Here is a 111,895-nt window from a genome sequence, read left to right on the forward strand (position 1 = left end):
CTTGTTCAATCCAGCACCGGAATATTTGGGTCAGCTGGAATGGCTGGTGCAGCGCGACCGCAATCACCCCAGCGTAATCCTCTGGTGCCTGTTCAACGAAGAGCCCATGCAGGGCACCGAATCCGGGGTGGAAATGGTGCGCCGGATGGTGATGGCCTTGAAGCGGTTGGATGACAGCCGACCGGTGACGGCGGCAATGAATGGCTCTTTCTATGATCCGGTCAATGTTTCCACCGTCGTCGACGTGATGGGCTTTAACTACTATCAGGAGCATTACGACCGGTATCATGCCCGCAATCCGGGCAAACCCATTATCAGCTCGGAAGATACCAGCGCCTATCAGACGCGCGGTGCCTTTGAGAGCGACCCCAGCCGTAACATCATCACCTCTTATGACAAGGAAGCGGCAAGCTGGGGTAATACACACCGGCAGAGCTGGAAGAATATCGCCGAGCGTCCCTTCATCGCCGGCGGATTCGTCTGGACCGGTTTCGATTATCATGGGGAGCCTACACCCCATGCCTGGCCCAGCATCGCCAGTTTCTTCGGCATTCTGGACCTCTGCGGTTTTCCCAAAACCGCCTTCGGCATTCATGCCGCCCATTGGATTGATGATCGCCCCGTCATCTTCATGGCCCCGCATTGGACCTGGCCCGGCCGCGAGGGCCAGATGGTGAAGCTCTTCATCAGCAGCAATGCCGAGGAGATCATCCTGAAACTGAACGGGCGGGAGATCGGGCGGCAGAAGGCCGACCGCTTCATGGGCAATGAATGGGATGTCCCCTATACCCCCGGCCGGATTGAGGCCGTGGCTTTGCGCGATGGCAAACCGGTCGCTTCCGCGATGCACGAGACAGCCGGTGCCCCCGTGGCCCTGCGCCTGACGCCCGCCCGGACAAGCATGGCCGGCGATGGGGAGGAGGTGCAGCCCATCACCATCGATGCGGTGGATGCCAAGGGCCGCCACGTCCCCACGGCCAACCTGATGACGCGTTTTCAGGTGGAAGGTGCCGGCATCATCGGTGTCGGCAATGGTGACCCCAACAGCCATGAGCCGGAGCAGGGCAACAGCCGCTCCCTGTTCAACGGTCTGGCCCAGATCATCATCCGTGCCGATCAGGGCAAGGGTCGCATCACACTGCGGGCGGAAGCAGATGGGTTGAAATCGGCGCGACTCTCCATCGAGCGGCTGGCCGCATCCCCCCGCCCGCAGGTACCGGTGACCCCGCCGCGTCTGGCGCTGGAGGAATGGCGGCGCTCTCCCCTGCTGACAGAAAAACCCGCCCCCACCCTGGCCCCGGCCGATGGGGACAATAACAGCTGGGCCTTCCTGCGGGCCGGCATCGCCACGCCGACGGAATCCCAGCCCGGCTGGCGTGTCTATCGCACCCGCTTCCAACCCTGGAAGCGGATGGCAGCCGAAGGCGGCCTGCTGCGTTTCGAACAGGTCGGCGGCCGCGCCGAACTCTGGGTCGATGGGCGGCTGGTGGTAGAGAAACCCGCTGCCGGGGCGGAACCGCTGCAGGCCAGCTTCCCCCCCGGCAGTGGTGCGCGCAGCGTCGTCCTGCTGGTGGAATCGGCAGCCGGTGCGCCTTCGGGGCTGCTGGGCAAGGTCAGCGCGCTGGTCAACGGATAGGCCGGCTCACACGGCATGACCAGCGGCACCCCAATCCAATCCCCCAAATAGGGCATCAGCAATTCCTCTCCGTTGGCGCTATGTTGCCGATTGCCGGGAACAACAGCAGGTCGATCATTGACCGGCGCTCTGGGACACTATCCCAGGCGCCCCCCCTGTTGCCTGTCTTCTCCTCCCAGCAGCCGCCATGCGGCGGGTTTTACACTGGCCATTGGTTGGCAAGCCAACATGGCCGTCAAGCGGGTACTCGGCCAACGCTATGCTGGATCAATGAGCCATGCTGGCGGATGCCGCCGCCCTGCGACTCTGGGAACTGAAAAATAGGAAGAGCCATCAACTTGGCTCTTGGGCTTAAAAGAAGGGGGTGGCCCCTGACAGAGGCCGCCCCAAGGCAGGCGGGCTTATGCCCCACCGGAGGAGAAACATCAGGCCATGCCGCGCACCGCGTCGCCATCATCCGGCACGCCGCCTTCCATCAGGCAACGCAGGGCACGCCGACCGCGCGACAAGCGGGACTTAACCGTCCCGATCGATACTTTCATGATATCGGCCGCATCGGCATAGGACATGCCTTCCAGCCCGATCAGCAGCACCACTTCCCGCTGCTCCTTGGGCAACTGCGTCAGGGCGCGTTTCAGGTCTCGCAATTCCAGACGAGAAACCTGGGAGCCATGGGCACTGCCCAGGCCTGCCTGCGCTTCCCCATCAATATCCACAAAGGTCTGTTTGCGGCGCACCCCGTTGATATGCAGGTTGCGCAGGATGGTAAACAGCCACGCCCGCAGATTCGTCCCCTGCTGCCAGAGATGCAGGCGGGTCAAAGCCCGTTCCAGGCATTCCTGGACAAGGTCATCCGCCATGGCGGCATCCCGCACCATACCCCGGGCAAAGCGCCGCAGGCGGGGGATTTCCTGTTCGATCTGCGCGATCAGGGTCGCCTTCTCCGCCTCCGTGCGCTCCGGCCGCAAGACATCGACATCAACCGGGGTGAGGAGACCGTGGGTCACCGGGTTATTGGCCTGCGTCGCTTCGATCTGGCGAGACATCTCTGTTTCTCCCTTTGATATCTCGTGGATACGTCAGCAAAGTATAAAGAGAAGAGGCTGGGTGGCGAGGGATGAAATGGTAAGAGATTGCCAATCATTCGTCATATCGACCGATCAGCCATAGGCAATGGGCGGGATATAACCAGATGCCAGCAATATCAACCAAATCCCCTTCCGAAAAGCCTTCCTCGTACACGCTGCGTTAGGCACAGACTATTGCCGCCATTATTGTCACGATTGTGACCGATAGACTGGAATTAGGACTTTCTTAAGTATGATCCATTAGTGATAGGGGGGCACATAGACGGACATATGCCTTGTCGGCGGTGGGCCCCGCGTTTCCCGTCCGGTTGGTTGGTAACCGGTCCTTCACTGGTATGGCGTTAGCCTGAAAATGTTGAGAGGTGCAGGAACCAGGGCCATGGCAGGGGCGCTAAAGCGTAATGCGCCATGTTGCGGCCAAACTTTCCTTGCAAGCCGGCATCGGACAGCCAATAACCCTGTTTACCGGAAGGCATATCCGGCTTTTAAGGAACTGCTGCATGTACCCGCCCCCGCATGATGCATCCCGGCCCCTGACGCTGCGGCCACAGACGGAAGCGCCGGTGCTTTCTGTCGTGCTGCCGATGCATAACGAGGCGGAGAATGTGCAGCCCCTGTTCGCGCGGTTGATCCCGACACTGGAAAAGCTAGGCGTGCCTTACGAAGTCATTTGTGTGGATGACGGGTCGCGTGACGACAGCTGGGCCCAGCTGCTGCTGGCCCGGCAAACTAACCCGCGCATCCGTCTGCTGCGCTTCAGCCGCAATTTCGGCAAGGAAATGGCGATGACGGCGGGGTTGCGCCATGCCCATGGCCGCGCCGTCGTGCTGATGGACAGCGACCTGCAGCACCCGCCGGAACTGATTGAGCAATTCTATGCCCAATGGCAGGCCGGCGCACAGGTCGTCTATGGCGTCCGGCAGAGCCGGGATACTGATCCGCCGCTGCGGCGTTGGTTGACACGCTGCTTCTATCGCCTGCTGGACAGCATGTCGGAAGTGCCCCTGCCCCGCGATGCCGGTGATTTCCGCTTGATGGACCGGATCGTGGTGGAAACGCTGAACCAGATGGATGAGCGGACCCGCTTCATGAAGGGGCTCTACAGCTGGGTCGGCTTCCGTCAGGTGGCCGTACCCTTTGAAACAGCCGCCCGCCATGCCGGCACGTCCACCTTCAGCAAGCTAAAACTGTTTCGCTTCGCGCTGGATGGCATCGTCTCCTTCTCCACCCTGCCCTTGCGGGTCTGGTCCTGGCTGGGTCTGCTGGTGGCGGCCGTTGCCGTGGGCTATGGCGCCTTTATCCTGGTAATGACCCTGCTTTATGGCGTGGATGTGCCGGGCTATGCCTCTTTGATGGTGGCGACCTTGTTCCTGGGCGGTGTGCAGCTGATTTGCCTGGGCGTTTTGGGGGATTATCTGGGTCGGGTGTTCAGCGAGGTGAAACGGCGACCGCTCTATGTTCTCTCCGACAGTGCCGGCTTCTCCCCGGATGAGCAGCGCCAGGAACGCCCGGCCGCCCTGACAGAACGTCGCAGCGGCGCCAACTGACCCCTATTATGCAGGCCCCTTCCCCACAGGACCGTTTCTGGGACGGTTTGGCGCAGTTGGGCCTGATGGCCGCCCTGCTGTTTGTGGCCGCCAGTTTCAAGCAGTTCGGCATCAGCTGGGATGAGCCGCTGCATGTGGAAAATGGCTGGCGGGCCCTGAACTGGTATCGCTCGCTGGGGGCGGATCGCTCGGTCCTTTCCTTTCAGAACCTGTATCTCTATGGCGCCCTTTACGACACGATCTGTGCCACGGTCAGTCTGGTCCTGCCCTTTGACGGGTACGAGACACGGCGCCTGCTGGGGGGGCTGGTTGGCGTGCTGGGGCTGGCGGGGGTGCGCCTGCTGGCGCGCGACTTGGGGGGGCCACGCGCCGGGGCCCTGGCCGTGCTGCTGCTGCTGCTGACGCCGGAATGGATCGGTCAGTCCTTCGCCAACCCCAAGGACATTCCCTTCGCCACGGCCGCCGCCTGGGTGGCCGTGGCGCAAATCCGTCTGTTGCAGGGGCGACCGGGGCGCGGTCCTTGGCTGCTGCATGGGGTGACGCTGGGCTGTGCCCTGGGTATCCGCGTGGGCGGGGTCATCCTGCTGGCGCCGCTGCTGCTCGGGCTTGGCGTGATGCTGCTGCGCCAGGCGCTGCGCGATGGACCTCTCAGCGCCGCCCGGCTGATGGCGCGCCTGGCGGGACCGCTGGCCGCTTCGCTGCTGCTCTCCTGGGCCATGATGGTGGCCTTCTGGCCCTGGGCGCAGACGGGATGGCTGCGCCCGCTGGAGGCTTTGGCTGCCTTCTCGCATTTCCCGCTCAGCTTCCATTTCCCCTTTGCCGGGCAGCAGGTGGAGACGACGGCCCTCCCCCTCTGGTACGTGCCGGTCGCCTTTGCCGTGAAGCTGCCGGAACCAGCGCTCCTCGGCCTGCTGGCGGCCTGCGTTGCCGGTATCCTTGCCCTGCGGCGGCAGGGCTGGGCGGGGTTGACGCCCCCCTGGCTGGGGCTGGCCAGCATGGCCCTGTTGCCGCCCGCCACCGTAATCGTCAGCCATGCCGTGCTCTATGATGGCATCCGGCACCTGCTGTTTGTGATGGTGCCGCTCTATGCCCTGGCTGGGTTGGGGCTTGGCTGGCTGGCGGGGCTGTTGGCGGCACGGCCGCTGCGGGAAATCCGTCTGGTGGCGGGTTTGATGGGCCTCTGGGTGGTGTGGCAGATCGTCAGTATCGGCCGCCTGCACCCCTATGAGGCCATCTGGTACAATGCACTTGCCGGTGGGGTAACGGGGGCGGAAGGCCGATTCGAACTGGATGTGGGGGGGACCGCTCTGTCAGAGGCGGCAAGCCGTCTGCGTGACCATCTGGTGGCGCGGGAAGGAGCGTGGGCCCTGGCCCATCCCTATCGTATCCGGGTCTGTGGCCCGCCGGAATCGGCCCTCTATTTCCTGCCACCCCGCTGGGTGGCCCCGCCGGATGGCAAGGGGCCGGCGGATTTCTATATCGCCTTCACCCGCGGCACCTGCCCCGACGCGCCCGCAGGCAAGCAAATCCTGCGCGTGCGCCGGATGGGTGTGACCTTGGCCTATGTGCTGGACCTGCGGCCAACGCCGACAGAAGAAATCCCGGAGAATGAGCCGGCGCCATCCGGTCTTTAACCGGGGCGCCACGGCATCAATCTGCCGCCTGCGCCAGCGGCGCCCAGCCGTCACGGCCCAGCGCCTCCAACGGCTGGAACTTGGCCTTATATTCCATCTTCCGGCTGCCCTCGATCCAATAGCCCAGATAGATATAGGGCCGTCCCTGCAGGCGGGATTGTTCAATCAGCGCCAGCACCAGCTGGGTGCCCAGCGACCGGCGCGGCTGATCGGGGTCATAGAAACTATAGACGGCGGAATAGCCGTCATCCAGCCGATCCACCAACATGGCCCCGCGCAGACGGCCGCCTTCATCCCGCGCTTCCAGCAGCATCGTATCCGCCTGCCCCTCATCCACCATGGCGGCATAATCGCCGGGAGTCATGCGGTTCATGTCGCTGTCATTATGGCGCGCGTCTTGATAGGCGGCGAACAGGCGGAACTGTTCCATCGTCGCTTCCGCCGGGATCAGCCGGAAGGACAGATCCTGATTGACGCGCTGGATGCGCCGCATGGTGCGGCCGGGCTGAAAGGCCGCCACCGGCACCCGCACCGGCACACAGGCCGAACAGCCCGGACAGACGGGCCGATAAAGAATGTCATGGCTGCGCCGGAAGCCGACACGCGACAATTGCGAATTGATCTCGCCATTATCCGTGCCGACCAGCCGGGTGAAGAGTTTGCGTTCAACCCGCCCCGTCAAATAGGGACATGGCATCGGCCCGGATCGGAAGAATTGTTGCAGGGGCCGATGCAGGGGCGGGATGACGCTCATTGCTGGGGATTATCCGGTCAGGCTGTCATGGTGGCAGGTTGGTCCGCATGGAAGAATGCCTGGGCGATATCGCTGGTCAGGCTGGAGAAGCTGAGCTGCAACCTATCCAGATATTCATGCAAACCGCCGGCAATCACCGCTTCAATGGTCTGGCTGGCCAAGCTGCCCAACAGCTCATCGGAACGTTCCAGCGGCAGCGTACCACGCCGCAGCCGGTATTTGGAATTCAAGCGGTTCAGCAAACTATCCACTTCCCGCATACAGACCATGACGGAACGCGGGAAATTATCGTTGAACAGCAGGAAGCCCGCCACCGCCGCCGGGGTCAGGCCGCGCGGATAGACACGCCGGAAAGCATGATACCCGGCAGCCGACCGCAGCAGGCTGTTCCACTGGCTGATATCAACGGGTGTGCCAACATCGCGCGGGCTGGGCAGTAATGTGTGGTACTTGATGTCCAGCACGCGGGTGGTCTGGTCCGCCCGTTCCAGGTTGCGGCCCAGATTATAGAAATACCAGCCCTGATCGCGGAAGAAGGTGCCCTCTGTAATCCCCGTATGGGTCTGGCAGGCTTCCTTGATGAAGGCGCATTGCCGCTGAATATTCTGGGGCGCGATGTCGTTCGGTCCCCAGGCCAGCAGCTTGTTATAGAAGACGTTGATCTGGGCCCACATTTCCGTGCTGATCAGCGGGCGCAGCTGACGCGCATTCTCCCGCGCCGAACTGACGGCGGCGATGATGGAGGTGGGGTTCTGCTGATCCAGGATGTAGAAATTCAGCACATTCTTGGCGCTGGCCGTCGGATACAGCTCAAAGAAGCGCTTTTCATCCGCGTTCAGCCGCACGATCGTCACCCAGTTGGTGGCGCCATAGCTGTCGCGGGCGAAGGTTTCATTCACATCCAGAATGCGGGCCAGATTCTCCGCCCGCTCCATATAGCGGGCGAGCCAGAAGATGCATTCGGCATAACGGGCGAGAAGGGCAGCCATTTTCCGATCCCCCTTACTGGCTTTGCGACTGGGATTGGAACGGATCGGCCACAGCCGATTCCAGCGCCGGCTCTTCCGCCGGTCCTTCTGTCAGCACCCAGGTATCCTTCGATCCGCCACCCTGGCTGGAATTCACGATCAGCGTGCCTTTCTTCAGCGCCACGCGGGTCAACCCGCCGGGCAATACCCAGGTGTTGCGCGCCGTAATGGCGAAGGGACGCAAATCCACATGGCGCGGCTCAATCCCGTCTTCCGTCAGCGTCGGGCAGACAGACAGCGGCACCATCGGCTGGCTGATGTAATTGGCCGGGTCTTCCAGCAGCTTGGCGCGGCACTCCTCCAGCTCCGCCTTGCTGGCGCGCGGGCCGATGGTGATGCCATAGCCCCCCGCCTCCCCCACCGGCTTGACGACCAGCTTGTCCAGATTATCCAGGGTAAATTTCAGGGCATCCGGTTCCCGGCAGATATGCGTCTCCACATTGGGGATGATCGCTTCCTCGCCCAGGTAATATTTGATCATGCGCGGCACATAGGCATAGACGGCCTTGTCATCCGCCACGCCGGTGCCAATCGCATTGGCCAGCGCCACATTGCCCTTGCGATAGGCCTCAAAAATGCCGGGCACGCCCAGCATACTGTCCGGGTTGAAGGCCAGCGGATCGAGGAAATCATCGCCGATGCGGCGATAGATCGAGTCCACCCGGCGCAACCCGCCCGTGGTCTTCATATAGACCTTGTCGTTTTCAACGATCAGGTCGCGGCCTTCCACCAGCGGCACGCCCATTTCGCGGGCCAGGAAGATATGTTCGAAATAGGCGGAGTTATAGGCACCGGGCGACAGCAGCACCACCTGCGGGTCGCCATCCACCCCGTCCGGCCGGGGCGGTGCAATCTCGCACATCGCCTCCAGCAGTTTCATGCCGTAATTATCCACGCTGCGCAGGCCGATATCCCCCATCAGGTCGGGGAAGGCGCGCTGCATCATGTGGCGGTTTTCCACCACATAGGACACGCCGGAGGGCACGCGGCCATTATCTTCCAGCACCCGGAAGGTGCCGTCATGGTCGCGGACAAGGTCCACGCCCATGATATGGATATAGGTGTTGAAGGGCAGATCAATGCCGCGCATCTGTTCGCGGTAATTGGCATTGCCCAGCACCAGTTCGGCCGGGATGATGCCGTCCTTCAAAATCTTCTGATCGTGATAGACATCGTGCAGGAACAGGTTCAGCGCCGCGATGCGTTGTTGCACGCCTGCTTCCAGATGCGCCCATTCCTTGGCCGAAATGATGCGTGGGATCACATCGAAAGGCAGGATACGGTCCACCGCCTTGGCATCGCTATAGACCAGGAAGGTGATGCCGAGATTGTAAAGCTCCCGCTCCGCATCCGAGGCCCGTCGTCGCAGGTCATCGAAATCAAGCTGTCGCAGCCTTTCCTGTACCGACAGCGTATGGCTGGCAGGCTTTGCCGCGTTCCCGAACAGCTCATCATAAAAGCCGTTGGCATTATAAGTCGACAGCAGATGGTCGACACCGTTTCCAGACCCGCTCAACAGAGCCCCCCACGCCCTTCGTGCCATGCTGTCCGCCACCGAGGGCGATGCCGATGGCGGGTTCGTTTCGCATTCGCACACACGAGACTATCAGAACGGATGCGTTTGAACAGGGGTCTGTTATGCGTCACACACATTTCACCACCATCATCGGTGGCGCTGTGACGGGAAAGTGACAACCAGCCTTGATCAACCTAGCGGGAGGTGCCAACGGCCGAGGGTGCCGGGGTCACACCGGGGCGCGCGGGTGGCGGGTTCGCCGCCGGGGCCGGACTGGCAGCCCCCTGACCAGCCCCAGCCGGGCCACCTGCCGGGACCTGCCCGCGCAACGGGTTTTCCCGCAACAGCACAATGGAGATGCGGCGGTTGCGGGGGGAGTTGGGATCATCCTTGAACAGATGGTCGCGGTCTGACCGACCCACCACGGATTCAAAGCGATCATTGGCCACACCGGAGGCCTCCAGCGCCCGCCGGCTGGCATTGGCACGGTCGGTGGACAATTCCCAATTGCCATAGGAGGAACCGGCGCTGAAGGGCGTGCTGTCCGTATGGCCGCTGATCGACAGTTTGTTGGGCAGCTTGGCCACCACCTGCGCCACCTGGGACAGAAGCTGGGCCGTCTGCGGCAGCATCTTGGCGCTGGCCGACGGGAACATGGAATAGCCTTCCTGGTCGATCAGCTGAATGCGAAGACCTTCCGGCGTATTCTCGATCACCAGATTTTTCGCCAGATCGCGCAGTTCCGGGATCTGCTGGATGGCCTGGCGCAACTCCGCCTCTGCCTTGGCGAACTGGGTCTGCTCATGCTTGGCCAGCGCCTCGCGCAGTTCCTTCTCATCCACCTTGCCGTCGCGGTTCTTGTCGGCGCTGGCTGTCTCCCCGGCGGCGGCCAGCTTGGCCATCCCGTTCACCGTGTCAATCGCCGTCCAACCGCCTTCCTTTTCGCCAGCCCCCTTGCCGGTGGCATCCTGCTCCGTCGGTTTGCCGCTGGAGCTTTCCTGCATGTCTTCCGTCTGCTCTTCGGAATTGGCAGCCCCCTGCAGGGTGGGGACCGGCACGGTCAGGCCGGCGGGGCTGCTGCTGTTGGCCAGGGAGCCGGAGACCGTCACGGTGGTCCCCCCCAGCACGCCACCCGCACCACTGGTCTGTTTCGACGCACTGGCCGGGCTGAAATAATCGGCGATGCCCATCTTCTGTTCGGCTGTCGTCACATTCAGCAGCCAGAGCAGCAGGAAGAAGGCCATCATCGCCGTCACGAAGTCAGCATAGGCCACCTTCCAGGCGCCACCATGGTGCCCTTCGCCGCCCTTGTTGATCTTCTTGATGATGATGGGTGCTTTTTCTTCGCCGCCGGCGGCCACGTTCGCGATCCGATCCATTCATGGGCAGGGTGCGCCACTCTACCAAGCAACTCCCTGACAGAAAATGAACAAGTTTGGTGAAGGCTTGTAATCTTGCGTCGCCGGTACAGCTCGTTTACCTCTGCAACCGTTTAGGATCACAATTTCATGGCCAGGGTTCACCGATGACGATCGACAAGCGCGCCTTCCGCGATGCCATGGGCTGTTTTGCCACAGGCATCTGCATCGCCTCCACCGTCGATCCGCAGGGGCAGCCGGTCGGCATCACCGTCAATTCCTTCACCTCTGTCTCGCTGGCCCCGCCGCTGGTGCTGTTCTGCATCGACAAGCGGGCGGAAAGTGCGCCGGCCTTCCTCAGCGCGCCGGGCTTCGCCCTGGCCGTGCTGGATGCCGGGCATCAGGATCTTTCCACCCGCTTTGCCGTGGCCGATCAGGCCAGCCGCTGGGTGGGGGTGGAGCACAGCATATGGGAAAGCGGCGCGCCCGTGCTGGAAAATGGTCTGGCGGCGATGGATTGCCAGCTTCATGGCGTGCATGATGGTGGCGATCACCATATTCTGGTGGGGCGGGTGCTGCGGCTGTCCAGCCGGGCTGGCGCCCCCTTGCTTTATTACCGCGGTGCCTACGCCACCCTGACAGGCGCCTGACAAGCACGCAACCGACGCCGGAGACGCGACGCATGACCTATTACCACGATAAGAACCTGCTCGGGCTTTCGGCGACCGGTTTTCACAAGATCGCCTATCGGGAATGGGGGGCGGGCCCGCGCACCATCGTCTGTGTCCATGGGCTGACCCGCAATGGGCGGGATTTTGACCGGCTGGCCGCTGATCTGGCCGATACGCTGAAGGCCCGCGTGATTTGCCCCGATGTGGTGGGGCGCGGGCAGAGCGGCCGGCTGGTCAATCCCGATCATTACGGCTATCCGCAATATCTGGCCGATATGGCCGCCCTGATCGCCCGGCTGGAGGTGGAGCATGTCGATTGGATCGGCACCTCCATGGGCGGGCTGATCGGCATGATGCTGGCAGCCCAGCCCAACAGCCCGATCCGCCGGCTGGTGGTCAATGATATCGGTCCCTTCGTGCCCAAGGCGGCTTTGGAACGGATCGGCGATTATGTCGGCCAGGATCCGATCTTTGCCGATCTGACTGCCGCAGAACAATATTTCCGCGACCATTATGCCGGATTCGGCCAGTTGACGGCGGAACAATGGCTGCATATGGCGCAGCACAGCACCGACCGGCAGGGTGATGGCAGCTACCGGCTGGCCTATGATCCCGGCATTGCCCGCATCTTCAAGATCGCCCCCATCGGCGATGTCGATCTCTGGGCGCTGTGGCAGGTGATCCGCCAGCCGACCCTGGTGATCCGGGGGGCGCTGTCCGATCTGCTGCTGGCCGAGACGGCAGAACGGATGACGGCGGAGGGCCCCAAGGCCCAGCTTTACACCGTCCCCGATGCCGGCCACGCACCGGCCCTGATGGCACCTGACCAGATTGCCGTGATCCGGGATTTCCTGTCGCGGCATGATTGAGATGAATGGCGGGCCGGCTGGGGGGTTCCCGCCCTTCCGGGCGCGGGCACCCTGGCTTGGCCCGCATCTGCAGACCATCCGCAATACGCTGTTGCGCCCGGCCCCCCGGTTGCCGGTGGGCGATGTGCTGCATTTTCCCCTGGAAGATGGCAGCGGCGACCGGTTGCAGGGCCGGCTGAACCAGCCGCCGGCGCGGACGGACAAGCCGCTTTGCCTGCTGCTGCATGGGCTGACGGGCAGCGCGGACAGTTATTATATGCGGGCCACGGCGGCGATGCTGCTGGACGATGGCTTCCCGGTGCTGCGGCTGAACCTGCGCGGGGCCGGCCCCACGGCCGGCCATTGCCGCCTGCGCTATCATGCCGGGCGCACGTGCGACATCAGCGCCGTGCTGGCACAGTTGCCGGCAGACAGCGCCGCGAATGGCGTGGTCGTCATCGGCTATTCCCTGGGCGGCAATGCGACCTTGAAACTGCTGGGGGAAGCGGATTTCCCGCTGCCCGTGCGGGCCGGGGCCAGCATTTCCGCCCCCATCGACCTTGCGGCCTCCTGTCGGCACATGATGTCGCCGGGCAATCGCTTCTATCATCGCTGGCTGCTGGGCAAGATGAAGGCGGAAATGGCGCTGGCGGCTGGTCTGGTGGAGCCGCAATGGCTGGACGCCGCCGCCACCGCTGCCAGCCTGTGGGATTTCGACAACCGGCTGGTCGGCCCCTGGAATGGCTGGTCGGGGGCGGCGGAATATTATGCGGTGAATTCCGCCAACCGGTTCCTGCCGGGCATCACCGTTCCCACCCTGCTGATCCATGCGCTGGATGATCCCTGGATTCCCGGTGATGCCTATCAGGCGGTGGATTGGGCGGCCTTGCCGCTGCTGACCCCGCTGCTCAGCCCCGGTGGCGGACATGTCGGGTTCCATGGGCCGGGTGGGGTCTGGTCCGATCAATGTCTGCGCCTGTTCCTGCGTCGCCTGTTCGCGTAGCAAAAGCGTCACATGACCGCTGTAGCCTATGCCCCCTTATACAAACGGGAGGATCAGGCCAATGGCGGGATGGCGGCGGTTGATGGCGCTGGGTCTGGTGGTGCTGGCCCCCTTCCCCGCCTGGGCCCAGCAACCGCCGCCGGTTGATCCGCAGCTCTATCAATATCTGGCGGAAACACCGGTCACCCTGCTGGAATGGGGGATGCTGCGGCTGGGCCGCGACATGCAGGCAGCGGTGACGGCCCTGTCCCTGGATGGCGGGCGCAATGGTGGGGCCAAGGTGAAGACCGGCACCCTGTTCCGGCCTTTTGACCGGCGGGTGGTGGCCTATGTCTCCCTACCCGTGGCGGGCAAGGCGCGCAGCCTGGAACAGTGCCAGGAAATCTATGGTTTGCTACGGGAAAACCTGCTGGCCGGTGCGCCGGGCGGCCTGTCGGGGCCGCCATGGTATTTACAACGCCTGTTCGGTGCCGACACCCGCAGCGGTCGCCCCGAACCGTTCGGGGAGATGCTGGTGGAGATGGTGTTGCTGGAAGTGACCCTGCGCGTACCGGAGGCAGAGAACTTCACCCCCGGTTCGAAAAACATCGTCTGTGCCGGTAAGCTGGATCAGGAACAGGCGGCGGAGATACAGCCCTGGCGTCCCCCGCCGCCGCCCTGATGGATCAGGCAGCCGATATCGGCGGCAGCATGTCCAGGAAGCGCTTGGTTACCCCCAGATCGGTGCGCTGATTGTTGCGGCGGTCGGCCGCCTCCCAATCCTCGCCCCATCTCTCGATCTGGAAATTCTCATCCAGTTGAGCCAGATCGAAGATCTCTTCCGGCGTCAGCCTGCCATCGACCAGGGCCAGCGACAGCACCAGCGACCCGGTAATGCCGATGACATTCTGCAGCGCTGTCAGCCGCCAGGCGTCCAGCGCATCGATCCCGGCGCGCAGGGCGTTCAGCGCCTGCGGCGGCTGGGCAATATGGATGATGCCGCTGGCCAGCCGCAGATGCGCATCATAGCGACGGGCCGCCCAATCCAGCAGCGGTTGCCAGAGTGCGGCCTGGCGGGCCACCAGTTCCGGCGGCTCCTCCGCCCGGTAGCAGAGCAGTTCGGAGCCACCATATTCGGCCGACGCCGCCGCCACGTCGGGCATCCGGCCCACCACCCCGTCAAGGCAGGTGCTGGCCAACTGGGTCAGCGGCATGGTCTGGGGCTTCACCTCTTCCCCCTGGCCCTGCCATTCATTGGCAATCGCCTCCGCCAGGGCCTGTGTGGGCAGGATCAGCGGGTGTTTGGCGGGCGTGCGCACCGGGCGGCCATCCAGGGCGATGCTCCAGCCACCATCGACCGCCTGCACCGTCACCTGCTTGTAAAAACGCTTCATCACGGCACCTTGTTTGCCAGAATATCGGCCAGGGCATCGGGCACCTGGGCATAATCATCCACCAGCCGGTCGGCCCCGGCGGCGCGCAGTTCCGACAGGTCGTGATAGCCCCAGGCCACCCCAACCGACGCCACACGGGCATTGCGCGCCATCAGGATGTCAAAGGTGGTGTCGCCGATCACCACGGTGCCCGCCGCATCGGCCCCGCTTTCGGCCAACGCCTCATACACCATGTCCGGATGGGGCTTGCCGTTTACCCGGTCGCTGGTCTGCAGCGTCACAAAGCGATGGGCCAGATTGTGATGGGCCAGCGTGGCATCCAGGCCGCGCCGGCTCTTCCCCGTGGCGATGCCCAGCAGGAAGCCCGCCACCTCCAGCCGGTCCAGCGCCTCCAGCAGCCCGTCGAACAAAGGTTCCGGATGGGTGCCGGCCAGCCGGTTGCGATAGAAGGCCTGCTTATAGGCCTCGGCAATTGCCTGATGCAGACTGGCATCCGACCCATCGGGTGCCAGCCGCGCCACCGCATCCACCAGCGGCAGACCGACCACACGGCGGGTGGCGAGAGAGGGTGGCGGGGTCAGGCCCACGGCCTGGAACCCCGCCACCATAGCGGCCACGATGGCGTGCTGGCTGTCAACCAGCGTACCGTCACAATCAAAAAGGGCGAGCTTCAGCATCTTATCGGTCAGTCCAGTGCGGCGAACGGGTCTTCCTTCAGGTTGGCACTGAAGCCGAAATAATCCCAGGCCGGGCGCATATGCTCTGGTAGAGGTGCCGTCACATCGATCGTGCCGCCACGCGGATGCGGGATGATGATGCGGCGGGCGTGCAGGTGAAGCTGACGCTTCACATTGGCGCTGCCTTCCAGAAAGGCCCCCTGGCCGGCATATTTGCCATCCCCCAGCAAGGGCGTACCGATGGCATTCATATGCACGCGCAATTGGTGCGTGCGGCCGGTGCGCGGCCAGAGTGCCACAAAGGCCGCCTTGCGGTGGGCATGTTCCAGCACGGTGTAATAGGTCTGCGCCCGCTGGCCGTTTTTGGGATCGACCATCATGCGCTCGCCGCCGGCCCCCGGCTCCTTAGACAGCGACAGGTCGATGCGGCCCTGGTGCGGGTCTGGCACGCCCACCGTGATGGCCCAATAGATCTTGCGGGCATCACGGCTGCGGAAGCTTTCCGCCAGCCGGGTGGCGGCAAAGGCGTTGCGGGCCAGCACCAGGCAACCGCTGGTATCCTTGTCCAGCCGGTGGACCAGCTTGGGCCGTTCCTTGGCGTCGAACTTCAGCAGGTCCAGCATGGCGTCCAGATGCTTGGTCTGGCCAGTCCCCCCCTGCACCGCCAGGCCGGCGGCCTTGTCCAGCACGATGACATCGGCATCACGGAACAGCACCCGGCCCCGCAGGGCCGCAGCCTCCTTCTCGCTGAAGGCGGGCTGCCGGGTGGGAGCCTCATCCTCCGCCCCGTCAACCGGCGGGGCCACATCGGGCAGCGGCGGAATGCGCAGGGTCTGGCCGGGGGCAAGGCGGGTATTGGCATCCGCCCGCTTGCCATCCACCCGCACCTGTCCCGTGCGCAACAGCTTTTGCAGCGCGCCATGGCCGATCTGGGGGTAATGCCGCTTGAACCAGCGGTCGAGCCGGATATCCGCCTCGTCCTCCGTCACCAGCCTTGTTTCGACCACCTTGGCGGGGCCGCGCGCTTCATCGGCATCGCTCATGCCGTCACCATCCGTACCAGATAAAGACCGGCGAACAGGCCGCCGATCGACACAATCAAAGAGGCCAGCAGATAGAAGGCGGCCCCGCCCAGATCACCCCGTTCCAGCAACGTCGCCACATCCAGCGAGAAGGTGGAAAAGGTGGTGAAGCCGCCCAGGATGCCCACCGTCAGAAAGGCCCGCAACTCCGGCGATGGCGTCCAAAGATGCGCCATCAGCCCGACCAGCAGCCCCATGACAGTGGAACCGACGATATTGATCGCCAGCGTCGCCCAGGGAAAATCCGCCCCCAGCCATCGCCCCATGCCCTGGGCGGTGAGATAGCGCGCCACGGAGCCGAGCGCACCACCGAATGCGACATAGAGGACCATCTTCATGCGCCGACCCCGAAAATCCAGCCTTCACACCGGGCGGTATCCGCATCCATCCAAGCCGGCGCCCAGGCGGACGGCTGGCGGGAGAGATGGCGCAACCCGGCGGCGCTGATCATGGCATCACCGATGTGATCGTCAAACCGATCCGGTAGTGACGCATCGGCATGGCAGCCATAGAAGGCCAGACCCGGCTCCAGAATCTTGCGCTCCACCACCTTGCGATTGCCACCCAGCGCCTGTTTGCGGAACAGGGTGGGATAGATTTCCATCACCACGCTCTGCCCCGGCCCCGGTATTTCCAGCGGCCAGACGCAAAGCCTGTCGCCCATCAGCCCGTGCAGGTGGCGCAAGGTGCGCATCCCGGCCAGCGATGCCTTGCCCACCTGTTTGGCCGCCGCCGCCAGCTTGAACACCGACACCGGCGTGCCAGCCCCAGTGTCGGCCGCCACTTTCTCCACCAGACGGCGCTTGGTGGAGCCATCGCCCCAATGGGAAGGCATCGGCCCGTTGATCCAGAAACTGGGGAACAGACGCGGGTCCAGCACGGCGGCACCGGCAAACGCATCCGCCCCGCCCGCCGATGCCTCTTCCACCAGATCCCACAGGGCCGGCATGTCGGCAACATCCGGCACCCGCCCATCCAGATAGCCCTGGCCCGTCACCCAGGGCATGGCAAAGGCGAAATCGAACCCGGCCAGAATGCGCTTTCCCCCCGCCGCCTGATCGGCGATCCAGCGCGCCACCTCCAACCGTTCCCAGAACCGGCCCTGCGGCTGGATGGGGCAGACCAGGCCGGCGGCATCGCAGGCGGCCATGGCCACCGAGCGGGCCGGCTGTGCCCCCGTCCAGTCGATACCCAGGTAAAGATCGAATTGCCTGTCCATTCATTTACGCCGGGTGAAGAAAACCAACTGCTTGCCCATTGCCCTTTGCCTGTACAGCATCCATGATTCAATCTAAACAATCTCGGGGATCGCCAGCATGAGCATCTATGATTTCTCCGCCACCCTGCTGGATGGCAGCGAGGTAACGCTGGACCAGTGGCGTGACAAGATGCTGCTGATCGTCAATACGGCCAGTAAATGCGGTTTCACCCCGCAATATCAGGGGCTGGAAGCGCTGTATCGTGAATTGGGGCCGCGTGGGTTGGTGGTGCTGGGCTTCCCCTGCAACCAGTTCGGCCATCAGGAGCCGGGCGATGAGGCGGAAATCGCCAATTTCTGCTCTCTCACCTATGACGTGTCCTTCCCCATGTTCGCCAAGGTGGATGTGAATGGGGACAATGCCCATCCGCTGTTCCAGTGGCTGAAGGCGCAGAAGCCGGGCCTGCTGGGGACGGAGGCCATCAAATGGAATTTCACCAAATTCCTGGTGGACCGCACGGGCGAGGTGGTGGACCGCGCGGCACCCACCACCAAGCCGGAAGATATGCGCGCAAAGATAGAAAAATTTCTTTGATAAATCGGAAATTTAAATCATAGTTATATGGCGCATGGCATCACATGTTTGTCATGCGCCGACACCTCTTGGACAGAACGATGAATTGACCGAAATCAAAGCGCGGCAGACGGATATGCCTGACCATGCATCGGTCAGAACGTCCTGATTGTCCGGCCCTGGCGCGACAAGCCGTCGCTAAGGGGTTTCTGAACCTCTTCCTTTGCAGTAGTAAAGAGGGGTGGACATTCAGGACGGCCGGAACAAGACTGACGCAGGAACGGCCAAGACGGGACAAACGGCCCATGGATTACGAGAGCTTCTTCAAGAGCCAGATTGCCGGCCTCAAGCGCGAAGGGCGTTACCGCGTCTTCGCCGACCTTGAGCGCCGCGTCGGTGATTTTCCCGTCGCCTCCTTCCATCCGGAGGAGGGGCCGCCCAAGGATGTGACCGTCTGGTGCTCCAACGATTATCTGGGCATGGGCCAGCACCCGGTGGTGATCGGCTCCATGGTGGACAGCCTGCATAAATGCGGCGCTGGCGCTGGCGGCACCCGCAACATCTCCGGCACCAACCATTATCATGTGCTGCTGGAGAAGGAGCTGGCCGACCTGCATGGCAAGGAAGCGGCCCTGCTGTTCACCTCGGGCTATATCAGCAACGAGGCGACGCTCTCCACCCTGCCCCGCCTGCTGCCCAACTGCGTCGTCTTCTCCGACGCGTTGAATCACAATTCCATGATTGAGGGCATCCGCCACTCCGGCGCGGAAAAGCATATTTTCCGCCATAACGATGTGGAGCATCTGGACACCCTGCTGTCGCGCCTGCCCAAGTCACAGCCCAAGCTGGTGGCGTTCGAAAGCGTCTATTCGATGGATGGCGATATCGCCCCCATCAAGGAATTGTGCGACGTGGCCGACAAGCACGGCGCCATGACCTATCTGGACGAGGTGCACGCCGTTGGCATGTATGGCCAGCGCGGTGCCGGTGTTGCTGAACGCGAAGGCGTGATGGACCGGCTGACCGTGATTGAAGGCACGCTGGGCAAGGCCTTTGGCGTGATGGGCGGCTATATCACCGGTTCCACTGCGCTGGTGGATTGCGTGCGCAGCTTCGCCCCCTCCTTCATCTTCACCACCTCGCTGGCCCCGGTGCTGGCGGCTGGTGCCTTGGCCTCCGTCATGTTCCTGAAGGAACATAATGAAATCCGCATCCGCCACCAGGAACGCGCCGCCACGCTGAAGCGCCGGCTGATCCAGGCGGGGCTGCCGGTGATGCCGTCGGTCAGCCATATCGTGCCGTTGCTGGTGGGTGATCCGGTGCTGTGCAAGCAGGCCAGCGACGATCTGCTGAACATCCACAATATCTATGTGCAGCCGATCAATTACCCGACCGTGCCGCGCGGGACGGAACGGCTGCGCCTGACGCCGACCCCCTATCATGACGATCGCAAGATGGATCAGCTGGTCGATGCGCTGCTGAGCGTCTGGCGGAGCCTGGAATTGCAGCGGGCCGCATAAAAAATCACGAATTTGTAAACGATTTCTGAAGGGCTGGGTGGCAAAGTCACCCAGCCCTCTTCATTTGCGCCTCACCTTCCGTGCATATGAGGGGCCTTGAAGGGTTACCCTGTCCGGAGTACAGGGAAGTGAATACGCGAAGAGGTGTGCAGCGATGGCCGAAGCCGATTTGGATGAACTGGTTGCCCAGTTGGAGTCAGAGTTCCAGGATTACATCCATGACCGGCTGCAGACGATCTATGGCTGCCTGGAAGTCCTGAAACAGGGGCTGGTGACTGCCAATGAAACCTTGCGGGAATTGCGGCGTGAAACCCATTCCCTGAAGGGCGCCGGCTCCACCTTCGGCTATCCGATTGTCAGCCTGATCGCCCAGCGTCTCGAAACCTATATTGCCGATCTGAAGGATCTGGACGAAAAGCAGATCGACCATATCCAGATTTTCGCCGACCGCATCGCGGAAATGGCGGAACTGCCGGAACAGCCCGATCTGGCCACCACCAACCAGATCATCCGCAAGCTGCCGACTCGCTTTGAATTCGACATCACCGATGTTGAGGTGCAGGACGTCGAAATCATGCTGGTGACGCCCAACAAGCTGGTGGCGCGTCGTGCAGCCAATGAGCTTGCAGCCTGCGGCTTCCGCGTCAACATCGTCTCCGACCCGATTGAAGCCATCTCCATCGCCGTGCGGATGCCGCCGGATATGGTGATCGCCTCGGCGGTGATGGATGGGCTGGGCGGCATTGATCTGCTGCGCGGCCTGCGCGCCATGTCGGTAACCGAGCATGTGCCGGTCGCCCTGATGACCAGCATGGGGGCCGATCAGTTGCGTGGCGTGCCGCCCAACACGGCCGTCGTACATCTGGGCCCCAGCTTCCAGGATGATATTGCCAGCGCGATTACCCGCTTCAATCTGGGATGATGATCCCCATATAGGCGTTATCAGGTGATCGGCGCCGACAGGGCCAATCATAAACCGGTAACCGGGGATCGTTAATGTCGGGGGGAAGCGGTCGCATGGCGGCCGGGAACACAGGGCCGAACGTGGATACACAGATTCCCCCCGATCATGTCAGCCTGCCCGCCCTTGTGCCGGGCGACGCGGAAAAGCCCCGCCGCACCACCGATATCCTGTTCGATGCCGTGCGGAACGGCACCCATGAGCGGGTCAGCATCGGGGAACTGGTGGATGGGTTGGGTGAGCGCGCCTTCGGCATTCTTCTGTTGCTGTTCGCCCTGCCGACGATTCTCCCAGCCCCGCCCGGCCTGTCGGCCATCACGGGCCTGCCGATTCTCCTGTTTTCCGTACAGATGATTCTGGGCAGCCCGCACCCCTGGATGCCCAATTTCCTGCGCCGCCGCAGCTTTCTGCGCAGCGATCTGTTGAGCGTGCTGGAAAAGGCGGAACCCTATCTGCGCTGGCTTGAAAAATTCTCCCGCCCCCGGATGATCCATCTGACAGAGGGCGGGCTGGAGCGAATCGCCGGCTTCGTGATCTTTTTCCTTTCCGTTGTGCTGATCCTGCCGATTCCACTGGGGAACATCTTTCCATCCATCGCCATCGGGCTGATGGCGCTGGCCCAGATGGAACGCGATGGTGCCACCATGATTGCCGGCTACATCATGTCTGTCATCGCCACAATCATCGCCGCCGGTTCGGTCGCCATCGTCCTGAAAAGCATCCTGTTTGCCGTTCATTGGCTGTTCGGCTGATAGTGGAACCCCTTATCAGCCCTGGGCGTTATCCTCCCCCAGGGGTAACGCGAAACGGATGATCCATGCGGCTTGCCATTGTCGTGAACAGCCAGGCCGGTTCCCTGTTGCAGCAGGAACCGACCGAGGTGATCGACCAAGTGACAAAGGCCTTCACCGCCGCCGGGCATCAGGTGGATTGCGTCTGTGTGCCGGGTGCGGCGGTAACTGCCGCGATGGAAAAGGCGGCCCTGTCAGGGGCGGATATGCTGGTGGTGGGCGGCGGCGACGGCACCATCAAGACAGGGGCGGAAATCGCCCTGCGCCATGGCATCGCCTTCGGACTGCTGCCGCTGGGCACCATGAACCTGCTGGCCCGCGACCTGTGCATCCCGCTGGAGCTGGAAGGCGCCATGGCGGCCCTGGCGCAGGGTGTGGTGAGGCCGATTGATGTCGCCTATATCAACGACTCGCCCTTCCTCAACAATGCCGTTATCGGGCTCTATGCCCGCATGGTGCATGAGCGGGAGAAACTGCGCCGCCAGCACGGCTGGCGCAAATGGCCGGCGATGGGTTGGGCCCTGGTCAAGACCATCGCCAGCAACCCGCGCCTGACCGTCACCCTGGCGCTGGCCGATGGCACCACAAGGCGGGTGGATACCCATATGGTCGCCATCGCCAACAATGCCTATGAGGAAGGCTATGGCCCGGTGCCGCACCGGGAGCGGCTGGATGATGGCCGCCTCTCCCTCTATATCGGCAAGCACCGCACCCGCTGGGGGCTGGTGCAACTGTTCCTGCGGGCCCTGCTGTCAAAATGGAAGAATGACCCGGAACTGGAGGTGCATCACGTCACCGCCGCCACCGTGCATTCCCGCCACCGGCATCTGCGGGTCGCCATTGATGGCGAGCTGGAGCGCCGCCGCACGCCCCTGCGTTTTCGCATCGAGCCGGGGCAGTTGCGGGTTTGGCATCCGGTGGGGGCGGAGAACGTGCGGGAAGGTGCGGCAAGTCAGCGCGCGGGTTGATGCCGGCAGGGCTGGGGCGTAGCATCGCCGCCATCCTTCTTTCAGCAGCGGACCGCCGCCCATGACCAGCCTGCCCCACACGAATTTCCCCCGCACCCGCCTGCGCCGTAACCGCGCTGATGGCTGGACCCGCCGGCTGGTGGCGGAAAATACGCTGACCAGTGCCGATCTGATCTGGCCCGTGTTCGTTGTGGAGGGGGAGAATCAGCGCCAGCCCATCACCTCCATGCCCGGCGTGGATCGGCTGTCGCTGGACCTGCTGCTGCCGGCGGTGGCAGAGGCGCGCGATCTGGGTGTGCCCTGTGTTGCCCTGTTCCCGGTGGTGCCGCTGGAACGCAAGGATCCCAACGGCAGCGAAGCGGCCAACCCCGACAACCTGATGTGCCGCGCCATGCGCGCCATCAAGGAACAGGTGCCGGGCATCGGCATCCTGGGCGATGTGGCGCTGGACCCCTATACCAGCCATGGCCATGACGGCATCGTCCGCGATGGCTATGTGCTGAATGACGAGACGGTGGAGGTGCTGGTCCGCCAGTCGCTGGTGCAGGCCGATGCCGGCTGTGACATCATCGCCCCGTCGGACATGATGGATGGTCGCATCGGCGCCATCCGCGATGCGCTGGAAGCGCGCGGCCACAGCCTGACCCGCATCTGCGCCTATGCCGCCAAATATGCTTCCGCCTTCTATGGCCCGTTCCGGGAGGCGCTGCAGACCGGCGGGCTGCTGAAGGGCGACAAAAAAACCTATCAGATGGACCCGGCCAACAGCGACGAGGCCTTGCGCGAAGTCGGCATGGATATCGCCGAAGGGGCCGACATGGTGATGGTGAAGCCCGGTATGCCCTATCTGGACATTATCCGCCGGGTGAAGAGCGAGTTCGGCGTGCCGACCTTCGCCTATCATGTCAGCGGTGAATACGCGATGCTGAAGGCCGCCAGCCTGAATGGCTGGCTGAATTATGACGCCGCCTTGCTGGAGACCCTGCTGGGCTTCAAACGCGCCGGCTGTGACGCGGTGCTGACCTATGGCGCGGTCGATGCCGCCCGGCTGTTAAAGCAGGGGTAATCAATCACCGGCGGCGGAGGCCAACGCCCCCGCCGCCGGTCAATTGTTCAGACGAAATCGCTGCCCTTGGCGGCGGCGGTCCGATATTCCGCCTGCATCCGGGCCACCAGTTCCGCCACGCTGGGCGCATCATGGATGGTGCCGATGCCCTGGCCGGCGGACCAGATATCCTTCCAGGCCTTCTTTTTCGACCAATCCTCAATCGACAGGTTGGGGTCGGCCTGCCCGCCGCTGATCGCCTTCGGGTCCAGGCCATTGGCGGCGATGCTGGGCCCCAGATAATTGCCGGGAATGCCGCTGAACATCGGCGTGTAGACGATGTCTGCTGCGGAACCGTCGATCAGCATCTGCTTGTACCCGTCGGAGGCATTGGCCTCCGCTGTGGCGATGAAGCGGGTGCCGATATAGGCGAAATCCGCCCCCATCACCTCTGCCGCGCGCACCGATGCGCCCGACGAGATGGCACCGGCCAGCACCACCGGCCCATCAAAGAACTCTCGCACCTCCGTCAACAGGGCGAAGGGCGACAGGGTGCCGGCATGGCCGCCGGCCCCGGCGGCCACCAGAATCAGGCCATCAACACCCACCTCCAGCGCCTTTTTGGCGTGTCGGATATTGGTGACATCGTGGAAGACCAGCCCGCCATAGGAATGCACCGCTTCCACAATCCCGGTCGGCGCCCCGACGGAGGTGATGATCAGCGGCACCTTATGCTTGACCATCAGGTCCACATCTTCCCGCAGCCGGGTGTTGGACTTGTGGACGATCAGGTTGACCCCGAACGGCGCCACCGGCTGACCGGGGTTGGCCGCCGCGTGATCGGCCAAGTCCGCCGTGATGCGGCCCAGCCATTCATCCAACTGGCCCGGCTGGCGGGCATTCAGGCTGGGGAAGGTGCCGACAATGCCGGCCTTGCACTCCGCCAGCACCAGCTCCGGATAGCTGACGATGAACATCGGCGAGGCGATGACGGGCAGCGACAGCTTCCCCTTGAACAGGCTGGGCACGGACATTGGCAGGCTCTCCCTTATCGGCTTATCGGTTGGGCAGCATTTTAGCACGCTCGTTCGCATCGTGCCAGCAAGGGGGCGGGGCTTGTCAAGAGCAGTGGTGCGCGCCGCCGCTCACCGCTCCTGCGCGCCGTGCCAGATACGCAGGATGCGAACGGCATCGCCGGTCAATTCATAGACCAGCACATAGGGCGGAACGACGGTCAGTTCCCGCAACCCATCGGGCCGCGCCCGCCCCCGGCGGGGGAACGTGGCAAGGCTGTTGCCAGCGGCATAAAGCGAACGGACGACACGGGCAGCGGCAAAGGGATTATATTGGGCAATATAGCCGGCATGGCCCGCGATATCGGCAAGCGCCGTCTCAGCCCATTCCACCATGGAAGCTATTTGCCCGAAAGTGGCGGTGGCGGGCGTTCCGCACCGGTTTCAATGGCGGCGGCCAGTTCCAGCAGCCACGCCGCCACCACCTCATGCGGTACGGTGCGTCCGGCGTCAAAATCGGCGCGCGCTTCGGCGATGGCGCTTGCAAAGCGCTCCTCATCCACCCAGTCGAAGATCGATTTCGGTTCAGCCATCCGGTGATGATCGCAGTTTTTTTCGCTTCACACAACAGGCCCCCACCGGAGTGCCGTTAACCACCTGACGGCCAGCACCTGCGCAATTTTCTCGCATCTTCACCCCTGGTGCGCGCAGCTTTCGGTCGCTACCATGCCCGCAATCCATTCCGCCCAATGGGATGCGAGTATAATGAGGAGAGTGACGTAATGGCCGGTATCGAGAAGCGCATCACCGAGGAAGAGGCCCTGTTGCTGCATAGCAGTGGCAGGCCCGGCAAGCTGGAGGTGACGCCGACCAAGCCGATGGCAACGCAGCGCGATCTGTCGCTGGCTTATTCCCCCGGTGTGGCCACGCCCTGCCTGCGAATCCATGAAGATCCCAGCCTCGCTTATGATTACACGGCCAAGGGGAATCTGGTGGCCGTCATCTCCAACGGCACCGCCGTGCTGGGCCTGGGTGACCTGGGGGCACTGGCCTCCAAGCCGGTGATGGAAGGCAAGGCGGTGCTGTTCAAGCGCTTCGCCGATGTGGATGGCATCGACCTGGAGGTCGATACCCGCGACGTAGACCAGTTCATCAACGCGGTGCGCTATCTCGGCCCCAGCTTTGGCGGCATCAATCTGGAAGATATCAAGGCGCCGGATTGCTTCATCATCGAGCAGCGCCTGCGCGAGTTGATGGATATTCCCGTCTTCCATGATGACCAGCACGGTACCGCCATCATCGCCGCCGCCGGCCTGTTCAACGCCGTGGAAATGACCGGTCGCCGGATTGAGGATACAAGGCTGGTGATCAACGGTGCCGGTGCCGCCGCCATCGCTTGTGCCGAGCTGTTCAAGGCCATGGGCCTGCCGCCCGGCAACATCACCCTGTGCGACACCAAGGGCGTGGTCTGGAAGGGCCGCACCGAGGGCATGAACCAGTGGAAATCGGCCCATGCCGTGGTGACGGATGCCCGCACCCTGGCCGATGCGCTGCAAGGTGCCGACGTGTTCGTCGGCCTGTCGGCCAAGGGGGCGGTGACGCCCGCCATGGTGAAATCCATGGCCCCCAACCCGATCATCTTCGCGCTGGCCAACCCCGATCCGGAAATCACCCCGGAAGAGGTGGCCTCCGTGCGCGATGATGCCATCGTCGCTACCGGCCGTTCGGATTATCCCAACCAGGTCAATAATGTCCTGGGCTTCCCCTACATCTTCCGCGGTGCCTTGGATGTGCGGGCCAGCACCATCAATGATGCGATGAAGGTCGCCGCCGCCAAGGCGCTGGCAGCCCTGGCGCGCGAGGATGTGCCGGATGAGGTGGATGCCGCCTATGCCGGCCGCCGCCTGCGCTATGGTCCGGAATATATCATCCCGGTGCCATTCGACCCGCGCCTGATCGTCACCGTGCCCGCCGCCGTGGCCCAGGCGGCCATGGATACGGGTGTGGCGCGCAAGCCCATCGTCGATATGGATGAATATCGCCGCACCCTGCGCCTGCGCCTAGACCCCACGGCCGACAGTTTGCAGATCATTTCCGAACGGGTGCGCAACAACCCCAAGCGCGTCGTTTTCGCCGAAGGGGAAGAGGAGCGCACCATCCGCGCCGCCATCGCCTTCCGGTCGGGGCGCTATGGCACACCGATATTGGTGGGGCGCGAACATGTGATCCAGGAAAAGCTGGTGAGCCTGGGGATGGCGGGAATCGAGCCGCTGGAAATCCAGAACTCGACCTTCGGTCAGCCGACCAATGAGCGTTACACGGAATTCCTCTATCGCCGTCTGCAACGCCGGGGCCATCTGCACCGCGACGTGCAACGCATGGTCAACCAGAACCGCAATGTCTTTGCCGCCTGCATGGTGGCCACGGGCGAGGCGGATGCCATGGTCACCGGCCTGACCCGCAGCTTCTCCGTCAGTTTTGAAGATATTGAGCGGGTGATCGATCCGGAGCCCGATCACATTGTCTTTGGCCTGTCGGTGCTGGCCACCCGTCAGCGCACCGTGTTCATCTCCGACACCACGGTGCATGAACGGCCCACGCCGGAACAGTTGGCCGATATCGCCATCCAGTCGGCCCGCATGGCCCGGCAGATGGGGCATGAACCGCGCGTCGCCTTCCTGTCCTTCAGCAATTTCGGCCAACCGATGCGGGCGCGTGCTGCCCATGTGCGGGAAGCCGTGGCCCTGATGGATGGGCGCAGTGTCGATTTCGAATATGATGGTGAAATGTCGGCCGACGTGGCACTGGATTATGACCTGATGAAGCGGCTTTACCCGTTCTGCCGCCTGTCCGGTCCGGCCAATGTACTGATCATGCCGGCCCTGCACGCCGCCAATATCGGCGCCAAGCTGCTGCACAAGTTTGGCGGCGGCACGCTGATCGGCCCGCTGCTGATCGGCATGGACAAGCCGGTGCAGGTGGTGCAGATGGGCGCCAATGCCAGCGATCTGACCACTGCCGCCGTGATGGCGGCACATGACGCGCTGGTGAGGTGAGTGTCGGCCCCATATTAAGTTTCTGTGATCCCGAAGACGGGCCGGGGCCGGGGATGCTATTTCCTCCGGTCCCACCCGTCAGCGGGTGAACAAGAAACAACGGGTCTGAACGGGCGGTTTAATGTGGTGAAGGGTTGGCAACTGGTCCGTCCTGTGCGGTTCACAATCATCGGCCTGTTGCTGGCCGCTCCGACTGTCATCGCGGCCATCGCTTTGATCTTTGCGGGCGGTCTGCCGCCACTGGCTGGCGCTGGCATCATATTGTTTGTCACAGCCGCTGCCCTGGTCGTCCTGCGGCTGATTTACCGGGATACCAACCGTCTGGTTCATTATGCCGATGCGTTGGGGGAGGCAAAAAAGCCCGTTGCCACCCCTGCATTCGATTCCATCTCCGCCATTGCCATTGCCGGGGCGCTGGCCCGTTCGCACCAGCAATGGTTGGACCGGGATGGCGCCGATGCCGGCCGCGCGGCGGCGGCCGAAGCGGTGCTGGAAACCCTGCATGACCCGCTGATCCTGCTGTCTGGCGAACGTGATGTGCTGCGCGCCAATCAAGCCGCCCGCGCCCTGTTCGGCGAACGCATGGTGGGGCGTGATCTGGCCGGCAGCGTCCGCAACCCCACCCTTTTAGAGGCCGTGGATGCGGTGTTGGGTGGCGGTGCCTCCCGCACGGTGGAAATCCTGCTGCCGGTGCCGGTGGAACGCACCCTGCAGGCGCGGGTGAAGCCGTTCCAGCCGCTGGGCAGCGCCGGCCCCCGGCAGGTGCTGCTGACCCTGCATGACATTACGCTGCTGAAACGGTCAGAACAGATGCGGGCCGACTTCGTGGCCAATGCCAGCCACGAGTTGCGCACCCCACTGGCCGCCTTGATCGGCTTCATCGAAACCCTGCGGGGACCCGCCAAGGATGATCGGGATGCGCATGAACGGTTCCTGGGCATCATGTTCGACCAGTCCAACCGCATGTCGCGGCTGGTGAACGATTTGCTGTCCCTCTCCCGGATTGAGATGGATGAGCATACGCCGCCGACCGCTGAGGTGGACGTGGCCAAGATTGTGCGCAATCTGACCGCCACGCTGGAATTACGCGCAGCCGCCCGCAAGGTGAAGCTGCGGATCGAAGGGCCACCGGCCCTGCCCCCGGTGATCGGCGACGAGGATCAACTGTCGCAGGTGTTCCAGAACCTGATCGACAATGCCATCAAATATGGCAAGGAGCAGACGGAGGTGACCGTCAGCCTGTCGATCAATGACCCCAACAGCGCCAGTTCCGGCATGGGCAGCAATGCCGCCCTGGCCGGCCGCATCACCCGGGGGCCGGCCATTTGTGTGGCGGTGACCGACCGGGGCGAAGGCATCGCCCGCACGCATCTGCCGCGCCTGACGGAGCGCTTCTACCGCGTCGATCCTGCCCGCTCCCGCGCCCTGGGCGGCACCGGGCTGGGATTGGCCATCGTCAAACATATCGTCAACCGCCATCGCGGTCGGCTGATCATCGACAGCGAGGTTGGCAAGGGCAGCACCTTCACCGTGCTGCTGCCGGCGGTGAAGGTTGCGACTGAAGATGATGTGAAGAAGGCGGGATAAACCCCTTCCCTCCCCTACCCCAGCCAGCGCGCCGCGAGATAACCTGCCGCCGCTGTCGTGGCGGAAACAGCGGTCCCCCAGGCCATATCCACCAGGGACACAGTCCAGGGCCATCCCCGGATGGTGGCAAGGTTGGTGATGTCATAGGTGCCATAGGCCAGCAGACCCAGCAGCGCCCCATAAAGAGCTGCCTGCCAAACGCCACCCGCGCGAAGCGCCGGCAGCACGGCGAAAAAGACGATGCCAGCGACATAGGCCAGATAGAACAAGGCGGCGATGCCCAATTGTGGCGGGTCGCGCAACAGATCACCTAACTGGCGGGCATAAAAATCGCGGGCCAGATGGCCCAGCCAGAGATAATCCAACGCCAGGAACAGCAGCAAACCACCGCCATAGGCAGCCAGAACAGGTTTCATGAAAAAACCCCATCGGAAAGAGCCCTTGTGCCAATGGCAACATAGGGCGATCCGATGGGGTTCCTATTTTTTAATCCAGGCAGCGCCTGGAATCACATCGTCGTCTTGGTATCCAGCGCATAGCCGGCGGAACGCACGGTGCGGATCACATCCTGATCGTCCGTCTCGTTCAGCGCCTTGCGCAGCCGGCGGATATGCACATCCACCGTCCGCAGCTCAACATAGACATCATGGCCCCAGACGATATCCAACAACTGCTCGCGGGAGAAGACGCGGCCGGGATGCTGCATGAAATGGCGCAGCAGGGCGAATTCCTTCGGCCCCAGATGGATATCACGACCGCTGCGCCGCACCCGGTGGGCGGCCAGATCCATGGAAATGTCGGAGAAGCGCAGCATCTCTTCCGCCAGGGCCGGGGCCGCCCGGCGCAGCACGGCGCGGATACGGGCGACCAGCTCGGTCGGGCTGAAGGGCTTGGACAGGTAATCATCCGCACCGCTGTTCAGGCCGCGCACCTTGTCGGCCTCCTCCCCCCGCGCCGTCAGCATGATGACGGGGATGTCGCGGGTCTTGGGGTTGCGGCGGAGCTGGCGGCAAACCTCCAGCCCGCTCATCAACGGCAGCATCCAGTCCAACAGCACCAGATGCGGCGTCCTCTCATCGGCCAGCAACAGGGCTTCCTCCCCGTCATTGGCGGTTATGACGCGGAAACCCTCGCGCTCCAGGTTGTAGCTCAGCAGGGTGACGAGATCGACCTCGTCCTCCACAACCAAAATCAACGGCTTCAAGGCGGAGTTCATAGCGATTCCAGTCAAACGTCGAAGGGACGCACAAGCAAAAGCAATTAGGGCTGTTCAGCGGAACTGACGATACCGTCGGCATCCAGCACGGTGAAGCTGGAGCGGTCGCCCTTCGGCCGTTCGGCGTTCAGCGGCTGGCCCTTCACCAGATAATGGATGTTTTCCGCGATGTTGGTCGCGTGATCACCGGCACGTTCCAGGTTCTTGGCAATGAACAGCAGGTGGGTACAGGGCGTGATGTTGCGCGGGTCTTCCATCATATAGGTCAGAACTTCGCGGAACAGGCTAGTATAGAGATCGTCCAGCTCAGCATCCCGGTGCCAGGCGGCGATCGCCTTTTCGACATCGCGGTCGATATAGGCGTCCAGCACTTCCTTCAGCATTTCCTGCACCAGCCGACCCATGCGCGGGATGGCGGTGGCCGGCCGCATCACCGGCAACTGGGCCAGCGCGATGGAGCGCTTGGCGATATTGGCGGCGTAATCGCCCGTGCGTTCCAGATCGGCAGAGATTTTCAGCGCCACCAGCACTTCACGCAGGTCCACACCCACGGGCGCGCGCAGCGCCAGCATCCGGATGGCATCATGCTCAATCTGGCGTTCGAATTCATCCAGGCGGGCGTCGCCCTGCATGACTTTGGTGGCCCCTTCGACATCGCGGCGGCCGACAGCCTGCACGGCCGCCTCCACCTGCGCTTCAACCACGCCGCCCATCTGGGCGATCTGGTTGGAGAGGCGCTGAAGCTCCTGCTCGAAGGATTTGACGGTATGTTCGGTGACCATGATCGGCCCCTCTGCTGGTGTGCAGGCATCTGCCCCTTTTTCAGGCCGCAATGGCGGGCTGGCGGGCAGGACCAGGGGTCGGCGGCGCCGACCCGGAAAATCGGGTGCATCGGCCCCGGCATCACCGGGGCCGATATCAGCCAGGGTCAGCCGTAACGGCCGGTAATGTAACCCTGGGTGCGTTCATCACGCGGGTTGGTGAAGATTTCTTCCGTATTGCCCACTTCCACCAGATCGCCCAGATGGAAGAAGGCGGTACGCTGGGAAACGCGGGCGGCCTGCTGCATGTTGTGCGTCACGATGGCAATCGTGAAGCTTTCGCGCAGCTCGTCGATCAGTTCCTCGATATGCGCGGTGGCAATCGGGTCCAGGGCCGAGCAGGGCTCGTCCATCAGGATGACTTCCGGGCTGACGGCCACGGCGCGGGCGATGCACAGGCGCTGCTGCTGACCACCGGACAGGCCCGTTCCCGGCTCCTGCAGGCGGTCCTTCACCTCGTTCCACAGGCCCGCGCGCTTCAGCGAACGTTCGACGATCTCATCAAACTCATCCTTGCGGGTAGCCAAGCCATGCAGCTTGGGACCGTAGATGATGTTGTCATAGATCGATTTCGGGAAGGGGTTCGGCTTCTGGAACACCATGCCGACACGGGCGCGCAGCTGCACCACATCCAGCTTGGGGTCATAGATATCCTGGCCATCCAGCAGGATCTTGCCTTCCACGCGGCAGATGTCGATCGTGTCGTTCATCCGGTTCAGCGTGCGCAGGAAGGTAGACTTGCCGCAGCCCGAGGGGCCGATCAGGGCCAGAACCTCGTTCTTATAGACATCGACATTGACGCCGTGCAGGGCGCGCTTGGCGCCGTAAAACACCTTCACGTCGCGGGCGGAGACCTTCACCGGCTGGGTGGAGACGGCTTCCGTATTCTTGGTCAGGGTCGTCGTATCCATTTTCTTACCACCGCCGTTCGAACTTCTTGCGCAGCCAGATGGCCGCACCGTTCATCGTGATCAGGAAGGCCAGCAACACCAGGATCGCGGCCGAGGTCAGTTCAACGAAGCCGCGCTCCGGCTTGTCCGCCCAGATGAAAATCTGCACCGGCAACACCGAGGAGCTGTCCAGCACCGAGGTCGGCGCCTGGGTGACGAAGGCATTCATGCCAATCATCAGCAGCGGTGCCGTTTCACCCACGGCATGGGCCATACCGATGATGGTACCGGTCATGATGCCGGGCATGGCGAGCGGCAGCACATGATGGGTGATCGCCTGCAAACGTGACGCCCCCATGCCCAGTGCCGCCTCACGGATCGAGGGCGGAACCGCCTTCAGTGCCGCACGGCTGGCGATAATGATGGTGGGCAGCACCAGCAGACCCAGCACCAGACCACCGACCAGCGGGGCCGAACGCGGCATCCCGAAGAAATTGAGGAACACCGCCAGACCCAACAGACCGAACACGATGGAAGGCACGGCCGCCAGATTGTTGATATTCACCTCAATCAGGTCGGTCAGCTTGTTCTTCGGCGCGAACTCTTCCAGATAAACCGCTGCTGCAACGCCCACGGGCAGGGAGACCAGCAGGGTTATCATCATGGTCAGCAGGGTGCCGACCGCCGCGCCGAACAGGCCCGCCAGTTCGGGATAGTTACTGTCCGACGAGGTGAAGAAGGTACTGTTGAAGGCGGTCTTCAGATGGCCATTGGCTTGCATCTTGTCGACCCACGCCAACTGGCGATCATTGATGGTCCGCTGCGCTTCCGGCAGGGTCCGATCGATACCGCCCTTGAGGATCTGGTTCACCCCGTCGGACGTGGGAAGCCAGAGCTGCACCGTCTGCCCCACCAGGGACGGATCCTTGTCCAGGATCTTGCTGATGAAGACACCGGCCACCGGGCTGACCAAGCCGCGCAGGTCGCGCTTTTCCAGACGCCCCTCAACCTCGGGGAATTCCTTGTAGATGGCGTTGGTCGCCAGCGTCTGGAGGGCACCACGATCCCAATCGGCCGGCTTGCCCGTGCCCTGGGGGTCAATGATGGCGGCATCCAGCGTGACTTCCAGCCGCATCTCCGTCTGCCAGAAGGCGCTGACGCCGCCCTTCAGCAGGGTAAACAGCAGGATGACCAGCATGATACAGGCGAAGGAGATCGCCAGGATACCGTAGATCTTGAAGCGCCGCTCCGCTGCATAACGCGAGCGGAGGCGCTTCATGGCGGCGTCGCCAGTGTGGAAGGAGGCGGACACGGGAGCGGCTGCCTGCATCGGCTCTGCGATCTCAGTCATATTTTTCCCGGTATTTCTGGACGATCCGAAGGGCGACGACATTCAGAACCAAGGTCACGGCGAACAGCACCAGCCCCAGGGCGAACACCGACAGGGTCTTGGCGCTGTCAAACTCCTGGTCGCCGACCAGGATGGACTTGATCTGCACCGTCACCGTGGTCACGCTGTCCAGCGGGTTCAGCGTCAGGTTCGCCTGCAGACCGGCGGCCATTACCACGATCATGGTTTCGCCGATGGCGCGGCTGGCCGCCAGCAACAGGGCGCCGACGATACCGGGCAGCGCCGCCGGCAAGACCACCTGCTTGATGGTTTCCGACTTGGTGGCACCCAGACCCAGCGAACCGTCGCGCAGCGCCTGCGGCACCGCATTGATCACGTCATCGGCCAGGGAGGAGACGAAGGGCACGATCATCACGCCCATCACCACACCCGCCGCCAGCGCGCTCTGCGATGACACATTCAGACCCATCGCCGTGCCGATATCACGGATGAAAGGCGCCACCGTCAGAATGGCGAAGAAGCCATAAACGACGGTGGGCACGCCGGCCAGGATCTCCAGCACCGGCTTCACCAGCGACCGCACCCGCTTGGGCGCATATTCGGACAGGTAAATGGCCGACATCAGACCGACCGGGGCCGCCACCACCATGGCGATAACGGCAACCAGCATCGTACCGGTGAAAAGCGGAATGGCACCGAAGGAACCGGAAGAGCCAACCTGATCGGCGCGGATGGCCGTCTGCGGGCTCCAATGCAGGCCGAACAGGAATTCGGTCACCGGCACCTTGGTGAAGAACCGAATGCTCTCGAACAGCAGCGACAGCACGATGCCGATGGTGGTGAAAATGGCAATGGTGGACGACAGGATCAGCAGCCAGGTGACAACCCGTTCCACATTATTGCGGGCACGAAAATCCGGATTGATCCGCGACCAGCAAAAGGCCAGCGCGCCACCCGAAAGGGCGGCAACACCACCGAATAATGTCCAATCCGACAGACCGCGCAGATTGCGCAGGTGATCGGCAGCCGGCTGGATCGCGTCCACCACGGCGGGGTTCACATAGAGCGCCTGACCTGCCGCGAGATTCTTGATGTTGATCAGCAGCAGCTGGCGGTGGGTTTCCGTCAGGGCCGCCGTCTCATCGGCAATGTTGGACAGCAGATTCTGCAGATCGTTCGGCGGCAGCATGACCCGCGCCCAGCTTTCGATCTGCTGCGCGCTAAGCCCATCCAGCACCAGCCAGTCCATGACCGGCCCGCGCAGGGCCATCCAGATCAGCACGAGCACCAGGGCCGGCAAACCAGCCCACAACGCCACATAGCTGCCGTAGTAATTGGGAACGGAATGAAGGGTGGCGATGCTGCCGCCGGCGACGGTGACGGCCCGGCTGCGCCCCATCACGTAACCGATAAGGGAAAGCAGCAGCAGCAGGCCGACGGTGAACGTGGCTGACATGAAAGGTACCCGTCCGCAGTCGAAGGGAGATCATCGTCACCTAGGTAAGGGAAACCCGCGGCAACCGGAAGCTGCCGCGGGAACCCAATACCGGATGACAGCCTTGCCTTACGAGGCCGGCTTGGCCATCGGGGTCAGCTTCAGCGTGGCCTGCTCGGAAGCCTTGCGCTTGGCGTCCGGCAGCGGGATCAGGCCCTTATCGACCAGATAGCCTTCGGAGCCCATGGCGCGCTCAGAGGCGTATTCGGCGATGAATTCCTTCAGGCCCGGGATCACGCCCATGTGCTGGTTCTTGAAGTAAACGAACAGCGGACGGGAGATCGGGTATTCCTGAGAGGAGATGGTCTGATAGGTCGGCAGGATGCCATTGACGGCCACGCCCTTCAGCTTGTCCTGATTCTGCTCCAGATAGCTGTAACCGAAAATGCCATAGGCCTTCGGGTTGGCTTCCAGACGCTGCACGATCACGTTGTCGTTCTCGCCAGCTTCGACATAAGCACCATCCTCACGGACGGTCTTGCAGACGGCGGCGTGACGGGTGGCGTCCAGCGCCTTGATGGCCGGGAATTCCTTGCAGCCCAGTTCCATCACCAGCTCAACCCAGGCGTCGCGGGTACCGGAGGTCGGCGGCGGGCCCAGGATTTCGATGTCGTCAGCCGGCAGGGACTTGTCGATATCGGACCACTTCTTGTAGGGGTTCGACACGATCTGGCCGTTAACTTCCACTTCCTTGGCAACAGCCTGGAACAGCTGGGCCTTGGTCAGCTTGATGTCCGCGCCCTTCTTGGAGTGGACGAAGCCGATACCGTCATAGCCGATAACCAGCTCGGTGATCTGCTCAACGCCATTCTTCTGGCAGGTGTCGAACTCGGAAGCCTTCATCGGGCGGGAAGCGCCGGTGGCATCCGGGAAATCCGCGCCAACGCCGGAGCAGAACAGCTTCATACCGCCGCCGGTGCCGGTGGATTCCAGGATCGGGGCGCCGAACTTCGTGGTCTGGCCGAAACGCTCAACAACGGTCGAGGTGAACGGGAACACGGTGGAGGAACCGACGATGCGGATCTGATCACGGGCAGCGGCCGCGCCGGCCAGGCCGACAGCGGAAACAGCGCCGAGAACGGCGGCGAGAATGAGCTTCTTGGTGGTCACAGCAATGGCCTCCGGTTTATTGGGCAGCACCCTGGAATGGAGACATCCATCCAGGTCAATGTCCCTGCTGGGTGCCGGGACCATAGCGGCGCTGCGCGAAGCAAATACTACAACAATGTTACGGTTTAATGACGCGCCCCACCGGTGACCGCAGGGCCGCCCCGCCTGCCGATCAACCGGGCCATTCCGGAAAGGGGATCGGGGCAAAGAGATATTGATAATATTTTGATTTTAAAAAGAAAAGCCACCTTCAGGATTGAAGGTGGCCTGAACGTCAGGAAGTCGGACATGCCTCTGCCGGGAAAAGTCCGCGGGGGCCATGCGACAATTGCATTGCCCCCCGCCCAACGCGTATCAGATGACTGGATTATGACAGTGTCAGGCAGCCGATCAAACCGGCTGGTTCAGTTTGCGCCGCACATCATAATCGTGGGTCTTGGCCCATTTCTCGATGAAGCCCGCCAGCTCCGCATCCGGTTTTTCCGGCAGCATCACCACCAGCTTCACATAGAAATCGCCGGTCACCTTGCGCTCGGCATTGGCAATGCCCTTACCTTTCAGGCGCAGCACCGTGCCACTGTTGGCCCCCTGTGGCACCTTCACGGCAACCTGGCCATCCAGAGTCGGCACTTTAATGGCAGCGCCGAGCACGGCCTCCTGCAGCGTCACCGGCACGTCCAGATGGATATCATCATCCTTGCGGGTGAAGAACGGATGGCCATCGACATGGATTTCAACAATCGCATCCCCGGCCCCGGCACCGCCGAGCCCTGGCAAACCCTGCCCTTTCAGGCGCAATTTCGTCTGATCCTTGGTTCCCGCCGGCACATTGATATCAATGGTCTTGCCGGTGGACAGGGTCAGGCGCCGCTTGGTGCCCAGACACGCTTCGGTGAAGGGAACGGTAACCGAATAGCTGACATCGGCCCCCTTGGCTTTCACGCCGGAGCCGCCCCCGGTGGAATAACGCTTGCGGGCCCCGCTGAAGAAATCGGCAAACGGATCATCATCGCCAAACGGATCGGCCCCGGCCCGGCTGCCGGAGTCGCGCCCTGCCCCGGCACCGGCATAGGCGCGGCGGAAGCTGCGGTCCGGCCGTTCGGCCCCGCTGGCATCAATCTCACCCCGGTCGAAGCGCGCCCGCTTATCTGGATCGGACAGCAGGCTATAGGCGCCATTGACCTCTTTGAACTTCAGTTCGATGTCCGGCCGACCGGGATTGACATCCGGATGGTATTGCTTGGCCAAGCGCCGGAAAGCCTGCTTGATGTCATCGGCGGAAGCCGTCCGAGTCACACCAAGGACTGTGTAAGGATCGCGCATGGTCACCACAAGCAATAGGACGTTTCAAACCATGCATCCTACCGCGCGCTCCGCTTTGGTCAAGTAAACCACGCGCAGTACACCGGTCCATGCGTATATGCGGTGACAGGGCCGGCGGGAAACCGGCCGGCCCCTCCCGTCTGGCAATCAGCTGACGATCTTCCAGCTGCCGTCCGGCTGCTGGCAGGCGCGGCCGAAAGCCTGCTCACTGCGACCGCCGACGATGATCGTCTGCTGATATTCGCGGCAATAGGCGCCGGTGCCCTGCTGGCGGCCTTCCGCCGTCGGGGTCACGATGACGCGGTTGGAATTGTTGGGATTATCCCAGACGATGGGCTGGTTCAGCGGCGCATTGAAGGACTGATAGGTGTTGCGCTCCAGCGCCGCACGATCCGCCTTGTCCAGCGACGCACCAATTTCCGACCCCAGCAAGGCACCCAGCACGGCACCGGCACCGGTCGCCCACAGCTTGCCCGAGCCGCCACCGATCTGGCTGCCAGCCAGACCGCCGATCAGACCGCCCAGCACGGCGCCGCCAGTCTGCTTCTGACCAGCATTGCTGTTCTGACACCCCGCCAGCATGGCCACCATGGCGGTGGCGATCACGACCTTCTTCAGCATTTTTGACCTCATCTTATATGCCCCCCCTGGGGAAGGGTCCGCCTGCTTACACGCGGCGGGGGCCGGCCGACAGGCGGCTCCACGCGGAAAGTGGCGAACACAGCCATGCGGGGGGAGGCATGGACATTCGTTCAACAGGGCTTATCCTCCACCGAAATTCAGGCGCAACTATGACAAAGATCACCACGATGTCCCTTGCAGACGCCACCGATCCCTTTGTCCAATTCCAGACCTGGTTTGCCGAGGCGGAAGCCACCGAGGTAAACGACGCCAATGCCATGTCGGTTGCAACGGTGGGCGAAAATGGCCGCCCGTCGCTGCGCATTTTGTTGCTGAAGGGGTTCGACCAGCGCGGTTTCGCCTTTTTCACCAATATGCAGAGCCGAAAGGGTGACCAGCTGGCCGCGAATGCGGTCGCCGCCTTGACCTTCCATTGGAAGTCGCTGCGCCGGCAGGTGCGGATCGAAGGGCTGGTGGAGCTTGTGACCCCGCAGGAAGCGGATGAATATTTCGCTTCCCGCCCGCGTGGCAGTCAGATTGGCGCCTGGGCCAGCCAGCAATCCCGCCCGCTGGACAAGCGGGAGACCCTGGAAGCGGCGATCCGCGAGGTGGAAGCCCGCTATGAGGGCCAGCCCGTCCCGCGTCCGCCGCATTGGTCGGGTTACCGCGTCGTGCCGGACTATATTGAGTTCTGGCAGGATCGCGAATTCCGCCTGCATGATCGCATCGTCTTCACCCGCACCAACGGGGAATGGGCGAAGCAACGCTTCTATCCGTAAACCCGGCAGGGGTGAGATGGTCGAGACCGATACCGCCGCACTGGACAGGTGGCGCCGCCGCGCCACCTATGCCAGCGTCGCCGTGGCAATGACGCTGATCCTGGCCAAACTCACCACCTATATGGCGACGGATGCCGTCTCCATCCTGTCATCCTTGATCGACAGTTCGGTCGATCTGCTGGCCTCCGTCGTCACCCTGCTGGGGGTGGCGCGCGCCCTGCGCCCGCCCGACCATGCCCATCGTTTCGGCCATGGCAAGGCGGAGCCGCTGGCCGCCCTGGCCCAAGCCGCCTTCGTCGCCGGGTCTGGCGTGTTTCTGGGCTATGAGGGGGTGGGAAGGCTCGTCGATCCGCGCCCGGTGGGGGAAACCTGGCTGGGCATCGGGGTGATGCTGTTCGCCATTGCCATGACGGCGCTGCTGCTGGGCTTTCAGCGCTTCGTCATCCGGCGCACCGGCTCCATGGCCATCAATGCCGACAGCCTGCATTACAGCGGCGATCTGTTCATGAACGCCGCCGTCATCGTTGCGTTGGGTCTGACGGCTTGGACCGGCTGGCCCTATTGGGACCCGCTGTTTGCCCTGGGCATTGCCGGCTTCCTGGTCTGGGGGGCGAGCCGCATCGTCACCACCGCCCTGGATGTGCTGATGGACCGGGAATTGCCAGACGAGGACCGCCGGAAGGTGAAGGAACTGGTGCTGGCCCATCATCAGGCCCGCGGCCTGCATGATCTGCGCACCCGCTCCACCGGTCTCGGTCAGCATATTGAGTTCCATCTGGAACTGGACCCCGATCTGACCCTGGCCCAGGCGCACGATATTACCGATGAGATCGAGCGCGAATTGAAGGCCGCCTTCCCTACGGCCGAATTCGCCATCCATCAGGAACCGGCCGGGCTGGAGGATGAGCGGCTGGATCATCGCATTCGCGGCTGAGTCGGACGGAACCGTCCGTCCGCTGCGGCGTTGACTGTCGATCAGGGGCTTCACGCCGGGGATGGCCGGCGGCATAGTCGATCCACAGAAGCACGCGACACCCAGCACCGCCGGAGCCCACCCGCATGTCAAACAATGACTTTCCCCCGGCCATGCTGGACGCTTACGAGACGGCGTTGCGGGAAGGTGGGAGCGGCGATTTCATCCAGGATGCCCAGCTTCACTATCTCCAGGCGCGGGGCCTGTTCGCCGGCTGGGCGGGGCAAGCGGACGACGACCAGAGCCCGGCGGAACTTCTGTCGGCAAAGCGGGCGGTTCTGGCAGACGGCCAGCCGCGGCAACTGACCGTCCGTCTTTTAATCAAAGGGCAGCCCCAGCCGGTCAGCCTTTCCCTGGCCGCCACGCAGACCGCGGATGGCGCGATCAGCGGACTGGCCGGCATTGGCCATCTTTTGCAGGAAGGCGGGGCAGAGCAAGCAGCCGGGGCCGCCCTGTTCGCCAAGGCAAACCATGACCTGCGCCAGCCCTTCCAGGCCATGCGCCTGTTTTTGCACCTGCTGGAGACCAGGGCCGCCGATCCGCGCCAGGGGGAACTGATCCAGCGGCTGGGCGATGCGGTGGAGTCGGCGGCCCATCAGGTGAGCAGTTTGCTAGACCTTTCCGTGCTGCAGGCGGGTACGGCCAAACTGTCCCCCGGCCCGGTACCGCTGGGGCCGCTGCTAGCGCGGTTGGTGGAGGAACATCAGGAACAGGCGGCCAGCCTGGATGTACGCCTGCGCCATGTGCCCAGCGGATTGATCGTGCAGAGCGATGGCATGATGCTGGACCGGCTGCTGCGCCAGTTGCTGGGCAACGCCCTGCGCCATGCCGGGCGCGGCGGCAAGGTGTTGCTGGCTGCGCGGCGACGGGGCCATCTGGCGGCGCTGGAGGTCTGGGACAGCGGCCCCGGCATCGCCCCTGACGATCAGGAACGCATTTTCCAACCTTTCGTGCAGCTGGAGGAAGCCGGACAGAGCCGGCGCGGCCTGGGGTTGGGGCTTGCCATCGTGCAGCGCGGCGCGCAGGCGCTGGGCCACCGGGTGACCCTGGAAAGCGCGCCCGGCAAGGGTTGCCGTTTCAGCCTGCTGGCCAACCGCCACGGGATGGCACCCCCCAGTCCCGCACCGGCCGCGGAGTCGCTGCCGGAAGCCCCCCTGGTCGCTGTGCTGGAGGATGACCGGCTGCAATTGGCAGCGCTTGAGATGCTGTTGCAGGAATGGGGCTATCGCACCGCCGTCGGCGGTAGCCAGACGGAATTGCAGGGGGAACTGGCCGGGCGCCAGCCAGACCTGATCATCACCGACCTGCATCTGCCGGGCGGGCAGGGCGGCCCCGATCTGGTCCAGGCCCTGCGCGCGCGCTATGGCCACGCGGTCCCCGCCCTGCTGCTGACCGGCGACGGCACGGCAGAAGCCCGCCGCAAGGCAGAGGCCGCCGGCATGGCGCTGATGGGCAAGCCCGCCATGCCAGCCAGACTGCGCCGCGCGGTGGAGCAGGCGCTGGGTACCAGCAGGCCGGTTTAAGCTGCCTCCACAGCACCGGGAAAAATTGCCACGACGCATGGATGCCCGTATTGTTTCACGAATAAGTTCTGAGGGCTTATCGTGAAAAGATATTGTTTGGCAGCATTCCTGCTGGTCTGCTTCCTGTCGGCACCGCAAATCCAGGCTGCCGAAAGACCGGTGACCGTAACGGGTACCGATGGGGCCACCTTGGCAGGCACCTTGCTTTTGCCGGATGGCAGCGCTCCGGCACAGGGCTGGCCCGCCATTCTGCTGGTCCAGGGCAGTGGTCCCACGGATCGCAATGGCAACAGCGCCATGCTTCCGGACAAACCCATCGATCTGTTGAAACAACTGGCTGAAGCCCTGGCAGGGAAAGGCATCGCCAGCCTGCGGCTGGACAAACGGGGTATGCAGGCCAATGCTGCCCAGATGCCGCATGACCCGGCAGCCATGGCGCAGTTTTTCCGCTGGGGTGCTTTTGTCGGTGACCTTGCCGCCGCCTATGATGCTTTGGGCCGGGAAGCCGGTATCAATGGCGCACAGCGCGGCGTCATGGGCCATAGCGAGGGTGGGGCGCTGGTGCTTGCCGCCATTGACGAGGGACGGATATCACCCGCCGCCATCGTGCTGTTGGGGACCGCCTCACGCCCGCTGGGGGACGTGATTGCCGATCAATTACGGGCGCAAATGGCGCGGGCCAATGTGCCGGAGCCACCGCGCAAGGCTATTCTGGAAGCAGACGGGGCCATCCGCCGTGAAATCGTCAAGTCTGGTCAGGTGCCAGCCCAGGTACCCCCCGGCCTGCGGGGACTGTACCCGGCCTATATCGGCCCCTTCATGCAGGGGGCTCTCTCCTTGGACCCGCTCCGCGCACTCGCCAAGGTCAAAGCGCCGGTGCTGGTAGTCAACGGGGGCGATGATATCCAGATTTCGGCGGAAAAGGATGCTGGCCCCTTCCAAAAAGCATTGGCCAGCCGACAGGATGGCAGCAGCGTCGCCATCCGCCCCGGACTGAGCCATAATCTGAAGGAAAATCAGAATGGCGGGTTCACCGGCCCGGTCGAGCCAGCGACACTGACACTGATCACCGGCTGGGTCTCGCAACGGCTGGCACAGAAATGAAGCGCCCCCGCGCCGGCATCACGGTGCCGTGACGAAAACCGGCTCCACCTCCACCGGGAAATTCACCGAGCGGGCGATGAAGCATTTCTCATGCGCCGTATGGTGCAGGTCGCGGGCCTTTTCCCCATCGGCTTCTTTTGCCAATGTCACCGTGGGGCGCAGCAACACACGGGTGAACTGCCCCTCCCCGCCCGGATGTTCCACCATCCAGCCTTCCGCTGCATCCTGATAATCCGTGACCACGATTCCAGCCCCGGCACAAAGCCCCAGATACCAGAGCTTGTGACAGGCTGACAGCGAGGCCAGCAGCAGCTCCTCCGGGTTCCAGCGCGCCGGATCGCCCCGGAAGCTGGGATCGGACGAGCCGGCGATGGCGGGCTTGTCGCCGGCATTGATCAGATGATCGCGCGAATAGGCACGATAGGCGCTGGTGCCCGTCCCCTGATTGCCGGTCCAGGTGACGTTAACCGCGTAATGGTGCTGTTTGTCGCTGGCGCTCATCTTTCACGCTTCCTCATGCACCGGGTAAGGTCAGGCGGGCCGATAATCCCCCCAATGCCGTATCCTCGTCCAGTTCCAGCGAGCCGCCATAGAGCCGGGCCAGATCATCGACAATGGCCAGCCCCAGCCCGCTGCCCGGCACCGCCTCATCCAGGCGGGTGCCACGGGCCAGCACGGCGGCCCGTCTGTCGGCCGGAATGCCCGGACCGTCATCGGCCACGATGATGCAAAGCTGGCCAGGGCCTGCCGGGGCAGCGGAAAGCCGGATTCGGCCTGAACACCATTTGGCGGCATTATCCAGCAGATTGCCGGCCATTTCCTGCAAATCCTGCCCCTCCCCCCGGAACAGCAGCCCATCGGGCACCTGCAGATCAAGGACAATATCCCGATCCGGATGCAGGCGCGGGATGGTGCGGGCCAGCCCGGCCAGGGCCTGGGCCACCGCCGTGCGCAGTCCCGCCCCCCGCGCCATGGCCGCGGCCCGCGCGCGGGACAGATGATGGTCGATCTGGCGGCGCATCCGCTCCGTCTCCGCCGCAATCAGCCGGGCGCCCTCGGCATCGGCCATGCCATGGGCGCTGTTGGCGATCACCGCCAGCGGAGTTTTCAGGGCATGGGCCAGATTGCCCGCCTGGGTGCGGGCGCGTTCCACCATATCGGTATTGTCGGCCAGCACCTGGTTCAGATCATCGACCAGCGGCTGCACCTCGGACGGGAAGGCCCCCTCTACCCGCGTCGACCGTCCGGCCCGCAGGTCGGCCAGGGCTGCGCGCAACCGGTCCAGCGGTACCAGCCCCAGCCGCACCTGCACCAGGGCCGCCGCCAGCAGGCCCAGCGCCAGCACACCCAGCGAGAGGGCCAGCACGCGGGCGAAATTGCCCGTTGCCGCCTCCACGGCGGCGGCATTGGCGGCCACGGCGATATAAAGCGGTTGGTCACCATCCGGCAGGCTGACCCGCCGCTCCCAGATCAACGCCGTGCCCCCCTCCGGCGCAGCGGCGCGGCGCAGATGCAGGGCCCCGTCCGCCGGCACCGCGCCGCCTTCCGGCAGCGTCTGATCCCAAAGGGAGCGGGAGCGTAAGCGCACCTCCCCCGCCTCCGAGACCTGCCAGTAAAGGCCCGAAAGCGGCCGTTCAAAACGCGGATCACTCAGTTCCCGGGCCAGCACCAGTTGCCGCCCCTCGCCCTGCCCCTGAAAGGAAAGTGCTGCGGTCAACTGGTCCAGATGCTGTTCCATGGCGCGGGTCAAATCCGCCTCCACATGGCGGCGGAACAGGTCGGTCAGGGCGACACCCGCCACCAGCAGCGCCAGCAGCACCCAGATCACGGCCAGCGCCAGCAGGCGCCGCCCCAGGGAACCGACGCGCCCCATCAGGGCGCTGCCAACCGATAGCCGAGACCGCGTTCGGTATGGATCACATCCACCCCCAACTTGCGCCGCAGCCGGCCGATAAAGACCTCAATCGTGTTGCTGTCGCGGTCAAAATCCTGGGCGTAGACATGTTCGGTCAGCTCCGTGCGGGAGATGACGCGGCCCTGGTGATGCATCAGGTAGGAAAGCACGCGCAACTCATGCGCTGTCAGCGTCACCGGCTGGCCCGCCACCGTCACCCGGCCGGCGCGGGTATCCAGCGCCACCGGCCCACAGGTGATTTCCGCTGCCGCCTGCCCGCCGGCCCGGCGGATCAGGGCGCGCACACGGGCCAGCAGTTCCTCCATGCGGAAGGGCTTGGCCAGATAATCATCGGCCCCGGCATCCATGCCCTCCACCTTTTCCTGCCAGGTGCCGCGCGCCGTCAGGATCAACACGGGCATGGAGCGTCCCGCCGCCCGCCAGCCCCGCAGCACCGACAGCCCGTCGCGCTTGGGCAGGCCCAGATCCAGCACCACCGCGTCATAGGGTTCGGTCTCCCCCATAAAGGCCGCTTCCTCCCCATCAGGGGCAGTGTCAACGGCATAGGGGGCGGCTTCCAATGCGGCGCGCAACTGCTCCCGCAGTTGCGGGTCATCCTCTACCACCAGCAGGCGCATCAATCCTTCTCCGCCGCGTGCCCGTGCTTCGGCTCTGTCAGCCCGGCCCCCTTGGCCTTCAGCAGGGCGCCGGTACGCGCATCGTAGCGCAGTTTGATCAGCCGGCCATCGGGGGACAGCAATTCAATATCATAGACGATGGCATCATCCTTTTCCTCCAGCTCCACTTCCAGCAGGCGGCCGGGAAAGGCCGCCTCCGCCCGCGCCACGATATCGCGCAGCGGCAGCACCTCCCCCCGCTGCAAGGCGGTGCGGGCGCGGTCATGGTCGGGCCGGCCATCACCGGCCGCCATGGGCACCAGCGGTACGGCCAGAAGGGTGACGGCCAGCAAGGCCAGGGGGAGCAACAGGTTTCGCATGTGAACCAATATGACGGCGCCAAGCTGAACGGCCGATGAACAGACCATTCAGCATCGGTTCAGGGCGGATGCGTCAGAAAGCGTCTTATCGCATCAACCCCAATTGCAAGGATAGACGAAGATGACGACCCGGAACCTGAAGATCGCCGCCCTGACGCTCGCCACCAGTCTGGTGGTTCTGCCGCTGGGTGGCGTCGCCCTGGCCCAGAACGCCGCCCCCGCCACCCCGGCCGCGACACCCGCCCTCCCGCAGGGTCAGCCGATGGGCATGACGCAGATCATCGATCATCTGTCTGCCAAGGGTTACAGCGAAATCCGCGAGGTGGAACGCAAGAGCGACAAGCTGTTCGAGGTGAAGGCCCGCGACAGCCAGGGTGCCCGCCGCGAGTTGCTGGTGGATGCCCGCAGCGGCGAAATCCTGAAAGATGAGCGCGACTGACCACCTGGTGAACAGACGCATTTGCGCAGGCTTGCCCCCATCCCGCATCGGGATGGGGGCTTGACTTGAATCAAGGCGGCCAAATCGTTTCCGGTGCCAACTTTCCCCCAGTAAGTGACGAATTTTGAGGGATTGGCCCGTGAACCGCATCTATCGCCTGCCGGTAGCCACAAAGGTGGCCGCCATGAATGCTTTCGGCCTGCTGCTGCTCTGTGCCCTGATCCTGGGCTTTGCCGTGCAGCAAATGGGCGCCGCTATGGAACGCAACGTCCTTGCCACCCAGAAGCAGTCCATGCAACTGGCCTGGAACGCGGTGAAGGCCGAAGGCACCCCCAGCCTGAAGGATGGCAAGCTGTTCGCCGGTGACACAGCGTTGGAAGGCAATCAGCCCCTGATCCAATCCATCGCCAGCGTCACCGGCGGTCGCGTCACCCTGTTCAAGGGCGATAAAAGGGTGGCCACCAATGTCATCGGTGCCGATGGCAAGCCGGCCGTCGGCACCACGCTGAGCAGTGACGAAGCCCACCAAGCGGTGCTGGGCCAAGGCCAGCCCTATCGTGGTGAAGTGGAAATTCTGGGGGAGCGCTATTACGCCGCCTATGATCCGTTGAAGGATGCCAGCGGTAAGACCATCGGCATCCTTTATGTCGGCCTGCGCAAGGCCGACCTGTTTGCGGAATTCAACCGGGCCCTGAAATGGATCGTGCTGGGTGGCGGGCTGATCGCGCTGGCCATCATCGTGGGTGGCCATGCCGTCACCGCCCGCCTGCTGCGGCCGCTGCGCTCGTTGCGGGAAACCATGGATGCCATGCGCACCGGTGACCTGTCACGCAGCGTGGACGGCACGGAACGGCTGGATGATGTGGGCGCCATGGCCCGCGCCGTCGCCGTGTTCCGCGACGGGTTGGCGGAAACCGAGGCGCTGCGCGCCGCACAGGAGGAAGAGCGTCAGGCCGCCGAAGGCCGCCGCGTCGAAGCCCTGGCCGCCATGGCCGACACGGTGGAACGCGAAACCGGCAGTGCCGTGGACCGCGTTTCCGAACGCACCCACATGATGGAGGCTGAGGCCGACCAAATGGCCGCCGCCGCCCGCCGCGTCGGCGCCAATGCCGAGGGGGTGGCCGCCGCCGCCGCCCAGGCCCTGTCCAACGCCCAGACGGTGGCCAGCGCCACCAACCAGCTGACCGCCTCCATCCAGGAAATCGGCAATCAGGTCGCCCATTCCAGCGACGCCACTGCCCGCAGCGTACAGGCTGGCAGCGAAGCCGTTACCGCCATCGACGCCTTGGCCGGTGCCGTGTCGCAGATCGGCGATGTGGCGCAGATGATCGCCGACATCGCCGCCCAGACCAACCTGCTGGCCCTGAATGCCACCATTGAAGCCGCCCGCGCCGGGGAGGCCGGCAAGGGTTTCGCCGTGGTGGCGGGTGAAGTGAAGAATCTGGCGGGCCAGACGGCGCGGGCGACGGAGGATATCAACCGCCGCATCGGTGACATCCAGCAGGTACGCGACCGGGCGCTGGCCGCCGTGCATGATATCGGCGCCCGTGTGGGCGAGTTGAACGAGGTATCGGCCGGCATCGCCGCTGCCGTGGAACAGCAATCGGCCGCCACCGCCGAAATCGCCCGCAATGTGGAACAGACCGCCCAGGCCGCGCGGGAAGTATCCTCCCGTATTGCCGAGGTGTCACAGGAGGCTGCCGCCACCGACAATGCTGCCGGCACGGTGCGCACCGCCTCGCACGGGTTGGCCGAGGCGGTGACGGCGCTGCGCGGCACCCTGGTGCGGGTGGTTCGCCAGTCGGCCGAGGAGGCAGAAAAGCGCCCGGCCCGCCGTTTCGTGCTGGACCGCGACGCCACAGCCGAAACCAAGGCCGGGCAGAAGCGGGTGCGGGTGCAGAATATCTCCGAAGCCGGGGTGACGCTGGCCGGTCTGGATGCCAATACGGCGCGCGGGGTTCTGGTGCTGGATGGCCTGCGCCTGCCCTTCCACGGGTTGAAGGCCACCGACCGCCATTTGCACGCCGCCTTTGAACTGGACGAGGCGACGGCCAAGGCCTTCCTGGCCCGGCTGCCGCAACTGGTGGATGGCTGTCAGGAGCTGGCCGCGTAAAACCGATGGCGGGAAGGCCCGAACGGGCCTTCCCTCACCATTCCGGCTGCCAGGTGATCCCGGCCACCAGTCGCTTGCCGCAGGGGCCGGGAGCTTCTTCCCGGTCCAGACCCGGCGTGTCGGAGAAGGTGAGCGACAGCGACACCGTGTTGATGCTGTAGGAGAGGCCCACGGCCCATTCATTATAATCCGGGCCCGCGCGGTCTTCGCGCTGGTTCCATTGCCGCCCGACATGGCCGAACAGGGCGAAATTATCGTCCAGCTGCCACTGGGTTTCGACGGCCAGATACAGCGCGTCCCCGGCATGGCCGGAATTATCCGGCGTGGCGATGGCAATCAGGCCGATCTGACCATGCTCCGTCACAGGCTGGTGCAGCACGGCGGAGAATTCCCACAGATTGGCATCGCTGTCAGACGGCGCACCGGGATAGCCGATCCAGGTCGCCGCCAGCTCAAGATTGCCATCAGCGATCTGCCAATCCTTAGCCAGGTAGAAATCCACCTCCGACCAGTTGTTACCCTCCCCCTCACCGATGGTGGAAGCCCAGGTGCCCAGCGTGAACCCCTCACCCAGCGCGCGGGCCAAGCCCAGTTGCAGTGCCGGCTTGCCACCGGAATTGCTGAGGCCGCGATCAACATAATCGGTAACGATGGCGGCATCTGCCGTCCAGTCCTGCGCCTGGGCGGCGGGCCAGGAAGACAGCAATGCCAATCCGCAGATGCCGGCCAGCCGGCCCCGAACCTTCATCATCCCACCACCACCGCCTTTTTTGATCCACTGAGGATAAAAAGGGCGTCTGGCGGAAGCCATCTGAATGAAGGTGCAAAAGCAGTAGATTGCGCTGATGAAGAGGCGAATGTTTATTCTTTATGCGCTGAAATTGAGAGACGTTATTATTAAAGATACCATCACTCTTGTTCGATATTAAGAATAATTCTCTATTTCACTGGTTCGGGCAAATTTTCTCTTGGGGTCTGTCGGGAATGTTATGCACGATTTGATTTTATGTATCACCGTCACCCCGGCGCAGGCCGGGGTGACGGTGAGGATAAAGTAAGGCGTTGATAATAAAAAAACCTTCCAGACACCCCTCAGGGTGTCGGGGTCTGGGGCGCAGTCGTCTTTTCGGACGGGGGCATGATCATCAGGATCTTGCCCTGCAGGGGCTCCAGCGGTTGATAGCCCAGCGAGATGGCGACGATGTAGCCGGGGATGATCAGTGCCCCGATCACCACCCCGACCAGACCGGCCAGCCGCACCCAGCCCCGCCCGCCGCGTACCGAGGTCGGGGGGATTTTCTCCAGCTCCGCCATGGCCAGTGCCATGCTGGCCGGCTGCACCTTCTGGGCGGGATAGATCAGGACGCGGGATTTAGCGGGCTTCATCGGTATCAACTTCTAATCGGGGGATGGAGGCAGCCTTAGGAGCACTCCAGTCATAGTGGCAAGGGTCTGGATTGCCCTGTTTATCAAAGTACCGGGGCGGTGGCGGCTCGTCATCTTCAATGACAGTGACCATCATCGGCGATCCCACAAGTCTTTCCACCAGTTCCTGTCTCTGGGTCACGGCAGGCAGCCCAAGAAAGAGAATGGGAACCGCTGAAGCATCAAAGGCTGGCCCGGAAAGCCTGACACCAGCCAGCTTTACCCGCCCAAAATATCTAGCGGGACTTATGGGTGCGTTTTTTCGCACGGGGTGGAATGACTTCTTCAAGGACGAAAACTCCCGGACAATATATAGCCAAGGATGTATCCCCTATGTCAAACGCTGCAAACATGAACGGCACGCCCACGGCTTGTTCCACCCTCTCCTGCTCATACGTCACGACAGACAGCCAGAGCGAGATGACAAGAAGGCCCCCCATACAGGTTGCCAGCCCGGAAAGCCCGGCACGGACCACCTTTCCCGACCAACCTAACATGGGCACCCCCGGTTTCTGCCGCCCGGCTATGATACCACCATCCGCTCCAATGTCTCCAGCCGATCTGCCTCTGCCGCCGGTTTGTCCCAGCGGATGCGGCTGATACGGGGAAAGCGCATGGCGATGCCACTTTTGTGCCGGGCGGAGGGGTGAACGCTGTCAAACGCCACCTCGAACACCAGCCCCGGCGACACCTCCCGCACCGGGCCGAAGCGGTTGCGGGTATGGTTGCGCACCCAGCGGTCGATCTGGGCCAATTCCTCATCCGTGAAGCCGAAATAGGCTTTGCCGACCGGCACCAGCTCGCCCCCTGCCCCCGGCTCTCCCCGCCAGGCACCAAACGTGTAATCGCTGTAGAAACTGGAGCGTTTGCCGTGGCCGCGCTGGGCATACATCAGCACGCAGTCGGCCACCAGCGGCCCGCGCTTCCATTTGAACCAGGGGCCTTTGGGGCGACCGGCGACATAGGTGCTGTCGCGCCGTTTCAGCATCACCCCTTCGATGGCACCATCTTCCACCGCGCTGTCGCGGGCATTCAGGCGCAGGGCCGCCAGTTCTTCCCAACTGCTGAAATTCAGCAGGGGGGACAGGTCCATGCCGGTGGGGTTGCTGCGTGCGAACCAGCCTTCCAGTCGGGCGCGGCGTTCATCGAAGGGAAGGCCGCGCAGGTCTTCATCGCCGTCGAACAGGATATCGTAAAGCCGCACCCAGGCCGGATAGTCCTTCAGCAGCTTCGCCGTCACCTGCTTGCGGTTCAGGCGTTGCTGCAAATCGTTGAACGGGGCGATGCGGCCATCGCGGGCCACCAGCAATTCCCCATCCAGCACGGCGGTAAAGCCCATCTGCGCCGCCACATCGGGGAAGGCGGCGGCGATCTGGTCGCCGGTGCGGCTGTAAATCCGCGCGTCGCCCGGCTGGCCGCGCGCCACCAGCTGCACGCGGATGCCATCCCATTTCCATTCAGCGCGGAAGTCCGTGGCGGACAGGCCGTCCAAATCCCCCTCCTCCAGCGGATGGGACAGCATCATCGGGCGAAAACCGCCGGTGCCGGCCACATCCGGCCTGGGGCCGCTGCCCGACAGCCAGGCGAACAGCGGCTGATAGGGCGGGGTCAGCCCGTGCCAGATTTCCTCAATCGTATCCACATCCACGGCCACGCCGCGCGCCGTGCCGTAATCGGCCAGGGCCGTCTTGGCCAGCCGGGCCGACACGCCAATGCGCATCCCGCCGGTGATCAGTTTCAGCAGCGCCCAGCGCCCGGTGGCGTCCAGCCCATCCAGCCAACCTTCGATCAGGCCCGGCACCGCCGCCCGCTTGGCCCCGGCCAGGGCCGCGACAATCTCCGACAGGGCCGGTGAAGGCTGGTTACTGCCGGGCCGCTGCGGCCAGATCAGGGCCACGGTTTCGGCCAGATCGCCAACAAAATCATAGGAGAGTGCGAACAGGGTGGCATCGGTCCGCGCTGCCACCAGTTCGCGCACCAGGGCCGGCTTGGCGGCAGCAAAGGACAGGCCGCCGGTCAGCGCCGCCAAGCCATATCCGCGGTCCGGGTCCGGCGTCTGGGCAAAATAATCCACCAGCAGCCGCAGCTTGCCATTGCGGGACGGCTGATAGGCCAAGGCATCGATCAGGGCAGCGAACCGTTCCATGGTTCACGTCTCCTCATCGCCGAAACCGACCAGATGCAGGGGGCGGGCATTGAAACCGTTCAGATTGGCCCAATGCACCAGCGCCTCCTCCGCGCCATGGGTCACCCAAACCTCTGGGGCGGCCACATCCTGCAGGGTCTGGCACAGCTCATCCCAATCGGCATGGTCGGAGATGACCAGCGGCATTTCCACCCCATGTTGGCGGGCCCGTGCGCGGACCCGCATCCAGCCCGATGCATAAGCAATCAACGGGTCCGGCAGACGGCGGGCCCATTTATCCATCAGGGCCGATGGCGGGGCCAGCACGATGGCGCCCCGCATCTCCTCCTTCCCCGTCGCCGTGGCCGGGCGCAGATCGCCCAGACCGACGCCATGGCGCTGATACAGCTCACAAAGCGGCAGATGGGCACCATGGAGATAGATTGGCTTGTCATAGCCCGCCTCCCGCAGATGGGCGATCAGCCGCTGACACTTGCCCAGCGCGTAGCAACCCACCACCAGCGAGCGTTCGGGGAACACCTGCCCGGCATGGAGCAGCCGGGCAATCTCCGCCGCTGCCGGCGGGTGGCGGAAGACCGGCAGGCCGAAGGTGGCCTCCGTGATGAAGGCATCACAAGCCACCGGTTCAAACGGGGCACAGGTGGGATCATGCCGACGCTTATAGTCACCGGAGACCACCACCCGGCTACCCTGATATTCCAGCAGCACCTGGGCACTGCCCAGCACATGGCCCGCCGGCACCAGGGTGACGGTGACATCATGGATGCGCAACGGCTGGTGATAGGCAAGCGCTTGCAGGCTACCGCCCGCCCCCGCCCCCAACCTTGCCCGCATGATATCCAACGTCGGCAGGGTCGCCAGCACATGGGCATGGCCGGGCCGTGCATGGTCGGAATGGCCATGGGTGATGACAGCGCGGTTGACGGCACGGATGGGATCAACATGGAACCCGCCCGGCTCCACCCACAGGCCCCCGCCCTGTTCCGGCGGGCAGGGACGCACCCAGCTGTCGGGCGGTGGCGGGGCAGTTTGTATCAGCATGTCTTTGATATAGGCCGGATCATGAATGGGAACAGAGGTGGTGCCGCCCCTACTCCACCCCGAACAGGCCCAGTTGCCAGCGCAGCTGTTCCTCTGTCATCGGGTAATCTACCCCGTTGCGGGCGTTCAACAATTTGGTGGGCGGCAGGCCGGATTTCAGTTGCAGCAGGCGGGCACAGCGCATGGAAAGCCCGGCCCGCCAGGCCAGCGCCGTGATGGCGCGCGCGCTTTGCGTATCGATGATCCGCTGCACCAGATCGGGCGGCAGATCGGCCCGCAGCGCCAGGGCGGCGCGCACGAAACCCTTGTCGCCCCAGGACAGCGCATCCCACACCACCTCTTCCGACAAACGGCCTTCCGCCTTCAGGCGCAGGGCCTTGGCCTCGGCCGGTTCCCGTTTCACATAATCGCGCGCCCATTCCAGCCGGCGCTGAGTGACGGCGACGATTTCCTGTCGGTCCTCCTGGTCAAAACCATGCACCACCAGTTCGCCGCGCACGCTGTCATCAATGATGCGGGAAAGCCGGCCCAGCAGGCCGGGCGGCAGCAGCGGCTTTACGATGGTGGCCGGATTCTGGGTTACTGCCAGCCGGCCTTCCACCAGCCCATCCATCCCCTGGTCCGACAGGCTGGCCCCCGGATTGGCCAGCAGCGTGGCCGTGGCCACCCGGTCGCCCTGGGCCGCCACCGCATCGGCCACCGGGGGGGACAGTTTCTCACGCCGGGCAATCGCCTCCAGCACCCAGGGGATCGGCTGGGCGGCAACAATGGCGATCAGTTCCTGATCCGGCAGGTTGATGCAGGATCGCAGGATGGGTTCCGCCACCTCCCGCGCCACATCGCGCGCCAGGGTAGCGATCAGGGCCGGCGGGGCGACGGCGACATCGCGCAGGGCACCGGCCACGGCGGCGCGCACCCGCACCACCTGATCGGCCGCCAGCATGGTCAGCGCGTGCAGGGCAACATCGCGCAGGGCCGCACTTTCCGCCGCCGACAGGTGTGGCAGGGCGCGGGCCAGCCGGCGGGCCAGCATGACGCGCACATCCACATCCCGGTCACGCGCCAGCCGGGGGGCCACGTGCAGCGGCGTGGATTCATGCATAGCCACGGCCCGGCGCACCGCCGGGTCGTCATCATCCGCCATATAGAACAGCAGTTCCGGCGCCAGATCGGGCCGCGCCGCCAGATCGGCGCGCACCTGCGGATCGGGGCTGATGGCCAGCCGCTTGGCCTCCTCATAAGCCACCATGGCGCCGGGGCGGGCGGGCCTGTCCGGTTTGTCGGTCATATGATGTGGGAGTGGTGGAAGAAATGCCTGAGGGGCGGGACCATGAAGCCACGATTACCCAGCCGGAACCAAGTTGCAATCGGAATAACGGGCCGGCATCACACGGGCTTGTCGCAAAACCAGCCGCAAAATCGAAATAAAATCCTGGCACGATCAATGGTGGAATTGGCTGGGGGGCAAACCATGAAAAACCTTCTGATCGGCTTGGTCATGATCGCAGCCGGCACAGTACCGGCTGCGGCCGATAGCACTATTCGCCTGCGTGCCGATAACTGGTGCCCCTATAATTGCACACCGGGAAATGAGAAGCCGGGCTATATGGTGGAAATCGCCCAGACGGTCTTCGGCAAGGAGAAGCTGGATTACCAGTTGATGCCGTGGAGCCGGGCGGTGGAAGCCGCCCGCGAAGGCCAGTTGGAAGCGGTGGCCGGTGCCAGCGAAGAGGAAGCCAAGGGCTTCATTTTCGGCAAAGAACCGATGGGCATGTCGGTCAATGTCATCATCACCCGGCGTGGCAGCAATTTCCGCTACCAGGGACAGGAAAGCCTGACCGCCCTGAAGCTGGCCGCCGTGCAGGATTACTCCTATGGCGAGGAGGTGGATGCCTATATCGCCGCCAACCGCGACAAGGTGGAGCTGCTCTCCGGCGATGATGTGACGGTGCAGAATCTGCGCAAGCTGCTGGCCAAGCGCGTGGATGCGGTGATTGAAGACATGAATGTGGCCGAATATTCCCTGGCTGCCCAGGGCATGGATGGTCTGGTGGAAATCCAGCCGATCGACCATGCCACCCCGCTCTATATCGCCTTTGCCCCTGGCAACCCGGCGGCAACGGAACAGGCGCGCAAGCTGGACGAGGGGGTGCGCAGCCTGCGCCGCAGCGGCGCCTTGAGCAAACTGCTGGCCCGGTACGGGCTGGGCGACTGGGCCCCGCTGATGGCGGCCGCCCCCCAGCCCTGACGCCCGCCGGAGACCCTGCCTCCCCCGCCGGGGCAAGGCAGGGTCCAGGCCCAGGGGGCTTGCGGGCAAGGGGGGCGACCCGTTAGGTATCGCCAGCCCGTTACGCCGCAGAGCAGCAGAAGCCGATGACCGAAGGCCCCCTTTCCGTCTACCGCGCCCGCCGGGGCACCGGCACCCTGAAGGCCGATCCCGCCCAGGAACTGGCGGCGGAGAAGCTGCAAAGCCTGTGGCACGCGCTGAAGGATTACCGGCCCGCCAGCGGCCAGACCGGCTGGCGCGCCCGGTTCGGCCTGACCCGCCGGCCCGATCCCGCACCCCAGGGCCTGTTCATCTATGGCGATGTCGGGCGCGGCAAATCCATGCTGATGGATTTGTTCTATGAAACCGTGCCGGTGGAACAGAAGGTGCGGGTGCATTTCCATGCCTTCATGCTGGAAGTGCATGAACGGCTGCACGCCATTCGCCGGGAAGGCTCTGTGGCCCGCAAGGGTGGGGATGAGGTGGTGGAACTGTCCAAACAGATCGCCGCCAAGGGCTGGCTGCTCTGCTTTGATGAATTCCACGTCACCGACGTGACCAATGCCATGATCCTGGGCCGGCTGTTCACCGCCCTGTTCGATCATGGCATCGTGATGGTGGCCACCAGCAACTGGGCCCCCGATGATCTGTACAAGGACGGACTGAACCGTTCGCTTTTCCTGCCCTTCATCGCCCTGTTGAAGGAAAAGCTGGATGTGCTGCATCTGGCGTCGGAGCGGGATTACCGGCTGGCCCGGCTGATGGGGGCCAAGGTCTATCATTACCCGCTGGGCCCCGCCACCAGTGCCGCCATGCAGCGCACCTTCGATGATCTGACCGACGGGCAGGCCCCGGAACCGGTGGAACTGACGGTGCAGGGCCGCAAGGTGGCGGTGCCGCGCGCGGCGCGCGGGGTGGCCTGGTTCAGCTTTGATGATCTCTGCGCCAAGCCGCTGGGGGCGGGCGATTATCTGGCCATCGCCACACATTTCCATACGGTGCTGATCGATTATGTGCCCAAGCTGTCAGACGCGCAGCGCAATGAAGCCAAGCGCTTCATGACCCTGATCGATGCGCTGTATGAGCATAAGGTGAATGCCGTCATCGCCGCCGAGGTGGCGCCGGAACGCATCTATGCCGAGGGCACCCATGCGTTCGAATTCCAGCGCACCGTCAGCCGCATGATGGAAATGCAGGCGCGGGATTATCTGGAACGCACGCATTTGACCTGACACCAGGGGGCGGCAGTGACCGAGGTGAAAAAACGTTCCCTGATGATCGCCGGCCACCCCACCAGCGTGACGCTGGAAGAACCCTTCTGGGATGTGCTGAAGGAACTGGCAGCGGCGGAGAACATCGCCGTCAATGCGCTGGTGGAGCGCATTGACGCATCGCGCACCGGCAACCTGTCCAGCGCCATCCGCGTCTATGTGCTGGAAGCCTGTCGACGCCCGTCTGGTGTCGCGCGCGTTTAACCGGAAACGCGCACGACACCAGACACTTGCTCAGCGAGCGGATTCACGCTCCAAAGCGATTCCGCTTTTCCGCGATCCGCTCTATTTCTTGAAAAACGCCTGGGCGGCGGCGACAGAGGCCTGTTTACTCTGGATCATGTCGCGGGCGCGGGTGATTTCCGACTCCAGCGCTAGGATGTAATCCTGCAGGTCGCTGATCGACAGGCCGTTCAAATCCACCGGCTTTTTCGGGATTTTCGTGGGCAACAGCTCATCCAGATCAAAACCCATGGCCCTTTCCCCTTCCCTGCCCGTTTGCTGCGACATGACGCACAGCACGCGTGCTTATTCTGCGCTATGCCACAGCAACAGCGCAACCGCCCGGTAGGAGAGAGATGATGCCGACAGCCCAGACCATGCGCGTGGTGGAAATCCAGCAGCCCGGCGGCCCCGAGGTGCTGGTCATCGCCCAACGCCCGGTGCCGACCCCGGCGGCGGGGGAGGTGCTGATCCATGTCCAGGCGGCGGGGGTGAACCGGCCGGATGTGATCCAGCGCCAGGGCCATTATCCGCCCCCGCCCGGTGCCAGCGATATTCCAGGCTTGGAAGTGGCCGGCACCATCGCCGCCCTGGGTGAAGGGGTGGAGAACTGGCAGGTCGGCGACAAGGTTTGCGCCCTGCTGGCCGGCGGTGGCTATGCCGACTATGCCACCGCCCCCGCTGTGCAATGCCTGCCCATCCCCGATGGGTTGAACCTGGAGGAGGCCGCCGCCCTGCCGGAAACCATTTTCACCGTCTGGTCGAACGTGTTTGAGCGGGGCGGGCTGCAGCCGGGTGAAAGCTTGCTGGTGCATGGCGGTACATCCGGCATCGGCAGCATCGCCATCCAGCTGGCCAAGGCGCTGGGCAGTACCGTCTATGCCACCGCCGGCGGTCCGGAGAAGGCGCGGGCCTGCGAAACCCTGGGTGCTGATCGCGGCATCGATTACCGGGGGGAGGATTTCGTCGCCGTCATCAAGGAGCTGACGGGCAAGCGCGGCGTGGATGTGGTGCTGGATATGGTGGGTGGTGATTACCTGCCCCGCAATATCGAATGCCTGGCGCCGGATGGCCGCCATGTCACCATCGCCTTTCTGCGCGGGCCGAAGGCGGAAATCAATCTGGCCCCGGTGATGCTGAAGCGGCTGACCCTGACTGGCTCCACCCTGCGTGCCCGGCCGGTGGCGCAGAAAGCCGCCCTGGCGGCGGCGGTGCAGCGCCATGTCTGGCCGCTGGTAGCGGCGGGCCGGGTGCGCCCGGTCATCCATGCCCGCTTCCCGCTGGAACAGGCCGCCAGTGCCCATCGGCTGATGGAAGCATCCAGCCATATCGGGAAAATAGTGCTGATCCCCTGACCGGGGGCTAAAAATCCCGTGGCTTGTCGGGCGGCGTGACGCTATAGGTGATTTGCACGCTGTCTTGTCCGTCCGGTTGGCTGCGCGGGGCCCCTCCCGCGCACGACGGGCGGCTTTTGCGTTTGCGCAGGTTTTTAAGAGTGCCGGGGCACCCCCGGCGTCGCGTTTTAGGAGGAAGCATGGCACTGCCCCTGATGCCGAAGGCCACCGCCATCTGGTTGGTCGAGAACACCGGTCTCAGCTTCGAGCAGATCGCAGAATTCTGCGGTATGCATGAGCTGGAGGTGCAGGCCATCGCCGATGGCGAGGTGGCGGTTGGCATGGTCGGCCGCGACCCGGTGGCCGGCGGTGAGTTGACGGCGGAAGAAATCGCCCGCGCGGAAAAGAACCAGGATCTGAAGCTGCGGATGCGCCATCAGGATCTGCCGCAGCCGGTGGCCCGTTCCAAGGGTCCGCGCTATACGCCGGTGACCAAGCGCGGCGACAAGCCGGATGCGGTGGCCCATCTGCTGAAGGCCCATCCGGAACTGTCGGATGCCCAGCTCTGCAAGCTGATCGGCACCACCAAGCCGACCATTGCCGCCGTGCGTGACAAGACGCACTGGAACGCCGCCAACATCAAGGCACGCAACCCGGTGCTGCTGGGTCTGTGCACCCAGCGCGAACTGGATGCAGCCCTGGAACGGGCCCGCCGTGGCCGTCCGGAGCTGAGCCAGGCCGACGTGCATGTGCCGGATTATGAAAGCGGCGATGAGGATGACGCCGGCCCGATCCGGGATTGATCGCGGCGGCACTGTCTGAAAGCGTGAAAACGGCGTTCGGGGGCAACCCGGACGCCGTTTTCTTTTACCTACCTCTTCCGCCTGACAGGCGGATCAAGCCTTTGGTGGGGGCGACAAAACCCCCTGCCCTTCCCATCTATGCCTGGCATTGGCAGTTCCGCCGCGATCATGGGCGGGAACGGGAAGGATCACAAAGATGAGCCTGGAAAAATTGTTGGGTTCGCTGCTGCAATCGGGACTGTCCCGCCATGTGCTGGGCGGGAAGAAGAAAAAATACAAACACAGCTATGGCGGCAGCGGGTTGGGCGGTATTGCCGGCAAAGCGCTTGGCTCCAAGGGAGGGCTGGCATTGCTGGCCAGCATCGGCATGGCCGCCTATGAACAATATCGCCAACGACAGAGCCAGAACCAGAGCGGCTACAAGGGCTATGCCCCGCCACCACCGCACCCCTCCTATGGCAGCGGTAATCAGCCCCCCTTTCAACGGCCCTGGCAGGGCCACACGCCCACGACGCCCGATGCCGATCTGTTGCTGACCGCCATGGTGGCAGCCGCCAAGGCCGACGGTGTGCTGGATGCCGAAGAACGGGCGCGGTTAGAAAACTATCTCATCGAATCGGGGGCCGACCGTCAGGATTGGGCCCATCTGGACCGGCTGATGCGTCAACCGGTGGATCTGGATGCGTTGATCACCCGCGTGCGCGACCCGGTGACAGCGGCAGAGGTCTATGGTGCCGCCTTCCTGGCCATTGATGTTGATACCCCGGCCGAACGCGCCTTTCTGGCCATGCTGGCGGCCCGGTTGGGTCTGGATGAATGGACGGCGCGGGATATCGAGTCGCGGCTGATGGAATAGGGGGCGTCTGCGCGCCCCCGTTCACCCATGCGTCAACAGCCGTTCGGCCAGTTCCAGATCGGCCGCCTTGTCCACATCCACGGCGGCCATGCCGAAGGGCATCTCCACAATGGCCGCCCTGGCCCCCGCCAGCTTCCCCAGCCGGGCCAGGGCTGCCGTGATGGTCAGGCGGCCCAGCAGGAAGCGCAGGATGGACCAGGGGCCCAGCAGGCGGATCATGCGCAGCGGGTTCTTCCGCTGCGCCTCCACCTGCCGCCACAGCCGGGCGATGCCAGCGGCCTGGGGCGTGCGGAAGGCAAACATGTTGCAGCCGGAAAAGGCCCCATCGGCAAAGCGCAGATATGTCCGCTGCGTATCCGGCACCGCGGCCATCACCGTCTGATCGCGGGCCAGGGCGGCACAGACATCGCTGCCGTCGGGCAGATGTGTCAGGAAATGCTCCACCCATTCCGGGCGTAGCAGCGCATGGTCTGCCGTGGTGACGAACAGCGGCGTGCCCAGCGCATCCAGGGCGGCGGAGACGCTGCGGCTGGGGCTGCCCTCTGCCGGCAACAGGCGCAGGCGGCCGCTGGCCAGCAGCGGCGCCAGTTCCGTATCGGCCTGCACCAGATCGGGCCGTTCGATGGCGACATGGATGGTGCCGATGCTGGGGCTGGCCAGCAGCGCCCGCACCACCCGCAGCAGCATGGGCACGCCGGCCACCGGCACGAACGCCTTGTGGCTGACCCCGCCCAGCTTGGCCACCGGGTCTTCCGGCCCGCGGGAGCCGGCCAGAACCAGGGTCGTCACGCCGGAAAAATCAACCATCACAAATCCTTGCCGAACAGCCGGTAGGTTTTGTAACGGCTGGTGCCCAGCGCTTCGATGATGCGGCGCATCGGCATGTTATCTTCCAGAATCCAGGACAGCTCGATCTGGCGATAGCCCAGCTTCAACGCCTCCCGCCGCATCCCGTCAATGATCAGGAAGGGCAGCACCGGGGCCAGCCCGGTGGCAAGGCCGCGCTTCACCCCCATCAGGGGCACGCGCGCCGTCTTCACGCCCTTGACCTTCAGGCGCCAGAGCAGTTTGGCCCAGCCGAACGGCAGCAGCTTGCCGCCCAGATCGCCAATCGCCTCGTTCAGGTTGGGCAGGCAGACGCCGAAGGCCACCGGCTCCCCGTTCAACTCAGCAATCCAGACCAGACGCGGGTTGATGATCGGCTTCAGCGATTTCGCCATATGGGCGATTTCCGACTCGTTCAGCGGCACAAAGCCCCAATTGCCGGCCCAGGCACCGTTGAACACGCTGGTGATGGCGCGCAGGTCGGCATCATAGCGCTTCATGTCCAACATGCGCACAGTCAGCCCGGCCGGCAGCGGCCGGTCGATCAGCGCGCGCACCGACCGCGGCATGTCATGCTGGATATCATAGAGATAGGCGAAGACATCCTTCGCCTTGGCATAACCCGCCTGCTCCACCAGCCCCGGCAGATAATCCCGGTCATGGCCCATCATCAACATGGGCGGCGTGTCATGCCCGGCAACCAGCATCCCGGTTTCTTCATTGACGGACAGGTTGAACGGGCCAACGACACGGGTGATGCCGTGGCCCTTCAACCATTCCTCCGCCGCATTCAGCAGGGCGCGCACCAGGGCCGGATCATTCTCCGCCGCCAGCAGGCCGAAATGGCCCGTGCCATTGCGGTGCAGTTCCAGCGCCGAACGATCCACCTGGGCGGAGATGCGGCCCACCAGCCGATCACCCTGCCATGCCAAGAAGAAGCGCACATCGGCATGGTCGAAGAAGGGGTTCAGCTTGGGCGACAGCGACTCCTTCCGCTCCAGCAGCAGCGGGGGAATCCAGTTGGGATCACCCTGATGCAACCGATAGGGCAGCCGGATGAACTGGTCCATGCCGGCGGCGTCGGTCACCGGCTGGATGCGGAAGGCGGGGGCGTTCAAGATGTGGCCTTTGCGGTGTTGCTGTCACTGCCGGCCGGCGGGCGCGGCGGCCGGTCACGCGGGGGGGCACCGGTGGCTTCCATCACCCAGGGGTACCGCGCCGCCTCTTCCAGATCATAGCCCAGGTTGAACACCGTGGGGCTGCGCGGCTTTTCCTTGGCATGGGCGTAATAGCTGCGGAACAGCATGTCCGGGCCATAGGCGATGATGCCGTAATTGCCATCCTCGTTATGGAAATGGTGATAGAGGTGCAATTGCTTGATCCGCACCACCCAGGCCCAGCGGGGCTTGTAGTTGAGGTGCTGGATGCAGTGGAAGAATTCGTAAATGCAGGTGGTGACCAGCCCGGTCGCCAGGGCCGCCGCCGCACCCGCCTTGCCATCAATGGCCCAGCCAAACGGCACCGTCACCAGGGCGATGGTGGGCAGCGTGTTGGCCAGACTGCCGAACAGCACTTCCAGCTTATGCGGATCCTGGTGATGGTCGAAATGGATACGCTTCCACAGCGGGGCGGACCATTTCATCCGGTACAGCCAGCGCCCATGCAGGATGTAGCGATGGATGCCGTACCAAGCCATCGGATAGATCAGGGAGGCGACGAAGACCGTCGCCGCCAGCCGCCAGCCACTTTCAAACCAGATCAGCGCCAGCACAGCACTGATCAGCGCCAGCGCCGCATAGACCTGGATGGCTGGGTATGTCGAATAGGCGATCGCCAGATCGCGCAGATTCATTTTTCCAAGGTCGTAGCTGCGGCCACGCCAGGCATCGCCCCACATGCCTCGCATCCTTTCCAAAAAAGCACGGGCTGGCTGCCGATGGCCCCCAACCCCTTGTCAATGTTGCGTTAAACTATGCGCCACCTTTGCCGGCTTTCAAGTCCGGCAAGATGCCGCGTCTACCCTTCCACATGCACCATGATGGCCCCGCCAATGGCCGTGAACAGCAGCACCGGCGACCAGACGGCAATCCAGGGCGGCATGGCCCCGGCTTGGCCCATGGAACTGAGGATGCCGGAAGACAGCAGGAAGGCCAGACCGATCACCACGCCCAGCGCCAAACTGCCCATCGCCCCGCCACGCCGGCGCAGGCCATGGGCCACGGGTGCCGCCAGCAGCAGCATCACCAGGGAACCCAGCGGCCCGGCATATGTCGCGTGCAGGCGGGTGGCGTAATAGGCCTGGCTCTGGCTGCCAGCCCAGGCGCCATGCAGGATGCGCAGCAACCGGTTGACGGAGATGCTTTGCGTCGGGGCCTTCAGCTCAATCAGGTTGGCGGGCGTCAGCGGCGGCGTCCATTCCAGGGCCGGCAGTTGGTCCACCACCAGCGGCGTACCGACGCGGGTGCGCGAAACCCCGGAAAGCTGCCATTTGCCATCCCGCCAGACACCGTTTTTGGCCTGCAGGATCAGCGTGGCCTTGCCGCGACTATCGCGCTCCACATATTCCAGCCCTTTCAGGCTTTGCCCGTCATCGCCAATATCCTTCAGCCCCACCACGGCATTGCCCAGCCGGAACCAGAGCGGTTCCGGCTTTGCCGCCTCATCCCCCTCCGGGTCTTGGGTGGAGGCCCACCAGGTGACGAAGGCGCGTTCCGAACGCGGGGCAATCTGGTCGGTCAGCAGGAAATGCAGCCCCGCCACCACCAGGGCCGCCGGCATCAGCGCCCCCATGATCTGATAGGGCGTCATGCCCACCGACCGCATGGCGACGAATTCATTGGTGGCGGCAAAGCTCCACAGCGTGGAGAGGGAGCCGATCAGCACCGCCAGCGGCACCACCCGTTCCACGATCATCGGCATCCGCAGCACCGTATAGCGGATCAGATCGCCCGCCCCGCCACCCCGCTGCAAAACGGTGCTGGCGGCATCCAGCAAATCCAGCAATTGCAGCAGAGCTGAGAGCGCAAACAGCACCGACAGCACACGGACCAGGAAGGTACGGGTCAGATAGCGTGTGATGGTATTGGTCATTTGCCCGCCCCCTTGCCGGCCTTCCGGCGCGGCAACAGCCGCCGCAGCCAGCCCAGCACGGTATCGATGCCATCGAACAGGGCGGCAAACGGATTGACGCCGGGATGGATCTGCGCCTGCCGGAACAGCCAGGCGCACAAGGCGGCGAACAGCGCAAAAGGCAGCCAGATGGCCAGCACCGCCGGCACCCGGCCGACATCGGCCAGACTTTCGCCCAACTGGATGGAATGGTGGTAAAGAATCAGGATGAAGGTGGCGAGCGCGATCCCCTGCCCCCGCCGGGCCCGCTTAGCCGCCATGCCCATCGGCACCGCCAGCAGCGGCAGCAGCGGCAGCGACAGGGCGCGGGCGATGCGGGCATGGAACTCCGCCTCGATCTTGCTGCGCGGCAGGATGGAATGCGGATCATGCATTTCCGTCCACAGCTCCGGCAAGGTCAGTTCCCGTTCGCTGTCGCCACGGGCGCGGAACGGCTCCGTGATCAGTTGGAACGGCCGGTCCAGCGTCAGCACCCCGAAATCCAGCACCTGCTGCCGGCCATCGGGCAGGGTGCGCACCTGCACCCCATCTTTCAGGGTCAGCAACACCCGTTCCCGGTCCTCCGTCGCGGCCAGGGCGCCGGAAGCCGCCGTCGTCACCCAGGTTTCCCCATTGTCGCGGTTCTGGTGAACGAAAACCTGTCGCAACTGGCGGCCGGTCTTGTCGACGATATCGGCGCTGATCGTCACCCCATCGCCGGCATCCACAAAGGTGGCTTCCGGCACGGTGGCATCCCAAGCGGCATTGACCACCATGTGATAAAGCGTGCTGTAGCCATAACGTCCATAGGGCTGCAGAAACCCGAACAGCAGGACGGAGAAAACCATCAGCCCCGCCCCCAGCCACAGAAAGGCGCGCGCGATGCGCGGCACTGACAGGCCGGTGGATTGCAGGGCATCCAGTTCATTATCCTCCCCCATGCGGGCGACGATGATGAAGATGGAAATGAAAAAGGCCGCCGGCAGCGCCAGCCCCAGATAATGCGGGATCAGGTTGGCCGCCATGCGGATGACCAGATCGAATGGCCCGCCATGAGCGGCCAGCAGATCAAACAACCGCAACAGCCGTTCCATCAGCAGGGCAATCAGCACCACCACCAGCGACGCCGCCAGCGGCTTCAGCGTCTGGCTGAGGATATAGCGGTCGATCACCCTGGTGCTGACAATGGCCGTCCGTTCGCCGCGCGTCACGCTTCTGTCCACCTCACACCACCCCGACCCAGCGCATGGCAACAGCAGCCCGCAGCCGTTCCAACGCCCGGGACGGGTAATGGCGTTTCACCAAACAGATATGGAAGGCGTGCATGATGCTCATCGTCGCGCGGCCGGGCCTGACTTTTCCAAAGCGCGCACCATAGAGCTAAATGCAGGGGGAGGCAAACGGCAGCCGCCACCGGTCACGCCCAGGGCAGCAATAACGTATAGCCGTCGACCGTGCGCATGGCGCCGGCCCCGTCATAGCCCCGGACCTCCACCTGCACCCGCCAGCCGCCGCCGTCTGTGTCCACCGTCACAAGGTTCCATTGCGCGGCAGGATAGCGGCCATGGCGGATGGCGGAGGCAGACGGCACGGTCAGGCTGGGGATCAGGCCGTTCGGCCCTTTCAGCATGGCCAGGCTGGCCCGGTGGGCATGGCCATGCAACAGCATCTCCGCCCCCGTGCGGGCCAGCAGGTGGCGCAAGGCCGCCGCATCGCTCAACCCCTTGCGCCGACGCACGACGCCGGGTGCCACCGGGTGATGCACCATCACCACCCGGAACAGCCGCTCGCGCGCCAGATCGGCCAGCATGTCGCCCAACGCCTCCACCTGCGCCGTCCCCAGCCGGCCGGTGGCCAGCAAGGGGGCCGTCGGCACACCGGAATTCAGCCCGATGAAGGCCACCGGCCCGCGCCGGCGCAGGGCGGGGAACAGCCCGTCCGGCAAGGGCGCATCGGGGGCGGGTGGCCGGTCGCCCTGCATATAATCGCGCCACAGGCCCAGCCCCTGGGCAAAGGGCGCGGGCACCATCGCATCATGATTGCCGGGAATATAGCTGACCTGCTGCGGCGGGCCGACGCGGGCCAGCCAGTCCCGACCGCGCTGGAACTCCCCCGGCCAGGAGATATTGGCGATATCGCCGGTGCAGGCGATATGGTCGGGGGCCGCCGCCTGGATATCCGCCAGCAGACAATCCAGCACCGCCGGCTGATGCACATGGCGCTTCTTGCGCTGCCAGGAGAGATAGCTCAGCAGTTGCTTGGTGAAAAAGCCCCGCCCGCTGAGCCGGTCAGGCGCCAGCGGCAGGTGCGGATCGGAAAAATGGGCGAAGCGGAAGGCCGACATGGGCGGCACCCTACGACGTTCCATCCCCTGCGGCAAAGCCCCCATAGGCAAATGCGCGGACAGCCTGTATGAAGGCTGCCAAAATCCGCACGCATCACATGGTATTCCCTCCCGTGACCGCTGACCGCACGCACAAACCCGGCAAGTGCCGGGTGCCGACCCTTTCCCAGATCCGGCGGAACGGCGATGGCCGTTTCCCGCTTTCTGCCTGACCGGAAAGGGCTTGTGCGCTCGTCATGTCTCGTCTGGGCCTGATCCGTAATCCGAAAAGCCAGCGCAACAAGCAGGGCGGCGGCGACACCCGCGCCCAGGCCGCAGCCTTGCTAGGTTTCTATTTCGCCGAGCCGGCCACCCCGGCGGAGTTGCGCGACACGCTGGCCGATTTCGCCCATGACGGCGTCGATACGATCTGTGTCGATGGCGGCGACGGCACCGTGCGCGACGTGCTGACCGCCCTGCCCGGCGCCTTTGGTGACCGGCCGCCCCGGCTGGCCATCATGGCATCGGGCAAAACCAACCTGATCGCCGCTGATGTCGGCACGCCGGGCCATGGCTTGAAGGCACTGGAACGGCTGGTGGGTGCTGCCCAGGCCAACCGGCTGGGCGACAATGTGACCCGCCGGCCGATCCTGTCCATCACCTGGCCGGATGGCGAGCATGAACCGGTGCGCGGCATGTTCATGGGTGGCGGTGCCTTCACCCGTGGCACGGAACTGGCCAATTCGCACATTCACCGCGCCGGCTTCACCCAGGGGCCGGCGGTGGCGATCGCCATGGCCGGGGTGCTGGGCCGGGCGCTGATCGGCAATGATCAGCATGGCTGGCTGGCGGGCGAAGCGATGGGCATCACCATCGATGGCCATCGCGCGCAGGATGGCAACCGCTTCCTGTTCCTGGCCACCACCCTGGAACGGCTGATCCTGGGGCTTTGGCCCTTCTGGGACCATGGGGCGGCGCCGTTGCGCTATCTGGATATCGCGGCCAACCCGCCCCGCCTGCTGCGCGCCCTGCCGGCCCTGGTCAAGGGCAAGCCCCGCCCTTGGATGCTGGACAGCGGTGCCTATCGCAGCGGTGGTGCGCAGGTGCTTGACCTTGCCCTGCCCCGCCCCTTCATCATGGATGGTGAAACCTATCCGGCCGGCCGCATCCGGCTGTCGGCGGAAGATGTGGTGGATTTCGTGATCCCGTCATGACGGACCGGCTGCTGAACCTGATCGGGCAGGAAAGTAAAGGCCCACCCCCTGCCCCGGCGCAGGCCGTGGTGGCAGCCCTGTTGGCCCAAGGCGGCAACAATGTCGCCGCCATCCTGTTCTATGGCTCCAACCTGCGCAGCGGCGATGTCGACGGGGTGCTGGATTTCTATGTGCTGGTGGACAGCCTGACCGGCTGGCACCGCTCCCGCCCCCTGGCCCTGGCCACCCGCCTGCTGCCGCCCACGGTGGAATTCTGGGAGGTGCCGTGGCAGGGCCATGTGCTGCGGGCCAAGGTGGCCGTGCTGCGCGCCGACCAGTTTGCCAGCGCCACCCGGCCCAACAGCCTGGACACCACCATCTGGGCCCGTTTTGCCCAACCGGTGATTCTGGCCCATGCGCGCGATGCCGCCGCCCGCCAGGCCACCCTGTCGGCCCTGGCCGGTGCTGTGGCCACCGCCGCAAGCTGGGCCGTGCGGCTGGGGCCGGAAAGCGGCACCCCGCGCCAGTTCTGGGAAGCCCTGTTCCGCGCCACCTATGCCGCTGAATTGCGGGTGGAAAAGGGCGAACGCGGCGTCAGCCTGGTGGAACATGCCGAAGCCCGCTATGCCGCCCTGCTGTCCCCGGCATTGACCCTGGGCGGCATCGGGTTTCAGGTGGAAGGTAACCTTTTCACCCCTCACCTGAGTGCGGCAGAGCGTGTCAAAGGTCGCGCCGCCTGGGGCCGGCGGCGCTTTGCCGGCAAGCTGCTGAACATCGCCCGGCTGGTGAAGGCAGCTTTCACCTTCAAGGGCGGCGTCGATTACATTATCTGGAAAATCCATCGCCATTCCGGCGTGCGGCTGGAGCTGACGCCATGGCAGCGGCGCCACCCGATTCTGTCCGCCCCGCTGATCCTCTATCGGTTGCGGCGCCTGGGGGCCATCCGCTGATGCCGGGCAACCCGACGCTGGCCCATTACGAAGACCATGCGGCGCGGTACGATGCCAGCTTCGTCGATCATGATACCAGCGACGCCATCAGCCGGCTGCTGGCAGCCCTTTCCATGCCGGCACCGACGGTGCTGGAACTGGGCTGCGGCAATGGCCGCGACCTGTTGGCCCTGCAACAGGCCGGTGCTACGGCGGAAGGGGTGGAGGGGGCAGCCGCCCTGGCCGCCATCGCCGCCCGCCGCAGCGGCCGGCCCATCCATCATTTCGATCTGCTGTCCCCCCGCAACCCGCCCTGGCAGGGGCGGCAGTTCCAGGCGCTCTACGCCCATCACGTGCTGTTCCACATCCCCAGCCCCGCCCTGCCCTTTCTGTTGTGGCGGGCACGGGATTGGCTGGTGCCGGATGGGCTGTTTTATTTCTGTGATGCCACCGGCGACGGGCTGGAAGGCACCATGCCTGACGGACGCCATATCGCCTTGCGCCGCCCGCAGACCCTGCACCGTCTGATGCGGGAGGCTGGATTCGTGCTGGTGGAAGAATGGCGTCGGCCCTTGGGCGCGCCCCGGCGACAGCAAGGTTGGCTGGCCGGTATCTGGCAGAAGACAGACGAATAAAAAAGGGCGGCGCCATCGGCACCGCCCTTTTTAACTTTCAGACCCAAAAGCCTGTCTTTACTCCGCCGCCTGCACCAGACCGGGCAGCACGCCGAGACGGCGGCCCACCTGGGCAAACAGCTCAATCGCCGTATCAATCTGCTGCGGCGTATGCGCGGCGCTGACGCTGGTGCGCAGCAGGGCCAGACTGTTCGGCGTTGCCGGCGGCAGCGCCAGATTGAGATACAGCCCCGCTTCCAGCAGACCATTCCAGAAGGCGATGGCCAGTTCCTTGGTCGGCAGGGCCACAGCGACGATGGGGTTAGCCACCGGACCAACCTGGAAGCCCAGATTGCGCAGACCTTCATACAGCCGGCGGGAATTGGAATTCAGCCGCAGCCGCAGGCCCGGCTCCTCCCGCAGGCGCTTCAGGGCCTGCAACGAGGTGGCGATGACCGAGGGCGGCAGCGAGGCGGTGAACATATAGGGGCGGCAGGCCACCCGCAGAATGTCAAAGTCCGGCAGGTCGGAAACGCAGAAACCACCGACCGCGCCCAGGCTCTTGGAGAAGGTGCCGACGATGAAATCAACGTCAGCCTCAACCCCCACTTCCTCCGCCAGACCGCGCCCGGTTTCCCCCAGCACGCCCATGGAATGGGCTTCATCCACCAGCAGGAAGGCACCAGCCTCCCGCTTCACCTGGGCGAATTCCTTCAGCGGGGCCGTGTCGCCCAGCATGGAATAGATGCCTTCCACCACCACCAGCTTATTGCCGGGATGGTCAGACAGGCGGCGCAGGCGCTTATACAGGTCATCCGGGTCGTTGTGGCGGAAGCGCACAACCTGACCCGTGGTCATCTTGGCCGCATCATAGATGCTGGCATGGCTGTCGCCATCGATGACCAGGATGTCATCCTTGCCCACCAGGGTGGAGATGATGCCCAGATTGGCCTGATAGCCGGTGGTGAACACCATGCAATGCTGGCGGCCATAGAAATCAGCCAGGGCCTTTTCCAGATCGCCATGGCCGGTATAGGAACCGTTGGCGATGCGGGAACCCGTGGTGCCTGTGCCCTGTTCCACCAGCGCTTCGACACCCTTGTCGATGCAGCTCTGGTCGAAGGTCAGGCCCAGATAATTGTTGGTGCCCAGCAGAATGGTGCGGCGACCGTTCAGCATCCCCTCTGTCGGGGACAGGATACCATCAAACTGAACCGAGAACGGATCTCGGCCGATGGCGGCCATCTTATGATACGATTCACGCAGTTGGGTGTATTTAGCGAGAATAGTCATGACTCAGGCGCGCCCCCGGAGATCCTGAATGGTCCTGGCCAGGTCGCCAATGGTTTCGACCTCGGCAATCCGCTCCAGCGGGATCGAGACGTCGAACTTATCTTCGAGCACCATCACAAAATCCATCACAGCCAGGGAATCAAGGCCGAGATCGCGTGTGATGTTGGTGTCCGTCGTGATGGTGACCGGCGTGGGTAGGGTTGACCCCAGGGCAGTTATTATTTCTTCAACGATTTCGTTGAGATCAGCAGTCATAAAAGTCGCCCCAGAGTCTCAAAACAACAGCCATCGCGGTGACGCGGCGCTGTCATGGTTGTGCCAGCTGACCACGCAGGTGCCCCCCTGTGCGATCAGAAAAGCGTCACGATCCCGTAAGGTAAATGCAACGCCCATGGATGCAAGAACAAACCATCATCACAATGCCATTGCAGTGACAGAAGACACAGCACTGGGTAATTCCGCAACACCTTGTCGCGCCAAATCGCCCGTCAGCTATATCCAGCCGTGAGAGCGGTACCAACCTGCCGTGGCATGGAAACCTTCAGCTAAGCTGATATTGGGGCGCCAGAGAGCCGAATCCGGCATGTCCGTCGCTGCCACTGTCCAATCAGGATGCAGAATTTCCCGCACCTTTCCCCGTGTCAACATGGCGGGCCGGCCGGTCAGGCGGGCCTGGAAGCCAGAAAGCCTGCCCAGCAGCGACAGCAGGCTGGGCGGCACGGGCAGCCGACGGGCCCGGTGCCCCACCGCCGCCGCCGCACAATCCAGCAGCTCATCCCAGCCATAGCCGGCATGATGGCCGTCGCACAGGGTATAGCGGCGCCCCATCACGCCGGGGGCAACCAGGGCAGTAATCGCGGCCGCAGCGTCACTGACATGCAGCATGGCGATGCGCGCCGCCGGTCGCCCCAGCACAGGGACCACGGGGCCGGCGGCGGCCTTGAACAAAGACAGGGTTTCCCGGTCCCAAGGGCCATAGATCGCCGGGGGACGGATGATCAGCCAGTTTTCCCCGCCATAGGCGGCAATCGCCGCATCCTCCCCCGCCCGCTTGCTGGCGGCATAATCGGAAAGCGCCGGTTCCCGCGCGGCCTGGCTGGAAATCACCAGAAAACGGGCCTGGGGCGCATGGCGGGCCACTGCCCGCCCCAGCCGCGCCGATCCGCCTTCATTGACAGCGAAGAAAGCTTCCCGACTGACGGCCTTGATCAGGCCACCGGCGTGAATGACCGCCGCGGCCCCGGTCACCAGCCGGGCCAAGGCGGCCTCATCCCCCAGATCGCCGGGCACCAGCTGCGGGTGAACCCCCTCCAGCAGCGGATGGGCGGGATCCTGGCGCACCAGCAACCGGGGCTGATACCCGCCCTGCCAAAGCGCCGCCACCAGATGGCGCCCGAGAAAGCCGGTCCCCCCGGTAACAGCGACGACAGGCCGCGCCACCACCATATCAGGCGGCCTGCGGTTCGAACTCACCCGCCAGATACATCTGCTTGGCCTTGGTCCGGCTCAGCTTGCCGGACGAAGTCTGCGGCAGGGAATGGGTGGGAACCAGCACCACCTTCACTTCCAGCCCATGGGCGGCGCGCAGCACGCCGGTCACCTCTGCCGCCAGGGCGGCGCGGGCTTCCGCCTGGTTGGGGCGGCACTGCACCAGCACCGTCACCACCTCGCCCGCGTCGCTGTCGACGGAGAAGGCCACCACATCGCCGCTGCGCAGCGAGGGTACGGCATGTTCGGCCGACCATTCCAGATCCTGCGGCCAGATATTGCGGCCATTGACCAGGATCAGATCCTTGGCCCGGCCGGTGATGACAATCTGACCGTTGCAGAGATAGCCCAGATCGCCGGTATCCAGCCAGCCATCGGCGGAGAACACAGCTGCCGTCTCCTCCGGTCGGTTGAAATATCCCTGCATCAGCGACGGGCCGCGGGCGAAGACCCGGCCCACCCGCTTTTCCGGCAGCACGGTGCCATTCGGGTCGCGGATTTCCAGCTCATGCAGGGGCAGCGGCGGACCATTGAGCACGAATTCACGGGTGCGGACACTCTCTGCGCTGGGGGAAACCGCCACCCCGTCATTTTCCAACCGGTCCAGATCGACAAGATCGGTCACGACACCGGTATCCAGCGGCGCGAAGGACAGGGCCAGCGACGCTTCCGCCATGCCATAGGAGGGCACGAAGGCTTCGGCGCGGAAGCCGCGCGGGGCGAACATCTCAGCAAATTTGCGCATCACGCGCGGGCGCACCATGTCGCCGCCAATGCCGGCACCGCGCCAGTTGGACAGGTCCAGCCCCTCGGTCGACGCGGTCTCTGCCCGCCGGGCCGCCAGCTCATAGCCGAAGCTGGGGCTGTAGGAGAGGGTGCCGCCATTGCGGCTGATGAGCTGCAACCAGAGCAGCGGCCGACGCGCGAACTCGCGTGTCGGCAGATAATCGATGGAGATCTGGCAGACCAGCGGGGTCAGCAGAAAACCGACCAGCCCCAAATCATGGTAGAGCGGCAGCCAGGAAATGCAGCGATCCTTGGCCGTGATCTTCAGCCCATGGGCCCTGATGGCCTGGGCATTGGCCATCAGGGCGCGCTGGGTGACCGCCACGCCCAAGGGGAAGCGGGTGCTGCCGCTGGAGAATTGCAGATAGCAGAGATCGTCCGGGGTGACGGTCGGCAGCGTGACGCCGCTGCCATCAACATCGGCGAACCGGGCCAATGTGCCCACCACCTTCAGGCTCAGCCCGTCGGTGGCGGCGCGCAGCCATTCTTCCAGATTGGCCGGGGACAGGGCGGCGCCGGCATCCGCCCCCTGGATCATGCGGCGGATATGGTCGATATAGGCATCCTTGCCGCCAAAGGCCGCCGGCAGCGGCAGCGGTGCCGGCACCAGACCAGCAAACTGACAGGCGGCAAAGGCCCGCATAAAATCGCCATCGCTTTCAGCGATGATGGCGACCCGGTCCCCCTTCACCAAACCCTTCGCCAGCATCCGGCGCGCCAGGTCCAGCGCCTGGGTGTAAAGCTGGGCATAGGGCAAGGCCTCGGTCAGCTCCCCCTTGCCGGAATAGAAATTGAGGCCCGTTTCACCCTGCGCCGCATAAGCAATCGCCTCCGCCACCGTGGCGAATTCCGCCAGACGGGACGGCAGGGCATGAAACGATGGCGTGGGACGAAGCATAGCGCAGGGATCCGGATGCTTACGGGTGCGAAGATACCCGTTGGTCAAATCAAAGAACCATGGGCACAGGGGGATGCCTTCGCGGGCCCCTGTGCCAACGGTGATGGGCGCTCATACCAGAGGGAGGGCGCGGGGGCAATCGGTCAGCAAGGCAAAAGTCCTGCGATGGCCGCGCGCGCCCTCATGCCTGCCATGGATATGGCGGGGGTGACAGTCACCTATGCGTGAAGCCTATCCAAAAGGGCGCCACCATCCGTCGGCGTCTGTGACTATTATCACTTTGCCGCAACGCACCTCGGCCTAAATGTGTGCTTTATCCAAGCCGGCTGGTGCGCTATGCGCCATTCTGACTTCATCTCCTTGTTCGATAGGGTAAGACATGGCCCGCCATCTGCCAGCCACTCCGTTGCGCCGCCGCGGCATTGCCGCGTTGCTGGCGGCTGCCCTGCTCTGCACGGTGACAGCCACCGGGGCTGGCGCACAGGACCGATCAGCCCGCCAAGCACAGGAAGACAGTGCCAATGATCCGCTGGAGCCGGTGAACCGGGGGATTTTCTGGTTCAACGAGGGTGTGGACACTGTCTTGCTGCGCCCCACGGCAAAGGTTTACCGCACCGTCCTGCCGGACCCCGCGCGAACCGGCATCCGCAATGTGCTGCGCAACCTGCGCTCCCCGCTTGATCTGGCCAACCAGCTGCTGCAGGGCGACGTGCCGGGTGCTGCAAATGTGATCAAGCGGTTCGTCATCAATTCCACCGTCGGGCTGGCCGGCCTGATTGATGTCGCTGCCGAAAAGGGCATTCCCTACGAGTATGAGAGCCTGGATCAGACATTTGCCGTCTGGGGCGTTCCGGAAGGGCCGTATCTGGTTTTGCCGGTGCTGGGCTCCTCCAGCCTGCGCGACGCTTTCGGCACGGCAGGCGAATTCGTTGCAGACCCTATTACCAACTACGCCTCCAACACGGATCGCACCTGGATCAGCTATACGCGTGCCGGCCTGTATGCCGTGGACACGCGGTCGGAATATCTGGATGCGCTGGATGATGTAAAACGGAACAGCTTCGATTATTACGCCTCCATGCGTTCCCTCTACCGCCAGCGGCGTGACGGCTGGATTCGGGACGGCAAGGCCGACATGACGCAGATGCCGGACATTCCCGACTACGATAATGCGCAATAATCGGCTCTGCTCGACGGGCATCGGTGACCGGCTGATCGGCACCGACAATTCTTCCAACAGAAAAGGCGCCGGCGGTTCCCCGCCGGCGCCTTTATTTTTGTCACCGCAGATCAAAAGGATCAGCGACCGGTCTTGATCTTGGTCCAGGCGCGGGTGCGTTCGCGTTCAGCCTTCTGCGGCAGCTGCTTCACGGTGAAGAACTTGGCCATCACTTCCGGCGGCGGGAAGATCACCGGATTGCTGGTGATTTCCTTGTTCATCAGCGGCCAGGAGGCCGGCACCGCATTGGCATAGGCGACATAGTCGCTGATGCCGGCCATCACCTTGGGCTCCAGCACGAAATTGATGAAGGCCGAGGCAGTTTCCATGTTGGCACCGGCCGGAATGGCGGCCATATCGAACCAGACCTGTGCACCTTCCTTGGGGATGGCATAGGCGATCGTGTGCTTGGCCTTGGCCTTTTCCGCCCTTGCCTTGGCCTGGAACACGTCACCGGAATAGCCAACCGCCACGCAGGCATCACCAGAGGCCAGCGGGTCGATCACCGAGGGGACAAAGGTCTTGATATAGGGGCGGATGGCCAGCATGGCTTCCTCCGCCTTCTTCAAATCTTCCGACTTGTCGGAATTGGGGTCCAGCCCCTGGGACTTCAGCACGGTGGGCAGAATATCGGTCTGGCTGTCCAGGAAGACGATGCCGCAGGCGGCCAGCTTCTTGGCATTTTCCGGCTTGAAGACGACATCCCAGCTGTCAACCGGGGTGTTGGGCAGGATTTGCTTCAGCTTTTCGACATTATAGCCGATACCGATGGTGCCCCATTCATAGATGATACCATATTCATTGCCCGGGTCGGTGGTTTCCACCAGCTTCATCAGGGCCGGGTCCAGATTCTTCAGATTGGGGATCTTGGACTTGTCCAGCTTCTGCACCGCCTTGGCCTGGATCAGCTTGCGCAGGGTGGGTTCGGCCGAGGGCACCACAACATCATAGCCGGAATTGCCGACCAGCAGCTTCGATTCCAGCGTCTCCAGATCGGTAAACAGATCGTACTGGGTCTTGATCCCGGTGGCCTTGGTAAAGTCATCCAGGGTGGTTTCGCCGATATAATCGGCCCAGTTATAAATATTGACCTTCTTTTCCTGGGCCATGGCGGTATGGCCCAGGGCGATGGCAGCCACCATGCCGATGACGCCCAGCACCTGCTTCATTTTCATCAAAGACCCCCAATGAAGTGGGGCGGCCCCGCGCCACGGTGCCGCCCGGTTTCTGGCGCCGGAAAGGCCCCAGGACGGGGGAATTGCACATGGCTGCCCCGCCCTTGTCAACGGCGATGCATTCAGCAAACAGCCCTAATCCGATAAGGTTTCGTCCTTATTCCCATCGCAACGCACCATCGGCTTATGGCATAACCGCAGCAACGTGCCGATGATGGGGCGAACATCCCGATTGATGCGGAGCAACAAGGCCTTGCAGCCCGAGACAGCAACACAATTCGGTTTCCACGCGCCCAACAGTCTGGTGCGGGCCCTGATCGAATTCTGCCAGTCCCGGCCGGTCACACCGGTGGGGCGGCGGGCGGCCTTATGGCTGCGGCGGCTGGCCATGCTGATCCATGGGCCGGTATTTGATGTCGCGGTCCGCGGCATCAATCTGCGGCTTTATCCGGGGGATAATGTCGGCGAGCGCAAATTCCTGTTCATGCCGCAATTCTTCGATCCGGAAGAAATGGCGCTGATGGCCAGCCGGCTGCCACGCGACGGCACCTTTGTCGATATCGGCGCCAATATCGGGCTTTATACCCTGAATGCTGCCCGCACGCTGGGCCCCGCCGGCCGCATCATTGCGTTTGAGCCGGGGCCGGAGGCGGTGCGCCGGCTGCGCATGAACCTGTCGCTCAACCGCACCGATGCCACCATCACCCATGTTGAATGCGCTGTTGGCGCCAGCGAAGGGGTGATGGGATTGCATTTGGACGGGAGCAATCTGGGCGGTTCCAGCCTGGTGCATGAACATGGCGGGGATGCCACCCCGGTGCAGGTCCGGCCCCTGCTGGCGGTGCTGCAGGAGCTGGGCATCCGCAGCATCGATCTGCTGAAGATCGATATTGAGGGGGCGGAGGACCAGGCCCTGCTCCCCTTCTTTGACAGTGCGCCGGCCAGCCTGCACCCACGGCTGATGATCATCGAGCGGTCGGAGACGTCGTGGAAGCAGGATGTGCTGGGCCGGCTGGAGCAGCTGGGCTATCGCCGCTTCGGTGACAGCAAGATGAACTGGTTGCTGGAAAAGACCGGCGGCTGATTCTGTCCGGGGCTCGCCCCATGCCTGCCATGTGCGCCCCGGGCTGGTGCACCGGGGCGGATTGGCGCAGGCTGCGACCCATTCCGTAACAGTCCAGCCTACGCGAAAATGCCTGTCTCTCTTCTGCCGCCGGCCGGCAGTACTGGCCGCGCCATCCTGGCGATGATCGGCGCGGTTGCCCTGTTTTCCACCATGAATGCGATGATCAAATCGCTGGCCGGGCATTATCCGCTGGGAGAGATCGTCTTTTTCCGCGCGCTGTTCGCCATGGTGATCCTGTTGCCGGTGATCTGGCGGGCGGGTGGCCTTGCCACCCTGCGCACCGACCGGCCCTGGGGCCATGTGCTGCGCAGCATCATCGGCGTCATCTCCATGACCTGCGGCTTCACGGCCATCAGCCTGCTGCCGCTGGCCAATGCCGCCGCCTTTGCCTTCACCGCCCCGCTCTGGACCACGACGCTGGGCGTGCTGATCCTGGGGGAGAAGGTGCGCTGGCGCCGCGCGCTGGCCTTGATCACCGGTTTCACCGGCGTGCTGATCATGGTGCGCCCCGATGGGGAGCTGCTGCGCCAGATCGCCGCCGGCGGTGAAGCGGCGCTGGGCTGCGCCTTCGCCCTGGCCAGCGCCGCCCTGGCCGCCTGCGCCATGATTTCGGTGCGCCGGCTCTCGGCGACCGAACGCAGTTCCACCATCGTGTTCTATTTCATGCTGACCGGCTGCTTTTATGGCCCGCTGCTGGCCGGTGGCGATTTCCGCCTGCCGACCGGGCATGACACCCTGGTGCTGGTCGCCATCGGTCTGGTCGGTGGGGTTGCCCAGTTGCTGCTGACCACCGCCTATCGCGGGGCACCGGTGGCGGTGATCGCGCCATTCGATTACAGCGCCATGCTGTGGGCCACCAGCTATGGCTTCCTGATCTGGGGGGAGGTGCCGGATTCCCGCGTGATGCTGGGCGCCCTGATCGTGGTATCCAGCGGCATCTATATCACCGTGCGAGAGGCGCGGCTGGGACAGACACCAGCACCCGCCCCGCAATTATTGACCAAGATGGGTTGAGATGAATTATCGCCACGCTTTTCATGCCGGCAATCAGGCCGATGTGATGAAACATGCGGTCCTGGCTTATCTGCTGGATCGCCTGTGCAGCAAGCCGGCGCCCTTCTTCGTGCTGGATAGCCATGCCGGCATCGGTCTCTATGATCTGGACGGGGAGGCGGCCCAGCGCACCGGCGAGGCGGTGCGCGGCATCCGTCGTCTGCTGTCCACGGCCCCTGCCCTGCCCGCAGCCGCCGCCCCCTATCTGGCTCAACTGGCCCGTCTCAATGGCGGGGCGCTGCCGGCGGATGGCACGATCCGGTCTTATCCCGGTTCCCCTGCCCTGGCGCGTGGCCTGATGCGGCCGGGCGACCGGCTGGTGCTGGCGGAACTCCATGCCGAAGATGTGGAAACCCTGCGCGGTCATTTCCGCCAGGATACCCAGGTGGCCGTCCATCATATGGATGGCTGGCTGGCGCTGAAGGCACATCTGCCGCCCAAGGAGCGGCGCGGGCTGGTGGTGATCGACCCGCCCTTCGAGGCGCCGGACGAATATGAACGGATGGTCGCCGCCTTGGCGCTGGCCCATCGTCGCTGGTCGACCGGTATCTATCTGCTCTGGTACCCGATCAAGGACCGGGCCACCATGTGGCGCTTCCACCAGATGCTGGAGGATACCGGCATCCCGAAGATCGCCGCCGCAAACCTGAGCTGGGCGGACGATGATCGCAGCGACCGACTGAACGGTTCCGGCCTGATCATCGTCAATCCCCCCTGGCAGACGGAGGAGGCGCTGGCAGAACTGCTGCCCGCCCTGCACCAGGGGATGGGCGCGGTGCAGGGCGGCACCGCCTGCCACTGGATTCGTGACGAAAACGGCCAGCCCGGTCGGTAATCGAGGGCGTAATACCCATTGCCTTGATCAGAACCGATCGGTTCTGATCAAGGCCCTCAATCGCCGCCGCCAATATACGTTGGCTTGGCTACGCCGCATGTGCGGCGCGACGGCAGTCGCCGCCGTACCAAGTCCCGATGAGTAGAACTCATCGGGACTTGGTATCAGGCGATGCCCGGATTGAAGGAAGGCGGATCGCTGGCCGGAAAGGATTGCTCCGCCGCACGGGTGACCTCGTCCATCTCCCCCTTATCCGTATCCCGGCTGCCACCGTCGGCGACCGCTCCCTGTTTGCGGGCGCCCAGCAGATCATAGGCGGGGCAATAGCCGCTGAGGCCGCGTGCCGCCAGCACGCCGCCGGCAATGCCGGCCAGAATGCTGCCGCGCCGTACCGCCGCAGCCAGCAAAAGACCGCCGGCAAGGGCGGTCAATACCCGTTCTGTCGATCCCAGATTCGGCTGCGGAAGATGATCGCGCAATTGGTGATGAAACATGGTTCGCGTCCTTGATGAGGGGGGGCCGGGCTGGTTTGCGCCCGGTTCCTGCTTTTGGAACGACATCGAATAGTAACGGTTCCCGTGATACGCCATTTCGCGTGAAACCAAACCTTTTGGTCTGCCGTGCGACCTTGCAGCGGCAAGACGCTTCGTTCACAGTAGCCGCCGCTATCCCCGAAAGAGGTGCTTCTCCTGGGGGGTAGTGTTGCAGCGTTTCCAGCGGGGGATTTGATGGTGCAGTTGCGTCACCGGCCGTTCATGGCCGAAATTCAGCGTGCCAAGCGCAACGGCCAGGCCGAGCCGCCAGCGTCCAACGGTACTCAACCCGCCGCACTGCCGCCGCCCATCAATGTCGAATTGGATAATGGCGAGGTACTGGCCGCCATTTCAGCGCTGGGAAACAAGCTGGATCGTTTCCTGTCTGTCGATCACACGCAGATTGAAAAGATCCAGATCGACATTGCCGATATTGCCGGCCGCATCCAGGCCACCAAGGTGGAGATGGCGGCCCTGCGCCATCCGCTGTCCAAGGAAGACAAGTTCCAGGAAGCCAGCGAGCAGCTGGGGGCTGTGGTGCGTGCCACGGAAGAGGCCACCAACCAGATCATGGCCTCCACTGAAGAGATTGAAGATATCGTCAACGAGGTGCGGGCCCAATTGCCGGACGGCTATCAGAGCAGCCGGCTGAAAGATCTCAATGACCTGACCCTGCGCATCTTTGAGGCCTGCAATTTCCAGGATCTGACCGGTCAGCGCATCACCAAGGTGGTGCAAGCGTTGGCCTTCATCGAACAACGCATCGAAGGCATGATCTCGGTCTGGAATCAGAAGGAACTGGAGGCCTTGCCGATGCCGCCCAATCTGGCGCGCCAGGATGCCGGCCTGGACCTGCATGGTCCGGCGGGCGAGAAGGAAAAGGTTTCCCAGGCCGACATCGACGCCTTGTTCGACTGAGGTCAGAGGAAATTCCGACAGGATGCTGATAGTAAAAAAGGCTCGGCGCCAAACGGGACCGAGCCTTTTTTATTATCGGGATTGATGCTCCCTGCCGCCAGGGCCGAGATTACTGTCAATCCGCACTGATGCCGCAACGGGCAGCCAGAATGGCGATCTGGGTTCGGTTGCGCGCCCCCAGCTTCTGCATCATGGCGCGCACATGGACCTTGACGGTCCCTTCCAGAACGCCCAACTGCCGCGCAATTTCCTTATTGGAACATCCCTGCAGCAACAGGCGGAAAATATCACGCTGGCGGTTGGTCAACCGCGCCACGGCAGACCGATCCAGCCCGCCATCGGGCACCTGGATCGGCGATGACTGCGCCACCAGCGGATAGGGAAGCTGCACATAGCCCTCACCACTGAGGGCCAACGCGACCGCCTCCGCCAACACGGCACTGGGATCGCTCTTCAACAGGCAGCACACAGCGCCGGCAGACAGGAAAGTCCGTGCCTCCGCCGGCGTAAAGGCGCCTGCCATCACAATGGCGGGAATACCCGCAAGTGCGGCCAGAAAATCCACCACCCCCACGGTGCGATCATCCGCAAGCCCATCGGCATCCAGCAACACCAGATCGGGACAGGCATCCCCCCGCTCCAACAGGCTCAACGCCTCTGCCGGGGAACCGCATTGCCATGTCTGCGCCCCATCGTGAAGTGACGACAGGGTCAGGGCCAATCCATGGCGCACCAGGGCCTGTGGGTCCACCACAAGGAACCCCCGACGTCGGCGCTGGGATGCGCTGCCAATGTCCGTCGTCACTGTGGGTGCCGCAAACTCCCGCCCCCCGGTCCGGCCCTCACCAGCGGCGGCATTTTCGCCAAAGACAACGCGGAACGGGCTTCCCCGACGTAGGGCCATGGACATCGGGATCTCCTTTTGAATTCCCTTTGATCATCACTCGATGGTGAAAACATATTCATATGGTTTAAGTCTTATCGCAACCATCTTCTAGCGACAGCGATAAAATCTGTTATCATTCTTCAGAGGTCAGCAAGAAATTTCAAAAATATTTTTAATTTCGAAGCAATTTTTATTGTTATTTACTTAAGGGAACACACCCTTTTTAAAGAACTTTTCCTAAAATGCAATATTTTTCGCGGCGCGTATCGGCATCAATGGAGCGAGTTTGTGATGTCTTTAATTCAAACAGGACTCACTTGTGTCCGTAAAACTCTGAAAAAGAGAATTAAAAATGGTGTTTAAGTTAAATAGCAATCCCATCCTGTTGGTGGACCATGATCAGCTGTTCAGCGCGGCCCTGGCGGCCTTGCTGGAGGAAAAGGGTCTGGAGGTAGAACCAGCCCTGCCCTCAATTGAGGCGGCGTTGGAACTGGTGGAAACCGGGCTTGAACCAGCAATGATCATCACGGATCCAGCCGGTTTCTCCCTGGATTCTGAGGGTGACCCGCTACAGCGTCTTCGGGAGCAGCTCCCGGATGTGCGCCTGCTGGTGATCAGTTCTGATATGAGCCAAGAGGCGTTGGGGCGGAGCTTAGCGGCCGGCGCACATGGTCATGTCTCAAAGGGGGCTTCATTCAACGCGGTGCTGCGCGCGGTGCGCCTTGTCCAGCAAGGCCAGGCAGTCTACCCAGCGGTGGCCGCACAGCTGCTGGGACAGGGGCCGGTAAGCGTCAGCGCGGAGAATGCAGCCGCGGGCGGCAATGCCGATCTTTCACCGCGTGAAATGCAAATTCTTGCCTGCGTTCTCGGCGGTCATTCCAATAAGGCGATCGCCCGCCGGCTGGTGATCACGGAATCGACCGTCAAGATGCATTTCAAGAATGCAATGCGGAAGATTAACGCCAGCAACCGCACCCAGGCGGCCATCTGGGCCATGGAACATGGCATAGCCCCCATGGCGTAGGGGACGGCGGATGCCATTTCCTCAGACATAATAATGATGTCGAAACAAAAAGGGGGACCGCCAATGGCAGCCCCCCTTTTTCGCATTGCAGCGTTATCCGTGTCTTTTTTGACGATGGAGGCCGCATTCTTAGAAGAATACAGCCCCCGGTCAAAAGCTTACGGGAAAACGATGACAGCGCGGCGGTTCGACGGCTCACGCACGCCATCGGCGGTCGGGACCAGCAGATCCGTCTCACCCTTGGCTTCCACGGAGATTTCCTTGGACGTCAGCCCCTGGGATGCCAGGTAATCGCGTACGGCTTCGGCGCGGCGCAGCGACAGCTTCTGGTTATAATCGGACGGGCCCGACGTGTCGGCATGGCCGGACACGACAACGCGCACGATCTTGCCAGCCTTCGCATCGCGGGCGACGTTCTGCAGAACCTGCTGAGCGTCGGCAGACAGGGTGGACTTGTCGAAGTCGAAGAACACCGTGAAGTTACGGGTGATCGACGGCGCCGGGGGCGGCGGCGGAGCGGGCTGGGCCGGCGGCGGGGGCGGCGGGGGCGGAGCCACCACGGTGGTGGCCACCGGCGCCGGGGCCGGGGCGGCGCCGAACACGGTGCGAACACCGATCAGCACGCTGTGGGACTTGTAGTCGGCGTCAAAGGCCGGCCGCTCGTTCTTGTACTTCAGCGTGTCCATCGCCAGGAAGCGATAGCCCAGCGTCAGATCCAGGTTGTCGGTGATGGCATACGCGACACCGGCATTCAGCTGATAGGCAAAGCTGTCCGTGTTGCCGTGATTATAGTTGTTGGACGCCAGCAGCGGACCAACAGCGTCGGTCTTCACCCAACCCCAACCGGCACCGGCGCCGACATAGGGGCGCAGCGGGGAGCCGATATCAAACTCCTTCTGGACCACACCCATCATGGTGAAGGCCTTCAGGTTGCCGATCGGCTGACCAGAGCGGCTGGCGGGGCCGCCGGTGATGCCGCTGACTTCATGAACGGTGTAACCACCTTCCAGACCCAGACGCAGCCCTTCACCAAACTGGTAACCCAGTTCGACGACAGAGGACAAAGCATCCTTGGTGGAGACTTCGTTGGTGATGGTGGAAGACTTGAAGTCGCTGTCCTGGAGCCAGTTGACACCGATCTGGGCACCGAAATAGGGGCCCTCAACGGACTTCTGGGCGAAGGCGGCGCTGGGGAGGGCCAAAGCGATCGCCGTCCCCAACAGCAAGTGGCGCAGATTCATCTCTTTATACTCCTCGAAGGCCCTTGGATTGCCGCCCTTCCACGCTGGAACCGGGGGCAGCTTGTTCTGTCTTGGGCAAAAAGATGGCATAGCCACCGTTTATAGCCCAGCCCTCATAGGCTTAACAGAAAATGAAGGAGCAACTCAAGGAGGCAGGGGGCTGGCTAAAGATACTAGCCCTATCGGCTAGGCGCCCCGTTCCCCCTCTTGCTTTTCAGCTATGCCGCAGCGCGAAAGGCATTTAATGCGGCGCGCTGGGCTTCCCCCGCATCCGGATAGGCACAACCATGCAACTGCTGCACGGCTGGGTGGAACGCATGGAACACCACGCCCTCCTCCTCCGCCATGGCCAAACCAAGCGGTTCATCCTCAATCTCAATCAGGTAATCCATCGGCCGATCCATGATCGCCACCTTTCAGCGACAGGCCACAAGCAGTGGCCCATTGACGTTCTCCACCCCGCCGGTGCGGCTTCTAGCAAGATTTTCATGACGTTTTCCATCATGGTTGCGTGACACTGATTGCCATGGAAAATCCTGATCAAAATGGCCTTTCGCCATAGGCAGCAGGCCCATGCGCCCGACGACAAGGAAAAGTGCCCGTGCCACCTCGTGAACAATCAGGTCTTGCATCAGCGGCCCCCACCCCTGTGACGGACGATGACATCGTGCTGGGTCACCCTGCCCCTGGGATTCGTCTGGTTCGGCTGCCCCTTCCCTTCGCGCTCGACCATATCAATGTCTGGCTGCTTGCCGACAAGGACAGCGCAGCGCGTGACGGCTGGACCCTGGTGGATACCGGCATTGCCAGCAACCTGACGCGGGCGCTGTGGGAACAGGTGATCGCCCGCCATATGGACGGGCTGCCGGTCCTGCGACTATTGGTCACGCACTTCCATCCCGATCATGTCGGTTTGGCCGATTGGCTTTGCCAACGGTTTGACATCCCCCTGGCGATGTCCCGCAGCGAATGGCTGCTGGCGCAACTGCACAGCCGACCACCGGCGGCCATGGATCAGCAGATCGCCAACCGCTTCTACATGAGGGCCGGGCTGTCGCCCGAACAGGTGGCGAATTTAACGGCGCGTGTGGGCGCCTATCGGCAGGGTGTTCCAGCCGTACCCGCCATATTCCAGCGGCTGCGTGACGGGCAGATGCTGGATATCGACGGACGCTGTTGGCAAGTGATATGCAGCGGCGGCCATTCCCCCGAACATGTCTGCCTTTTCAACAGCGATGCGCATATTCTCATCGCGGGCGACATGGTGCTGCCACGCATCAGCCCCAATATCAGCGTCTGGCCGGCTGAACCAGCCGCAGACCCGCTCTCGGAATATCTGGCAGGACTGGCGCGGCTTCGCCAGCTTCCTGCCGATACGCTGGTTCTGCCCTCGCATGGGCAGCCCTTCACCGGCCTGCGGGAGCGAATCGACCAGCTGATCAATCATCATCAGGAAAGGCTGACGGAAATCCAGACGGCCTGCTCAGGCCCCGGCTGCAACGTGGCGGACATCACGCAGCTGCTGTTCAGGCGTCCGCTCGACACCCATCAATTAAGCTTCGCGGTAGGGGAGGCCCTGGCCCACCTGAACCATCTGGTTGGCCAGGGCCTTTTGCACCGCAAAGAACAGGCCGGAACACCTGATCTTTTCCAGGTCTGAAGCCTTGGTCGATTATCCCTTCTACCAAGGCATCATGACCGTCACGGCCTATTGAGAAACTGAAAAGCCGGGGCGTGTTTTCCGTCTTCAAAACACGCCCGACAGAGCCAGCAAGACGGGATCAGCCCGCCTTGCCACCATTCTTGGCCGTATCAGCCTTCTTTGCCGCCTCAGGCTTCTTCGCTGGGGGCGTCTTTTTGGCCGGTGCCGCCGCCGGTGTGGCACGGGCTGCCGGGCTGGCCGCCGCCTCCGCCACCAGGGCGCCCTGCATCGGCTTGTCACAACGGGGTTCCTGCGCCAGCCGAACACCCGGCGCATCGGGGCGCAGGCCAGCGCGGAGCGATTCGATATCCGTCGCCATGGCCTTGGCAACCACCGGCACGTGATCGGCGCAGAATACCGGATTGGTCAGCGCGATGGCGCGCTGCGAGGTCTCATTCGCCAGCCGGGTGCGGAACGTGTCGAAAGCACGGTTGGGGTTTCCCTTCACCGTCCGCTTGTAATAGCTGATCAGGTTGCTTTCCCAGACCTTTATCTGCTTTTGATGTTTCAGCGTGAACATCTTGTATTGTGCGAAAAGGCTGGGCTGGCCCTGGACGCTCATTTCCTGACAGGTCAGACCCACAACCATCAGCTCAGTATGCAACCGAATGCCCTGCTCAGCCTCAAACTCATCAGGGGTGTAGCAAGGTGGCTTGGCCTGGACAGGCACGGCGAACATCGCCAGCAGAGCCGCCATCGCGGCAAGACGTTTACGCAGCATGGTTTCTGGGTCCAAGAAGCCGTTATAATCAGAGCCCCGCACGGATCAGCCGCGCAGGCTTTTGCGCGCCGACTGTGCCCCAAGGCAGGCGGTGACCGCAAGAGTCCGCATGGACGCAGCCGACGCAATTTCGGATGAAGCCCGTCCGTGGCTGAACCGCCTTGCTGCTACAGTTTTCAAAATCTGCGCACGCTGAGAACAGCCGGACAGGGAGCGGCGCGGAGAGCAACAAACGCGATGGTGATTTTTTTTGCTCTCAACACGCAGTTCCTCTTTTAATTTCTGACCATTTCGCCCATATCTGGACTATAACTCCTGGCACCACCGTGCGTAACACCTCCCCAAACGATCCCTCGGGCCCAAACGATCCCTCGGGTTCGCCATTAATGGGCAGGCTCAACCGCCGGACACGCCGAGATTTGTGAATCCGCTTAATGACGCATGAGCCTCTCTGGCAACCGAGTGATATCTTGAACGCCGAAACCGAAGGTGATGCGGAGTCCCCGAAGCGTCGGGGACGTATTCCGCAATCTGCTTGGCCGCGAATCCTGGAACGCCACCGGGCAGGCGCCACCCTTTCCGCCATTGCGCGGGAGTTTGACTGCACGCCCAGTGCCATTTCCTACATCGTCCGCAAGGCGGAGGCTGCTGGCCTGACCGCTGACGCTGGCACGGTGGAGGAACAGGCTCCGCCGACACCCGCCGCTGAGGAGGCAACGCCGCCGGAAGCCGCTCGCCCGTCACGCCGTGTGAAAACACAGGCTGAGGTGGTGGAGCCTGCGCCCGCGCCGGTTGCACCGCCCGCCGTACCCGCGGCGGAGGTGACGCCGGTGGCAAAACCGGACCCGGTTTCCACGGCCGAGGTGGAAATTGCCCCGCAGCAGCCGACGGGTGATCGTACCACCGCCCCCAATCGGGAGGCTGGGCCGGGCGAGCTGTTCCAGCATGACAGCGGTCGGCATGAAGCACGTGAAGCCGGGCGTCGTTTTGAAAGCCGCGAGGGTCGTCCGCCACGGGATCGCGATAATCGCGACCGTGATGGACGGGAACGCGACGGGCGGGAACGCGAGCCCCGCGAGCCCCGTTTCGCGGAAAACGGCAATCGTGGTGACCGGAACGAAGGTCGCGGCGCCCCGCAGGAAGGGCGGCGTCCCCAGCAGGGGGTGCCGCGCTTCCCGCAGGGTGGGCAGCGCTTCGCCGGTCGGGATCGCCAGGAAGGTCGGGATACCCGGCCCCCGCGTGATTTCGACCGCCCAGCCCAGGATCGTGGGCAAGATCGTCTGCCGCCGCCGGATGCCAATATCGGTGATCAGCCGGTAGAGGTGGTTTATCCCTATCGTCAGCAGCAGCGCAATCCCGCCCGCCTGGAAGCCCAGGAAACGCCGACAGTGCCGGCGGATGAGCGGATGGACGCGGCCGCCAAGGCCTGTGCCGAAGCCTATCGCGTATGGAAGGCTGGCGAAGGGGATGTGCAGTCCCTGGGTGACGCCATCCATGAATTGCGCAAGGTGATTGCCCGGATGGAGATTGAGGTTTCAGCCAGCCGCAAGGAAGAGCAGCGGCCGATCCCGCTTCCCTCCTACCGTCGCAGCCAGCCGCCGCCGCAGGTTCCCCGCGGCTGATACACGCTAAAACAAAAGGCCCCTGGATCTGGTGATCCAGGGGCCTTTTGTTTTGCCAGTGCGGCCGGTCAGATGCACAGTTTGTGGGGGGTATCTACCCGAACATGAACGGTCGATAACATTCGCGATAAACAAAAAGGGCGGCACCTGGGATGGCGCCGCCCTTTTCTGCATCAGCGATGCCTGCCAGATCCCTCAACGGGTACGGGGCTTGCTGCTGCCTTCGGCCAGTTCGGCCTTCAGTTCACGGATGCGCTTTTCCATCGTATCGCGCAGGCCAGGGGTCGGCTTCGGGCCCAGGGCGGCCAAGGCGGCTTCAAGCTGCAGCAGGGCCTTGCGCTTTTCCACATCATTGCGCTTCAGGGGCTTGTTATCGCTGCGCTGTCCATCCATCGCACGCATGGTGACATTCCTTATTCTTCAAAGCTCGTCTGGAGGAAACGAAAAAGCCCCGGCCAGAGGGCACGGGGCTTTTTTCCGTCCGACCAAATGGCCATCAAGTAAACCATCTGGCACTGCCAAGTCTTCCAAGATATTCCTTGGAAGGAATTGGCGTCCCCAACGGGATTCGAACCCGTGTTACCAACGTGAAAGGCTGGTGTCCTAGGCCTCTAGACGATGGGGACGTCGTCGGTGGGCGGTTAATTAGCCGGGGCAGCCGGGCAGATCAAGCAGTTTTTTTATATTTCGCGCATAACGCCCATGCTTTCTACATGGCGGGGGCTTCACCACCGCCCAAAGGTTCAATCGCTATACCTTTCCAGGGTCCAACCGACACGATGTTCCAAGTCACGGATGATGTTGATGGAGGGCAGCCCCTTCAACACGCGATGAATGGCCGCCAGCTGGGCCAGCGCCACGGCATGGCGCGGGCGGGCACGCAGATATTCCACGCGGAACTTAATGGCGATCTCCAGCCCCTGGGTCAGGTCCGCCTCCCGCGCGCGCAGCAGCCGTTCCTGCCCCTCCTGCTCCAGCAATTTGCGCACGGTGGTCAGCAGCAGGGCGGCGGCCATAGCCACGCCCTGTTCCTCCTCTGTGGGGATATGCGCCATGTCGGGTTCCACCCGCAGCTCAGCGCCGGGGCGTTCCTTGGTTGCCCGTGTCGGCAGCACGCTCAGGCAATCATGCAGGGCGGCATCGGCAAAGGCATTGATGGCGTTCATCACGCGCGCGCGCGCCTCTGACAGCAGGCGCTGCCATTCGGGATCGGCCCCGTCGCGCGTTTCCTCCGCCAGCCCCCGGATCATCAGGCCCGCATCGGACAGCAGCCGGGCGCTGGTCAGCAGCCAGACCCGCCGTCCCATTGCCGCATGGCCTCCCCCCTGACGCCCGATCTCCGCCAAGGTATGGGTCAGGTCAGAGAAGAGCCGGGCAGGGATCAGGCGGGCGGGATTGTCGCTGCCGGTGTTCGACATGTCCTGCGACAGCAGGCGTACCAGCCGCAGCGCCTGGAACGGCTGGTTCAACAGGGCGATCAGGCCGAAGAAGAAATACTCCACCAGCTCGGCGCCAAGATTATGCAGGTTGAGATAGGCCGTGCGCGCCGCGATCACCGCCGCCGGGGTGAAATCCAGGATGCGGGCGGGTGCCGTCACACCCGCCGCCCGCTGGATGCGGGCCAGGGCGGGGGAAAGATGCGCATGAAGGCGCATCAGCAGCCCGATCTCCCGCATATCGGCCAGGGCACGCTCCCCACCCAGCATGGCCGCCAATTCGCCGCGCCGGCCATAGGACCGTTCCGCTTCGCCAAGGATGGTGAGGGTCACATCCCCGGCCGCCAGCACCCCGCGGTCAACGATGGCCGGCAGATCATCCCAGCGCTGTTCGTTCACCGCCTTGGCATATTCCGCATCAATCGCCAGCAAATCGGTACGATGGGGGGAATTGGTCAGCACCCGCCACCAGGGGTTCAGCAACTGGCGCGGGATCGCGGCCTTACGCTTTTGCTCCGGTGGCGGACCATCGAACAGGTAAATCTGAATAGGCGCACAGACAGCGCGCTGAAAGGTGGAAAGCCGGGGCGGCTTCAGTTCCCGCAGGCGGGGCCGCAGACTGTCCAATATCTGCTCATCCGCGGCGTTGCCATGCTCAACCGCGCGCGCGGTTTCTACCGCCCTTGCGACGCGCAGCAGGGCGGCTTCATCCAACCCTTCGAAATGCGCCCGCAGCCGCGACAGTGCCGGCCCGGCCTCTGCCTCAGCCGGCTTTTCTGAACGCTCACGATCCAGCGGCGCGTCGGCCGACTTCATCGTCATGACCAGCCAAGTCCCCCACCCGCGCCGACCGCTCAACCGGGCGATCAGCCTGCCCTGCCCCGACCCGATCTCGGATCAAACGCCATAGGCAGCGCTTACCCCAAAGTATAGGGGCTCACGATCATTTTGTCTGTATCGAACTGCGTCAAGACTATGACAGACGTGCAGCTGGGTTCACCTTGCAACAATGAAGTTCCGATGGCGTTTCCGTTAAAGATTATGACCAGCCGGGGCGGCGTCATCGATCAACAGCTGGACACCATCATTGCCATTCCAGCGATCAGGCCGCAGCGTGCCAGCCAGATGCATAGGCATACCGCCAGACTGCAACAGGGCTACGCCCAGATCACCATCTAAGGCACGGAAAGCAATGGATTTCAACCGGCTGCCATCATTACCGGTCAGGATGCAGCGCACATGGTTGGCCCCCACTACATCGGCCTTTACAATACGCGCATCGGTAATGGCAAAGCGCGGTTCAGAATTGCCAGTGCCATAGGGCGCCAGTTTCTCCAGATGCCGCATCAATTCCGGATTGGCACCGCGAACCGACAGGGCACCGTCCAGGTTCAGGCTGGGCACCAGCGGCCCCAGATCGGAAAGCTGCGCCGCGATGCGGTCACGCAGGAAGACGCGCAAATCGTCCAGCTTCTCCCGCTCCACCGTGAATCCCGCCGCCATGGCGTGGCCGCCACCGGCCACCAGCAGCCCCGCCTGACGCGCGGCAATCACGGCGGAGCCCAGATCGACGCCGCGCACCGACCGGCCGGAAGCCTTGCCCACCATGCCATCCAGCGCCACCACACAGGCCGGCCGGTTGAATTTTTCCTTCAGGCGGGAAGCGACAATGCCAATAACGCCAGGATGCCAGCCCTCCCCCGCCGCCAGCACCAGTTCGGACGAGCCATCCGCCGCTTCCACCTGGGCCATGGCCTCTTCCAGGACGACCGCTTCGATGGCGCGGCGTTCGGCGTTGAATTCGTGCAGCTCGCGGGCCAATTGCGCGGCTTCTGCCGGATCTTCGGTGGACAGGATGCGGGTGCCCAGATCGGCCCGCCCCACCCGCCCACCGGCATTGACGCGCGGCCCGATGATATAGCCGGAGCAATAGGCATCCAGCGCATCCTTCACACTGGCCACATCGGCCAGGGCTGAAATACCGGCATTGCCGCGCTTGCCCATCACCCGCAGCCCCTGGGCCACATAGGCTCGGTTCAGGCCGACCAGCGGCACCACATCGCAGACCGTGCCCAGCGCCACAATATCCAGCCAGCCCATCAGGTCGGGTTCGGCCACGCCATTGGCGTAGAAACCCGATCCCCGCAGCGCCCGATTGATGGCAACGATCAGCAGGAAGGTCACCCCCACCGCCGCCAGGGTGACAAGCGGCCCGCCCGCCGGTTCATCCAGCCGGTTGGGGTTGACCACGGCGGTAACATCGGGCAGGCGCGGTTCGGCCTTATGGTGATCGACGACAATCACCTCCAGCCCCGCTGCCACCGCCCCGTTCAGCGGGTCAAAGCTGGTGACGCCGCAATCGACTGTCACCACCAGCTTCACCCCCTCCTCCTTCAGCCGCAGCAGGGCTGGCAGGTTGGGGCCATAGCCTTCCTCGATCCGGTCGGGGATATAGACGCGCAAGGGCCGCCCCAACGCCCGGAAGAAGCGGTGCAGCAAGGCGGTGGAGGTGGCGCCATCCACGTCATAATCGCCGAAGACGGCCACCTTCTCCCCATCCCGGATGGCGCGGGCCAGCCTTTCGGCGGCCTTGTCCATGTCCTTCAGCACCGACGGGTTGGGCAGGAAGGCGCGCAGGGTGGGCGACAGGAACCGCTCCGCCTCCTCCAGCCCCACCCCGCGCGCCGCCAGCAGCCTTCCCACCAGCTCCGGCAGGCCAAAGCTCTGTGACAGGGCCAGCGCCATACGGTCGTCCGTGCCACGCGCCTTCCAGCGGCGGCCGGTGATGGAGCGTTCAACACCAAGGAAGGCGGGTTCGATCATGGCAACAATCAACAGGCTTCAGGAATGGAAAATCCCTCCCCCGCGGCAGCGGGAGAGGGATCAGCATCATACAACAAACAACAGATCAGCCGATATCAGCGCTTCGGCTCAGGGATCATGCTGGTCTTGGTGCGGAAATTGTGGTGTGCCTCGACATAGCGCACCGTGCCAGACTTGGAGCGCATCACCACCGAATGGGTGATGGCCCCGCCGGCAAAGCGGCGCACACCGCCCAGCATCGGGCCGGTGGTCACGCCGGTGGCGCAGAACATCACGTCACCCTTGGCCAGATCATGCAGGCCGTATTTCTTGTCCAGATCGGTGACGCCCCAGCGCTTGGCACGCTCCCGCTCCGCATCATTGCGGAAAATCAGGCGGCCCTGGAACTGGCCACCAATGCAGCGCAGGGCGGCGGCGGCCAGCACGCCTTCCGGCGCACCGCCGGAACCCATGTACAGGTCGATACCGGCGGCCGGCTGGGCCGTGGCGATCACGCCCGACACGTCGCCATCGCCGATCAGCATGATCCGGGCACCGGCTTCACGCACCTTGGCGATCAGCTCGGAATGGCGCGGGCGGTCCAGGATACAGACCACCAGCTCCGACACGTCGGCGCCCTTGGCCTTGGCCAGATTCTTCAGGTTGTTTTCAACCGTCTCGTCCAGATCGACCACGCCGTCGGGAAGACCACCACCGACGGCGATCTTGTCCATATAAACGTCGGGCGCGTTCAGGAAGCCACCGGCCTCCGCCATGGCGATGACGGCCAGGGCGTTGGGGCCGCCCTTGGCGCAGATGGTCGTGCCTTCCAGCGGGTCCAGCGCGATGTCGATCTTCGGGCCGTTGCCGGTGCCGACCTTTTCCCCGATATAGAGCATCGGGGCTTCGTCGCGCTCACCCTCACCGATCACCACAGTGCCATCGATGGACAGCGCGTTCAGCGCCTGACGCATGGCATCGACGGCAGCCTGATCGGCCAACTTCTCATCGCCGCGGCCCATCAGCAGCGACGCGCTCAATGCGGCGGCCTCCGTGACGCGGACCACTTCCAGCGCCAGGTTCCGGTCCATCACCAGGGAAATGTCGCCCTTGGGATTGCTGCTCATTGTTGGTTCCCCTCCACGAAAACGCCACCGGTCTTGTGCTTGTACGGGCCGGTCAGCGTCAGAAATCCTCGATACGGATCATGCGCGGCGGCTCCAGCACGGCGTCAAGCGCCCCGATGGCGGCCAAGGCACTCTGCATTGCCGCTTCATCGGTTTCGTGCGTCGTCCACACCACGGGCACCGCCTCACCGGGCGAACGGCCACGCTGCAAGAACGCCTCCATCGACACATGCTGGTCGCGCAAGGTGGCGGCAATATCGGCGATCACACCCGGCCGGTCCACCACCATCAAGCGGACATAATAGCGCCCCTGGCGCCGGCTGATCGGCGAGGACACCAGCGGCGCCAACTGTTCCGCCGGCACACCGAAGGTGGGGGTGGAACGGCCACGGGCAATATCCACCAGATCGGCCACCACAGCAGATGCCGTGGGGCCGGCACCAGCGCCACGGCCCACCAGCACCACTTTGTCCACGAAATCGCCATCGGCCACCACGGCGTTGAACACGCCATCCGTGGCCCCGATGGGGCTGTTGGTCGGCACCATACAGGGATGCACACGCTGTTCAATGCCGGCTTCCGTGCGGCGCGCAATGCCCAGCAGGCGGATACGATAGCCCAGTTCCTGGGCGTAATTGATATCAAGGGCGGAGATGTGGCGGATACCCTCCACATGCACCGACTTGAAATCCACCTTGGTGCCAAAGGCCACCGCCGTCAGCACGGCCAGCTTATGCGCCGCATCCACCCCATCGATATCGAAGGAGGGATCGGCCTCCGCATAGCCCAGACGCTGGGCATCGGCCAGCACATCGGCGAAGTCACGGCCGGTGGTCCGCATCTCCGTCAGGATGTAATTGCAGGTACCGTTGAGGATGCCATGCACCTCACGGATATTATTGCCGGCCAGCCCTTCACGCAGCCCCTTGATGGCGGGGATGCCGCCGGCCACCGCCGCCTCGAACGCCAGGGTCAGGCCGGCAGACTCGGCCGCCGTGGCAAGGGCCGAACCGTGATGGGCCAGCAAGGCCTTGTTGGCCGTCACCACATGCTTGCCGGCGGCGATGGCGGCTTCGACGGCGCGCTTGGCGATCCCGTCGGAGCCGCCGATCAGCTCGACAAACACGTCGATCTCGGGATCAACGGCGAGCGCTGCCGCATCCTGGTACCAGCGGACGGACGACAGGTCGACGCCACGGTCCCGCGAGGCATCGCGGGCTGACACGGCGGTCACCTGCAAAGTCCGGCCGGTGCGTTGGGTGAGCAGCTCGCCATGGCTGGCCAGCAGCTTCAACACACCACCACCGACCGTTCCAAGGCCGGCGATACCGATACGCAGGGGTTTGGCAACACTCATGCTGTGACGTCCTCAGTCAGCGGAAACGGAGACAGGGGAAACGGGGGCATTGGCTTTACGAACGCGGTCCAGGAACAGCTTGATATTCCGGGTCGCCTGACGGATGCGCTGGGTGTTTTCCACCAGACCGAAGCGCACATGGGTATCGCCATATTCGCCAAAGCCGATGCCGGGGCTGACCGCCACCTTGGCTTCCTGCATCAGCAGCTTGGCGAATTCCAGACTGCCCAGATGCTTGAACGGATCGGGAATTTCCGCCCAGACAAACATGGAGGCGTTCGGCGACACCACCGGCCAGCCGGCCTGCTGCAAGCCTTCAATCAGCACATCGCGGCGCTGCTTGTACATCTCGCGGATTTCCAGGACGCAATCCTGCGGGCCATTCAGGGCGGCGGTTGCCGCCACCTGGATGGGCGTGAAGGCGCCGTAATCGACATAGGATTTGAACTTGGCCAGCGCGCCGACCAGCTTCTTCGACCCCACGCCAAAGCCCACACGCCAGCCCGGCATGTTGTAGGTCTTGGACAGGCTGTTGAATTCCACCGTGATGTCGCGCGCTTCCGGGATCTGCAGCACCGACGGCGGCGGGTTGCCGTCGAAATAGATCTCCGCATAGGCGATATCGGACAGGATATAGATGCCGTGCTTCAGGCACAGATCGACGATCGGCCGATAGAAATCCAGCGTCACCGTCTGCCCGGTCGGATTGGCGGGGAAGCTGACGATCAGGGCCGTCGGCTTGGGCACCGAATGCTTGATGGCGCGTTCCAGCGCCGGCACAAAATCATCCAGCCCGCTATTGACCGGGATATGGCGCAGCGCCGCACCGGCCAGCATGAAGCCGAACGGATGAATCGGGTAGCTGGGATTCGGCACCAGAATCACGTCACCGGGGCTGGTGATGGCCTGGGCCAGATTGGCCAGGCCTTCCTTGGAGCCGATGGTGACGATGGCTTCCGTCTCCGGGTCGATATCGACATCGAAGCGGCGCTTGTAATAGGCGCTGATCGCCTTGCGCAGGCCGGGGATGCCGCGGCTCTGGCTATAGCGGTGGGTCTTAGGGTTCTGCACCGCTTCCACCAGCTTCGCCACGATATGCGGCGGGGTCGGCTGGTCGGGGTTGCCCATGCCCAGATCGATGATGTCCTCCGCGGCGGCCCTAGCTCGCGCCTTCATCGCGTTCACTTCTGCGAACACATAGGGCGGAAGCCGCTTGATGCGGTGGAATTCAGCGTCGCTCATGGACCTGGCACCGGTTAGAAGATGAAGGGGCGAAATATGTAGCGCACCGGCTTTCGCCGCCGCGACATGATTTTACAGGTTGAACCGATTTGCTGCCATGAATGGAAGGGATGGCGGCAGAAAATTCACTTTTCCTTCTTCCCGACCGCAGCACCCGGCGTAGCGCTGGTGGATGGCAGGGCGCTGGGAACGGGCGGCGGCGCCTCTGGCAGGGTGGGGATATCCACCGTCGGGGCCTGTGGTGTGGCCCCGGTGGCGCGCAGTGCGTCGCCCACGCTGGTCCCCTGCTCCCGATCCTGGGTCAGCCGATCCATCATGGCCTGCCGTTCAATGGGGGAGGAAAACGCCTCTGGCCGGGCGGGCACGGCGGCGAGATTGGCCGTACCATCCGCCCGTGGATCGGCACGGCGAATCGGCCGCGACCCGGTCAGCACGCGGGTGGGGTCGCTGTCGCTGATGGCTTCCTTGGTGGCCGGCGCCGGCCCGTCATCGAAGACGATGTCGGGCAAAGGCACACGGGCGCAACCGCCCAAGCCCAAGGCGGCCGCCAGGGCCAGCCCCCCCAGCTGCAACGAAATATTCTTACGGATAGGGGATGATGGGTCGGTGAAAATCATGGCCGGATCGTGTATGAAAATGCCCGTGTCGGCAACCTTAAGCCCTATCCTGGGGCAAGAGGCAAGGAAAGCCGCATTGCCTGAACGCGCCTGCCGACAATCAGGCCAATAAATTATGTCAGGAAAGAGTTGGGGTTCTGTTCCAACCAGTTTTGAGGAAAGCGCGAATGGCCGAACCGCAAGGGTCCGAAATCAAGATCCCCGATCCCGTGGAGATGTCGCGTCACATGGCGACGATCGCGGAACAGAGCCAGCGGCTGGTGGCGGAATTCCTGAAACGGCAGGGCGAGGGCGGCAACGGCGCCCAGGACGCCATGCATATCGGCGCCGCCTTTCTGGAAATGACAGCCCGGATGATGGCCGATCCGGCCAAGCTGATGCAGGCGCAATGGTCGCTCTGGCAGGATTACATGGCGCTGTGGCAGCGCACCACCCAGCGGATGCTGGGCCAGGAAGCCACATCGCCGGTGGCCGCCCCCGCCAAGGAAGATAAGCGGTTCAAGGACAGCGCCTGGGATGAGAACACGCTGTTCGATTATATCAAGCAGTCCTATCTGCTGACCGCCCGCTGGCTGCAATCCACCGTGCGGGAGGTGGAGGGGATGGACGACAAGACGGCCAAGAAGGTGGATTTCTATACCCGCCAGTTCGTCGATGCCATGGCCCCCAGCAATTTCGTGCTGACCAACCCGGAAGTGCTGCGCAAGACGCTGGAATCGGGTGGGGAAAATCTGGTCAAGGGGCTGGAAAACCTGCTGGGCGATCTGGAACGTGGCAAGGGCCAATTGGCCATTTCCATGACCGATTATTCCAAGTTCAAGGTGGGCGAAAATATCGCCGCCACGCCGGGCAAAGTTATCTATCAGAATGAGTTGATGCAGCTCATCCAGTATGAGCCGACGACGGAGCAGCAGTTCAAGCGCCCGCTGCTGATCGTGCCGCCCTGGATCAACAAATTCTACATCCTGGACCTGCGGCCCAGCAATTCGCTGGTGAAATGGCTGTGCGACCAGGGCCATACGGTCTTCATCGTCTCCTGGGTCAACCCGGATGAGAAGCTGGCCGACAAGACCTGGGAAGATTACATGAATCTCGGGCCGCTCTCCGCCCTGGATGCCATCGAACAGGCCACCGGCGAGACGGAGATCAATGCCATCGGCTATTGCATCGGTGGCACGCTGATGTCGTCCACGCTGGCCTATATGGCCGCCAAGGGCGATGAGCGGATCAAGAGCATCCTTTATCTGGTGACGCTGACCGACTTTACCGAGCCGGGGGAACTGTCTGTCTTCATCGATGAAGAACAGCTGGCCGCCCTGGAAGAGAAGATGAACAGCCAGGGCTATCTGAATGGCCAGTCCATGGCGACCACCTTCAACATGCTGCGGGCCAATGACCTGATCTGGTCCTTCGTCGTCAATAACTACCTGCTGGGCAAAGACCCCTTCCCCTTCGATCTGCTGTACTGGAATTCCGACGCCACGCGGATGCCGGCGGCGATGCACAGTTTCTATCTGCGCAACATGTATCAGCGGAACCTGCTGGTGCAGCCGGGCGGCCTGACGCTGAAGGGCGTGCCGATCGATCTCAGCCAGATCAAGGTGCCCACCTTCATGCTGTCGACGCGGGAGGATCACATCACCCCGTGGAAATCCACCTACGCCGCGACCCAGCTTTATGGCGGGCCGGTGAAGTTCGTGCTGGCGGCATCCGGCCATATTGCCGGCGTGGTCAACCCGCCGGCCGCCAACAAATATTCCCACTTCACCAACACCAAACTGCCCAAAGACCCTGAGCAATGGATGGCCAGCGCCAAAGAGGTGCCGGGCAGCTGGTGGCCGGAATATGCCAAATGGGTGCAGAAATATGCCGGGGCCAAAGTGCCGGCGCGCATCCCCGGTGACGGCAAGCTGAAAGCCCTTGAGGCCGCCCCCGGTTCCTACGTCAAGATCCGGGTGGTGGAATAAAAAAGGGCGGGGGTGCTGTGGCACCCCCGCCCTTTCCATTTGATCACGGCAGCCGCGCCGTTGATCAGCTGTTCAATTCGGCATCCAGCTCCGCATCCCGCGCCGCGCGCTGCTTTTCGATCCGGCGCGCCATGAAGACGGACACCTCATACAGCAGCAACATGGGCACGGCCAGACCGACCTGGCTGATCACATCCGGCGGGGTCAGAATGGCGGCAGCGACGAAGACGCCGACGATGGCGTAGCGGCGCTTGGAGGCCAACCCGTCCGCCGTCACCAGCCCGGCCCGCGCCAGCAGGGTCAGGATGACAGGCAGCTGGAAGGCCAGACCGAAGGCAAAGATCATCGCCATGATCAGCGACAGATAATCCGCCACACGGGTTTCCGCCTGCACCGCCAAGGTCGTGGCCGTCGCTTCCACTTCAAAAGAGAAGAAGAATTTCAGGGCCAGCGGCATGATGAAGAAATAGACCAAGGCCGCGCCCAGGCCGAACAGCACCGGCGTCGCCACCAGGAAGGGAACGAACGCGCGGCGTTCATGCTTGTAAAGGCCGGGGGCGACGAACTTGTAAACCTGCGTGGCGATGATGGGGAAGGCCAGCATGGCGCCGGCCCAGAAGGCCACCTTCACCTGGGTCAGGAAGAATTCCTGCGGTGCCGTGAAGATCATGCGCCGTTCATGCGCCTTCTCCCCCAGCGCCTGCACCAGCGGGTGCATCAGCAGCTGATAGATATGGTCGGCCACCGTGAAGCAGAGCAGGAAGGCAAGGATCAGTGCGCCCAGGCTCCACATCAGCCGGTTCCGCAGCTCGATCAAATGTTCCAGCAGCGGCATCCGGCCGGCTTCAAGTTCATCTGGCGTTTGGGGATCGGTCACGGCCGCTCACCTTGGGTCTTGGGGGCTTCCACCGGCTTGTCCGCATCCGCGACGGTAACGGGTGCCGGCGCTGCCGGCTCCACCGATGGCACGGGGGGCTGCGGCGCCGGGTCCGGAGTGGGGGTCACCGGCTCCACCTGCACCGCCGCGGCGGGCGACGCCACCGGGGTGGGTTCCAGCGGGGTCACCGGGGGGGCGCCGGGCGGCGGCAGGGCGACGGCCGCCAGATCGGCATCTTCCTCCGGATCGGGGGTTATGGGCGTGACCGGCTTGGCCGTGCCATCCGCCGGCCCGCCCAGGGGCTCCCGCAGCTTGCCATCGGGGTCGATGGTCTTTTCCAGTTCCTGGTTCAGATTGAAGCTGCGGGCCTGTTCCACCTGCTTGCGCAGCTCATCCAGTTCCGCCTGACGCACCATGTCGTCGACATTATTCTGGAATTCGCGGGCCAGCGAGCGGGCCTTGGCAACCCACTTACCCACCGTATGCAGGGCCTTGGGCAAATCCTTGGGCCCGATGACGACCAGCGCCACGACGGCGATGACAGCGATTTCGGACCAGCCGATGTCAAACATGATGGATCAGACTTCCCCGTGGCGGGTGAACGGGAGGATAGCACCGACAGTTCACGGTTTCGGCGCCGACTCGTCCTTGGTTAGCGGGACGACGGGGGATGGGGCAACCTTATTGTCGATAACGGGGGCCTGCGTCATTGTCGCATCCGCCGGGGCCGGGGCATCACCCTCCCCTTCACTGCCCTTCAGCCCGTCCTTGAAGTTGCGGATACCCTTGCCGAAATCGCCCATCACCTTGGGCAACTTTCCGGCGCCGAAGATCACGCCGACAATCAACAGGATAACCAGAATCTCTGTGATACCCAAACTCATGACGGTTCCCTCGGGCTTGGCACCACCGGCTTTGCGGCGGCGCGGGATGATGGCAGAAAGGCCCCCTCCCCGCAATCAAGGCCGGAAAACATTCATGTTTCGAACCAACCGGCCTATAGCGGGAAGATGAAGGCCTGTTGCCGGTCCAGCGCGACGGAGACATGGGTATCATCCGACGGCAGAAAATGGCCCGGCATCCGGGCGTGCATATGGTGCGGCCTGCCCTCGGCATCCAGTACCCGCAGATGCACCAGACTGGCGCGGCCCAGCAGGCGCGAGGCCTCCACCCGCGCCAGATTGGGCACCCCATCGGTGCCCAGCCCCTGTTCCACCGCCGACAGGCGCAGCCCCTCCGGCCGGATCAGGATGGCCACCGCCGCGCCTTCCGCATGGCCGGGCGCATTCAGGCATCCGATCGGCGTATCGACCCGGCCACCGCGCACGGTACCCGTCAGCCGGTTCACCTCTCCGAAGAAACTGGCGGCGAACTCATCCACCGGCTTGGTATAAAGCTCAGTGGGGGAGCCCAGTTGCACCAGCTTGCCATCCCGCATCAGGGCAATGCGGTCGGCCAGGAACATCGCCTCTTCCGGATCATGGGTGACGATCATCGTCGCCGCCCCGCTCTGTTTCAGCACATGCAGGGTTTCGTCGCGCACGGTTTCCCGCAGCCTGGTATCCAGGCCGGAGAAAGGCTCGTCCAGCAGCAGTACGGCGGGCTTAGGCGCCATAGCGCGGGCGAGCGCCACGCGTTGCTGCTGACCGCCCGACAGGGCATCGGGGAAGGCATTGGCATAGGCTTCCATGCCCACCTGCCGCAATGCCGCCAGCGCCCGTTCCTTCTGCTCCGCCACCGGCAGGCGATTCAGGCCGAAGCGCACATTGTCCAGCACCCGCAGATGCGGGAACAGGGCATAATCCTGGAAGACCAGCCCAATGCCCCGCTTTTCCGGCGGCACGGAACGGCCGGGCCGGGCGATCACCTGCCCGTTGACCGACACTTCCCCCTGCTGCAGCGTCTCCAACCCGGCCGACAGGCGCAGCAAGGTGGATTTGCCACAGCCGGACGGGCCGACCAGACAGACGATTTCCCCCGGTCCGATGGACAGGCTGACATGATCCACCGCCCGCTTGTTGCGGTAATCATGGCTGACATCGGACAAGGACAGGGCCGCCAGCCGATGAGATGCCACAGCGGCGGCCGGGGCTGCCGCATCCAGGGCGACCGGGTGCCGGTCGCTGGCGTGGGTGATGTCGGTCAGATTCAAATCCATACCGGACAAGGCTCTCTCTTGGCGCGGGGTACGGCGCGGAACACCGGAACAGAACGGACTGATTAGGTAGGGATCAGCGCAGGGAATTGCAAATCATTATTAATTGATAGGGAGAAAATCGGGTGGGGATGGCCGTTCCATCCCCACCCGCAAGGCACCCTCAGCCCAACTGACCCAGGGCGGCGGCCAGTTTCGCCCGAACGGTATCAGCCTCGGCGCGGCGCTCGCGCTGTTCCTCGATCACCTCTTCCGGGGCCTTGTCGACGAAGTTCTTGTTGGCCAGCTTGGCATCGATCTTGCCGATCTCCTGCTCCAGCTTGCCGATCTCCTTCGCCAGACGGGCCTTCTCCTTCTCGATATCGATGAAGTCGGCCAGCGGCAGCACCAGGGTGGCCTCGTCCAGCACGGCCTGGGCGGAACCCTTGGGCGCTTCCGCGTCCGTTGCTTCCACACCGGACAGGCGGGCCAGACGCAGGATCAGGTCGCGGTGAGTGGCCAGACGCCGTTCAGTCTCCGCATTCGCCCCCTTCAGCAGCAGCGGCAACTGGGCCGAGGGCGGCACATTCATTTCCGACCGCACGGTGCGGATGGTGGAAATCAGCTTCACCACCCATTCCATTTCCGCCGAGGCGGCGGCATCGATCAGCGCTTCATTGGCCAGCGGCCATTCGGCACTGATCAGGGTCTTGGTCAGGCCGCCGGTCTTCTCGTTCAGCTCTTCGGTGATGAAGGGCATCACCGGATGCAGCAGATGCAGAATGCGGTCGAAGACCCAGGCGGTGGTGGCGCGGGTTTCGGCCTTGGCTGCCTCATCCTCGCCATTCAGGATCGGCTTGGTGAATTCCAGATACCAGTCGCAGAAGCTGTTCCAGGCGAACTGATAGATGCCAGCCGCCGCCTCATTGAACTTATAGGCGTCCAGCGCTTCCGTCACGCGGGCGGATGCCTGCTGGAAGGCGGCGATGATCCACTTATTGACCGTCAGACCCACCTTGGCCGGATCGAACCCGGCCACCGGGGCGACCTGATTCATCTCCGCATAGCGGGCGGCGTTCCACAGCTTGGTGGCAAAGTTGCGGTAACCTTCGACGCGGTTCACCGCCAGCTTGATGTCACGGCCTTGCGCGGCCATGGCCGTCAGGGTGAAGCGGAGCGCGTCGCAGCCATATTGGTCGATCACGTCCAGCGGGTCGATGACGTTGCCCTTGGACTTCGACATCTTCTGGCCCTTCTCATCGCGGACCAGGGCATGGATATAGACGGTCTTGAACGGCACATCGCCCATGAAATGGATGCCCATCATCATCATCCGGGCAACCCAGAAGAAGATGATGTCGAAGCCCGTCACCAGCACATCGCCGGGATAATAGCGGCCCAGTTCCGGCGTCTGTTCCGGCCAGCCCAGCGTGCTGAACGGCCACAGCGCGGAGGAGAACCACGTGTCCAGCACGTCGTTGTCGCGGGTCAGCGCCACGCCCCCGCCGGCCAGCGCCTGGGCTTCCTCTGCCGTCTCCGCCACAAAGACATTGCCGTCAGCGTCATACCAGGCGGGGATCTGGTGACCCCACCAGAGCTGACGGGAAATGCACCAGGGCTGGATGTTGCGCATCCATTCGAAATAGGTGTTTTCCCACTGGCGCGGCACGAAGACGGTCTTGCCCGTCTCCACCGCCTCAATAGCGGGCTTGGCCAGGGTGGCGGCATCGCAATACCACTGATCGGTCAGCCAGGGTTCGATCACCACGCCGGAGCGGTCGCCATGCGGCACCGTCATCTTGTGCGGGACGATCTGTTCCAGCAGTTCCAGCGCTTCCAGATCGGCGACCACCTGCTTGCGCGCCGCAAACCGGTCCAGCCCGCGATAGGCTTCCGGCACCGGCTCGCTGAAGGCTTCCAGGCGGCCATTGGCGCCGGGCTTGTAGCCTTCGAACGAGTCAACGATACGGGCATCGCGGTCCAACAGGTTGATCAGCGGCAAATTATGCCGGCGACCAACCTCGAAATCGTTGAAATCATGGGCGGGGGTGATCTTCACCGCACCGGAACCCGTCTCCGGGTCAGCATATTCATCGCCGACGATGGGGATCAGGCGGCCGACCAGCGGCAGGCGCACGAACTTGCCGATAATATCCTTGTAGCGTTCATCCTCCGGATGCACGGCCACGGCGGTATCGGCCAGCATGGTTTCGGGCCGGGTGGTGGCGACCACGATGTAACGGCCCGGCTCCCCCTCGATCGGGTAGCGGAAGTGCCAGAGATTGCCGGCAACCTCCTTCTGCTCCACCTCCAGGTCGGAAATGGCGGTGTGCAGCTTGGGGTCCCAGTTGACCAACCGCTTGTCACGATAGATCAGGCCCTGGCGATACAGTTCCACGAACACCTTGCGGACGGCCTTGTTCAGGCCCTCATCCATGGTGAAGCGTTCACGCGCCCAATCGGTGGAAGCACCCAGGCGGCGAAGCTGGCGAGTGATGGTGCCGCCGGATTCGGCCTTCCATTCCCACACCTTTTCCAGAAACTTCTCACGCCCCAACTGCTGGCGGGTGATGCCTTCCTTGCCCAGATTGCGCTCCACCACCATCTGGGTGGCGATGCCGGCATGGTCGGTACCGGGCTGCCACAGGGCATCCTTGCCGCGCATCCGCTGATAGCGAATCAGAATATCCTGCAAAGTGAAGGTCAGCGCGTGCCCCATATGCAGGCTGCCCGTCACGTTGGGCGGCGGCATCATGATGGTGTAGGGCACCTGATTGCTGTCTACATGGGCGGCGAAGGCGCCGTCCTTCTCCCAGCGTTGGTAGTGATTCGATTCCACATCGGCGGGGGAAAAGGTCTTTTCCAGCATGACCGGGCCTTCAGGTGACAGGGTTGGCACAGTTGATAAATGGAAAGGGGCGGCACCGTCCAGGCGCCGCCCCCAAACTTTCGTGCAATGCGGGCAGGCGCGTCAGTCGAGGCCGCGCCGTACTACCCGCTCGATCTCGCGCTTGACCAGACGTTCCACCATGGTGGGCAGGTTGTCATCCAGCCATTCGCGAATCATCGGCCGCACCAGATCATAGACGATCTGTTCGACCGTAGTGTCGGAACGCCCAACCGGCCCTTCCCCATGGATGCTGGGCCCGCCCCGGCGGAACCCGGCCAGCCCGGAGGCAAAGGCGCGGCTGGCCGCATCGGCGGCCTGATCGGAAATCAGCCCCTCATCCATGGGCAGCGGCCGACGCGGCGGCGGCGGGGGTGGCGGCTCAAAGAAGGAGGGCGGCTCCTCAAACGGCTCCGTCAGCTCCAGCGGCGGCTCCTCCTCCGGCTCCGTCAGCATAAACGGCTCCGGCTCCTCAAAAACGGGAAGCGGCGGAGGCGGGGGCGGTGGAGGGGGGGGAGGCGGCGGCGGTGGAGGGGGTGGCGGGGGCGGCGGCGGGGGTGGAGGCGGCGGCGCCTCCGGCTCCGCCGGGGGTGCGTCGCTGTCTTCGGAAATGATCCTGCGGATGGAAGCCAGGATCTCTTCCATCGACGGTTCTTGTGACGCGCCTTTATCGACCATCTCGCCTATAACCCGAATTCAACGAATTGGCCGTCAGCCTAGGGCAGAAACGGACAAATTTCCATGAGCTTGATGAAAAATGGGGGGCAGTTTGCCCCCCATTTACGCAAATTCCCTGAAATATTGTCGGATCAGTCGGCCGACAGGCTCCAGAGCTTGTCGCGCGTGTTGTTGTAATGCGCCTCGTAATCATAGGTCTTGACCGGCAGACCCAGACGGCCGGCGGTCAATTGACCGGTGGCGGACAGCACCTGGAAGATCGCCACGATCTCGTCACGCTCGGCCTGCACCAGATTGACCTGGGCGTTCAGGTATTCCTGCTCCGCGTCCAGCGTATCCAGAACCGTGCGCGAACCCACGGTGGCTTCCTGGCGCACACCTTCCAGGGCGATATTGGCCGCCCGCACCTGTTCCTTGCGGGACAGGATGGAGGCGCGGGCCGTTACCAGCGCTTCCCAGGCGCGAATGCCCGTCTCCCGGGCCTGCCGCACCGCCTCATCAATCTCGATTCGGCGCTGCTGGGCGGTCTGCTTGGCCTGACGCACGCGGGCGTTCGGCTCACCGGCGGAATAGATCGGCACGCTGACGCGGGCAACAATGGAACCGTTATCCAGCTGACCCATGGTGCCGGGCTGGTCCCAGGTCCGGCTATAAGAACCGACGATGGAGACAGACGGCAGCAGCTCACCGGCGGTGGCATCCACCGTCGCATCAGCAGCACGTTCGGTAAACTTGGCGGCCAGCACAGCCGGATTATTCTGCTCCGCCATGGCGACCGTCGCTTCCAGCGACTTGGGCAGCTCCACCGTCGGCGCCGGCTGGCTCAACTTCTCCGGCGACTGGCCCATCAGGCGGGCAAACACGGCGCGGCTGGCATTCAGCTGACCTTCAGCCGCGATGCGGTTGGAGGTCGACAGCGCCAGACGCGATTCGGACTGGCTGACGTCAGTGCGGGTGATTTCACCAACGCGGAACCGGTCGCGTGAGGCTTCCAGCTGGCGGCGCAGCACCTGCTCGTTATTGATGTTCAGCTCCAGCACCGCCTGATCGCGCACCACGTCGCAATAGGCGGCAGCGGCGGACAGCAGAACCGACTGTTCGGTAGCGACCAGCGAGGCACGCTGCGCCTGCACCAGCGCTTCCGCGCGGTTCAGGGTGGCAATGGTACGGCCACCACGATAGATCGGCTGCACAATCTGGGCGCTGACCGACTTCTGATTCCATAACAGATCGGAGTTTGTGCCGCCGGTCTCCTGCTTGTAGCGCCCGATATCACCGGAGGCGCTCACCTGGGGCAGGAAGCCGGAACGGGCCTGCGGCACCAGTTCATCGGCGGCGCGCAGCTCGGCGCGCGCCGCTTCCAGGGTGGGGTTGGCCTGATAGGCAAGCGCCAGCGCGTCGTTCAGCGCCTGCGCCTGGGCCGGGTTGATGCCCAACCCCACGGACAGGGCTGCCATGGGAAGGGCGGCGCGCGCCAGACGGCGCAGGATCGGCTTCAGACGAGAGGCTTCCATTGGTCAATACACCTTCATCGAGGGGTCGATCCGCCGGGCCCAAGCGTCGATCCCGCCCGTAATATTGATGGCCCGATCAAATCCCTGCGCCCGCAACCAGGCTGTTGCGTGCGCACTACGCATTCCATGGTGGCACAGTACCGCAATATCACGATCCTGCGGCAAATCACCGATGGCACCGGGCAACAGCCCGAGCGGAATGTGAATGCTGCCGGGAATGGCGCAAAGCTCCACTTCCCAGCCTTCCCTTACATCCAGCACGGTGATGTCACCGCGCTGAACCCGTTCCGCCAAATCATCCACCGCCAGTTCAAAGTCAGTGATCGTACGCACAGGCGGCCCCAATCCTTAAAACCAAATCAGAAAGCGAAAGCCGCCTTCGGCTCCATCCCTGGCAGCAGGTCGGCCGACGCATCGAACAGGGTGCGGCTGGAAATGGTGCCACCGATCTTCTGATAGAGACGGGCAACGGCCACACCGCTTTCCGGCAGCAGCACGGTCACCAGACGTCCACCTTCGGCCAACTGGTCCAGCAGCGCCTGCGGCACGGCGGCCACTGCCCCTTCCAGGACGATCACATCATAGGGCCCCTGCTTGGCCCAGCCGGCGGCCAGAGTGCCCTGCACGATGGCGGCATTGTCCACGCCCAGCGTCTGCATGGCCTGATTGGCCTGCGCCGCCAGGGCAGCATCCGATTCCACGGCCACAACGGTGGCGGCAATCTGACCGATGATGGCAGCGGAATAGCCGGTGGCGGTACCGACATCCAGCACCAGATCCGTGGCGGCAATGCGCGCTTCCTGGAGCAGGCGACCCAGCACCATCGGCTCCAACAGGAAGCGACCATTGCCAAGCGGAATGGCCTTGTCCACATAAGCGACCCCGCGCAGCGCCGGGGGCACGAACTGGTCACGCGGCACGGCCAGGAAGGCATCGACCAAACGCAGGTCACTGACCTTGTTCGGCCGGAGCTGGCTTTCGACCATGTTGTAGCGGGCGGCGCTGTATTCCGTGGTGGCGATCATGGGGGTCGTTCGCGCGTGGGGAAAAGGAAGGATGAGAGGGCGCCGGCAAGCGGAACCCCGACGCTATATATCCGCCCCATCCCCGGAACACAATGTTGCGGGCGCACCCAAAACATCATGCCACGTGCATTTCTTTGTTTCTGGTGCTTGACCGCATCGGTAAAGCCCGTCTATATACCGGCCCCACGCCGGGGCTGAACAACAGCCAAGACGTGCGACACCGTTGGCGCGGTGGCAGAATGGTGATGCAACGGACTGCAAATCCGTGAATCCGGGTTCGATTCCCGGCCGTGCCTCCAAGTTTTGGCGTCAAGCCGTTGAAAAGCCCGCCCTTACCGGCGGGCTTTTCTGTTTTTCCGCTGTGGCTATGCCAGCCCCTGGCGCAGCGCCCGGCGCAAATCGTCCGGCACATCCGGCTGGGTCAGCAGCATCGGCGCCCGCAGCAGGGCAATCAGCGACATGGAATCGGTGATCTCGCCCCGCAGCGCCATATCCAGCGCCGCGCGCAGGGGCAGACGGCGCAGGGCCAGCTTTTCCGTGCCCTCGGGCTCCGCCTCTCCTTCCGTCAGCCCCCAGGCCACGAAGACGCTGCCCTGTTCATCACAGACACTGTTGGAAAGGGCCACCTTGTGGATCGGCAGCAGATGCGCCGCCCGCAGGCCCGTTTCCTCCCGCAGCTCTCGATGGGCGGTATCGGCCGGGCTGGTGCCCAGCGGACAGCCCCCTTCAGGGATTTCCCAGCTATAGGCATTCAGGGAATAGCGGAACTGGCCGACCAGCCAGGTGCTGCCATCCTCGGCCACCGGCAGCACGCCCACCGCATGGTTGGCGAAGCGGACAACGCCATAGATGCCGGGGGCGCCGTCGGGCTGCAGCACATCATGGTGTTCCAGCTTGATCCAGGGATTCTCATATACCTGGGTACGGGACAGGGTTTTCCAGGGATTATCGTGGTGGGACACGGGCAGCGGCTTTCCATGAAAAGCTGTTGGAAACGAAGCGATTATGCGCCTTACCGGACGACATTCGCCAACAGCTTCGCAGAAAAATGAGAAAAGTGCGAAACAGGGGTTTACAAAGCCGTCAGGGGTTGGCTATAAGCCCGCCCACCGCACGATGCGGCGCCGGCGACGGCGCAGCAACAAGCGTCTGATCCCAGGTAGCTCAGAGGTAGAGCAGGCGGCTGTTAACCGCCCGGTCGGGGGTTCGAATCCCTCCCTGGGAGCCAATTGGCAGGAACCGAGGTGAAAATCTCGGTTCCACCCTTGGTAAGAACTTGTTTTGCTGTATGATCATGCGTTGATGCGCACTGATCCCAGGTAGCTCAGAGGTAGAGCAGGCGGCTGTTAACCGCCCGGTCGGGGGTTCGAATCCCTCCCTGGGAGCCAATGATGAAGGGCTGAAGCAGCGATGCTTCGGCCCTTTTTCTTTGCTGCAAGGGCCAGCCGCCGCCTCACAGCTGGTCGTAAAGCGTGGCTTCTTCCACCGCATCGGCCGAATCGCGCAGACCACCATGGCGCTGCCACTCCCCGCACCAGTCGGTGAAATTGGTGATGGGGAAGGAACCGGCGGGCGAACGGTCGGTCACCACGGGCGGGAAACGGCGGCAATTACCCTTGGGTCCGCGTTCCCGCACCCCATGGCCCAGCCAGAATCGGCAGGTGTAGCAATTATCGCCGCGACGCACGTTGGCTCACTCCATTCATCGAAAATCAGCCCATCCTATCACGGTTGAACGTCGGATGGGCTTTTGGGGCTGTCACGTTCCATATCCGGCTGACGTTCGGGCTTGGCCTTGCGCAGGCCCTCGGTATGTGCAGCGTAATAAGCCTGGATATCGGCATTCAGATTATCGCGGCGGTCGGCGTCGGCGGGGGAGATATCCCCCCCCCGCCCAGCCGCTGGAATTCCTGCACCGCCTGTTCCAGTTCCTGTTCATTCCTGATCGGCATCGGTCCGACTCCGGTCTGTGATTGTCCATCAGGAACCACAGACCGGGTACGGCGGTTCCATCAGGCCAGCAGCGTATCGATCGCGGAACGGCTGCGCAGGGTGCGGTGAACCGGGCAGCTATTGGCGATCTCTAGCAGCCGCTTGCGCTGGCCCTCATCCAGCCCGCCTTCGATCGTGATGTGACGGGTGAATTGATCAACCTTGCCGCCGGCATTCTCCGTCGTCTCCCCCGGCAGGGCGTCGCGCTTGGCATGTTCCACCCGCACGGAGACACGCGCCAGCGGCCAGCCCTTACGGTTGGCATACATGCGCAGCGTCATGGAGGTGCAGGCACCCAGTGCAGCCTGCAACAGCTCATAAGGATTCGGCCCCGTGCCGGTGCCACCATCGGCGGTGGGTTCATCGGCGTGGAATCGGATACCGGCCGCCTGCACCAGATTGACGAAGGCCCCCTCGCCCGTCTCCGATACGGTGATGGGGCCGGCATGTTCCACGCCGGCCGGGCGGGCCGAGGGCAAGTCCAGCTTCAGGCTGCGTTTGGCCCAGGCCGCCACCGTTTCGGCGACGAAATTGGTGGTACGCTGATCAGCGGCCAGATGGCCCGCCCCTTCCAGGGCGATGAAGCTTTTCGGGTGCTTGGCGAGCGACAGAATCCGGTCAGCCTCCGCAATCGGCACCACCGGGTCACGCGGATCATGCAGCACCAGTAGCGGCCGGCCCAGGCCGGCGATGGCCGACTCCATATCATGGGTGGCCACATCGGCCACAAACTCACGGGTAATCGGCATTTCCCGGTCACCGACATTCAGCGGCACCCGCCCGTCGCGTGCCATTTCCGCGTCGCGCCCGGCGATCTTGCCCAGCAGCGTGTGCGGGCCGGAGGGGCTGTTCAGCGTCACCACGGCGCCGACACTGGGCAGGTCACCCGCCACGCGCAGCATGGCCGCCCCGCCCAGGGAATGGCCCATCAGCAGACGGGGTGCCTCCAGCTCCTGTGTCAGAGCCGCAGCGGCAGCCAGCAGGTCAGCCACATTGGTGGAAAAGGTGGTTTCATCAAAGGCACCGCCGCTGCTGCCCAGGCCGGTGAAATCGAACCGCAGTACGGCGAATCCCCGATCCGCCAGCCCCCGGCTGATCCGGGCAGAGGCGTGGTAATCCTTGGAACAGGTGAAGCAATGGGCAAAGATCGCCGTGGCGATGGGCCGGCCTTCCGGCAGGTCCAGCCGGCCGGCCAGCGTGGCCCCTGTCGATCCCGGAAAGTTGAAATCCTGCGTCACGCGCGCCATCGTGCCCTCATCAGCGTTTCATCATGCGGCCCGGTCACGGGCCTATTGGCTGCAAAGCTGGCCCGCCTGCCCTGCCCTGCGCAACCCCCTTCGCATTTTCCCGCCACGCCGGATAATCATGACCAACGAAACCTTTCCCCGCCTGTTCCCCGTTCTGCCCGGAATCACCAGCCCGACACGGGTGGAGATTGTGAAATTGGAGACTATTCACAAGGGTTTCATGGATTTTACCCGTCAGACCCTGCGGCATGAACGATTCGGTGGTGACATGACCCCGGTGATCGAACGGGAAATCTGCCATCGCGGCCATGCGGTGGCCGTCGTTCTCTATGATCCGGCCCGCGACGTGCTGTTGATGATCGAACAGTTCCGGGCCGGGGCCTTGGCGGCCAAAAAAGACCCCTGGCTGCTGGAATTCGTTGCCGGCATGGTGAAACCTGACGAAGTAGCGGCCGAAGTAGCCGCGCGGGAGACAGAGGAAGAAGCCGGCTGTACCCCGCGTGACCTGCAGCACATCTTTACCATGATGCCCAGCCCCGGCGGCTGTACCGAAATCGTGGAAATATTTTTTGGCTATGTCGATACAGAGGGGCTGGGCGGGCTGCATGGGCTGGAAGAGGAGGTGGAGGATATCCGCGTGCATCTGGTGCCGGCAGACCTCGCCATCGCCCAGATGGACGCCAACCGCATTACCAGCGGCTTCACCCTGCTGGGCCTGGCCTGGTTCGCCCGCCACCATGCGGCACTGAAGGCGGGCCTTGCGGAGAATGCGTTGCAGGGCTGAAGCGGCGGGGGTTAGGTTTTTAACAACCTCGCCCCATATGGGGTGCCAGCATTCTACACATGAACAAGGGCACAACGCCGTGGATATACGCAACGGCTTCATCGACAGCATCGGCCGCACCCCGCTGATCCGCCTGAAGGGCCCGTCGGAAGCGACGGGCTGCACCATTCTCGGCAAGGCGGAATTCCTCAATCCCGGTGGGTCAGTGAAGGACCGCGCGGCACTCGCCATCGTGCAGGACGCGATTGAGCGCGGCCAACTGCGGCCCGGCGGCACCATTGTGGAAGGCACGGCCGGGAATACCGGCATCGGTCTGGCCCTGGTGGGCAATGCCATGGGCTTTCGCACCGTCATCGTGATGCCGGAAACGCAGAGCCAGGAAAAGAAGGACATGCTGCGCCTGTGCGGGGCCGACCTGCGGCTGGTGCCGGCCGTGCCCTTCAAGGATCCCGGCAATTACGTGCATGTCTCCCGCCGTATCGCGGAAGAACTGGCGCAGACGGAACCCAACGGCGCCATCTGGGCCAACCAGTTTGACAATCTGGCCAACCGGGAAGGCCACCGCCGCACCACCGGCCCGGAAATCTGGCAGCAGACGGATGGCAAGATCGATGCCTTCACCTGCGCCACCGGCACCGGTGGCACGCTGGCCGGCATCGCCCTGGCGCTGAAGGAACGTAAGCCCGACGTAAAGATCATGCTGGCCGACCCGATGGGCTCGGCGCTTTACGCCTGGAAGAAGACGGGCGAATTGAAGGCTGAAGGCAATTCCATCACTGAAGGCATCGGCCAGGGCCGGGTAACGGCCAATCTGGCCGATGCGCCGATCGACGATGCGGTGCAGGTGACGGATGAGGAAGCGCTGCCGGTCGTGTTTGACCTGTTGAAGAATGAAGGGCTGGTGCTGGGCGGTTCCAGCGGCATCAATATCGTTGCCGCCATGAAGGTGGCCCGCCTGCTGGGGCCGGGCCATACCATCGTCACCATCCTGTGCGATTACGGAACCCGTTACCAATCCAAGCTGTTCAATCCCAGTTTCCTGCGCGAAAAAGGCTTGCCGGTTCCTGACTGGCTGTCCTGATATCACCCCTTGATGGAGGTCCGCCCATGACGCTGCTGTTCCGTGACGATCCCTACCTGAAACAGGCAGAGGCCACGGTGGTGGAAAGCGGGGCGGACGGCATCCGGCTGGATGCCACGCTGTTCTATCCCAATGGCGGCGGCCAGCCCGGTGATACCGGGCGGATCGATTGGGAGGGCGGCAGTGTGGCAGTAACCGACACGCGCAAGGCGGTGCCGCTGGTGGAAAACGGTCCCGATATCCTGCACATCGTGCCCGCCGATTCCCCCCTGCCCCCGCCCGGCACCAGCGTGACCCTGCATCTGGATTGGGAGCGGCGGCACCGGCATATGCGGATGCACACCGCCATGCATCTGCTGTGTGCCGTGGTGCCGGGGGCCGTGACCGGCGGGCAGGTGGGGGCGGAGAAATCCCGACTGGATTTCGATGTACCCTCGGCCAGCCTGGACAAGGACGCGCTGGAAGAAAAACTGAACGAGTTGATCCGCGCCGACCACCCGGTACGTGAACGCACCATCACCGATCAGGAAATGGCGGAACGGCCGGAACTGGTGCGCACCATGTCGGTGCAGCCCCCCACGGGCAGCGGCTCGGTGCGGCTGCTGCAGATCGGCACCGATGACGCGATGGTGGATTTGCAGCCCTGCGGCGGCACCCATGTGGCGCATACGGGGG

General features: G+C 63.7%; 111 protein-coding genes and 4 tRNA genes (2 of these 115 cut by a window edge). 45 read left to right on the forward strand and 70 right to left on the reverse strand.

Features of this window, described 5'->3' with window-relative positions:
* Positions 1-1,636 carry the 3' portion of a beta-galactosidase GalA gene (gene galA, locus PCJ49_RS05190; RefSeq protein WP_269910029.1) on the forward strand. It extends 1,277 nt beyond the left edge of the window, so only the last 1,636 of its 2,913 coding nucleotides appear in the window; its start codon lies beyond the left edge, outside the window; the stop codon is at positions 1,634-1,636.
* A gap of 425 nt (positions 1,637-2,061) precedes the next feature.
* On the opposite strand, the gene PCJ49_RS05195 is transcribed toward galA, so the two are convergent.
* A complete protein-coding gene (locus tag PCJ49_RS05195; RefSeq protein WP_089287863.1) occupies positions 2,062-2,682 on the reverse strand; it encodes a sigma-70 family RNA polymerase sigma factor in 621 nt (206 codons plus the stop codon).
* A 542-nt stretch (positions 2,683-3,224) separates the two neighbouring features.
* On the opposite strand from PCJ49_RS05195, the gene PCJ49_RS05200 reads away from it, so the two are divergent.
* Both PCJ49_RS05200 and PCJ49_RS05205 read left to right on the forward strand, forming a co-directional pair.
* Positions 3,225-4,271 carry a glycosyltransferase family 2 protein gene (locus tag PCJ49_RS05200; RefSeq protein ID WP_089287864.1) on the forward strand — a complete coding sequence of 349 codons (1,047 nt, stop codon included), beginning with the start codon at positions 3,225-3,227 and terminating at the stop codon, positions 4,269-4,271.
* An 8-nt stretch (positions 4,272-4,279) separates the two neighbouring features.
* Entirely contained in the window at positions 4,280-5,905 is a 1,626-nt protein-coding gene (locus PCJ49_RS05205) for a glycosyltransferase family 39 protein (protein WP_269910030.1), read from the forward strand.
* 16 nt (positions 5,906-5,921) lie between these two features.
* Here PCJ49_RS05205 and PCJ49_RS05210 read toward each other — a convergent pair whose 3' ends face one another.
* From PCJ49_RS05210 to PCJ49_RS05225, 4 genes are all read right to left on the reverse strand, one after another.
* Complete coding sequence (locus tag PCJ49_RS05210; protein ID WP_269910031.1) at positions 5,922-6,659, reverse strand: arginyltransferase; 738 nt, start codon at positions 6,657-6,659, stop codon at positions 5,922-5,924.
* Between the two features lie 17 nt (positions 6,660-6,676).
* Positions 6,677-7,648, reverse strand: coding sequence for an alpha-E domain-containing protein (locus PCJ49_RS05215; protein ID WP_089287867.1), 972 nt, complete (start codon positions 7,646-7,648; stop codon positions 6,677-6,679).
* A 13-nt stretch (positions 7,649-7,661) separates the two neighbouring features.
* Positions 7,662-9,203, reverse strand: a complete 1,542-nt coding sequence (locus tag PCJ49_RS05220; RefSeq protein ID WP_244559490.1) for a circularly permuted type 2 ATP-grasp protein — start codon at positions 9,201-9,203, stop codon at positions 7,662-7,664.
* A 194-nt stretch (positions 9,204-9,397) separates the two neighbouring features.
* Complete coding sequence (locus PCJ49_RS05225) at positions 9,398-10,582, reverse strand: flagellar motor protein MotB (RefSeq protein ID WP_269910032.1); 1,185 nt, start codon at positions 10,580-10,582, stop codon at positions 9,398-9,400.
* A gap of 146 nt (positions 10,583-10,728) precedes the next feature.
* Here PCJ49_RS05225 and PCJ49_RS05230 point away from each other — a divergent pair, with 146 nt between their 5' ends.
* The 4 genes from PCJ49_RS05230 to PCJ49_RS05245 all read left to right on the forward strand — a co-directional run bounded on the left by PCJ49_RS05230 (position 10,729) and on the right by PCJ49_RS05245 (position 13,744).
* Positions 10,729-11,211: a flavin reductase family protein gene (locus PCJ49_RS05230; RefSeq protein WP_269910033.1), complete on the forward strand. Its 483-nt coding sequence runs from the start codon at positions 10,729-10,731 to the stop codon at positions 11,209-11,211.
* Between the two features lie 32 nt (positions 11,212-11,243).
* On the forward strand, positions 11,244-12,101 hold the full coding sequence (locus PCJ49_RS05235) for an alpha/beta hydrolase (protein WP_269910034.1): 858 nt from the start codon (positions 11,244-11,246) through the stop codon (positions 12,099-12,101).
* A complete protein-coding gene (locus PCJ49_RS05240; protein WP_269910035.1) occupies positions 12,094-13,083 on the forward strand; it encodes an alpha/beta fold hydrolase in 990 nt (329 codons plus the stop codon). The genes PCJ49_RS05235 and PCJ49_RS05240 overlap by 8 nt, the downstream gene beginning before the upstream one ends.
* Positions 13,084-13,144: 61 nt before the next feature.
* A complete protein-coding gene (locus PCJ49_RS05245) occupies positions 13,145-13,744 on the forward strand; it encodes a hypothetical protein (protein WP_269910036.1) in 600 nt (199 codons plus the stop codon).
* A gap of 4 nt (positions 13,745-13,748) precedes the next feature.
* On the opposite strand, the gene PCJ49_RS05250 is transcribed toward PCJ49_RS05245, so the two are convergent.
* Genes PCJ49_RS05250 through PCJ49_RS05270 form a run of 5 tightly spaced genes read right to left on the reverse strand, consistent with a single transcriptional unit; the run spans position 13,749 to position 17,434 of the window.
* Entirely contained in the window at positions 13,749-14,456 is a 708-nt protein-coding gene (locus PCJ49_RS05250; RefSeq protein WP_269910037.1) for an ATP12 family protein, read from the reverse strand.
* Positions 14,456-15,133, reverse strand: a complete 678-nt coding sequence (locus PCJ49_RS05255) for an HAD-IA family hydrolase (protein ID WP_269910038.1) — start codon at positions 15,131-15,133, stop codon at positions 14,456-14,458. The genes PCJ49_RS05250 and PCJ49_RS05255 overlap by 1 nt, the downstream gene beginning before the upstream one ends.
* Positions 15,134-15,141: 8 nt before the next feature.
* The gene (locus tag PCJ49_RS05260) at positions 15,142-16,176 is read right to left on the reverse strand and encodes an RluA family pseudouridine synthase (RefSeq protein ID WP_269910039.1); all 1,035 of its coding nucleotides are present in this window, start codon (positions 16,174-16,176) and stop codon (positions 15,142-15,144) included.
* Complete coding sequence (crcB, locus tag PCJ49_RS05265) at positions 16,173-16,553, reverse strand: fluoride efflux transporter CrcB (protein ID WP_269910040.1); 381 nt, start codon at positions 16,551-16,553, stop codon at positions 16,173-16,175. The genes PCJ49_RS05260 and crcB overlap by 4 nt, the downstream gene beginning before the upstream one ends.
* Entirely contained in the window at positions 16,550-17,434 is an 885-nt protein-coding gene (locus PCJ49_RS05270; protein WP_269910041.1) for a hypothetical protein, read from the reverse strand. Before PCJ49_RS05270 ends, crcB begins: the two co-directional genes overlap by 4 nt.
* A gap of 97 nt (positions 17,435-17,531) precedes the next feature.
* On the opposite strand from PCJ49_RS05270, the gene PCJ49_RS05275 reads away from it, so the two are divergent.
* The 6 genes from PCJ49_RS05275 to hemB all read left to right on the forward strand — a co-directional run bounded on the left by PCJ49_RS05275 (position 17,532) and on the right by hemB (position 23,293).
* Positions 17,532-18,008, forward strand: coding sequence for a glutathione peroxidase (locus PCJ49_RS05275; RefSeq protein ID WP_269910042.1), 477 nt, complete (start codon positions 17,532-17,534; stop codon positions 18,006-18,008).
* Positions 18,009-18,292: 284 nt separating this feature from the next.
* Positions 18,293-19,507 (forward strand): 5-aminolevulinate synthase, encoded by a 1,215-nt coding sequence (gene hemA / locus PCJ49_RS05280; protein ID WP_089287879.1) that lies wholly within the window; start codon positions 18,293-18,295, stop codon positions 19,505-19,507.
* Positions 19,508-19,661: 154 nt separating this feature from the next.
* Entirely contained in the window at positions 19,662-20,429 is a 768-nt protein-coding gene (locus PCJ49_RS05285) for an Hpt domain-containing protein (RefSeq protein WP_089287880.1), read from the forward strand.
* A 122-nt stretch (positions 20,430-20,551) separates the two neighbouring features.
* Positions 20,552-21,220, forward strand: a complete 669-nt coding sequence (locus PCJ49_RS05290) for an exopolysaccharide biosynthesis protein (protein ID WP_269910043.1) — start codon at positions 20,552-20,554, stop codon at positions 21,218-21,220.
* Positions 21,221-21,285: 65 nt separating this feature from the next.
* Positions 21,286-22,227: a diacylglycerol kinase family protein gene (locus PCJ49_RS05295; protein ID WP_269910044.1), complete on the forward strand. Its 942-nt coding sequence runs from the start codon at positions 21,286-21,288 to the stop codon at positions 22,225-22,227.
* A 61-nt stretch (positions 22,228-22,288) separates the two neighbouring features.
* A complete protein-coding gene (hemB, locus tag PCJ49_RS05300) occupies positions 22,289-23,293 on the forward strand; it encodes a porphobilinogen synthase (RefSeq protein ID WP_089287883.1) in 1,005 nt (334 codons plus the stop codon).
* A 47-nt stretch (positions 23,294-23,340) separates the two neighbouring features.
* Here hemB and PCJ49_RS05305 read toward each other — a convergent pair whose 3' ends face one another.
* The 3 genes from PCJ49_RS05305 to PCJ49_RS05315 form a co-directional block, all read right to left on the reverse strand.
* Positions 23,341-24,306: a nitronate monooxygenase family protein gene (locus tag PCJ49_RS05305; protein WP_269910045.1), complete on the reverse strand. Its 966-nt coding sequence runs from the start codon at positions 24,304-24,306 to the stop codon at positions 23,341-23,343.
* Positions 24,307-24,417: 111 nt separating this feature from the next.
* Positions 24,418-24,681 carry a type II toxin-antitoxin system RelE/ParE family toxin gene (locus tag PCJ49_RS05310; RefSeq protein ID WP_269910046.1) on the reverse strand — a complete coding sequence of 88 codons (264 nt, stop codon included), beginning with the start codon at positions 24,679-24,681 and terminating at the stop codon, positions 24,418-24,420.
* Between the two features lie 5 nt (positions 24,682-24,686).
* Positions 24,687-24,878 carry a hypothetical protein gene (locus PCJ49_RS05315; RefSeq protein WP_269910047.1) on the reverse strand — a complete coding sequence of 64 codons (192 nt, stop codon included), beginning with the start codon at positions 24,876-24,878 and terminating at the stop codon, positions 24,687-24,689.
* A 189-nt stretch (positions 24,879-25,067) separates the two neighbouring features.
* Between PCJ49_RS05315 and PCJ49_RS05320 the strand changes: the two genes are divergently transcribed.
* Together PCJ49_RS05320 and PCJ49_RS05325 are read left to right on the forward strand one after the other, a co-directional pair.
* Complete coding sequence (locus tag PCJ49_RS05320) at positions 25,068-27,341, forward strand: NADP-dependent malic enzyme (protein ID WP_269910048.1); 2,274 nt, start codon at positions 25,068-25,070, stop codon at positions 27,339-27,341.
* Between the two features lie 153 nt (positions 27,342-27,494).
* Complete coding sequence (locus PCJ49_RS05325) at positions 27,495-28,928, forward strand: ATP-binding protein (protein ID WP_269910049.1); 1,434 nt, start codon at positions 27,495-27,497, stop codon at positions 28,926-28,928.
* Between the two features lie 14 nt (positions 28,929-28,942).
* On the opposite strand, the gene PCJ49_RS05330 is transcribed toward PCJ49_RS05325, so the two are convergent.
* From PCJ49_RS05330 to PCJ49_RS05370, 9 genes are all read right to left on the reverse strand, one after another.
* Complete coding sequence (locus PCJ49_RS05330; protein ID WP_269910050.1) at positions 28,943-29,344, reverse strand: DUF2177 family protein; 402 nt, start codon at positions 29,342-29,344, stop codon at positions 28,943-28,945.
* A gap of 92 nt (positions 29,345-29,436) precedes the next feature.
* Positions 29,437-30,144, reverse strand: a complete 708-nt coding sequence (phoB, locus tag PCJ49_RS05335; protein WP_089287888.1) for a phosphate regulon transcriptional regulator PhoB — start codon at positions 30,142-30,144, stop codon at positions 29,437-29,439.
* A gap of 44 nt (positions 30,145-30,188) precedes the next feature.
* Positions 30,189-30,926, reverse strand: coding sequence for a phosphate signaling complex protein PhoU (gene phoU / locus PCJ49_RS05340; RefSeq protein ID WP_269910051.1), 738 nt, complete (start codon positions 30,924-30,926; stop codon positions 30,189-30,191).
* 146 nt (positions 30,927-31,072) lie between these two features.
* Positions 31,073-31,876: a phosphate ABC transporter ATP-binding protein PstB gene (gene pstB, locus PCJ49_RS05345; RefSeq protein ID WP_089287890.1), complete on the reverse strand. Its 804-nt coding sequence runs from the start codon at positions 31,874-31,876 to the stop codon at positions 31,073-31,075.
* 4 nt (positions 31,877-31,880) lie between these two features.
* On the reverse strand, positions 31,881-33,206 hold the full coding sequence (pstA, locus tag PCJ49_RS05350) for a phosphate ABC transporter permease PstA (RefSeq protein ID WP_269910052.1): 1,326 nt from the start codon (positions 33,204-33,206) through the stop codon (positions 31,881-31,883).
* Positions 33,199-34,662: a phosphate ABC transporter permease subunit PstC gene (gene pstC, locus PCJ49_RS05355; RefSeq protein ID WP_269910053.1), complete on the reverse strand. Its 1,464-nt coding sequence runs from the start codon at positions 34,660-34,662 to the stop codon at positions 33,199-33,201. Before pstC ends, pstA begins: the two co-directional genes overlap by 8 nt.
* 108 nt (positions 34,663-34,770) lie before the next feature.
* On the reverse strand, positions 34,771-35,811 hold the full coding sequence (locus tag PCJ49_RS05360) for a substrate-binding domain-containing protein (protein WP_269910054.1): 1,041 nt from the start codon (positions 35,809-35,811) through the stop codon (positions 34,771-34,773).
* A gap of 390 nt (positions 35,812-36,201) precedes the next feature.
* Positions 36,202-37,134 (reverse strand): J domain-containing protein, encoded by a 933-nt coding sequence (locus tag PCJ49_RS05365; RefSeq protein WP_089288108.1) that lies wholly within the window; start codon positions 37,132-37,134, stop codon positions 36,202-36,204.
* 147 nt (positions 37,135-37,281) lie between these two features.
* On the reverse strand, positions 37,282-37,755 hold the full coding sequence (locus tag PCJ49_RS05370; protein WP_089287894.1) for an RT0821/Lpp0805 family surface protein: 474 nt from the start codon (positions 37,753-37,755) through the stop codon (positions 37,282-37,284).
* A 188-nt stretch (positions 37,756-37,943) separates the two neighbouring features.
* On the opposite strand from PCJ49_RS05370, the gene pdxH reads away from it, so the two are divergent.
* The 4 genes from pdxH (at position 37,944) to PCJ49_RS05390 (ending at position 42,134) form a co-directional block, all read left to right on the forward strand.
* Entirely contained in the window at positions 37,944-38,534 is a 591-nt protein-coding gene (gene pdxH / locus PCJ49_RS05375) for a pyridoxamine 5'-phosphate oxidase (protein WP_269910055.1), read from the forward strand.
* Positions 38,535-38,550: 16 nt separating this feature from the next.
* Positions 38,551-39,468, forward strand: coding sequence for a cation diffusion facilitator family transporter (locus PCJ49_RS05380; RefSeq protein WP_269910056.1), 918 nt, complete (start codon positions 38,551-38,553; stop codon positions 39,466-39,468).
* A 125-nt stretch (positions 39,469-39,593) separates the two neighbouring features.
* Positions 39,594-41,030 carry a hybrid sensor histidine kinase/response regulator gene (locus tag PCJ49_RS05385; protein ID WP_269910057.1) on the forward strand — a complete coding sequence of 479 codons (1,437 nt, stop codon included), beginning with the start codon at positions 39,594-39,596 and terminating at the stop codon, positions 41,028-41,030.
* A gap of 96 nt (positions 41,031-41,126) precedes the next feature.
* Entirely contained in the window at positions 41,127-42,134 is a 1,008-nt protein-coding gene (locus tag PCJ49_RS05390) for an alpha/beta fold hydrolase (RefSeq protein WP_269910058.1), read from the forward strand.
* A gap of 18 nt (positions 42,135-42,152) precedes the next feature.
* Here PCJ49_RS05390 and PCJ49_RS05395 read toward each other — a convergent pair whose 3' ends face one another.
* The 4 genes from PCJ49_RS05395 to PCJ49_RS05410 are packed head-to-tail and all read right to left on the reverse strand — an operon-like array spanning position 42,153 to position 45,025.
* Positions 42,153-42,635: an OsmC family protein gene (locus PCJ49_RS05395; RefSeq protein WP_269910059.1), complete on the reverse strand. Its 483-nt coding sequence runs from the start codon at positions 42,633-42,635 to the stop codon at positions 42,153-42,155.
* Between the two features lie 13 nt (positions 42,636-42,648).
* Complete coding sequence (locus PCJ49_RS05400; RefSeq protein WP_269910060.1) at positions 42,649-44,007, reverse strand: sensor histidine kinase; 1,359 nt, start codon at positions 44,005-44,007, stop codon at positions 42,649-42,651.
* A complete protein-coding gene (locus tag PCJ49_RS05405) occupies positions 44,007-44,666 on the reverse strand; it encodes a response regulator transcription factor (RefSeq protein WP_269910061.1) in 660 nt (219 codons plus the stop codon). Before PCJ49_RS05405 ends, PCJ49_RS05400 begins: the two co-directional genes overlap by 1 nt.
* Positions 44,666-45,025 carry a PepSY domain-containing protein gene (locus tag PCJ49_RS05410; protein WP_269910062.1) on the reverse strand — a complete coding sequence of 120 codons (360 nt, stop codon included), beginning with the start codon at positions 45,023-45,025 and terminating at the stop codon, positions 44,666-44,668. Before PCJ49_RS05410 ends, PCJ49_RS05405 begins: the two co-directional genes overlap by 1 nt.
* A gap of 121 nt (positions 45,026-45,146) precedes the next feature.
* On the opposite strand from PCJ49_RS05410, the gene PCJ49_RS05415 reads away from it, so the two are divergent.
* On the forward strand, positions 45,147-45,464 hold the full coding sequence (locus PCJ49_RS05415; RefSeq protein ID WP_269910063.1) for a PepSY domain-containing protein: 318 nt from the start codon (positions 45,147-45,149) through the stop codon (positions 45,462-45,464).
* 139 nt (positions 45,465-45,603) lie between these two features.
* Positions 45,604-47,577, forward strand: a complete 1,974-nt coding sequence (locus PCJ49_RS05420; RefSeq protein ID WP_269910064.1) for a cache domain-containing protein — start codon at positions 45,604-45,606, stop codon at positions 47,575-47,577.
* Between the two features lie 34 nt (positions 47,578-47,611).
* Here the strand turns inward: PCJ49_RS05420 and PCJ49_RS05425 are convergent, their stop codons facing one another.
* The 6 genes from PCJ49_RS05425 to PCJ49_RS05450 all read right to left on the reverse strand — a co-directional run bounded on the left by PCJ49_RS05425 (position 47,612) and on the right by PCJ49_RS05450 (position 53,477).
* Complete coding sequence (locus PCJ49_RS05425) at positions 47,612-48,328, reverse strand: TorF family putative porin (RefSeq protein ID WP_269910065.1); 717 nt, start codon at positions 48,326-48,328, stop codon at positions 47,612-47,614.
* 341 nt (positions 48,329-48,669) lie between these two features.
* The gene (locus PCJ49_RS05430) at positions 48,670-48,963 is read right to left on the reverse strand and encodes a hypothetical protein (protein WP_269910066.1); all 294 of its coding nucleotides are present in this window, start codon (positions 48,961-48,963) and stop codon (positions 48,670-48,672) included.
* A complete protein-coding gene (locus PCJ49_RS05435; protein ID WP_269910067.1) occupies positions 48,950-49,291 on the reverse strand; it encodes a hypothetical protein in 342 nt (113 codons plus the stop codon). Before PCJ49_RS05435 ends, PCJ49_RS05430 begins: the two co-directional genes overlap by 14 nt.
* A gap of 234 nt (positions 49,292-49,525) precedes the next feature.
* Positions 49,526-51,148: a cisplatin damage response ATP-dependent DNA ligase gene (locus PCJ49_RS05440; protein WP_269910068.1), complete on the reverse strand. Its 1,623-nt coding sequence runs from the start codon at positions 51,146-51,148 to the stop codon at positions 49,526-49,528.
* A 3-nt stretch (positions 51,149-51,151) separates the two neighbouring features.
* Positions 51,152-52,189: a ligase-associated DNA damage response exonuclease gene (locus PCJ49_RS05445; protein WP_269910069.1), complete on the reverse strand. Its 1,038-nt coding sequence runs from the start codon at positions 52,187-52,189 to the stop codon at positions 51,152-51,154.
* 49 nt (positions 52,190-52,238) lie between these two features.
* Positions 52,239-53,477, reverse strand: coding sequence for a DUF2336 domain-containing protein (locus PCJ49_RS05450; RefSeq protein WP_269910070.1), 1,239 nt, complete (start codon positions 53,475-53,477; stop codon positions 52,239-52,241).
* Positions 53,478-53,660: 183 nt separating this feature from the next.
* Between PCJ49_RS05450 and PCJ49_RS05455 the strand changes: the two genes are divergently transcribed.
* From PCJ49_RS05455 to PCJ49_RS05465, 3 genes are all read left to right on the forward strand, one after another.
* Complete coding sequence (locus PCJ49_RS05455; protein ID WP_269910071.1) at positions 53,661-54,437, forward strand: transporter substrate-binding domain-containing protein; 777 nt, start codon at positions 53,661-53,663, stop codon at positions 54,435-54,437.
* A 125-nt stretch (positions 54,438-54,562) separates the two neighbouring features.
* The gene (zapE, locus tag PCJ49_RS05460) at positions 54,563-55,687 is read left to right on the forward strand and encodes a cell division protein ZapE (protein WP_269910072.1); all 1,125 of its coding nucleotides are present in this window, start codon (positions 54,563-54,565) and stop codon (positions 55,685-55,687) included.
* Positions 55,688-55,711: 24 nt separating this feature from the next.
* Positions 55,712-55,930 (forward strand): ribbon-helix-helix domain-containing protein, encoded by a 219-nt coding sequence (locus PCJ49_RS05465; RefSeq protein WP_269910073.1) that lies wholly within the window; start codon positions 55,712-55,714, stop codon positions 55,928-55,930.
* Between the two features lie 81 nt (positions 55,931-56,011).
* Here PCJ49_RS05465 and PCJ49_RS05470 read toward each other — a convergent pair whose 3' ends face one another.
* A complete protein-coding gene (locus tag PCJ49_RS05470) occupies positions 56,012-56,200 on the reverse strand; it encodes a DUF1192 domain-containing protein (protein WP_269910074.1) in 189 nt (62 codons plus the stop codon).
* A 107-nt stretch (positions 56,201-56,307) separates the two neighbouring features.
* Here PCJ49_RS05470 and PCJ49_RS05475 point away from each other — a divergent pair, with 107 nt between their 5' ends.
* The 3 genes from PCJ49_RS05475 to PCJ49_RS05485 all read left to right on the forward strand — a co-directional run bounded on the left by PCJ49_RS05475 (position 56,308) and on the right by PCJ49_RS05485 (position 58,941).
* Positions 56,308-57,303: an NAD(P)H-quinone oxidoreductase gene (locus PCJ49_RS05475; RefSeq protein ID WP_269910500.1), complete on the forward strand. Its 996-nt coding sequence runs from the start codon at positions 56,308-56,310 to the stop codon at positions 57,301-57,303.
* 179 nt (positions 57,304-57,482) lie between these two features.
* Positions 57,483-58,085, forward strand: a complete 603-nt coding sequence (locus tag PCJ49_RS05480) for a DUF1013 domain-containing protein (protein ID WP_089286637.1) — start codon at positions 57,483-57,485, stop codon at positions 58,083-58,085.
* Positions 58,086-58,281: 196 nt separating this feature from the next.
* Complete coding sequence (locus tag PCJ49_RS05485) at positions 58,282-58,941, forward strand: tellurite resistance TerB family protein (protein WP_269910075.1); 660 nt, start codon at positions 58,282-58,284, stop codon at positions 58,939-58,941.
* Between the two features lie 21 nt (positions 58,942-58,962).
* Here the strand turns inward: PCJ49_RS05485 and PCJ49_RS05490 are convergent, their stop codons facing one another.
* From PCJ49_RS05490 to PCJ49_RS05515, 6 genes are all read right to left on the reverse strand, one after another.
* Positions 58,963-59,748, reverse strand: a complete 786-nt coding sequence (locus PCJ49_RS05490; RefSeq protein WP_269910076.1) for an NTP transferase domain-containing protein — start codon at positions 59,746-59,748, stop codon at positions 58,963-58,965.
* Positions 59,748-60,884, reverse strand: coding sequence for a dATP pyrophosphohydrolase (locus tag PCJ49_RS05495; protein ID WP_269910077.1), 1,137 nt, complete (start codon positions 60,882-60,884; stop codon positions 59,748-59,750). The genes PCJ49_RS05490 and PCJ49_RS05495 overlap by 1 nt, the downstream gene beginning before the upstream one ends.
* A complete protein-coding gene (locus PCJ49_RS05500; protein WP_269910078.1) occupies positions 60,881-61,663 on the reverse strand; it encodes a sterol desaturase family protein in 783 nt (260 codons plus the stop codon). The genes PCJ49_RS05495 and PCJ49_RS05500 overlap by 4 nt, the downstream gene beginning before the upstream one ends.
* Positions 61,664-61,782: 119 nt before the next feature.
* Positions 61,783-62,856 (reverse strand): LPS export ABC transporter permease LptG, encoded by a 1,074-nt coding sequence (gene lptG / locus PCJ49_RS05505; protein ID WP_269910079.1) that lies wholly within the window; start codon positions 62,854-62,856, stop codon positions 61,783-61,785.
* Positions 62,853-64,097, reverse strand: coding sequence for an LptF/LptG family permease (locus PCJ49_RS05510; protein ID WP_269910080.1), 1,245 nt, complete (start codon positions 64,095-64,097; stop codon positions 62,853-62,855). Before PCJ49_RS05510 ends, lptG begins: the two co-directional genes overlap by 4 nt.
* A 194-nt stretch (positions 64,098-64,291) precedes the next feature.
* Positions 64,292-65,218, reverse strand: a complete 927-nt coding sequence (locus PCJ49_RS05515) for a metallophosphoesterase (protein WP_269910081.1) — start codon at positions 65,216-65,218, stop codon at positions 64,292-64,294.
* 236 nt (positions 65,219-65,454) lie between these two features.
* Here PCJ49_RS05515 and PCJ49_RS05520 point away from each other — a divergent pair, with 236 nt between their 5' ends.
* The 3 genes from PCJ49_RS05520 to PCJ49_RS05530 are packed head-to-tail and all read left to right on the forward strand — an operon-like array spanning position 65,455 to position 67,954.
* Positions 65,455-66,411: a diacylglycerol kinase family protein gene (locus PCJ49_RS05520; protein WP_269910082.1), complete on the forward strand. Its 957-nt coding sequence runs from the start codon at positions 65,455-65,457 to the stop codon at positions 66,409-66,411.
* Positions 66,408-67,340, forward strand: a complete 933-nt coding sequence (locus tag PCJ49_RS05525) for a hypothetical protein (RefSeq protein ID WP_269910083.1) — start codon at positions 66,408-66,410, stop codon at positions 67,338-67,340. The genes PCJ49_RS05520 and PCJ49_RS05525 overlap by 4 nt, the downstream gene beginning before the upstream one ends.
* Entirely contained in the window at positions 67,340-67,954 is a 615-nt protein-coding gene (locus tag PCJ49_RS05530; protein WP_269910084.1) for a class I SAM-dependent methyltransferase, read from the forward strand. The genes PCJ49_RS05525 and PCJ49_RS05530 overlap by 1 nt, the downstream gene beginning before the upstream one ends.
* A 57-nt stretch (positions 67,955-68,011) precedes the next feature.
* Here the strand turns inward: PCJ49_RS05530 and PCJ49_RS05535 are convergent, their stop codons facing one another.
* From PCJ49_RS05535 to PCJ49_RS05550, 4 genes are all read right to left on the reverse strand, one after another.
* The gene (locus PCJ49_RS05535; protein ID WP_269910085.1) at positions 68,012-69,226 is read right to left on the reverse strand and encodes a pyridoxal phosphate-dependent aminotransferase family protein; all 1,215 of its coding nucleotides are present in this window, start codon (positions 69,224-69,226) and stop codon (positions 68,012-68,014) included.
* A 3-nt stretch (positions 69,227-69,229) separates the two neighbouring features.
* On the reverse strand, positions 69,230-69,481 hold the full coding sequence (locus tag PCJ49_RS05540) for an acyl carrier protein (protein ID WP_269910086.1): 252 nt from the start codon (positions 69,479-69,481) through the stop codon (positions 69,230-69,232).
* A gap of 237 nt (positions 69,482-69,718) precedes the next feature.
* A complete protein-coding gene (locus PCJ49_RS05545; protein ID WP_269910087.1) occupies positions 69,719-70,666 on the reverse strand; it encodes an NAD-dependent epimerase/dehydratase family protein in 948 nt (315 codons plus the stop codon).
* A gap of 7 nt (positions 70,667-70,673) precedes the next feature.
* A complete protein-coding gene (locus PCJ49_RS05550; protein WP_269910088.1) occupies positions 70,674-72,398 on the reverse strand; it encodes a fatty acyl-AMP ligase in 1,725 nt (574 codons plus the stop codon).
* Between the two features lie 379 nt (positions 72,399-72,777).
* On the opposite strand from PCJ49_RS05550, the gene PCJ49_RS05555 reads away from it, so the two are divergent.
* Positions 72,778-73,578 carry a VacJ family lipoprotein gene (locus PCJ49_RS05555; protein WP_269910089.1) on the forward strand — a complete coding sequence of 267 codons (801 nt, stop codon included), beginning with the start codon at positions 72,778-72,780 and terminating at the stop codon, positions 73,576-73,578.
* Between the two features lie 119 nt (positions 73,579-73,697).
* Here the strand turns inward: PCJ49_RS05555 and PCJ49_RS05560 are convergent, their stop codons facing one another.
* Positions 73,698-74,792 carry a polyamine ABC transporter substrate-binding protein gene (locus tag PCJ49_RS05560; RefSeq protein ID WP_269910090.1) on the reverse strand — a complete coding sequence of 365 codons (1,095 nt, stop codon included), beginning with the start codon at positions 74,790-74,792 and terminating at the stop codon, positions 73,698-73,700.
* A gap of 235 nt (positions 74,793-75,027) precedes the next feature.
* Between PCJ49_RS05560 and PCJ49_RS05565 the strand changes: the two genes are divergently transcribed.
* The 3 genes from PCJ49_RS05565 (at position 75,028) to rlmJ (ending at position 77,806) form a co-directional block, all read left to right on the forward strand.
* Entirely contained in the window at positions 75,028-75,876 is an 849-nt protein-coding gene (locus tag PCJ49_RS05565; protein ID WP_269910091.1) for an FkbM family methyltransferase, read from the forward strand.
* 108 nt (positions 75,877-75,984) lie between these two features.
* Positions 75,985-76,932, forward strand: a complete 948-nt coding sequence (locus PCJ49_RS05570; protein ID WP_269910092.1) for a DMT family transporter — start codon at positions 75,985-75,987, stop codon at positions 76,930-76,932.
* Between the two features lies 1 nt (position 76,933).
* Positions 76,934-77,806, forward strand: coding sequence for a 23S rRNA (adenine(2030)-N(6))-methyltransferase RlmJ (gene rlmJ, locus PCJ49_RS05575; RefSeq protein WP_269910093.1), 873 nt, complete (start codon positions 76,934-76,936; stop codon positions 77,804-77,806).
* 164 nt (positions 77,807-77,970) lie between these two features.
* Here the strand turns inward: rlmJ and PCJ49_RS05580 are convergent, their stop codons facing one another.
* A complete protein-coding gene (locus tag PCJ49_RS05580) occupies positions 77,971-78,300 on the reverse strand; it encodes a DUF2892 domain-containing protein (protein ID WP_269910094.1) in 330 nt (109 codons plus the stop codon).
* Between the two features lie 234 nt (positions 78,301-78,534).
* Between PCJ49_RS05580 and PCJ49_RS05585 the strand changes: the two genes are divergently transcribed.
* Complete coding sequence (locus PCJ49_RS05585; protein ID WP_089286591.1) at positions 78,535-79,257, forward strand: protein phosphatase CheZ; 723 nt, start codon at positions 78,535-78,537, stop codon at positions 79,255-79,257.
* 115 nt (positions 79,258-79,372) lie between these two features.
* Here PCJ49_RS05585 and PCJ49_RS05590 read toward each other — a convergent pair whose 3' ends face one another.
* The gene (locus tag PCJ49_RS05590; protein ID WP_269910095.1) at positions 79,373-80,167 is read right to left on the reverse strand and encodes a response regulator transcription factor; all 795 of its coding nucleotides are present in this window, start codon (positions 80,165-80,167) and stop codon (positions 79,373-79,375) included.
* A gap of 328 nt (positions 80,168-80,495) precedes the next feature.
* Here PCJ49_RS05590 and PCJ49_RS05595 point away from each other — a divergent pair, with 328 nt between their 5' ends.
* The gene (locus tag PCJ49_RS05595; protein ID WP_269910096.1) at positions 80,496-81,167 is read left to right on the forward strand and encodes a response regulator transcription factor; all 672 of its coding nucleotides are present in this window, start codon (positions 80,496-80,498) and stop codon (positions 81,165-81,167) included.
* Positions 81,168-81,325: 158 nt separating this feature from the next.
* Here the strand turns inward: PCJ49_RS05595 and PCJ49_RS05600 are convergent, their stop codons facing one another.
* From PCJ49_RS05600 to PCJ49_RS05610, 3 genes are all read right to left on the reverse strand, one after another.
* The gene (locus PCJ49_RS05600) at positions 81,326-82,408 is read right to left on the reverse strand and encodes an OmpA family protein (RefSeq protein ID WP_269910097.1); all 1,083 of its coding nucleotides are present in this window, start codon (positions 82,406-82,408) and stop codon (positions 81,326-81,328) included.
* Positions 82,409-82,626: 218 nt separating this feature from the next.
* A complete protein-coding gene (locus PCJ49_RS05605; protein WP_269910098.1) occupies positions 82,627-82,812 on the reverse strand; it encodes a hypothetical protein in 186 nt (61 codons plus the stop codon).
* A gap of 12 nt (positions 82,813-82,824) precedes the next feature.
* Entirely contained in the window at positions 82,825-83,040 is a 216-nt protein-coding gene (locus tag PCJ49_RS05610; protein ID WP_269910099.1) for a hypothetical protein, read from the reverse strand.
* Between the two features lie 17 nt (positions 83,041-83,057).
* Here PCJ49_RS05610 and PCJ49_RS05615 point away from each other — a divergent pair, with 17 nt between their 5' ends.
* On the forward strand, positions 83,058-84,068 hold the full coding sequence (locus PCJ49_RS05615) for an MBL fold metallo-hydrolase (RefSeq protein ID WP_269910100.1): 1,011 nt from the start codon (positions 83,058-83,060) through the stop codon (positions 84,066-84,068).
* Positions 84,069-84,189: 121 nt separating this feature from the next.
* On the opposite strand, the gene PCJ49_RS05620 is transcribed toward PCJ49_RS05615, so the two are convergent.
* Positions 84,190-84,831: a hypothetical protein gene (locus PCJ49_RS05620; protein WP_269910101.1), complete on the reverse strand. Its 642-nt coding sequence runs from the start codon at positions 84,829-84,831 to the stop codon at positions 84,190-84,192.
* 470 nt (positions 84,832-85,301) lie between these two features.
* On the opposite strand from PCJ49_RS05620, the gene PCJ49_RS05625 reads away from it, so the two are divergent.
* Positions 85,302-86,453 (forward strand): hypothetical protein, encoded by a 1,152-nt coding sequence (locus PCJ49_RS05625; RefSeq protein WP_269910102.1) that lies wholly within the window; start codon positions 85,302-85,304, stop codon positions 86,451-86,453.
* Positions 86,454-86,648: 195 nt separating this feature from the next.
* Here PCJ49_RS05625 and PCJ49_RS05630 read toward each other — a convergent pair whose 3' ends face one another.
* From PCJ49_RS05630 to PCJ49_RS05665, 8 genes are all read right to left on the reverse strand, one after another.
* Positions 86,649-86,855 (reverse strand): hypothetical protein, encoded by a 207-nt coding sequence (locus PCJ49_RS05630; RefSeq protein ID WP_089287810.1) that lies wholly within the window; start codon positions 86,853-86,855, stop codon positions 86,649-86,651.
* A gap of 148 nt (positions 86,856-87,003) precedes the next feature.
* Positions 87,004-87,079 (reverse strand) — tRNA-Glu (locus PCJ49_RS05635).
* Positions 87,080-87,196: 117 nt separating this feature from the next.
* Positions 87,197-88,711, reverse strand: coding sequence for a hypothetical protein (locus PCJ49_RS05640; RefSeq protein ID WP_269910103.1), 1,515 nt, complete (start codon positions 88,709-88,711; stop codon positions 87,197-87,199).
* 210 nt (positions 88,712-88,921) lie between these two features.
* Complete coding sequence (gene recJ / locus PCJ49_RS05645) at positions 88,922-90,712, reverse strand: single-stranded-DNA-specific exonuclease RecJ (protein WP_269910104.1); 1,791 nt, start codon at positions 90,710-90,712, stop codon at positions 88,922-88,924.
* A 95-nt stretch (positions 90,713-90,807) separates the two neighbouring features.
* Complete coding sequence (gene glpX / locus PCJ49_RS05650; protein WP_089288100.1) at positions 90,808-91,782, reverse strand: class II fructose-bisphosphatase; 975 nt, start codon at positions 91,780-91,782, stop codon at positions 90,808-90,810.
* 94 nt (positions 91,783-91,876) lie between these two features.
* A complete protein-coding gene (locus PCJ49_RS05655) occupies positions 91,877-93,175 on the reverse strand; it encodes a homoserine dehydrogenase (protein ID WP_269910105.1) in 1,299 nt (432 codons plus the stop codon).
* Between the two features lie 12 nt (positions 93,176-93,187).
* On the reverse strand, positions 93,188-94,417 hold the full coding sequence (locus PCJ49_RS05660; RefSeq protein WP_089287813.1) for an LL-diaminopimelate aminotransferase: 1,230 nt from the start codon (positions 94,415-94,417) through the stop codon (positions 93,188-93,190).
* A gap of 125 nt (positions 94,418-94,542) precedes the next feature.
* A complete protein-coding gene (locus PCJ49_RS05665; RefSeq protein WP_089367426.1) occupies positions 94,543-95,034 on the reverse strand; it encodes a hypothetical protein in 492 nt (163 codons plus the stop codon).
* A 167-nt stretch (positions 95,035-95,201) separates the two neighbouring features.
* Here PCJ49_RS05665 and phaC point away from each other — a divergent pair, with 167 nt between their 5' ends.
* A complete protein-coding gene (phaC, locus tag PCJ49_RS05670) occupies positions 95,202-97,001 on the forward strand; it encodes a class I poly(R)-hydroxyalkanoic acid synthase (protein WP_269910106.1) in 1,800 nt (599 codons plus the stop codon).
* A gap of 64 nt (positions 97,002-97,065) precedes the next feature.
* Here phaC and tatC read toward each other — a convergent pair whose 3' ends face one another.
* The 9 genes from tatC to PCJ49_RS05715 form a co-directional block, all read right to left on the reverse strand.
* On the reverse strand, positions 97,066-97,878 hold the full coding sequence (gene tatC / locus PCJ49_RS05675) for a twin-arginine translocase subunit TatC (RefSeq protein ID WP_269910107.1): 813 nt from the start codon (positions 97,876-97,878) through the stop codon (positions 97,066-97,068).
* Positions 97,875-98,450: a Sec-independent protein translocase protein TatB gene (tatB, locus tag PCJ49_RS05680; RefSeq protein WP_269910108.1), complete on the reverse strand. Its 576-nt coding sequence runs from the start codon at positions 98,448-98,450 to the stop codon at positions 97,875-97,877. The genes tatC and tatB overlap by 4 nt, the downstream gene beginning before the upstream one ends.
* Positions 98,451-98,501: 51 nt before the next feature.
* Positions 98,502-98,762: a twin-arginine translocase TatA/TatE family subunit gene (locus PCJ49_RS05685; RefSeq protein ID WP_089287818.1), complete on the reverse strand. Its 261-nt coding sequence runs from the start codon at positions 98,760-98,762 to the stop codon at positions 98,502-98,504.
* Between the two features lie 113 nt (positions 98,763-98,875).
* A complete protein-coding gene (locus tag PCJ49_RS05690; RefSeq protein ID WP_269910109.1) occupies positions 98,876-100,036 on the reverse strand; it encodes an ABC transporter ATP-binding protein in 1,161 nt (386 codons plus the stop codon).
* A gap of 160 nt (positions 100,037-100,196) precedes the next feature.
* Positions 100,197-102,881, reverse strand: a complete 2,685-nt coding sequence (locus tag PCJ49_RS05695) for a valine--tRNA ligase (RefSeq protein WP_269910110.1) — start codon at positions 102,879-102,881, stop codon at positions 100,197-100,199.
* A gap of 102 nt (positions 102,882-102,983) precedes the next feature.
* Positions 102,984-103,355 carry a DUF2497 domain-containing protein gene (locus PCJ49_RS05700; protein WP_269910111.1) on the reverse strand — a complete coding sequence of 124 codons (372 nt, stop codon included), beginning with the start codon at positions 103,353-103,355 and terminating at the stop codon, positions 102,984-102,986.
* Positions 103,356-103,708: 353 nt separating this feature from the next.
* Complete coding sequence (locus tag PCJ49_RS05705) at positions 103,709-105,091, reverse strand: TolC family outer membrane protein (protein WP_269910112.1); 1,383 nt, start codon at positions 105,089-105,091, stop codon at positions 103,709-103,711.
* Positions 105,092-105,094: 3 nt separating this feature from the next.
* On the reverse strand, positions 105,095-105,424 hold the full coding sequence (locus PCJ49_RS05710) for a rhodanese-like domain-containing protein (RefSeq protein ID WP_269910113.1): 330 nt from the start codon (positions 105,422-105,424) through the stop codon (positions 105,095-105,097).
* A 26-nt stretch (positions 105,425-105,450) separates the two neighbouring features.
* Positions 105,451-106,116, reverse strand: coding sequence for a protein-L-isoaspartate O-methyltransferase (locus PCJ49_RS05715; RefSeq protein ID WP_269910114.1), 666 nt, complete (start codon positions 106,114-106,116; stop codon positions 105,451-105,453).
* A 225-nt stretch (positions 106,117-106,341) separates the two neighbouring features.
* Here PCJ49_RS05715 and PCJ49_RS05720 point away from each other — a divergent pair.
* Positions 106,342-106,415: transfer RNA gene (locus PCJ49_RS05720), tRNA-Cys, on the forward strand.
* 66 nt (positions 106,416-106,481) lie between these two features.
* Here PCJ49_RS05720 and PCJ49_RS05725 read toward each other — a convergent pair.
* Positions 106,482-107,078 carry an NUDIX hydrolase gene (locus tag PCJ49_RS05725; protein WP_269910115.1) on the reverse strand — a complete coding sequence of 199 codons (597 nt, stop codon included), beginning with the start codon at positions 107,076-107,078 and terminating at the stop codon, positions 106,482-106,484.
* 191 nt (positions 107,079-107,269) lie between these two features.
* Here PCJ49_RS05725 and PCJ49_RS05730 point away from each other — a divergent pair.
* Together PCJ49_RS05730 and PCJ49_RS05735 are read left to right on the forward strand one after the other, a co-directional pair.
* A tRNA-Asn gene (locus tag PCJ49_RS05730) sits at positions 107,270-107,344 on the forward strand.
* 85 nt (positions 107,345-107,429) lie between these two features.
* Positions 107,430-107,504 (forward strand) — tRNA-Asn (locus PCJ49_RS05735).
* A gap of 65 nt (positions 107,505-107,569) precedes the next feature.
* Here PCJ49_RS05735 and PCJ49_RS05740 read toward each other — a convergent pair.
* A complete protein-coding gene (locus PCJ49_RS05740; RefSeq protein WP_089287826.1) occupies positions 107,570-107,803 on the reverse strand; it encodes a hypothetical protein in 234 nt (77 codons plus the stop codon).
* A gap of 325 nt (positions 107,804-108,128) precedes the next feature.
* Complete coding sequence (locus tag PCJ49_RS05745) at positions 108,129-109,355, reverse strand: bifunctional alpha/beta hydrolase/OsmC family protein (protein ID WP_269910116.1); 1,227 nt, start codon at positions 109,353-109,355, stop codon at positions 108,129-108,131.
* A gap of 118 nt (positions 109,356-109,473) precedes the next feature.
* On the opposite strand from PCJ49_RS05745, the gene PCJ49_RS05750 reads away from it, so the two are divergent.
* The 3 genes from PCJ49_RS05750 to PCJ49_RS05760 form a co-directional block, all read left to right on the forward strand.
* On the forward strand, positions 109,474-110,139 hold the full coding sequence (locus PCJ49_RS05750; protein ID WP_269910117.1) for an NUDIX domain-containing protein: 666 nt from the start codon (positions 109,474-109,476) through the stop codon (positions 110,137-110,139).
* Positions 110,140-110,218: 79 nt separating this feature from the next.
* Positions 110,219-111,220 carry a cysteine synthase A gene (locus tag PCJ49_RS05755; protein WP_269910118.1) on the forward strand — a complete coding sequence of 334 codons (1,002 nt, stop codon included), beginning with the start codon at positions 110,219-110,221 and terminating at the stop codon, positions 111,218-111,220.
* A gap of 26 nt (positions 111,221-111,246) precedes the next feature.
* Positions 111,247-111,895: the 5' portion of an alanyl-tRNA editing protein gene (locus tag PCJ49_RS05760; RefSeq protein WP_269910119.1), read on the forward strand. Its footprint extends 80 nt past the window's final position; only the first 649 of its 729 coding nucleotides appear in the window; the start codon lies at positions 111,247-111,249; its stop codon lies beyond the right edge, outside the window.

This window comes from Niveispirillum sp. BGYR6, from assembly GCF_027568365.1.
Classification (GTDB): domain Bacteria; phylum Pseudomonadota; class Alphaproteobacteria; order Azospirillales; family Azospirillaceae; genus Niveispirillum.

Excerpts from the sequence above, each read along its gene's own strand:
- PCJ49_RS05195 (WP_089287863.1), bottom strand. The coding sequence starts at position 2,682 with ATGTCTCGCCAGATCGAAGCGACGCAGGCCAATAACCCGGTGACCCAC.
- PCJ49_RS05200 (WP_089287864.1), top strand. The coding sequence starts at position 3,225 with ATGTACCCGCCCCCGCATGATGCATCCCGGCCCCTGACGCTGCGGCCA.
- PCJ49_RS05205 (WP_269910030.1), top strand. The coding sequence starts at position 4,280 with ATGCAGGCCCCTTCCCCACAGGACCGTTTCTGGGACGGTTTGGCGCAG.
- PCJ49_RS05210 (WP_269910031.1), bottom strand. The coding sequence starts at position 6,659 with ATGAGCGTCATCCCGCCCCTGCATCGGCCCCTGCAACAATTCTTCCGA.
- PCJ49_RS05215 (WP_089287867.1), bottom strand. The coding sequence starts at position 7,648 with ATGGCTGCCCTTCTCGCCCGTTATGCCGAATGCATCTTCTGGCTCGCC.
- PCJ49_RS05225 (WP_269910032.1), bottom strand. The coding sequence starts at position 10,582 with ATGGATCGGATCGCGAACGTGGCCGCCGGCGGCGAAGAAAAAGCACCC.
- PCJ49_RS05230 (WP_269910033.1), top strand. The coding sequence starts at position 10,729 with ATGACGATCGACAAGCGCGCCTTCCGCGATGCCATGGGCTGTTTTGCC.
- PCJ49_RS05235 (WP_269910034.1), top strand. The coding sequence starts at position 11,244 with ATGACCTATTACCACGATAAGAACCTGCTCGGGCTTTCGGCGACCGGT.
- PCJ49_RS05240 (WP_269910035.1), top strand. The coding sequence starts at position 12,094 with ATGATTGAGATGAATGGCGGGCCGGCTGGGGGGTTCCCGCCCTTCCGG.
- PCJ49_RS05245 (WP_269910036.1), top strand. The coding sequence starts at position 13,145 with ATGGCGGGATGGCGGCGGTTGATGGCGCTGGGTCTGGTGGTGCTGGCC.
- PCJ49_RS05250 (WP_269910037.1), bottom strand. The coding sequence starts at position 14,456 with ATGAAGCGTTTTTACAAGCAGGTGACGGTGCAGGCGGTCGATGGTGGC.
- PCJ49_RS05255 (WP_269910038.1), bottom strand. The coding sequence starts at position 15,133 with ATGCTGAAGCTCGCCCTTTTTGATTGTGACGGTACGCTGGTTGACAGC.
- PCJ49_RS05260 (WP_269910039.1), bottom strand. The coding sequence starts at position 16,176 with ATGAGCGATGCCGATGAAGCGCGCGGCCCCGCCAAGGTGGTCGAAACA.
- crcB (WP_269910040.1), bottom strand. The coding sequence starts at position 16,553 with ATGAAGATGGTCCTCTATGTCGCATTCGGTGGTGCGCTCGGCTCCGTG.
- PCJ49_RS05270 (WP_269910041.1), bottom strand. The coding sequence starts at position 17,434 with ATGGACAGGCAATTCGATCTTTACCTGGGTATCGACTGGACGGGGGCA.
- PCJ49_RS05275 (WP_269910042.1), top strand. The coding sequence starts at position 17,532 with ATGAGCATCTATGATTTCTCCGCCACCCTGCTGGATGGCAGCGAGGTA.
- hemA (WP_089287879.1), top strand. The coding sequence starts at position 18,293 with ATGGATTACGAGAGCTTCTTCAAGAGCCAGATTGCCGGCCTCAAGCGC.
- PCJ49_RS05285 (WP_089287880.1), top strand. The coding sequence starts at position 19,662 with ATGGCCGAAGCCGATTTGGATGAACTGGTTGCCCAGTTGGAGTCAGAG.
- PCJ49_RS05295 (WP_269910044.1), top strand. The coding sequence starts at position 21,286 with ATGCGGCTTGCCATTGTCGTGAACAGCCAGGCCGGTTCCCTGTTGCAG.
- hemB (WP_089287883.1), top strand. The coding sequence starts at position 22,289 with ATGACCAGCCTGCCCCACACGAATTTCCCCCGCACCCGCCTGCGCCGT.
- PCJ49_RS05305 (WP_269910045.1), bottom strand. The coding sequence starts at position 24,306 with ATGTCCGTGCCCAGCCTGTTCAAGGGGAAGCTGTCGCTGCCCGTCATC.
- PCJ49_RS05310 (WP_269910046.1), bottom strand. The coding sequence starts at position 24,681 with ATGGTGGAATGGGCTGAGACGGCGCTTGCCGATATCGCGGGCCATGCC.
- PCJ49_RS05315 (WP_269910047.1), bottom strand. The coding sequence starts at position 24,878 with ATGGCTGAACCGAAATCGATCTTCGACTGGGTGGATGAGGAGCGCTTT.
- PCJ49_RS05320 (WP_269910048.1), top strand. The coding sequence starts at position 25,068 with ATGGCCGGTATCGAGAAGCGCATCACCGAGGAAGAGGCCCTGTTGCTG.
- PCJ49_RS05330 (WP_269910050.1), bottom strand. The coding sequence starts at position 29,344 with ATGAAACCTGTTCTGGCTGCCTATGGCGGTGGTTTGCTGCTGTTCCTG.
- phoB (WP_089287888.1), bottom strand. The coding sequence starts at position 30,144 with ATGAACTCCGCCTTGAAGCCGTTGATTTTGGTTGTGGAGGACGAGGTC.
- phoU (WP_269910051.1), bottom strand. The coding sequence starts at position 30,926 with ATGGTCACCGAACATACCGTCAAATCCTTCGAGCAGGAGCTTCAGCGC.
- pstB (WP_089287890.1), bottom strand. The coding sequence starts at position 31,876 with ATGGATACGACGACCCTGACCAAGAATACGGAAGCCGTCTCCACCCAG.
- pstA (WP_269910052.1), bottom strand. The coding sequence starts at position 33,206 with ATGACTGAGATCGCAGAGCCGATGCAGGCAGCCGCTCCCGTGTCCGCC.
- pstC (WP_269910053.1), bottom strand. The coding sequence starts at position 34,662 with ATGTCAGCCACGTTCACCGTCGGCCTGCTGCTGCTGCTTTCCCTTATC.
- PCJ49_RS05365 (WP_089288108.1), bottom strand. The coding sequence starts at position 37,134 with ATGCGCGATCCTTACACAGTCCTTGGTGTGACTCGGACGGCTTCCGCC.
- PCJ49_RS05370 (WP_089287894.1), bottom strand. The coding sequence starts at position 37,755 with ATGCTGAAGAAGGTCGTGATCGCCACCGCCATGGTGGCCATGCTGGCG.
- pdxH (WP_269910055.1), top strand. The coding sequence starts at position 37,944 with ATGTCCCTTGCAGACGCCACCGATCCCTTTGTCCAATTCCAGACCTGG.
- PCJ49_RS05380 (WP_269910056.1), top strand. The coding sequence starts at position 38,551 with ATGGTCGAGACCGATACCGCCGCACTGGACAGGTGGCGCCGCCGCGCC.
- PCJ49_RS05385 (WP_269910057.1), top strand. The coding sequence starts at position 39,594 with ATGTCAAACAATGACTTTCCCCCGGCCATGCTGGACGCTTACGAGACG.
- PCJ49_RS05395 (WP_269910059.1), bottom strand. The coding sequence starts at position 42,635 with ATGAGCGCCAGCGACAAACAGCACCATTACGCGGTTAACGTCACCTGG.
- PCJ49_RS05400 (WP_269910060.1), bottom strand. The coding sequence starts at position 44,007 with ATGGGGCGCGTCGGTTCCCTGGGGCGGCGCCTGCTGGCGCTGGCCGTG.
- PCJ49_RS05405 (WP_269910061.1), bottom strand. The coding sequence starts at position 44,666 with ATGCGCCTGCTGGTGGTAGAGGATGACCCGCAACTGCGGGAGCAGTTG.
- PCJ49_RS05410 (WP_269910062.1), bottom strand. The coding sequence starts at position 45,025 with ATGCGAAACCTGTTGCTCCCCCTGGCCTTGCTGGCCGTCACCCTTCTG.
- PCJ49_RS05415 (WP_269910063.1), top strand. The coding sequence starts at position 45,147 with ATGACGACCCGGAACCTGAAGATCGCCGCCCTGACGCTCGCCACCAGT.
- PCJ49_RS05425 (WP_269910065.1), bottom strand. The coding sequence starts at position 48,328 with ATGATGAAGGTTCGGGGCCGGCTGGCCGGCATCTGCGGATTGGCATTG.
- PCJ49_RS05430 (WP_269910066.1), bottom strand. The coding sequence starts at position 48,963 with ATGAAGCCCGCTAAATCCCGCGTCCTGATCTATCCCGCCCAGAAGGTG.
- PCJ49_RS05440 (WP_269910068.1), bottom strand. The coding sequence starts at position 51,148 with ATGGAACGGTTCGCTGCCCTGATCGATGCCTTGGCCTATCAGCCGTCC.
- PCJ49_RS05445 (WP_269910069.1), bottom strand. The coding sequence starts at position 52,189 with ATGCTGATACAAACTGCCCCGCCACCGCCCGACAGCTGGGTGCGTCCC.
- PCJ49_RS05450 (WP_269910070.1), bottom strand. The coding sequence starts at position 53,477 with ATGACCGACAAACCGGACAGGCCCGCCCGCCCCGGCGCCATGGTGGCT.
- PCJ49_RS05455 (WP_269910071.1), top strand. The coding sequence starts at position 53,661 with ATGAAAAACCTTCTGATCGGCTTGGTCATGATCGCAGCCGGCACAGTA.
- zapE (WP_269910072.1), top strand. The coding sequence starts at position 54,563 with ATGACCGAAGGCCCCCTTTCCGTCTACCGCGCCCGCCGGGGCACCGGC.
- PCJ49_RS05470 (WP_269910074.1), bottom strand. The coding sequence starts at position 56,200 with ATGGGTTTTGATCTGGATGAGCTGTTGCCCACGAAAATCCCGAAAAAG.
- PCJ49_RS05475 (WP_269910500.1), top strand. The coding sequence starts at position 56,308 with ATGCCGACAGCCCAGACCATGCGCGTGGTGGAAATCCAGCAGCCCGGC.
- PCJ49_RS05480 (WP_089286637.1), top strand. The coding sequence starts at position 57,483 with ATGGCACTGCCCCTGATGCCGAAGGCCACCGCCATCTGGTTGGTCGAG.
- PCJ49_RS05485 (WP_269910075.1), top strand. The coding sequence starts at position 58,282 with ATGAGCCTGGAAAAATTGTTGGGTTCGCTGCTGCAATCGGGACTGTCC.
- PCJ49_RS05490 (WP_269910076.1), bottom strand. The coding sequence starts at position 59,748 with ATGGTTGATTTTTCCGGCGTGACGACCCTGGTTCTGGCCGGCTCCCGC.
- PCJ49_RS05500 (WP_269910078.1), bottom strand. The coding sequence starts at position 61,663 with ATGTGGGGCGATGCCTGGCGTGGCCGCAGCTACGACCTTGGAAAAATG.
- lptG (WP_269910079.1), bottom strand. The coding sequence starts at position 62,856 with ATGACCAATACCATCACACGCTATCTGACCCGTACCTTCCTGGTCCGT.
- PCJ49_RS05515 (WP_269910081.1), bottom strand. The coding sequence starts at position 65,218 with ATGTCGGCCTTCCGCTTCGCCCATTTTTCCGATCCGCACCTGCCGCTG.
- PCJ49_RS05520 (WP_269910082.1), top strand. The coding sequence starts at position 65,455 with ATGTCTCGTCTGGGCCTGATCCGTAATCCGAAAAGCCAGCGCAACAAG.
- PCJ49_RS05525 (WP_269910083.1), top strand. The coding sequence starts at position 66,408 with ATGACGGACCGGCTGCTGAACCTGATCGGGCAGGAAAGTAAAGGCCCA.
- PCJ49_RS05530 (WP_269910084.1), top strand. The coding sequence starts at position 67,340 with ATGCCGGGCAACCCGACGCTGGCCCATTACGAAGACCATGCGGCGCGG.
- PCJ49_RS05535 (WP_269910085.1), bottom strand. The coding sequence starts at position 69,226 with ATGACTATTCTCGCTAAATACACCCAACTGCGTGAATCGTATCATAAG.
- PCJ49_RS05540 (WP_269910086.1), bottom strand. The coding sequence starts at position 69,481 with ATGACTGCTGATCTCAACGAAATCGTTGAAGAAATAATAACTGCCCTG.
- PCJ49_RS05550 (WP_269910088.1), bottom strand. The coding sequence starts at position 72,398 with ATGCTTCGTCCCACGCCATCGTTTCATGCCCTGCCGTCCCGTCTGGCG.
- PCJ49_RS05555 (WP_269910089.1), top strand. The coding sequence starts at position 72,778 with ATGGCCCGCCATCTGCCAGCCACTCCGTTGCGCCGCCGCGGCATTGCC.
- PCJ49_RS05560 (WP_269910090.1), bottom strand. The coding sequence starts at position 74,792 with ATGAAAATGAAGCAGGTGCTGGGCGTCATCGGCATGGTGGCTGCCATC.
- PCJ49_RS05565 (WP_269910091.1), top strand. The coding sequence starts at position 75,028 with ATGCGGAGCAACAAGGCCTTGCAGCCCGAGACAGCAACACAATTCGGT.
- PCJ49_RS05570 (WP_269910092.1), top strand. The coding sequence starts at position 75,985 with ATGCCTGTCTCTCTTCTGCCGCCGGCCGGCAGTACTGGCCGCGCCATC.
- rlmJ (WP_269910093.1), top strand. The coding sequence starts at position 76,934 with ATGAATTATCGCCACGCTTTTCATGCCGGCAATCAGGCCGATGTGATG.
- PCJ49_RS05580 (WP_269910094.1), bottom strand. The coding sequence starts at position 78,300 with ATGTTTCATCACCAATTGCGCGATCATCTTCCGCAGCCGAATCTGGGA.
- PCJ49_RS05585 (WP_089286591.1), top strand. The coding sequence starts at position 78,535 with ATGGTGCAGTTGCGTCACCGGCCGTTCATGGCCGAAATTCAGCGTGCC.
- PCJ49_RS05590 (WP_269910095.1), bottom strand. The coding sequence starts at position 80,167 with ATGTCCATGGCCCTACGTCGGGGAAGCCCGTTCCGCGTTGTCTTTGGC.
- PCJ49_RS05595 (WP_269910096.1), top strand. The coding sequence starts at position 80,496 with ATGGTGTTTAAGTTAAATAGCAATCCCATCCTGTTGGTGGACCATGAT.
- PCJ49_RS05600 (WP_269910097.1), bottom strand. The coding sequence starts at position 82,408 with ATGAATCTGCGCCACTTGCTGTTGGGGACGGCGATCGCTTTGGCCCTC.
- PCJ49_RS05605 (WP_269910098.1), bottom strand. The coding sequence starts at position 82,812 with ATGGATCGGCCGATGGATTACCTGATTGAGATTGAGGATGAACCGCTT.
- PCJ49_RS05610 (WP_269910099.1), bottom strand. The coding sequence starts at position 83,040 with ATGCAAGACCTGATTGTTCACGAGGTGGCACGGGCACTTTTCCTTGTC.
- PCJ49_RS05620 (WP_269910101.1), bottom strand. The coding sequence starts at position 84,831 with ATGCTGCGTAAACGTCTTGCCGCGATGGCGGCTCTGCTGGCGATGTTC.
- PCJ49_RS05630 (WP_089287810.1), bottom strand. The coding sequence starts at position 86,855 with ATGCGTGCGATGGATGGACAGCGCAGCGATAACAAGCCCCTGAAGCGC.
- PCJ49_RS05640 (WP_269910103.1), bottom strand. The coding sequence starts at position 88,711 with ATGACGATGAAGTCGGCCGACGCGCCGCTGGATCGTGAGCGTTCAGAA.
- recJ (WP_269910104.1), bottom strand. The coding sequence starts at position 90,712 with ATGATCGAACCCGCCTTCCTTGGTGTTGAACGCTCCATCACCGGCCGC.
- glpX (WP_089288100.1), bottom strand. The coding sequence starts at position 91,782 with ATGGACCGGAACCTGGCGCTGGAAGTGGTCCGCGTCACGGAGGCCGCC.
- PCJ49_RS05655 (WP_269910105.1), bottom strand. The coding sequence starts at position 93,175 with ATGAGTGTTGCCAAACCCCTGCGTATCGGTATCGCCGGCCTTGGAACG.
- PCJ49_RS05660 (WP_089287813.1), bottom strand. The coding sequence starts at position 94,417 with ATGAGCGACGCTGAATTCCACCGCATCAAGCGGCTTCCGCCCTATGTG.
- PCJ49_RS05665 (WP_089367426.1), bottom strand. The coding sequence starts at position 95,034 with ATGATTTTCACCGACCCATCATCCCCTATCCGTAAGAATATTTCGTTG.
- phaC (WP_269910106.1), top strand. The coding sequence starts at position 95,202 with ATGGCCGAACCGCAAGGGTCCGAAATCAAGATCCCCGATCCCGTGGAG.
- tatB (WP_269910108.1), bottom strand. The coding sequence starts at position 98,450 with ATGTTTGACATCGGCTGGTCCGAAATCGCTGTCATCGCCGTCGTGGCG.
- PCJ49_RS05685 (WP_089287818.1), bottom strand. The coding sequence starts at position 98,762 with ATGAGTTTGGGTATCACAGAGATTCTGGTTATCCTGTTGATTGTCGGC.
- PCJ49_RS05690 (WP_269910109.1), bottom strand. The coding sequence starts at position 100,036 with ATGGATTTGAATCTGACCGACATCACCCACGCCAGCGACCGGCACCCG.
- PCJ49_RS05695 (WP_269910110.1), bottom strand. The coding sequence starts at position 102,881 with ATGCTGGAAAAGACCTTTTCCCCCGCCGATGTGGAATCGAATCACTAC.
- PCJ49_RS05700 (WP_269910111.1), bottom strand. The coding sequence starts at position 103,355 with ATGCTGACGGAGCCGGAGGAGGAGCCGCCGCTGGAGCTGACGGAGCCG.
- PCJ49_RS05705 (WP_269910112.1), bottom strand. The coding sequence starts at position 105,091 with ATGGAAGCCTCTCGTCTGAAGCCGATCCTGCGCCGTCTGGCGCGCGCC.
- PCJ49_RS05715 (WP_269910114.1), bottom strand. The coding sequence starts at position 106,116 with ATGATCGCCACCACGGAATACAGCGCCGCCCGCTACAACATGGTCGAA.
- PCJ49_RS05745 (WP_269910116.1), bottom strand. The coding sequence starts at position 109,355 with ATGGCGCGCGTGACGCAGGATTTCAACTTTCCGGGATCGACAGGGGCC.
- PCJ49_RS05750 (WP_269910117.1), top strand. The coding sequence starts at position 109,474 with ATGACCAACGAAACCTTTCCCCGCCTGTTCCCCGTTCTGCCCGGAATC.